98 protein-coding genes and 1 pseudogene (1 of these 99 only partly in view) are annotated in these 115343 nt (G+C 73.2%); 67 read left to right on the top strand and 32 right to left on the bottom strand.

Annotated elements, in window-relative coordinates; all coding sequences use genetic code 11:
• Positions 1–139: 139 nt before the first annotated feature.
• Positions 140–1786, top strand: a complete 1647-nt coding sequence (groL, locus tag ACFSHS_RS01520; RefSeq protein ID WP_376870874.1) for a chaperonin GroEL — start codon at positions 140–142, stop codon at positions 1784–1786.
• A 196-nt stretch (positions 1787–1982) separates the two neighbouring features.
• Here groL and ACFSHS_RS01525 read toward each other — a convergent pair whose 3' ends face one another.
• Entirely contained in the window at positions 1983–2282 is a 300-nt protein-coding gene (locus ACFSHS_RS01525; RefSeq protein WP_246982601.1) for a WhiB family transcriptional regulator, read from the bottom strand.
• Positions 2283–2628: 346 nt separating this feature from the next.
• On the opposite strand from ACFSHS_RS01525, the gene ACFSHS_RS01530 reads away from it, so the two are divergent.
• A complete protein-coding gene (locus tag ACFSHS_RS01530; protein ID WP_458199619.1) occupies positions 2629–3354 on the top strand; it encodes a response regulator transcription factor in 726 nt (241 codons plus the stop codon).
• Between the two features lie 381 nt (positions 3355–3735).
• Here ACFSHS_RS01530 and ACFSHS_RS01535 read toward each other — a convergent pair whose 3' ends face one another.
• Positions 3736–4137, bottom strand: a complete 402-nt coding sequence (locus ACFSHS_RS01535; protein WP_376870877.1) for a DUF5319 family protein — start codon at positions 4135–4137, stop codon at positions 3736–3738.
• 125 nt (positions 4138–4262) lie between these two features.
• Here ACFSHS_RS01535 and guaB point away from each other — a divergent pair, with 125 nt between their 5' ends.
• From guaB to guaA, 3 genes are read left to right on the top strand one after another with little or no spacing between them, the layout of a single operon-like run.
• The gene (gene guaB / locus ACFSHS_RS01540) at positions 4263–5777 is read left to right on the top strand and encodes an IMP dehydrogenase (RefSeq protein ID WP_376870879.1); all 1515 of its coding nucleotides are present in this window, start codon (positions 4263–4265) and stop codon (positions 5775–5777) included.
• Positions 5778–5779: 2 nt separating this feature from the next.
• The gene (locus tag ACFSHS_RS01545) at positions 5780–6928 is read left to right on the top strand and encodes a GuaB3 family IMP dehydrogenase-related protein (protein ID WP_376870881.1); all 1149 of its coding nucleotides are present in this window, start codon (positions 5780–5782) and stop codon (positions 6926–6928) included.
• Entirely contained in the window at positions 6928–8490 is a 1563-nt protein-coding gene (guaA, locus tag ACFSHS_RS01550; RefSeq protein ID WP_376870883.1) for a glutamine-hydrolyzing GMP synthase, read from the top strand. The genes ACFSHS_RS01545 and guaA overlap by 1 nt, the downstream gene beginning before the upstream one ends.
• Before the next feature lie 213 nt (positions 8491–8703).
• Here the strand turns inward: guaA and ACFSHS_RS01555 are convergent, their stop codons facing one another.
• Both ACFSHS_RS01555 and ACFSHS_RS01560 read right to left on the bottom strand, forming a co-directional pair.
• Entirely contained in the window at positions 8704–9006 is a 303-nt protein-coding gene (locus ACFSHS_RS01555; protein WP_376870885.1) for a hypothetical protein, read from the bottom strand.
• Positions 8999–9901, bottom strand: a complete 903-nt coding sequence (locus tag ACFSHS_RS01560; protein WP_376870888.1) for a PspC domain-containing protein — start codon at positions 9899–9901, stop codon at positions 8999–9001. The genes ACFSHS_RS01555 and ACFSHS_RS01560 overlap by 8 nt, the downstream gene beginning before the upstream one ends.
• Before the next feature lie 180 nt (positions 9902–10081).
• On the opposite strand from ACFSHS_RS01560, the gene ACFSHS_RS01565 reads away from it, so the two are divergent.
• The 3 genes from ACFSHS_RS01565 (at position 10082) to ACFSHS_RS01575 (ending at position 13927) form a co-directional block, all read left to right on the top strand.
• A complete protein-coding gene (locus ACFSHS_RS01565; RefSeq protein ID WP_376870891.1) occupies positions 10082–11287 on the top strand; it encodes an ATP-binding protein in 1206 nt (401 codons plus the stop codon).
• Positions 11288–11366: 79 nt separating this feature from the next.
• A complete protein-coding gene (locus ACFSHS_RS01570; RefSeq protein WP_376870893.1) occupies positions 11367–12026 on the top strand; it encodes a response regulator in 660 nt (219 codons plus the stop codon).
• Between the two features lie 311 nt (positions 12027–12337).
• Positions 12338–13927, top strand: a complete 1590-nt coding sequence (locus ACFSHS_RS01575; RefSeq protein ID WP_376870896.1) for a M28 family metallopeptidase — start codon at positions 12338–12340, stop codon at positions 13925–13927.
• 60 nt (positions 13928–13987) lie between these two features.
• Here the strand turns inward: ACFSHS_RS01575 and ACFSHS_RS01580 are convergent, their stop codons facing one another.
• The 4 genes from ACFSHS_RS01580 to ACFSHS_RS01595 form a co-directional block, all read right to left on the bottom strand.
• Positions 13988–14722 carry a PIG-L deacetylase family protein gene (locus tag ACFSHS_RS01580; RefSeq protein ID WP_376870898.1) on the bottom strand — a complete coding sequence of 245 codons (735 nt, stop codon included), beginning with the start codon at positions 14720–14722 and terminating at the stop codon, positions 13988–13990.
• Positions 14723–14796: 74 nt separating this feature from the next.
• A complete protein-coding gene (sigJ, locus tag ACFSHS_RS01585; protein ID WP_376870901.1) occupies positions 14797–15696 on the bottom strand; it encodes an RNA polymerase sigma factor SigJ in 900 nt (299 codons plus the stop codon).
• Positions 15693–16259 carry a carboxymuconolactone decarboxylase family protein gene (locus tag ACFSHS_RS01590; RefSeq protein ID WP_376870904.1) on the bottom strand — a complete coding sequence of 189 codons (567 nt, stop codon included), beginning with the start codon at positions 16257–16259 and terminating at the stop codon, positions 15693–15695. The genes sigJ and ACFSHS_RS01590 overlap by 4 nt, the downstream gene beginning before the upstream one ends.
• A gap of 234 nt (positions 16260–16493) precedes the next feature.
• Positions 16494–16691, bottom strand: a complete 198-nt coding sequence (locus tag ACFSHS_RS01595; protein WP_376870907.1) for a hypothetical protein — start codon at positions 16689–16691, stop codon at positions 16494–16496.
• A gap of 90 nt (positions 16692–16781) precedes the next feature.
• Between ACFSHS_RS01595 and ACFSHS_RS01600 the strand changes: the two genes are divergently transcribed.
• The gene (locus ACFSHS_RS01600; protein ID WP_376870909.1) at positions 16782–17075 is read left to right on the top strand and encodes a hypothetical protein; all 294 of its coding nucleotides are present in this window, start codon (positions 16782–16784) and stop codon (positions 17073–17075) included.
• 60 nt (positions 17076–17135) lie between these two features.
• Here the strand turns inward: ACFSHS_RS01600 and ACFSHS_RS01605 are convergent, their stop codons facing one another.
• Positions 17136–17414: a chorismate mutase gene (locus tag ACFSHS_RS01605; RefSeq protein ID WP_376870911.1), complete on the bottom strand. Its 279-nt coding sequence runs from the start codon at positions 17412–17414 to the stop codon at positions 17136–17138.
• 335 nt (positions 17415–17749) lie between these two features.
• On the opposite strand from ACFSHS_RS01605, the gene pcrA reads away from it, so the two are divergent.
• Both pcrA and ACFSHS_RS01615 read left to right on the top strand, forming a co-directional pair.
• Positions 17750–20059 (top strand): DNA helicase PcrA, encoded by a 2310-nt coding sequence (gene pcrA / locus ACFSHS_RS01610; protein ID WP_376870913.1) that lies wholly within the window; start codon positions 17750–17752, stop codon positions 20057–20059.
• Positions 20060–20064: 5 nt separating this feature from the next.
• Positions 20065–20361, top strand: coding sequence for a hypothetical protein (locus tag ACFSHS_RS01615; protein WP_376871759.1), 297 nt, complete (start codon positions 20065–20067; stop codon positions 20359–20361).
• 34 nt (positions 20362–20395) lie between these two features.
• Here ACFSHS_RS01615 and ACFSHS_RS01620 read toward each other — a convergent pair whose 3' ends face one another.
• The 3 genes from ACFSHS_RS01620 to ACFSHS_RS01630 form a co-directional block, all read right to left on the bottom strand.
• The gene (locus tag ACFSHS_RS01620) at positions 20396–21169 is read right to left on the bottom strand and encodes an alpha/beta fold hydrolase (RefSeq protein ID WP_376870915.1); all 774 of its coding nucleotides are present in this window, start codon (positions 21167–21169) and stop codon (positions 20396–20398) included.
• Positions 21170–21297: 128 nt separating this feature from the next.
• The gene (locus ACFSHS_RS01625; RefSeq protein WP_376870917.1) at positions 21298–22083 is read right to left on the bottom strand and encodes a M23 family metallopeptidase; all 786 of its coding nucleotides are present in this window, start codon (positions 22081–22083) and stop codon (positions 21298–21300) included.
• A gap of 352 nt (positions 22084–22435) precedes the next feature.
• The gene (locus tag ACFSHS_RS01630; RefSeq protein ID WP_376870919.1) at positions 22436–23299 is read right to left on the bottom strand and encodes an esterase/lipase family protein; all 864 of its coding nucleotides are present in this window, start codon (positions 23297–23299) and stop codon (positions 22436–22438) included.
• A 362-nt stretch (positions 23300–23661) separates the two neighbouring features.
• On the opposite strand from ACFSHS_RS01630, the gene ACFSHS_RS01635 reads away from it, so the two are divergent.
• The 9 genes from ACFSHS_RS01635 (at position 23662) to ACFSHS_RS01675 (ending at position 32933) form a co-directional block, all read left to right on the top strand.
• Complete coding sequence (locus tag ACFSHS_RS01635) at positions 23662–24639, top strand: hypothetical protein (RefSeq protein ID WP_376870921.1); 978 nt, start codon at positions 23662–23664, stop codon at positions 24637–24639.
• Between the two features lie 141 nt (positions 24640–24780).
• Positions 24781–25188 carry a cobalamin B12-binding domain-containing protein gene (locus tag ACFSHS_RS01640; protein WP_376870923.1) on the top strand — a complete coding sequence of 136 codons (408 nt, stop codon included), beginning with the start codon at positions 24781–24783 and terminating at the stop codon, positions 25186–25188.
• A 227-nt stretch (positions 25189–25415) separates the two neighbouring features.
• Complete coding sequence (sucC, locus tag ACFSHS_RS01645; protein ID WP_376870926.1) at positions 25416–26576, top strand: ADP-forming succinate--CoA ligase subunit beta; 1161 nt, start codon at positions 25416–25418, stop codon at positions 26574–26576.
• An 88-nt stretch (positions 26577–26664) separates the two neighbouring features.
• Positions 26665–27540, top strand: a complete 876-nt coding sequence (gene sucD / locus ACFSHS_RS01650; protein WP_376870929.1) for a succinate--CoA ligase subunit alpha — start codon at positions 26665–26667, stop codon at positions 27538–27540.
• 220 nt (positions 27541–27760) lie between these two features.
• Positions 27761–28744: a hypothetical protein gene (locus ACFSHS_RS01655; RefSeq protein WP_376870931.1), complete on the top strand. Its 984-nt coding sequence runs from the start codon at positions 27761–27763 to the stop codon at positions 28742–28744.
• Positions 28745–28828: 84 nt separating this feature from the next.
• Positions 28829–30004 (top strand): cell division protein PerM, encoded by a 1176-nt coding sequence (locus ACFSHS_RS01660; protein ID WP_376870933.1) that lies wholly within the window; start codon positions 28829–28831, stop codon positions 30002–30004.
• Positions 30005–30133: 129 nt separating this feature from the next.
• Positions 30134–30745 carry a phosphoribosylglycinamide formyltransferase gene (gene purN / locus ACFSHS_RS01665; RefSeq protein WP_376870935.1) on the top strand — a complete coding sequence of 204 codons (612 nt, stop codon included), beginning with the start codon at positions 30134–30136 and terminating at the stop codon, positions 30743–30745.
• Positions 30742–32292 carry a bifunctional phosphoribosylaminoimidazolecarboxamide formyltransferase/IMP cyclohydrolase gene (purH, locus tag ACFSHS_RS01670; RefSeq protein WP_376870938.1) on the top strand — a complete coding sequence of 517 codons (1551 nt, stop codon included), beginning with the start codon at positions 30742–30744 and terminating at the stop codon, positions 32290–32292. Before purN ends, purH begins: the two co-directional genes overlap by 4 nt.
• Complete coding sequence (locus tag ACFSHS_RS01675; RefSeq protein WP_376870941.1) at positions 32289–32933, top strand: pentapeptide repeat-containing protein; 645 nt, start codon at positions 32289–32291, stop codon at positions 32931–32933. The genes purH and ACFSHS_RS01675 overlap by 4 nt, the downstream gene beginning before the upstream one ends.
• A gap of 22 nt (positions 32934–32955) precedes the next feature.
• Here the strand turns inward: ACFSHS_RS01675 and ACFSHS_RS01680 are convergent, their stop codons facing one another.
• Positions 32956–33525: a hypothetical protein gene (locus ACFSHS_RS01680; RefSeq protein WP_376870943.1), complete on the bottom strand. Its 570-nt coding sequence runs from the start codon at positions 33523–33525 to the stop codon at positions 32956–32958.
• A 70-nt stretch (positions 33526–33595) separates the two neighbouring features.
• Between ACFSHS_RS01680 and ACFSHS_RS01685 the strand changes: the two genes are divergently transcribed.
• The 5 genes from ACFSHS_RS01685 to ACFSHS_RS01705 all read left to right on the top strand — a co-directional run bounded on the left by ACFSHS_RS01685 (position 33596) and on the right by ACFSHS_RS01705 (position 38397).
• Complete coding sequence (locus ACFSHS_RS01685) at positions 33596–34465, top strand: bifunctional methylenetetrahydrofolate dehydrogenase/methenyltetrahydrofolate cyclohydrolase (RefSeq protein ID WP_376870945.1); 870 nt, start codon at positions 33596–33598, stop codon at positions 34463–34465.
• 152 nt (positions 34466–34617) lie between these two features.
• Positions 34618–34917, top strand: coding sequence for a DUF3017 domain-containing protein (locus ACFSHS_RS01690; protein WP_376870948.1), 300 nt, complete (start codon positions 34618–34620; stop codon positions 34915–34917).
• A gap of 107 nt (positions 34918–35024) precedes the next feature.
• Positions 35025–35978 carry a malate dehydrogenase gene (mdh, locus tag ACFSHS_RS01695; protein WP_376870950.1) on the top strand — a complete coding sequence of 318 codons (954 nt, stop codon included), beginning with the start codon at positions 35025–35027 and terminating at the stop codon, positions 35976–35978.
• Between the two features lie 52 nt (positions 35979–36030).
• Positions 36031–37245, top strand: coding sequence for an NADP-dependent isocitrate dehydrogenase (locus ACFSHS_RS01700; protein WP_376870952.1), 1215 nt, complete (start codon positions 36031–36033; stop codon positions 37243–37245).
• A gap of 270 nt (positions 37246–37515) precedes the next feature.
• Entirely contained in the window at positions 37516–38397 is an 882-nt protein-coding gene (locus ACFSHS_RS01705) for an endonuclease domain-containing protein (protein WP_376870954.1), read from the top strand.
• A gap of 72 nt (positions 38398–38469) precedes the next feature.
• Here the strand turns inward: ACFSHS_RS01705 and ACFSHS_RS01710 are convergent, their stop codons facing one another.
• Complete coding sequence (locus ACFSHS_RS01710; RefSeq protein WP_376870956.1) at positions 38470–39402, bottom strand: CAP domain-containing protein; 933 nt, start codon at positions 39400–39402, stop codon at positions 38470–38472.
• A gap of 215 nt (positions 39403–39617) precedes the next feature.
• Between ACFSHS_RS01710 and ACFSHS_RS01715 the strand changes: the two genes are divergently transcribed.
• Positions 39618–40946 (top strand): hemolysin family protein, encoded by a 1329-nt coding sequence (locus ACFSHS_RS01715; RefSeq protein WP_376870958.1) that lies wholly within the window; start codon positions 39618–39620, stop codon positions 40944–40946.
• Between the two features lie 29 nt (positions 40947–40975).
• Here the strand turns inward: ACFSHS_RS01715 and galE are convergent, their stop codons facing one another.
• On the bottom strand, positions 40976–41944 hold the full coding sequence (gene galE, locus ACFSHS_RS01720; RefSeq protein WP_376870960.1) for a UDP-glucose 4-epimerase GalE: 969 nt from the start codon (positions 41942–41944) through the stop codon (positions 40976–40978).
• A 71-nt stretch (positions 41945–42015) separates the two neighbouring features.
• On the opposite strand from galE, the gene hisC reads away from it, so the two are divergent.
• From hisC to ACFSHS_RS01740, 4 genes and pseudogenes are all read left to right on the top strand, one after another.
• Positions 42016–43128 carry a histidinol-phosphate transaminase gene (gene hisC / locus ACFSHS_RS01725; RefSeq protein ID WP_376870963.1) on the top strand — a complete coding sequence of 371 codons (1113 nt, stop codon included), beginning with the start codon at positions 42016–42018 and terminating at the stop codon, positions 43126–43128.
• A gap of 50 nt (positions 43129–43178) precedes the next feature.
• On the top strand, positions 43179–44204 hold the full coding sequence (gene trpS / locus ACFSHS_RS01730; RefSeq protein WP_376870965.1) for a tryptophan--tRNA ligase: 1026 nt from the start codon (positions 43179–43181) through the stop codon (positions 44202–44204).
• The gene (locus tag ACFSHS_RS01735) at positions 44201–44770 is read left to right on the top strand and encodes a 2'-5' RNA ligase family protein (RefSeq protein WP_376870968.1); all 570 of its coding nucleotides are present in this window, start codon (positions 44201–44203) and stop codon (positions 44768–44770) included. Before trpS ends, ACFSHS_RS01735 begins: the two co-directional genes overlap by 4 nt.
• Positions 44771–45066: 296 nt before the next feature.
• Positions 45067–45756, top strand: a pseudogene (locus tag ACFSHS_RS01740) (YihY/virulence factor BrkB family protein); the annotation flags it as partial.
• A gap of 31 nt (positions 45757–45787) precedes the next feature.
• Here ACFSHS_RS01740 and ACFSHS_RS01745 read toward each other — a convergent pair.
• Positions 45788–47089 carry a D-alanyl-D-alanine carboxypeptidase family protein gene (locus ACFSHS_RS01745; RefSeq protein WP_376870971.1) on the bottom strand — a complete coding sequence of 434 codons (1302 nt, stop codon included), beginning with the start codon at positions 47087–47089 and terminating at the stop codon, positions 45788–45790.
• A gap of 261 nt (positions 47090–47350) precedes the next feature.
• Here ACFSHS_RS01745 and ACFSHS_RS01750 point away from each other — a divergent pair, with 261 nt between their 5' ends.
• From ACFSHS_RS01750 to ACFSHS_RS01795, 10 genes are all read left to right on the top strand, one after another.
• Entirely contained in the window at positions 47351–48403 is a 1053-nt protein-coding gene (locus tag ACFSHS_RS01750) for a BMP family lipoprotein (RefSeq protein WP_376870973.1), read from the top strand.
• Between the two features lie 302 nt (positions 48404–48705).
• The gene (locus ACFSHS_RS01755; protein WP_376870976.1) at positions 48706–50283 is read left to right on the top strand and encodes an ABC transporter ATP-binding protein; all 1578 of its coding nucleotides are present in this window, start codon (positions 48706–48708) and stop codon (positions 50281–50283) included.
• Complete coding sequence (locus ACFSHS_RS01760; RefSeq protein WP_376870978.1) at positions 50280–51530, top strand: ABC transporter permease; 1251 nt, start codon at positions 50280–50282, stop codon at positions 51528–51530. The genes ACFSHS_RS01755 and ACFSHS_RS01760 overlap by 4 nt, the downstream gene beginning before the upstream one ends.
• On the top strand, positions 51527–52801 hold the full coding sequence (locus tag ACFSHS_RS01765) for an ABC transporter permease (protein ID WP_376870981.1): 1275 nt from the start codon (positions 51527–51529) through the stop codon (positions 52799–52801). Before ACFSHS_RS01760 ends, ACFSHS_RS01765 begins: the two co-directional genes overlap by 4 nt.
• The gene (locus ACFSHS_RS01770; RefSeq protein WP_376870983.1) at positions 52801–53244 is read left to right on the top strand and encodes a cytidine deaminase; all 444 of its coding nucleotides are present in this window, start codon (positions 52801–52803) and stop codon (positions 53242–53244) included. The genes ACFSHS_RS01765 and ACFSHS_RS01770 overlap by 1 nt, the downstream gene beginning before the upstream one ends.
• Positions 53241–54521 carry a thymidine phosphorylase gene (locus ACFSHS_RS01775; RefSeq protein WP_376870985.1) on the top strand — a complete coding sequence of 427 codons (1281 nt, stop codon included), beginning with the start codon at positions 53241–53243 and terminating at the stop codon, positions 54519–54521. The genes ACFSHS_RS01770 and ACFSHS_RS01775 overlap by 4 nt, the downstream gene beginning before the upstream one ends.
• Before the next feature lie 120 nt (positions 54522–54641).
• Positions 54642–55535 carry an ABC transporter ATP-binding protein gene (locus tag ACFSHS_RS01780; RefSeq protein ID WP_376870987.1) on the top strand — a complete coding sequence of 298 codons (894 nt, stop codon included), beginning with the start codon at positions 54642–54644 and terminating at the stop codon, positions 55533–55535.
• Positions 55532–56341, top strand: a complete 810-nt coding sequence (locus ACFSHS_RS01785) for an ABC transporter permease (protein ID WP_376870989.1) — start codon at positions 55532–55534, stop codon at positions 56339–56341. Before ACFSHS_RS01780 ends, ACFSHS_RS01785 begins: the two co-directional genes overlap by 4 nt.
• Before the next feature lie 90 nt (positions 56342–56431).
• On the top strand, positions 56432–57499 hold the full coding sequence (locus ACFSHS_RS01790; RefSeq protein WP_376870992.1) for an adenosine deaminase: 1068 nt from the start codon (positions 56432–56434) through the stop codon (positions 57497–57499).
• Between the two features lie 232 nt (positions 57500–57731).
• A complete protein-coding gene (locus ACFSHS_RS01795) occupies positions 57732–59234 on the top strand; it encodes a DEAD/DEAH box helicase (protein ID WP_376870994.1) in 1503 nt (500 codons plus the stop codon).
• A gap of 174 nt (positions 59235–59408) precedes the next feature.
• Here the strand turns inward: ACFSHS_RS01795 and ACFSHS_RS01800 are convergent, their stop codons facing one another.
• The 4 genes from ACFSHS_RS01800 to deoC all read right to left on the bottom strand — a co-directional run bounded on the left by ACFSHS_RS01800 (position 59409) and on the right by deoC (position 64142).
• Positions 59409–60758 carry a hypothetical protein gene (locus tag ACFSHS_RS01800; RefSeq protein ID WP_376870997.1) on the bottom strand — a complete coding sequence of 450 codons (1350 nt, stop codon included), beginning with the start codon at positions 60756–60758 and terminating at the stop codon, positions 59409–59411.
• 69 nt (positions 60759–60827) lie between these two features.
• On the bottom strand, positions 60828–61700 hold the full coding sequence (locus tag ACFSHS_RS01805) for an aldehyde dehydrogenase family protein (RefSeq protein ID WP_376870999.1): 873 nt from the start codon (positions 61698–61700) through the stop codon (positions 60828–60830).
• Positions 61697–63139 (bottom strand): aldehyde dehydrogenase family protein, encoded by a 1443-nt coding sequence (locus ACFSHS_RS01810; protein ID WP_376871001.1) that lies wholly within the window; start codon positions 63137–63139, stop codon positions 61697–61699. The genes ACFSHS_RS01805 and ACFSHS_RS01810 overlap by 4 nt, the downstream gene beginning before the upstream one ends.
• A 7-nt stretch (positions 63140–63146) precedes the next feature.
• On the bottom strand, positions 63147–64142 hold the full coding sequence (gene deoC, locus ACFSHS_RS01815; RefSeq protein WP_458199621.1) for a deoxyribose-phosphate aldolase: 996 nt from the start codon (positions 64140–64142) through the stop codon (positions 63147–63149).
• A 347-nt stretch (positions 64143–64489) separates the two neighbouring features.
• Here deoC and ACFSHS_RS01820 point away from each other — a divergent pair, with 347 nt between their 5' ends.
• The 3 genes from ACFSHS_RS01820 (at position 64490) to ACFSHS_RS01830 (ending at position 67296) form a co-directional block, all read left to right on the top strand.
• The gene (locus tag ACFSHS_RS01820; RefSeq protein WP_376871004.1) at positions 64490–65701 is read left to right on the top strand and encodes an HNH endonuclease signature motif containing protein; all 1212 of its coding nucleotides are present in this window, start codon (positions 64490–64492) and stop codon (positions 65699–65701) included.
• A gap of 78 nt (positions 65702–65779) precedes the next feature.
• Complete coding sequence (gene upp, locus ACFSHS_RS01825) at positions 65780–66403, top strand: uracil phosphoribosyltransferase (RefSeq protein ID WP_376871007.1); 624 nt, start codon at positions 65780–65782, stop codon at positions 66401–66403.
• 2 nt (positions 66404–66405) lie between these two features.
• Entirely contained in the window at positions 66406–67296 is an 891-nt protein-coding gene (locus tag ACFSHS_RS01830; protein WP_376871010.1) for a Gfo/Idh/MocA family protein, read from the top strand.
• 28 nt (positions 67297–67324) lie between these two features.
• On the opposite strand, the gene ACFSHS_RS01835 is transcribed toward ACFSHS_RS01830, so the two are convergent.
• Complete coding sequence (locus ACFSHS_RS01835; RefSeq protein WP_376871013.1) at positions 67325–67888, bottom strand: dihydrofolate reductase family protein; 564 nt, start codon at positions 67886–67888, stop codon at positions 67325–67327.
• 117 nt (positions 67889–68005) lie between these two features.
• Between ACFSHS_RS01835 and ACFSHS_RS01840 the strand changes: the two genes are divergently transcribed.
• Positions 68006–68170 (top strand): DUF805 domain-containing protein, encoded by a 165-nt coding sequence (locus ACFSHS_RS01840; protein ID WP_376871764.1) that lies wholly within the window; start codon positions 68006–68008, stop codon positions 68168–68170.
• Positions 68171–68313: 143 nt separating this feature from the next.
• Here the strand turns inward: ACFSHS_RS01840 and ACFSHS_RS01845 are convergent, their stop codons facing one another.
• On the bottom strand, positions 68314–68727 hold the full coding sequence (locus tag ACFSHS_RS01845) for a GtrA family protein (RefSeq protein ID WP_376871016.1): 414 nt from the start codon (positions 68725–68727) through the stop codon (positions 68314–68316).
• Between the two features lie 372 nt (positions 68728–69099).
• Here ACFSHS_RS01845 and ACFSHS_RS01850 point away from each other — a divergent pair, with 372 nt between their 5' ends.
• The 3 genes from ACFSHS_RS01850 to ACFSHS_RS01860 all read left to right on the top strand — a co-directional run bounded on the left by ACFSHS_RS01850 (position 69100) and on the right by ACFSHS_RS01860 (position 76950).
• On the top strand, positions 69100–75849 hold the full coding sequence (locus tag ACFSHS_RS01850) for a PA14 domain-containing protein (RefSeq protein WP_376871019.1): 6750 nt from the start codon (positions 69100–69102) through the stop codon (positions 75847–75849).
• Between the two features lie 24 nt (positions 75850–75873).
• Positions 75874–76563, top strand: coding sequence for a HEAT repeat domain-containing protein (locus tag ACFSHS_RS01855; RefSeq protein WP_376871022.1), 690 nt, complete (start codon positions 75874–75876; stop codon positions 76561–76563).
• A gap of 120 nt (positions 76564–76683) precedes the next feature.
• Positions 76684–76950: a hypothetical protein gene (locus ACFSHS_RS01860; protein WP_376871025.1), complete on the top strand. Its 267-nt coding sequence runs from the start codon at positions 76684–76686 to the stop codon at positions 76948–76950.
• A 152-nt stretch (positions 76951–77102) separates the two neighbouring features.
• Here ACFSHS_RS01860 and ACFSHS_RS01865 read toward each other — a convergent pair whose 3' ends face one another.
• Genes ACFSHS_RS01865 through ACFSHS_RS01880 form a run of 4 tightly spaced genes read right to left on the bottom strand, consistent with a single transcriptional unit; the run spans position 77103 to position 80660 of the window.
• Complete coding sequence (locus ACFSHS_RS01865) at positions 77103–78728, bottom strand: phospho-sugar mutase (protein WP_376871028.1); 1626 nt, start codon at positions 78726–78728, stop codon at positions 77103–77105.
• Complete coding sequence (locus tag ACFSHS_RS01870) at positions 78725–79558, bottom strand: NAD-dependent epimerase/dehydratase family protein (RefSeq protein WP_376871031.1); 834 nt, start codon at positions 79556–79558, stop codon at positions 78725–78727. The genes ACFSHS_RS01865 and ACFSHS_RS01870 overlap by 4 nt, the downstream gene beginning before the upstream one ends.
• A complete protein-coding gene (locus ACFSHS_RS01875; protein WP_376871034.1) occupies positions 79555–80364 on the bottom strand; it encodes a purine-nucleoside phosphorylase in 810 nt (269 codons plus the stop codon). Before ACFSHS_RS01875 ends, ACFSHS_RS01870 begins: the two co-directional genes overlap by 4 nt.
• Positions 80365–80402: 38 nt before the next feature.
• The gene (locus ACFSHS_RS01880) at positions 80403–80660 is read right to left on the bottom strand and encodes a hypothetical protein (protein WP_376871037.1); all 258 of its coding nucleotides are present in this window, start codon (positions 80658–80660) and stop codon (positions 80403–80405) included.
• Positions 80661–80908: 248 nt separating this feature from the next.
• Here ACFSHS_RS01880 and ACFSHS_RS01885 point away from each other — a divergent pair, with 248 nt between their 5' ends.
• From ACFSHS_RS01885 to ACFSHS_RS01910, 6 genes are all read left to right on the top strand, one after another.
• Positions 80909–82114 (top strand): glutamate--cysteine ligase, encoded by a 1206-nt coding sequence (locus ACFSHS_RS01885; RefSeq protein WP_376871040.1) that lies wholly within the window; start codon positions 80909–80911, stop codon positions 82112–82114.
• Entirely contained in the window at positions 82111–83424 is a 1314-nt protein-coding gene (locus ACFSHS_RS01890; RefSeq protein ID WP_376871043.1) for an amidohydrolase, read from the top strand. Before ACFSHS_RS01885 ends, ACFSHS_RS01890 begins: the two co-directional genes overlap by 4 nt.
• Positions 83399–85366: a methylmalonyl-CoA mutase subunit beta gene (locus tag ACFSHS_RS01895; protein ID WP_376871045.1), complete on the top strand. Its 1968-nt coding sequence runs from the start codon at positions 83399–83401 to the stop codon at positions 85364–85366. The genes ACFSHS_RS01890 and ACFSHS_RS01895 overlap by 26 nt, the downstream gene beginning before the upstream one ends.
• Complete coding sequence (gene scpA, locus ACFSHS_RS01900) at positions 85363–87573, top strand: methylmalonyl-CoA mutase (protein ID WP_376871047.1); 2211 nt, start codon at positions 85363–85365, stop codon at positions 87571–87573. The genes ACFSHS_RS01895 and scpA overlap by 4 nt, the downstream gene beginning before the upstream one ends.
• 43 nt (positions 87574–87616) lie before the next feature.
• Positions 87617–88639, top strand: a complete 1023-nt coding sequence (gene meaB, locus ACFSHS_RS01905) for a methylmalonyl Co-A mutase-associated GTPase MeaB (protein WP_376871050.1) — start codon at positions 87617–87619, stop codon at positions 88637–88639.
• A gap of 621 nt (positions 88640–89260) precedes the next feature.
• Positions 89261–89689 carry an endonuclease domain-containing protein gene (locus ACFSHS_RS01910; RefSeq protein ID WP_376871053.1) on the top strand — a complete coding sequence of 143 codons (429 nt, stop codon included), beginning with the start codon at positions 89261–89263 and terminating at the stop codon, positions 89687–89689.
• A gap of 71 nt (positions 89690–89760) precedes the next feature.
• On the opposite strand, the gene ACFSHS_RS01915 is transcribed toward ACFSHS_RS01910, so the two are convergent.
• Entirely contained in the window at positions 89761–90231 is a 471-nt protein-coding gene (locus ACFSHS_RS01915) for a gamma-glutamylcyclotransferase family protein (RefSeq protein ID WP_376871056.1), read from the bottom strand.
• A 113-nt stretch (positions 90232–90344) separates the two neighbouring features.
• Here ACFSHS_RS01915 and ACFSHS_RS01920 point away from each other — a divergent pair, with 113 nt between their 5' ends.
• The 3 genes from ACFSHS_RS01920 to ACFSHS_RS01930 all read left to right on the top strand — a co-directional run bounded on the left by ACFSHS_RS01920 (position 90345) and on the right by ACFSHS_RS01930 (position 97588).
• Complete coding sequence (locus ACFSHS_RS01920; protein WP_376871059.1) at positions 90345–91751, top strand: NAD(P)H-quinone dehydrogenase; 1407 nt, start codon at positions 90345–90347, stop codon at positions 91749–91751.
• A gap of 118 nt (positions 91752–91869) precedes the next feature.
• Positions 91870–93552, top strand: coding sequence for a zinc-dependent metalloprotease family protein (locus tag ACFSHS_RS01925; RefSeq protein ID WP_376871061.1), 1683 nt, complete (start codon positions 91870–91872; stop codon positions 93550–93552).
• Between the two features lie 91 nt (positions 93553–93643).
• A complete protein-coding gene (locus ACFSHS_RS01930) occupies positions 93644–97588 on the top strand; it encodes a reprolysin-like metallopeptidase (protein WP_376871064.1) in 3945 nt (1314 codons plus the stop codon).
• Positions 97589–97609: 21 nt separating this feature from the next.
• Here ACFSHS_RS01930 and ACFSHS_RS01935 read toward each other — a convergent pair whose 3' ends face one another.
• The 4 genes from ACFSHS_RS01935 to ACFSHS_RS01950 are packed head-to-tail and all read right to left on the bottom strand — an operon-like array spanning position 97610 to position 101889.
• On the bottom strand, positions 97610–99376 hold the full coding sequence (locus ACFSHS_RS01935; protein ID WP_376871066.1) for an acetyl/propionyl/methylcrotonyl-CoA carboxylase subunit alpha: 1767 nt from the start codon (positions 99374–99376) through the stop codon (positions 97610–97612).
• 58 nt (positions 99377–99434) lie between these two features.
• The gene (locus ACFSHS_RS01940) at positions 99435–100043 is read right to left on the bottom strand and encodes a Maf family protein (protein ID WP_376871068.1); all 609 of its coding nucleotides are present in this window, start codon (positions 100041–100043) and stop codon (positions 99435–99437) included.
• Positions 100040–100261: an acyl-CoA carboxylase subunit epsilon gene (locus ACFSHS_RS01945; RefSeq protein ID WP_376871070.1), complete on the bottom strand. Its 222-nt coding sequence runs from the start codon at positions 100259–100261 to the stop codon at positions 100040–100042. Before ACFSHS_RS01945 ends, ACFSHS_RS01940 begins: the two co-directional genes overlap by 4 nt.
• Positions 100261–101889: an acyl-CoA carboxylase subunit beta gene (locus ACFSHS_RS01950; RefSeq protein ID WP_376871072.1), complete on the bottom strand. Its 1629-nt coding sequence runs from the start codon at positions 101887–101889 to the stop codon at positions 100261–100263. The genes ACFSHS_RS01945 and ACFSHS_RS01950 overlap by 1 nt, the downstream gene beginning before the upstream one ends.
• A 227-nt stretch (positions 101890–102116) precedes the next feature.
• Here ACFSHS_RS01950 and ACFSHS_RS01955 point away from each other — a divergent pair, with 227 nt between their 5' ends.
• The 8 genes from ACFSHS_RS01955 to ACFSHS_RS01990 all read left to right on the top strand — a co-directional run bounded on the left by ACFSHS_RS01955 (position 102117) and on the right by ACFSHS_RS01990 (position 111423).
• Positions 102117–102638 carry a phosphatase PAP2 family protein gene (locus ACFSHS_RS01955; RefSeq protein WP_376871075.1) on the top strand — a complete coding sequence of 174 codons (522 nt, stop codon included), beginning with the start codon at positions 102117–102119 and terminating at the stop codon, positions 102636–102638.
• A gap of 5 nt (positions 102639–102643) precedes the next feature.
• Positions 102644–103609 carry a decaprenyl-phosphate phosphoribosyltransferase gene (locus ACFSHS_RS01960; RefSeq protein WP_376871077.1) on the top strand — a complete coding sequence of 322 codons (966 nt, stop codon included), beginning with the start codon at positions 102644–102646 and terminating at the stop codon, positions 103607–103609.
• Positions 103602–104972 carry an FAD-binding protein gene (locus tag ACFSHS_RS01965; protein WP_376871079.1) on the top strand — a complete coding sequence of 457 codons (1371 nt, stop codon included), beginning with the start codon at positions 103602–103604 and terminating at the stop codon, positions 104970–104972. Before ACFSHS_RS01960 ends, ACFSHS_RS01965 begins: the two co-directional genes overlap by 8 nt.
• Positions 104969–105724, top strand: coding sequence for a decaprenylphospho-beta-D-erythro-pentofuranosid-2-ulose 2-reductase (locus tag ACFSHS_RS01970; RefSeq protein ID WP_376871081.1), 756 nt, complete (start codon positions 104969–104971; stop codon positions 105722–105724). The genes ACFSHS_RS01965 and ACFSHS_RS01970 overlap by 4 nt, the downstream gene beginning before the upstream one ends.
• A gap of 33 nt (positions 105725–105757) precedes the next feature.
• The gene (locus ACFSHS_RS01975; protein WP_376871083.1) at positions 105758–106591 is read left to right on the top strand and encodes a biotin--[acetyl-CoA-carboxylase] ligase; all 834 of its coding nucleotides are present in this window, start codon (positions 105758–105760) and stop codon (positions 106589–106591) included.
• A gap of 63 nt (positions 106592–106654) precedes the next feature.
• Entirely contained in the window at positions 106655–107239 is a 585-nt protein-coding gene (locus ACFSHS_RS01980) for a PH domain-containing protein (protein WP_376871086.1), read from the top strand.
• A gap of 78 nt (positions 107240–107317) precedes the next feature.
• On the top strand, positions 107318–108466 hold the full coding sequence (locus ACFSHS_RS01985; RefSeq protein ID WP_376871088.1) for an exonuclease SbcCD subunit D: 1149 nt from the start codon (positions 107318–107320) through the stop codon (positions 108464–108466).
• Positions 108463–111423 (top strand): AAA family ATPase, encoded by a 2961-nt coding sequence (locus tag ACFSHS_RS01990; RefSeq protein ID WP_376871091.1) that lies wholly within the window; start codon positions 108463–108465, stop codon positions 111421–111423. Before ACFSHS_RS01985 ends, ACFSHS_RS01990 begins: the two co-directional genes overlap by 4 nt.
• 6 nt (positions 111424–111429) lie before the next feature.
• On the opposite strand, the gene ACFSHS_RS01995 is transcribed toward ACFSHS_RS01990, so the two are convergent.
• Entirely contained in the window at positions 111430–111948 is a 519-nt protein-coding gene (locus ACFSHS_RS01995; protein WP_376871093.1) for a GtrA family protein, read from the bottom strand.
• Between the two features lie 79 nt (positions 111949–112027).
• On the opposite strand from ACFSHS_RS01995, the gene ACFSHS_RS02000 reads away from it, so the two are divergent.
• From ACFSHS_RS02000 to ACFSHS_RS02010, 3 genes are all read left to right on the top strand, one after another.
• Positions 112028–113236, top strand: coding sequence for a 5-(carboxyamino)imidazole ribonucleotide synthase (locus tag ACFSHS_RS02000; RefSeq protein WP_376871095.1), 1209 nt, complete (start codon positions 112028–112030; stop codon positions 113234–113236).
• A 9-nt stretch (positions 113237–113245) separates the two neighbouring features.
• Positions 113246–113764, top strand: coding sequence for a 5-(carboxyamino)imidazole ribonucleotide mutase (purE, locus tag ACFSHS_RS02005; protein ID WP_376871097.1), 519 nt, complete (start codon positions 113246–113248; stop codon positions 113762–113764).
• Between the two features lie 225 nt (positions 113765–113989).
• Positions 113990–115343, top strand: partial view of a hypothetical protein gene (locus ACFSHS_RS02010; RefSeq protein ID WP_376871099.1) — the 5' portion only. The gene runs 530 nt beyond the window's last position; 1354 of the gene's 1884 nt are visible here — the first part of the coding sequence; the start codon lies at positions 113990–113992; its stop codon lies beyond the right edge, outside the window.

Here is a 115343-nt window from a genome sequence, read left to right on the forward strand (position 1 = left end):
GGCGGGACCCGGGACGGGGCCGTCAGCGGGGCCCTGCGACAGGGCCGTTCCAGCACCTCACGAGACCGCCCCGGGCGACCCGATCACCTCGGGCCCCGGGGCGGTTCTCTTTCGCCTGCACGACTGATCGGAAGGGCCCATGGCCAAGATCATCAAGTTCAACGAGGACGCCCGACGCTCCCTCGAGCGCGGCGTCGACAAGCTCGCCGACGCCGTGAAGGTGACGCTGGGCCCCCGCGGCCGCAACGTCGTCCTCGACAAGAAGTTCGGCGCCCCGACCATCACGAACGACGGCGTCACCATCGCCCGCGAGGTCGACCTCGAGGACCCGTACGAGAACCTCGGCGCCCAGCTGGCCAAGAACGTCGCCACGAAGACCAACGACGTCGCCGGCGACGGCACGACCACCGCGACCGTCCTGGCCCAGGCCCTGGTGCACGAGGGGATGCGCAATGTCGCCGCCGGCGCCAACCCGATGGCCTTGGGCCGCGGCATGCGCGCCGCCGTCGACGTCGTGTCCGCCCAGCTGGACAAGGCCGCCACCCCGGTCGAGGAGCGGGCCGCCATCGCCGGCGTCGCCACCATCTCCGCCCAGGACGCCCAGGTCGGTGAGCTGATCGGCGAGGCGTTCGAGCGGGTCGGCAAGGACGGTGTGATCACCGTCGAGGAGAGCAACACGATGTCCACCGACCTGGACGTCACCGAGGGCGTCCAGTTCGACAAGGGTTACCTGTCGCCGTACTTCGTCACCGATCCCGAGTCGATGGAGGCCGTCCTCGACGACGCCCTCGTGCTGCTGGTCAGCGGCAAGGTCAGCGCCCTGGCCGACCTGCTGCCGCTCCTGGAGCGGGTCCTCTCGACCGGTGGCCGTCCGCTCCTCATCGTCGCCGAGGACGTCGAGGGCGAGGCGCTGTCCACCCTGGTCGTCAACTCCATCCGCAAGACGATCAAGGTCGTCGCCGTGAAGTCGCCGTACTTCGGTGATCGCCGGAAGGCCTTCATGACCGACCTGGCCGTCGTCACCGGCGGTCAGGTCGTCAGCGAGGACGTCGGCCTGAAGCTCGACCAGGTCGGCCTGGAGGTGCTCGGCACCGCGCGGCGGGTCACCGTCACCAAGGACGACACCACGATCGTCGACGGCGGGGGCACCACGGAGGCCATCGCCGACCGCGTGGCGCAGATCCGCCGCGAGATCGAGGCCACCGACTCCGACTGGGACCGCGAGAAGCTCCAGGAGCGCCTCGCGAAGCTCGCCGGTGGCATCGGCGTCATCCGCGTCGGCGCCGCCACCGAGGTGGAGCTCAAGGAGCGCAAGCACCGCATCGAGGACGCCATCGCGGCCACCCGCGCGGCGGTCGAGGAAGGCGTCATCCCCGGCGGTGGCTCGGCACTGGTGCACGCTGCCCCGGCGATCGACGGGCTCGACCTCTCCGGCGACGAGCTGACCGGTGCCCGGGCCGTGCGCGCGGCGCTCGACGCCCCGCTGGCGCGGATCGCGGAGAACGCCGGCTTCGAGGGCCGCGTCGTGGTGAGCCGGGTGCGCGAGCTGGGGGACGGTCAGGGCTTCAACGCCGCCACCGGCGAGTACGGCGACCTGACGGCCCAGGGCGTCATCGACCCGGTCAAGGTCACCAAGGCCGCGCTCAGCAATGCCGCCTCCATCGCGGCGATGGTGCTCACGACCGACTCCGCGGTGGTGGAGAAGCCCGAGGAGGAGCACGAGCACGCCGGTGCGGGGCACCACACCCACGGGCATTCGCACGGCGGCCACGGGCACAGCCACTGAGCCGAGCGCTCCGGTGAGTTGATCATCGGCGGGTGGTCGCCTCCGACGGCGTGTCGGGCAGCCACTCGCCGATGATCAACAGCGGGGACACGAAGAGGGCGGGCCCGGAGGAATCCGGACCCGCCCTCTCGTCGTACATGGTCCCGTCCCGGGTCCCGCCCCGAGCTCGCGAAGGGTAGGGGGACGGGGTCCTTTCTCAGACGCCGGCGGCGACGGCGGCCGGCTCGGCGGCGATCAGCCGCGCCCGCTCCTCCTCGCTCATGCCGCCCCAGACCCCGTACGGCTCCCGCACCGACAGTGCGTGCTTGAGGCAGGCGTCGATGACCGGGCACCGCGCACAGACCGCCTTCGCGGCGGTCTGCCGCCGGGCGCGCGCCGGACCACGCTCGCCGTCGGGGTGGAAGAAGAGGGAGGTGTTCTCGCCACGGCACGCGCCGTGGAGCTGCCAGTCCCAGACCTCGGCCACCGGCGTCGGGAGCCTGCGAATGTCGGCCATGTCTCCTCCAGGGCTCGATGAGCCGGAGGGGGGCTGTCCGGCTGCAAGGGGCCCGGTGCCCTTGGCCCTGCATGGTCAAACACGTCGAGATCGCAACTTTTCGCCCGATGTTTCCTCGCCGCCGCCCTCACCCCCGGGAGTGAGGGCCGCTGTCGTAGCCCGGACGTGTCGATCAAGGTGGGTTCTGGACGCGTCGGTTCCGGAGGGAAGTGCACCGGGATCACCCGCCGCGACCAGCGCAGAGGTGGTGGCTCCCGACCGGGGGCGCCACCCGAGCGGCACCGTCCGGGTGTCCCCGGCGGAAGGTCCCGGGCGGCAGCCGGCCGGGGGGAGCGAGGAGCACGGCGTGATCGACGACAGGATGCGGGGGCCGGTCAACGGCGCCACTGTCTGGGTGTACGACGAGCGCCGGCGGGTCCGGGACGACGTCGCGTCACGTCTGGTGGCCCTGCCGTTCGTCGGCCGGGTGGAGGTGGTCGGTGACGCCGCGTCGCTGCTGTCCCGGCTGGCCACCCGTTCGCCCGACGTGCTCATCGTCGGCACCCAGCGCGCCGTCGACACCGGGCTCAGCGCCGCCACCCAGGCACTGCGCGCCTACCCGGGCCTGCCCGTGCTCGTCCTCGGTGCACCCGACGACGCCGAGAGCGTCCGGGCCGCCGTCGCCTTCGGCGCCCGCGGCTACCTCCGGTGGGACGCCAGCCCGATCGAGATGGGCCTCGGTCTGTCCCGCGTGGGGCTGCGTGCCGACGGCGGCCGCATCCCGCAGCACGCTGTGCCGGCCCAGACGAGCGGCGTACCCGCGTGGAGCGGCGCGGCGCCGCTGGTCGGATCGGCCCCGCCGACGGTGCGCTCGACCGTCCGTGAGGCGGCGCCGGCCGCGAGCCTGTCCATGCGTGAGATGCAGGTGCTCACCGGCATGAGCCAGGGGAAGAGCAACGCACAGATCGGCCGTGAGCTCTACCTGTCCGAGGACACCATCAAGACCCACGCGCGCCGGCTGTTCCGCAAGCTCGGCGCCAAGGACCGCGCCGAGGCGGTTGCCACCGGCTTCCGTCGCGGCATCATGACCTGACGGCGCCATCCCGACGATCACCACCCACTGAGGGCTGTCTCCGCCGGTCGGAGGGCAGCTTCCGAGCGTGCTGATCCGCCGAGCCACGGGGGTTCGGGCCGAGTGGGCCCCGATGGGTTCCGCGCAGGCGGGACTCAGCGGCTCGACGCAACAGGGGTACGGCCCTGGCCCCGGTGCGGTCCGGAGGATCGCGGTGTCATCGCGGTGCGGTCCGGAGGATCGCGGTGTCATCGCGGTGCGGTCCGGAGGATCGCGGTGTCATCGCGGTGCGGTCCGGAGGATCGCGGTGTCATCGCGGTGCGGTCCGGAGGACCGCGGTGTCATCGCGGTGTCATCGCGGTGTCACCGCGGTGTCCTCCGGAGGGACGACGGTGTCGTCGCTCAGTCGTCGCGGGAGTGGCGGCCGCCGCCCTGCCGGCCGGAGGGTTCCTCGCGCTCGGCGGTCGCGGCGACGCCGTCGGCGTACCCGCTGGCGTAGTCCCAGCTGACGTAGTCGTCGGGGTTCGGGTCGAACGGCGGCTCGTGCCGGCCGGTCTGCCCCTCGTCCAGCAGCTGGCGCAGGTTGGCCTGCATGAGCGCCCAGTCGACGTGGTGCTCCTCGTCGCAGTCGGGGCAGTCGACGACGATGCCCTTGATGCCGGTCGGCTCGAGCAGCGTGCGGAACACCTCGAGCTCGGCCAGGTCGTCCAGGACGCCGGCGCGCTCCTCCATCGTCAGCGGGGGCTGACCCGCCGGGTCGAGGGGCCCGAACTCGGAACCGGAGGTGTCGTCGAACGGAGTCACGGTTCAACCGTAACGGCCCGACGGACATCACACCGCCCCCCGAGGGCCGCCGCCTACGATCGGGTGCAGTCCTCCCGCGCCCGGCGAGGGGTGCCGACCCGATTCCGCGAAGGGTGGCCGCGCACATGCAGCCCGACTCCGTGCCCGAGCTGCCGGCGAAGTTCGCCCCGCTCGGGTTGACCTACGACGACGTCCTGCTCATCCCGGGAGCGTCGGACATCGTGCCCACCGAGGTCGACACCAGCACCCGCCTCACCCGGCGGATCCGGCTGGCGGTGCCGCTGCTCTCCAGCGCGATGGACACCGTGACCGAGGCCCGCATGGCCATCGCCATGGCGCGGGTCGGCGGCGTCGGCGTCCTGCACCGCAACCTCTCCGCCGAGGAGCAGGCCGGCCACGCCGACCTGGTCAAGCGCTCCGAGGCCGGCATGGTGACCAATCCGGTCACCTGCTCGCCGGAGAACACCCTCGCCGAGGTCGACGCGCTGTCGGCCCGCTACCGCATCTCCGGTGCCCCCGTCGTCGACGCCGACGGCGTGCTCGTCGGCATCGTCACGAACCGCGACATGCGGTTCGAGACCGACCAGAACCGGCTCGTGCGCGACGTCATGACCCCCATGCCGCTCGTCACCGCGCCGGTGGGCGTGGACCCCGACACCGCCCTCGGGCTGCTGTCCCAGCACAAGGTCGAGAAGCTGCCGCTCGTCGACGCGGCCGGGCGGTTGCGCGGCCTGATCACGGTCAAGGACTTCGTCAAGCGCGACCAGTTCCCCAACGCCACCAAGGACGCCGACGGCCGGCTCGTCGTGGGCGCGGCGGTGGGCGTCGGCGACGACGCCTACAAGCGGGCGGGGCTCCTCGTGGACGCCGGGGTGGACGTCCTCGTCGTCGACACCGCCCACGGTCACCAGCGCGCCGTCCTCGACATGGTCGCGCGGGTCAAGAAGGACTTCGGCGGGGAGAACGGCGTCGAGGTGGTGGGCGGCAACATCGCCACGCGCGCCGGCGCCCAGGCCCTGGTCGATGCCGGTGTGGATGCGGTCAAGGTCGGCGTCGGCCCCGGCTCCATCTGCACCACCCGGGTCGTCGCCGGCGTCGGGGTCCCGCAGGTCACCGCCATCTACGAGGCGTGGCTGGCGGCCGGGGCGGCCGGTGTGCCGGTCATCGCCGACGGCGGGCTGCAGTACTCCGGTGACATCGCCAAGGCGCTGGTCGCCGGCGCGGACACCGTGATGATCGGCGGCCTGTTCGCCGGGGTCGAGGAGGCGCCGGGCGAGCTGGTCTTCATGAACGGCAAGCAGTACAAGACCTACCGCGGCATGGGGTCGCTGGGCGCGATGCAGAAGCGCGGCAACCAGTCGTTCAGCCGGGATCGCTACTTCGCCGACGACGTGCTCTCCGACGACAAGCTCGTCCCGGAGGGCATCGAGGGGCAGGTGCCCTACCGCGGCGCCCTGTCCGGAGTGGCCCACCAGCTCGTGGGCGGCCTGCGGGCCTCCATGGGGTACGCCGGCGCGGCGACGATCGCCGACCTCAAGGAGCGGGGCCGGCTGACCCGCATCACGTCGGCGGGGCTCGTGGAGAGCCACCCCCACGACATCCAGATGACCGTCGAGGCCCCCAACTACCGGGGGCGCTGAGCATGAGCGCGCGCGACACCGTGGAGATCGGGCTCAACCGCTTCGCCCGCCGGGGCTACGACCTCGACGAGGTCTCGATCGTCCCGTCCCGCCGCACACGGGACATGGACGACGTCTCCACCGCCTGGCAGATCGACGCCTTCCGGTTCGACATCCCGCTCGTCACCAGCCCCTCGGACGCGGTGGTCAGCCCGGCCACCGCGATCGCCGTCGGCCAGGCCGGCGGCCTCGGCGTGCTCAACGCCGAGGGACTGTGGACCCGGTACGACGACCCCGGCCCGGCGTACCGGCGGATCCGGGAGGCGGCGGGCGACGGAGCTCCGCCGGTCGCGGTGCTGCAGCAGGTGTACGCCGAGCCGGTCAAGCCCGACCTGATCACCTCCCGCATCAAGGAGATGCGCGACGCCGGGGTCACCACGTCGGTGCGGGTGTCGCCGCAGCACACCGCGCAGCTGGCCCCGACGATCCTGTCGGCGGGCGTCGACCTGCTGGTCATCCAGGGCACGATCGTCTCCGCCGAGCACGTGACGACCCAGGGCGAGGCGCTGAACCTCAAGGAGTTCATCGCCGACCTCGACGTCCCGGTGATCGTCGGCGGTGCGGCGAACTACACCACCGCGTTGCACCTCATGCGCACCGGAGCCGCCGGCGTGATCGTCGGGGTGGGTGCCGACACCTACTCCACCACCGACACGGTCATGGGCATCCGGGTGCCGCTGGCGAGCGCGATCGCCGACGCCGCCGCGGCCCGCCGCGACTACCTCGACGAGACCGGCGGCCGGTACGTGCACGTCATCGCCAACGGCCGGATCGAGACCAGCGGCGCCATCGCCCGGGCACTGGCCTGCGGCGCGGACGCCGTCCAGCTGGGGGAGCCGCTGCGCGCCGCGGCGGAGGCGCCGGCGGGTGGCATCTGGTGGGACTCGGTGGCCGCCCACCCGCGGCTGCCCCGCGGCGGGACGTCGGCCCCGATCCCTCCGGCCGGCTCGGTGCACGACGTCCTCCTCGGCGCGGCCGAGAGCGCCGACGGCCGGACCAACCTGTTCGGCGCGCTGGCCCGCACGATGGCCAAGACCGGCTACCGGGACCTCAAGGAGTTCCAGCGGGTGGACCTGGTCATCGGCGGCTACGAGCCCGTCCAGGACGACTGATGGACTTCCCGACCGTCCTCGTCGTCGACTTCGGCGCGCAGTACGCCCAGTTGATCGCCCGCCGGATCCGCGAGGCCGGCGTCTACTCGGAGATCGTCCCCAGCGACGTCCCCGCCGAGGAGATCGTCGCCCGCAAGCCCGCCGCGATCGTGCTGTCCGGCGGGCCGTCGAGCGTCTACGCGCCCGGCGCGCCGCAGGTCGACCCCGCGCTCTTCGAGTCGGGCGTCCCGGCGTTCGGCATCTGCTACGGCTTCCAGGCGATGGCCCAGAGCCTCGGCGGGTCGGTCGCGCACACCGGCGACCGCGAGTACGGCGGCACACCCCTGACGATCACCACCCAGGGTCGGTTGTTCGGTTCGCTGCCCGTGGAGCAGTCGGTCTGGATGAGCCACGGGGACGCCGTCAGCGAGGCGCCGCCCGGGTTCACCGTGACGGCGACGTCGACCGGTGCCCCGGTGGCCGCGTTCGAGGACGTCGACCGCAAGCTGGCGGGCGTCCAGTTCCACCCGGAGGTGCGGCACACCGCTCACGGTCAGACCGTGCTCCAGCACTTCCTCTTCGACATCGCGGGCCTCGAGCCGACCTGGACGATGGCCAACGTCGTCGAGGAGCAGGTCGAGCGCATCCGCGCGCAAGTCGGCGAGGGGCGGGCGCTGTGCGCGCTGTCCGGCGGCGTCGACTCCGCGGTCGCCGCGGCCCTGGTGCAGCGGGCCATCGGCGATCGCCTCACCTGCGTCTACGTCGACCACGGGCTGATGCGCGAGGGCGAGACCGAGCAGATCGAGCGCGACTTCGTCGCCGTCACGGGCGTCGACCTGCGGGTGGTCGACGCCCGCGAGCAGTTCCTCGGAGCGCTGGCCGGCGTCTCCGATCCCGAGGAGAAGCGGAAGATCATCGGCCGGGAGTTCATCCGGGTCTTCGAGCAGGCCGCTCTCGACGTCGTCGGCGACGCCAAGGAGCACGGCGACACCGTCGACTTCCTCGTGCAGGGCACGCTGTACCCCGACGTCGTGGAGTCCGGCGGTGGCACCGGGACGGCGAACATCAAGAGCCACCACAACGTCGGCGGACTGCCGGAGGACCTGCAGTTCACCCTTGTCGAGCCGCTGCGCACGCTGTTCAAGGACGAGGTCCGCGAGGTCGGCCTCCAGCTCGGGCTGCCCGAGGCGATGGTGTGGCGCCAGCCGTTCCCCGGGCCGGGACTCGGCATCCGGATCGTCGGCGAGGTGACGCAGGAGCGCCTGGACACCTTGCGCAGGGCCGACGCGATCGTGCGCGCCGAACTCACCGCCGCCGGCCTGGACCGCGAGATCTGGCAGTGCCCGGTGGTGCTGCTGGCCGACGTCCGGTCGGTCGGCGTCCAGGGCGACGGGCGCACCTACGGCCACCCCGTCGTGCTGCGGCCGGTGTCCAGCGAGGACGCCATGACCGCGGACTGGACCCGGCTCCCCTACGACCTGCTGGCGCGGATCTCCACACGGATCACCAACGAGGTGCCCGAGGTCAACCGGGTGACGCTGGACGTGACGAGCAAGCCCCCCGGCACCATCGAGTGGGAGTGAGGACCCCGCTGCCCCCACTGCTCGCGAGCTCGCAGCGGGCACCCGCAGCGGGGCCGCTCCAGCACCTACCGTCCTGAGCCCTCGCTGACGCTCGGGCCGGGCCCCTGCAGCGGGGCCGTTCCAGCCCGTCGCCGCGCCGGCGTCGTGCCCGGACAGCCGACAGGGCCCGGGGAGCGGTCGCTCCCGGGCCCTTCGGACATCCGCGCCGCCTGCTCAGCCGCGGCGGCGCCGGGCCTTCTTCACCTCCGAGATGAGCAGCGCGACCCCGCCGCCGATGAGCAGCAGCCACACCAGGCCGCCGTCCGCCCAGAGCCCGAGCGAGAAGTCCACTCCGGCCATCAGGGTGATCGCCAGGACGACGAAGAACAGTCCGGGGATCAGGGCGCCCATGTTCACGGCCCGGCGACTCGGCGGGGCCACGTCCTCGGTCGACAGCGGGGTCACCGTCTGCCAGTCCCGGAGCTGCTGCTCCTGCCATGCGGTGGGTGTGGTCGGGAACTCGCTGTAGTCAGTCACGGGACACCTCCACGTCTCCCACGCCGGAGTCGATGGTCAGGACGAACTCGGGCTCGCCGTCGTCGGTCCACGACCGGGAGCCGGAGCCGGGGAAGAACCCCTCCGTGTCCGACCCGAGGTCGAAGACGTCGACGTCACCGACGCCGTGCTCGATCAGGAGCTGCACGTCGGCCGAGGGGGGGAACACGACGCTCACGTCGCCGACGGCGTGCTCCAGACGGGTGGTGACCGGATCGCCGGAGATCCCCTGGTCGAGCTGCGTCAGGTCGAGGGTCAGGTCGCCCACGCCGCCGCGGTAGACCTCGCGCACCTCCGCGACGGTGGCCGGCCGGTAGGTCCGGTCGCCCACATCCGCATGGGTGCTGCTCCAGGGATGCGACGACGCCGCGGCCAGGGCCAACGAGAGGACCACACCCAGCGCGATGAGCCCGCCGCGGGCGCTGCGGCCGCCGGTGAACGCGGCCACGACCAGGCCGAGGCCCACCACGAGCAGTGCGGAGCCGAGGAAGCCGCGGGCGCCGATGTCCCAGTCCGTGACGTTGGTGATCAGGGCCAGCAGCCCGACCACGATCAGCAGGCCGGCGACGGTGATGCGGGGGATCGGCGAGCGCGGTTCCGCCGGGGCGGGCGCCGCCGTCTCCACCGCGGTGCCGGGAGCCGGATGCGGTCCGGCGGGCATGAGCACCCAGAGCAGCAGGTAGACGACGATCCCGGTGCCGCCGGCGAGCGTCAGGGCGACGAAGCCGACCCGCCAGAGCAGGGCGTCGATGCCGCTGTAGTCCGCCAGGCCACCGCTGACGCCGCCGAGGATCTTGTCGGTGCGGCTGCGGCGCAGCTGCGGGCGGACGGGCGGCGGAGGCACGGGTGGCGGGGGCGGCCAGGACGGCGGCTCCATCGGTGGGACGGGGGGCGGTGCTGCGGGGGGCGGTGCGGATGTCATGGGCAGAAGACTGCCGACCTGGGCGGACGGAATCCATCAGGGAACGCCCCCATCCGACCCTGGAACACCGGCGTCCGGTCTTCCAGGGTGATGACCCGTGTCGGAGGCGGGGGCGGCGGTGCGACGATCGAGTACGTGACCACCCCTGCGACCGAGGCGCTGGTGCGCCCGGCGACCGAGCGACCCCCGTTGGCGCGCCCGCGCTCCGGGCGGCTGCTCGCCGGCGTCGCGGCGGGCACGGCCGCCCACCTGCGGCAGGACCCGATGGTGGTGCGGGTCGCCTTCGTCGTCCTGGCGACCACCGGTATCGGCGTCGTCATGTACGCGCTGCTCTGGCTGACCATGCCCGTGGCGGCGGCCGGCGACGAGGAGCCGGCTCCTGGCGCCTTCCCCCTCGGCGCGCACTCGGGGAAGCGGCAGCTGCTCACGCTCGTCGTCCTCGGTATCGCGGGGATCGTCATCGTCGGCCAGGTCTCCCGGTTGGGCAGCGGCGAGTTCGTGCTGCCGCTCGTGCTCGTCGCGGTCGGGCTGGCGGTCATCTGGCGGCAGCTCGACACCGACCGCACCCTGGCCCTTCCCGGGGTCCGTTGGGCGCTGGCCGGTGGCGCCGCGCTGGCCGCCGGGGGCGTGATCCTGCTCCTGGCCACCACCGGCCAGCTGGCCAACGCCCGCAACGGGTTCGCCGCGACCCTGGTCATCCTCACCGGCGTCGTCCTCGCCACGGCGCCGATCTGGCGGCGGCTGCTGACCTCCCGGGACGAGGAGCGTGCGGCTCGCATCCGGTCGGAGGAACGGGCCTCCGTCGCCGCGCACCTGCACGACTCCGTGCTCCAGACCCTGGCGCTGATCCAGCGGCACGCCGAGGACCCCCAGGCGGTCAGCCGGCTGGCCCGCAGCCAGGAACGCGAGCTGCGCGCGTGGCTCTACGACCCGCCGGTGGTCCGCGAGGGCGGCACGTGGGCCGGTCTGGTCGCCGGCATGGTCGCCGACGTCGAGGCCGACCACGCACTCCTCGTGGACCCGGTGGTCGTGGGGGACGCCCCGATGGACGAGCCGCTGGCCGCGCTGGGTGCGGCCACCCGCGAGGCCCTGGTCAACGCCGCGAAGCACTCCGGCGCCACGGCCGCCGACCTCTACACCGAGGTCACCGCCGACCGGGTGTCGGTCTTCGTCCGCGACCGCGGCAAGGGATTCGATCCGGCGACGGTGCCCGACGACCGGCGTGGGCTGCGCGACTCGGTCAGCGGCCGGCTGACGCGGCTGGGCGGGACGGCGGTGGTCCGGTCGGCACCGGGGGACGGGACCGAGGTGGAGCTCGTGCTTCCCCGGGTGGCCGCATGAGCGGACAGGGGCGTGAGCATCGCAGCGAGGAACGAGCGAGGAGCGGAGCGCTCCGCGGGAGCGGATCGAGGAGCACGGCATGAGCGCGCCCCGGGTGTTCGTGGTCGACGACCACGCGATGGTGCGTGCGGGTGTGCGCGCGGAGCTGGGGGACGACGTCACGTTCGTCGGCGAGGGCGCCGACGTGCCCTCCGCGGTGGAGGGGATCCGCGCCACCCGCCCCGACGTCGTCCTCCTCGACGTGCACATGCCGGGCGGAGGTGGCCGGGCCGTGCTGGAGACCTTGCGGGCGGAGCTGCCCGAGGTGCGGTGGCTGGCCCTGTCGGTCTCCGACGCCGCCGAGGACGTCATCGCCGTCATCCGGGCCGGCGCGCGTGGCTACGTCACCAAGACCATCTCCGGACCGGATCTGCTGGACGCGGTGCGCCGGGTGGCGGACGGGGACGTGGTATTCAGCCCGCGCCTGGCCGGTTTCGTGCTGGACGCCTTCGCCGCCGGAGGCGCGGCAGCACCCGAGCCCGCGGAGGAGTCGACCGACCCCGGGCTCGACCTGCTCAGCTCGCGCGAGCGCGAGGTCATGCAGTTGCTGGCGCGCGGCTACACGTACCGGGAGATCGGCTCGCGGCTGTTCATCTCGGTCAAGACCGTCGAGTCCCATGCCTCGAACGTGCTCCGCAAGTTGCAGCTGTCCAACCGCAACGAGCTGACCCGCTGGGCGGCCACGAATCGCCTGCTCTGATGGCGTAGCGGTCCGTCATGGACGGTGCACCTGGCGTCATCTGATCGTGCCGGGTGCGCCGAGGCTCCCGGTGGAGAACGAGCCGGTCGGCCTCCTGTGGATGGTCTCGTCCGCGCCGCCGGCCAGATCGAGCCACGGACGCTCCTTCGTCCGAGTGGCGGGCGCCCCCTGTACGCAGGCTCCGGGCAGGAAGATCCTCACCCCATCGGAAACCGGGGAGTGTCCGGCGGCCCACGCCGTCCGTCCGGACAGGACGAAGGGGGAACGGGATGACCGATCGGCGAACCAGGTCCGCGAGGACGGCCTCCAGGGTGCTCGCCGCGGGCGCGGGCGGGCTGCTGGTGGCCTTCGCGCTACCGACGACCGCGGCCGCCGCGCCGGACGGCAAGGGGTGCGAGAACCGCAACAACAACACCTACGAGAAGCTGCTCGATTGCGTGACCCTCGAGGGCGTCATGGAGCACCTGCAGGCGTTCCAGGACATCGCGACCAAGAGCCAGGACCCGGTCTACCCCGGCACCCGCGCCGCCGGCACGGAGGGCTACACGGCCAGCGTCGAGTACGTCTCCGGCCTGCTCGAGAAGGCCGGGTACCAGGTGACGCTCGATCCGGTCGAGATCACGTTCAACTTCCCGGCGACCCTGCGTCAGCTCACGCCGGTCGAGGCCGAGTACGAGACCGGTGTCTTCACCGGCAGCGGCTCGGGCGCCGTCGAGGGGAAGGTGATCCCGGTCGACATCAACCTGGAGAAGGGCCCTGAGGCGGTCTCGACCAGCGGCTGCGAGCCCGAGGACTTCGCCGCGCACGACTGGAGCGGGCCGGCCGACATCGCGCTCGTCCAGCGCGGCACGTGCTTCTTCGGCACCAAGGCGTTCTACGCCCAGCAGGCCGGCGCCGAGGCCGTGGTCATCTTCAACCAGGGCAACACCCCCGACCGGGAGGAACTGATCGTCGCGGACGCGACCAGCGTCGACGAGCCGATCCCAGGGGCGCCCGGACCGGTCACGCACGGCATCCCGGTCGTGGGCGCGAGCTTCGCCGACGGCCAGGCCCTGGCGGCGGAGGGTGCCACGGCCTTCGTCGAGGTGCTGCCGGCCGAGACGCGCACCGACCACAACGTCATCGCCGAACTGCCCGGCGAGACAGCGGACAACGTCGTCATGGCCGGCGCCCACCTCGACAGCGTGACCGAGGGGCCGGGCATCAACGACAACGGCTCGGGGTCGGCCGCGATCCTCGAGACCGCGCTGATGATGGCCGACACCAAGCCGGTGAACACGCTGCGGTTCGCCTGGTGGGCGGCCGAGGAGCAGGGGCTGGTCGGTTCGGCCGACTACGTCGAGGGGCTGTCGCAGGAGGAGCGCGACCGCATCGCGCTCTACATGAACTACGACATGGTCGGCTCACCGAACTACATCTTCATGGTGTACGACGCCGATCAGTCGACGTTCCCGGCTCCTGAAGGCGTCACGATCCCCGAGGGCTCGACGGCCATCGAGGACCTCTACGAGTCCTACTACACCAAGATCGGGGAGCCCTACGACGACACCGAGTTCTCCGGGCGCAGCGACTACGAGGCGTTCATCCTCGCCGGCATCCCGTCCGGTGGCCTGTTCACCGGCGCCGAGGTGATCAAGAACGAGGAACAGGCCGCGCTCTGGGGCGGCACCGCGGGTGAGCAGTTCGACCCGTGCTACCACGAGGCCTGCGACACGATCGAGAACCTCGATCAGCACGCACTCGACGTCAACAGCGACCTGATCGCCTTCGCCATGCTGACGTTCGCGTACTCCACGGAGACCGTGAACCAGGTGCCGGGCAAGGAGGTTCCGGGCAAGCCCTTCGAGCTCCCGGAGCCGGCCGGGCCGGAAGGCACGTTCGTCGTGGAGGAGACGCCGTAGGCGGATCGGCGACACCGACCACGGGGCCGGCCGTCCCTCCGGCCGGCCCCGTCCTTCCGCTCAGGCGGTGTGCACGACGTGGAACGCCTCCGCGAGCCGGCCGTCCGGCAGGCCGAACCCCCGCGCGGTCTCCGCCATCCAGCCGGTCACGAACCGGTCGAGGTCGGGCAGGTGGCTCACCTGCGTGACGTGGCATCGCAGGGCGGCGAGCTTGCGGTCGATCACGTCGGTGACGTCGACGGCGTGGTCGGCGCGCGGGCTCGCGCCCAGCCACACCTCGGACACCGTCCAGGCCGCCAGGCCCTCGTCGGCGAGGAGCTCGGGGAAGGCGAAGGGATTGCGGGCGTCGGGGTAGACCGCCCGCAGCGTCGACTCGCCGACGGTCATGTGGTCGGGGTGGCTGGCGCCGATCCGGTCCCACAACCGCTCCGGCGAGCTGGTCACCACCCGCTGCGGTCGCACCTGCCGGATCACCCGGCTGATGTCGCGGCGCAGGTCCAGCGTCAGCTCCAGCCGCCCGTCGGGATGGCCGAGGAACCGGACGTCGGAGACGCCGACCGCCGCGGCGGCCGCCTGCTGCTCGGCCCGGCGCAGTGCCGGCATCTGCTCGCGGGGCGTCTCGTCGAAGCCGCCCGCGTCGCCGTCGGTCACGACGCAGTAGGTGACCTCCGTGCCGGCCGCCGTCCACGTGGCGACGGTGCCGGCGGTGCCGAAGTCCACGTCGTCGGGATGGGCGAGGACGCAGAGCACCCGTTCGACGTGCGGAGCGGGGGTGCGGGGCAGAGGCGGGGTCACCCGCCGGAGCCTAGAAGGAGGACGCTCCCGCCCCCCGCCGCCCGCTGCTGGCGGCGGGCCCTGCACGGGGGCCGTCAGGGCTGCGCCAGGCCGGTGAGCTTGTCCGGGTTGCGGACGACGAGGACCTGCTGGACGATCCCGTCGGCCACGACGAGGGACACCGCGACGAACGGCGCGCCGTCGACCCGGGCGACGATGCCGGGGCAGCCGTTGACCTCCACGATCTCGATGCGGAGATCGGGGATCGCGGCGCCCTGGGCGGCGATCGCCGCCGCGAAGCGGGCCACCTTCTCCGCGCCCACGATCGGCCGCAGCGCGGCCCTGGCCTTCCCGCCGCCGTCGCTGATCAGCACCACGTCGGGCGCCAGGACGGCGAGGAGCGCCTCGACGTCCCCGCCGGCACAGGCAGCGAAGAAGCGTTCGGTCACCTCCTGCTGCGCCTGCCGGTCGGTGTCGAAGCGCGGCCGGCGGGCGTCCACGTGCGACCGGGCCCGGTGCGCCAGCTGCCGGACGGCGGCCTCCGAGCGGCCCAGAGCGGCCGCGACCTCCGCCACGGGCAACCCGAAGACCTCCCGCAGGACGAAGACCGCGCGTTCGGCGGGCGACAGCGTCTCCAGGACCACGAGCAGGGCCAGGGAGACCTGCTCGCCGAGTTCCGCGCACTCGTCCGGGTCCGGCTCGGGCGGGGCGCTCGCCACCGGTCCCGCTCCGGTGAGCAGCGGCTCGGGCAGCCACGGCCCGACGTAGGTCTCCCGCCGCGTGCGGGCCGACCGGAGGCGGTCCAGGGCGAGGCGTGTGGTGATCTGCACCAGGTAGGTGCGCGGGTCGGCCACGCCCGTCCGGTCGGCCGCCGACCAGCGCAGCCACGCGTCCTGCACGGTGTCCTCGGCGTCCGCGACGCTGCCCAGCATCTGGTATGCCACCGTGAACAGCAGCCGGCGGTGGCGGTCGAAGACCTCGACGGACGCGGTCACCGGGCGGGGATCTCGCACCGGTCCGCGAAGCCCTGACTGGTCAGCCCGAGGGCGCTGTTCACCCGTGACCGGCTGTTCTCCACGGCGACCATCATGGTCAGCTCCACCAGCGCCGCGTCGTCCAGGCGTTCGCGGAGCCCGGCGACCATCTCGTCGGTGACCGTGAGCGGCGTCGTCGTCATCGCCTCCGCGTAGGCCATGACCCGGCGCTCGAGGTCGGAGAAGCGGACGCTGTCCCGCCACCGGGGCACGTCGCGCAGCTTGGCCGGGTCGATTCCCTGCTGGGCGTGCTCCCAGTAGCCGAAGTCCATGCACCAGGAGCAGCCGATCGTGGCGGCCGAGGCCATGACGGCCAGCGCCTTGAGGGTGGGGTCGAGCCGGTTCCACCGTGCCAGCGACCGCTCGTGCCGGGCGTAGGAGATCAGCACGCGGGGGTTGTGCGCGATGGCGCGTCCGGGATCGAGCACCGCACCGTACGTGCGGCGGGAGTACCACTCGGCGAGACGGTTGACGAGCGTGCGCGGCGGGTCGAGCGGGATGCGCGCGGTGCGGGTGGTGGTCATGTCGGTCCTCTCCACGGGATGACTGCATCCATGGAGACGGGACGACGCCGCAGGACGTGACACGGCGGAACGTGACAGGGCCGGGGCCGGCCGGTTCCTCCCCCTGGCGACCCGACCGGCCTCGGCGACCGGACGCAACCCGTCCGCGGCGTGGCCGCGGAGGTGGTCCGGTCTCCGGCCCCCGGGCAGGCTCCGCGGGTTCATGGCGGGCGCCCGGCGGACCGGACGGATGGATCAGCAGCGGTACCGGTGCCCGACCCGGATCAGGTGGGCGAGGCCGCCTCCGCCGATGCCGGAGCCGAGGACGAAGGGCAGGACGACGGCGGTCGTGCGGCGCGGTGGCCGGGGCGGTGCGGCCGTCGTCCGGATACGCGCCGCGACGTCGGCAGGCAGGCGGTGGGTGGACGGCGGCACAGGCGGCGGCTCCGGCATGTGGTCACGTCCCTTCCGGTGGCTCGTGAGAGGAGGAGGCGCGGGCCGGCACCGCGGATACAGCCCGGTCGGGACAGGCACACTTCGGCGGTGGACACCTTCACCCTGTTCGTCGCCGTGCGCCCGGAACGGCCGCTGGACGACGCCACGGTCGAGGCGCTGGTCGACGCCCTGCGGCCCGGTGACGACGACCTGCGGATCTGGCGCGAGGCCGGCCGGGGGCTGCTCCGGATCTCCACCGAGTGCACGGCCGAGGACCTCGAGTCGGCGCTGGTGCTCGCGCACGATCTGGGAGCCGAGGCGCTGGCCGGCTGCCCGGGGTCGCTGCTGGAGGTCTCCGCCCTGGGCGACGAGGACTCGCTGGTCTGGCGCTCGGTGCCTTGAGGCCTCGCTGCAGGGGCCCGCCGCGAGCTTGCGAGCGGTGGGGGGCAGGGAGGTCCTTTCTCAGAGCCGGCCGCGTCCCTGGCGCAGGAGCAGCATGCCCAGTGCGGCGCCGTCCGGGCCCAGCGCGGCACGGAACCGGGAGAGCACCTGCTGCTCGCGGGAGAGGTTCAGCCGGGTGCCGCCGCTGGCGGCCCGCACGGCGCCGATCTCCTGCGAGATCGCCAGGCGCCGCTGGACGAGTTCGATGATCTCGGCGTCGCAGGCGTCGATGGCGGCGCGCAGTTCGCCGATGCGCTCGATGTCGGCACCGGTGACGGCGACTGGGGCGGTGACGGCCATGGGATGTCCTTCCGTGGGGCTCCTGGCCCTCAGACCCCCGAAAACGACGAACGCCCCGGGGCTCTTCGGGCCCGGGGCGTCTGTTGCGGCGGTTGCTCAGCCAGCGGTGACGGACACCGGATCCCGGTGGCCGTAGAAAAAGCTGACCGTGGCGAGCACGGGACGGAGTCTGCCACAGGCCGGCCGGGATGGCCACGACCGGTGGCTGGGACGGGTGTGGCGCAGGTGGACGGCGGCCCGGGCAGTGTCCCCCGAGCGGCTTACAGTGATGTGGTCATGAACCCACCCCACGAGAACGCTCCGCCGGCGCTCCACGTTTCCGCGGGGACCCCGGGATGAGCGTCCAGGAAGCCCTACCGGGGGCCCAGCGTCTGCCAGGGACCGAGGCCCTCCAGCGCACCGCCAAGGGGTCCGTCGGGCGGGAGCTCGACCGGATGCTCGCCGGGCTCAACGGCCCGCAGCGGCAGGCCGTCGTCCACGAGGGGGGGCCGCTGCTCATCGTCGCCGGCGCCGGGTCGGGCAAGACGCGGGTCCTGGCCCACCGGATCGCCTACCTCCTGGGTGCCCGCCACGTGCAGCCCGGCGAGATCCTGGCGATCACGTTCACCAACAAGGCCGCCGGCGAGATGAAGGAGCGGGTGGCCCAGCTCGTCGGCCCGCGCGCCCGGGCGATGTGGGTCTCGACGTTCCACTCGATGTGCGTGCGCATCCTGCGTGCCGAGGCCGCCAAGCTCGGCCTGAAGTCGTCGTTCACCATCTACGACCAGGGCGACTCCGTGCGGCTGATGACGATGGTCGCCCGCGACCTCGACCTCGACGCCAAGCGCTATCCCGGCCGCAGCCTCGCCGCCCAGGTCTCCAACCTGAAGAACGAGCTGGTCGACGAGGAGGGCTACGTCCCGCAGACGGCGCCGGAGAAGGTGCTGGCGGAGGCCTACAAGCTCTACCAGCAGCGGCTGCGCCAGGCGCACGCCATGGACTTCGACGACCTGATCATGAACACGGTGCACCTGCTGCAGGCGTTCCCCGACGTCGCCGAGCACTACCGCCGCCGGTTCCGGCACGTGCTGGTGGACGAGTACCAGGACACCAACCACGCCCAGTACGTGCTGGTGCGGGAGCTCGTGGGCCCGGAGGGCGGGCCCGTCTCGCCGGCGGAGCTGTGCGTCGTCGGCGACGCCGACCAGTCAATCTACGCCTTCCGCGGCGCGACGATCCGCAACATCGACGAGTTCGAGCGCGACTACCCACAGGCCACGACCATCCTGCTGGAGCAGAACTACCGCTCCACCCAGCGGATCCTCAAGGCGGCCAACCAGGTCATCGCGCGCAACACCGGCCGCCGTCCCAAGAACCTCTGGACCGACTCGGGCGATGGCGAGCTGATCGAGGGCTACGTCGCCGACAACGAGCACGACGAGGCCGCCTGGGTCGCCGAGCAGATCGACGCGCTGGTCGACGAGGGCGTCGCCCAGCCCAAGGACATCGCCGTCTTCTACCGGACCAACAACGCCTCGCGGGTGTTCGAGGAGGTCTTCATCCGGGTCGGCATGCCCTACAAGGTCGTCGGCGGGGTGCGCTTCTACGAGCGCAAGGAGGTCCGCGACGCGCTGGCCTACCTCAAGGTGGTCGCCAACCCGGCCGACGTCGTCAGCCTGCGCCGGGTGATCAACACGCCCAAGCGCGGCATCGGTGACCGGGCCGAGGCATGCGTGGAGAACTTCGCCGACCGGGAGCGGATCGCCTTCGCCTCGGCGCTGCGGCGCTGCTCGGAGATCGGCGACCTCGCCACCCGCTCGCTCAAGGCGATCCAGGAGTTCGTCGCCCTCCTCGAGGAGTTCGAGCGACTCGTCGAGACCGGCTCCGGCCCGGCCGCACTGCTGGAGAGCATCCTCGACCGCACCGGCTACCTGGCCGAGCTGCAGGCGAGCACCGACCCCCAGGACGAGGGCCGCGTCGACAACCTCAACGAGCTCATCTCGGTCGCCGCCGAGTTCGAGGCGGTCAGCCCCGGCGGCACGGTCACCGACTTCCTCGAGCAGGTCTCGCTGGTGGCCGACGCTGACCAGATCCCGGTGACCGGCGACGACGCGGGCGTGGTCACGATGATGACCCTGCACACGGCCAAGGGGCTGGAGTTCCCGGTCGTTTTCCTCACCGGGCTGGAGGACGGCGTCTTCCCACACCTGCGTGCCCTGGGCGACCCTCGGGAGCTGGAGGAGGAGCGCCGGCTGGCCTACGTCGGCATCACCCGCGCCCGGCAGCGGCTGTTCCTGTCCCGCGCCCAGGTGCGCACCAGCTGGGGGCAGCCGGCCTACAACCCGCCGTCCCGGTTCCTCGACGAGCTGCCGCCCGACACCGTGCACTGGTCGCGGCTGGAACCGGCGCCGGCGTCACCTGGCTACGGCTCCGCCCAGTCCCGCGTGGCGGCGACCGGGCTGTCCACCGGCGGGCTGCGCGGGGGCGCCGGCAACCGGGCGGTGATCTCGGTGGACGTCGGCGACCGGGTCAGCCACGACGCGTTCGGTCTCGGCACGGTCGTCGAGGTCACCGGAGCCGGGGACAAGGCGCAGGCCACGGTCGACTTCGGCTCCGGCGGCACCAAGCGCCTGGTCCTGCGCTACGCCCCGCTCGTCAAGCTGTGAGCGAGATGCCGGGCGGGTCCCGGTTCACCGTCGTCAGCCTGATAGATCTGCCGCCCGAGTCCGTGACGGCGTTCCAGCGGTACGAGGACGCCGTGCTGCCGCTGCTCCACCGGCACGACGGTCGGCTCGAACGCCGGCTCCGCACACCCGACGGCACGACCGAGGTGCACGTCCTGTCGTTCTCCTCGGAGGCCGCGTACGGGGGCTATCTCGATGACCCCCAGCGCGTGGACCACCGGTCGCTGCTGGACGGCGTCGAGCTCACGACCCGCGTGGTGGAGTCCCTGTCCGAGGTCCCCTGAACCGACCTCCGGCGCCGCCCGGGGTTCTCCCGGCTCAGGCGTCGCGGATGGCGGCGGCGGTCGACCCCGGCTCCAGATGGTGGTCGGCGGCGTCGGGCAGCACCCGCAGCGTCGCGTTCGGCAGCAGGGCGGCGAGCCGCTCCGTCGCGACGGCCAGCTGGGGCCACGTCCGTCCGCCGCGCATCACGACGGTCGGCACTTCCACGGCGGCCATCGCCGGCGTCGGCACCGGCATCGTCCGCGTGATCGTGGCGTCGTGGACCACCGACTGGGCCATCGCCTCCAGCTGGGGGAAGAACGGCGCCTGGCGGATGCCGGCCACCACGTCCGGCGGCAGGCCGATGGCTTCCAGCTGGAAGGTGGTGACGACGTCCGCGGGCCGGCCCTCGTCCACCATCCGCTGCAGCCGCCGGGGCAGATCCGCCGCGGGGGCGGACGGCTCGTCGTCGAAGCGGAACGGCGGTTCGTAGAGGAAGAGCCGGTCGATCGGCAGCCCGTCCGCCGCCGCCCGCAGGGCCAGGATCGCGCCGGAGGAGTACCCGAAGACGGTGGCACGACCGCCCGCCACGTCCATCATCGCCCGCAGGTCCTCTACCTCTCGCTCGACCGCGTAGGGCGGGGTGTTCGAGCTGTCGCCCCGCGCGCGGCGGTCGTAGGTGAAGCAGGTGAACTCATCTGCGAGCAGCGCGGCGATCGGCGCGCACGTGTCCCGCAGGTTGAACACCCCGGGCACGAACACCAGGGCCGGACCCCGGCCGGCCCGGTCGTAGGCGAGCGTCGTTCCGTCTGCAGCTGTCGTGGTCTCCATGCGGGGTCCTCCCGGTCGAGTGCGTCTTCCGTGGGACCCCGGGCAGGGGAGGAACTCATCGGTCAGCGACCGCACGGCCGCAGGAGGGGCCGGAGCGGTCACCGGGCGGGCGCCCGGTCGGCCGACGGTCAGATGTGGACGCCGCGCTCGGCCAGCCAGTCCTGGGGGTCCAGGGGCCGACCGTCCATGTCGCCACGGTGAATCTCGTAGTGCAGGTGCGGGCCGGTCGAGTAGCCCTCGTTGCCCACCTTCGCGATCTGGTCACCGGCGTGCACGATGTCGCCGGCGGCCACGTCGTAGTACCGCATGTGCCCGTAGATGTGGACGTTGCCGTCGGCGTCCTGGATGTAGACGGCGTTGCCGAAGCCCGACACCCGCCCGGCCTTGAGGACGACACCGTCGGCGGCCGCGTAGATCGGGGTGCCGAGGGGGGCAGCGAGGTCGAGGCCGTAGTGCATCTGACCCCAGCGCATGCAGTAGCAGGTGGTGAGCCGTCCCTGGGTCGGCAGCACGGTCTTCGGGGCGCGTGCGGCACGGGAGGCGGCCAGCTCGCCCAGCCGGGCCTGCGCCTCCGCCTCGGTGATGCTGCGGCGCACTCCGGCGTCGCCGCTGAGCGCCAGGTCGGCCGCGACGCCGAGGCCGTAGTCGGACGCGGTGCCGGTCATGTCGTCCGGGCCGGTCACGCCTGGGACGGCGGCCAGCAGGGCGCCGGCGACGAGGGCGGCGAACCAGAGGTGCGCGCGTCGGCCCGGAGGGTGCGGAACGCGGCGCAGCCGGGAGCGGGGCGCGGCAGGGGGTGTGGCGGGGGGTGCGGCGTCGGCGATGAGGGGGAGGTCGCCGGGGTCGGTCGCGTCGGCCGGCTCCCGCGCGGCGCCGGGCCGGTCGAGGACCTGCGGCGCACTGCTGGGGGACAAGGCGCACCTTCCCGGACGAGCGCTTTCCCTGCGAGCCCACCGGACGGCGGCCCACCGGGGGAGCGGCGGCGGCTCAGGACCACCGACCCGCGGTGTCCGCCGGTGGTCACCGGCGCCGTGATCGAACCGTAACGATGCGTCAGGGCGCGACAAAGCACCCCACGCCACGTGTCGCGATGTGTACGGGCGGTGAGTAGAGGTGTCGACGCGTCGGCACCCTGACACGGGCCTACGACAGGACGCGGCGACGGCGACCGGCATGCGGGGCCGGGATGCACCGCCCGGGATGCACCGCCCGGGATGCACCGCCCGGGATGCACCGCCCGGGATGCACCGCCCCGGGATGAAGGGGTCAGGCGACGGCGGTGACGCCGGCAGCCGCCTGTGGCGCGGCACGGCGGTGTCCGGCCAGCGTCACGGCGACCTCGTCCACGACCCGTCGGTGCCGGGGCAGGGTCATGTGCCCGACGCCGTGGACGAGCACGTTGCGCGCCCCGAGATCGGGATGGTCGCACCGCCCGGACGCCGTCGGCAGCACCACCTGGTCGAGGTCGCTGTAGATGGCGGTGATCCGCGTCCGGCACTCCGGCGCGGGCTCGGCCAGCTCCCGCAGCACGGGCGACCCCGGCCGGAGCTGCCGGATCAACGGCGTCACGGCCGCGTGGGCGAGGATCGAACCCCGGTGCGGCGTGCCCAGGGTCACCAGGGAGGCGACGCGTCGGTCGCCGCGCTGGCGCTGGACGTGATAGCGGGCGATCAGCCCGCCGAGGCTGTGCCCGACGACGTGGACGCGGTCGTGGCCGGTCTGCTCGCAGAGGCGCTCGATGCGCGCGCCGAGGTGGGTGGCCCCGCGCGCGACGTCGGTCAGGAACGGGCTGTAGTTCCAGGTGCCGACGTGGGCGAACCCCCGCCGGCGCAGGCTGCGCTGCATGACCGAGAAGACCGACCGGTTGTCGACCAGGCCGTGCACGAGCAGCACGGGGATCCGCGCGGCCAGGGGGTCCGCGGCGAACAGCGCGCGGACGGCGGCCGGCTGCTCGCCGGGACGCCGGCGCGGATCGAGCCGCAGCTCCGGTGTCCACGTGCCCAGCGGGTACATGAGGACGTGCGCGCCCACCCAGGCCAGCTCGGCCAGCCCGCCGGTCAGCGTCGCGGTGGTGCAGAGGCCACGTAGGCCGCCTCGTGGCCTCGCCTCGGCCGCCGGGGCGGTGTGCAACTCTGGAGCGGGGCCCGGACCAGTTCCTGAGTGCATGTCCGGTCCCTTCCGACTGCGGTCACCGGCAGTGGCGCTGGGTTCGGCCTCGCGGGTGGGCGGCTATGTGTCCGTTCACCGGACGGTAATGCGCGCGTGTGGTGCACGTCACACATGGCGTCGCGGAAGAAGTGCGATCGAGTCCGGTTCGTGACCGGGCCGCGCACGTCCGTGGTCACCCGCCGAGCGGCCGCGGCCGCAGACTGACACCCACGCCAGACACGACCGGCCACGAACCGGTGACCGAAGGGGGAACCGTGTCCCGCGACGCCCGTCCCGGGTCGACCAGCCGCCGTGTGGCGCCGACGTACCGCCGGCGTGACCCGGTGCGGAGGACCCCCTCGGCGCGCCGCGTCGCGCCGCACCCGGGGACGCCACCACCGGGGGAGGGCCTGATCGTCGGCGCCGTCCCCCGGGGCGCGCGGATCACCGGCGTGCTGCTCGTGCTGGCCGCACTCGCCGGTGCCGCGGCGCCCTTCCCCACCTACCTCGTCGTGGGCGGGGAGGAGCTGTCGTCGGCGAACGGGCTCGGCAGCGCCCTCATCGCCCTGCTGGTTCCCGCGGTCCACCTGGCGGTGGGCGTCGTCCTGCTGCGCGGTGCCGTCCCGAAGTTCGGCCTGGCCTACGCGGGCGTGACCGGAACGCTGGGCGTGGGGCTGCTGATGATCGAGCTCTACCGGGGCAGCAGCTCCACGGCCCGGCCCGGGATCGAGGTGCTCGCCGGGGAACGCGTGCTCACCAGCGGGGTCGAGGCCGGGCCCGGATGGGTCCTCGGCGTGGTCGCGCTCGCGCTCACCGTGCTCGCCGGCGTCGCCGCCATCGCGTCCTGGGGCCGCACGGTCATGGTCGACGGAGGAGCGCTCGACCCGGTGCGGTCGGGACTGGCCGGCGCGGCGGTCCTCCTGGGCGTCGCGACGGTGCTCGCGCTGTCCCTGCCCGCCGCCGACGTGCCCGACCGGCTGGTGACCGATCCGACGACGGGGCTGCAGACCGTCGTGACGCAGGAGGGGCCGCAGGCGCTGCTGGAGCGGCCCGGGCTGGCGCTGATGGGTGGACTGCTCCTCGCCGGTGCCGTCGTCCTGTGCTCGGTGGTCGCTCCCTCGCTGCGGCCGCGGCTGGCGGCGGTCGGTGGTCTGCTCGCGGTGGCCGTCACCGTCCTCGTCGCCGCCCTGACCGGTCTCCGTGACGCCGCCGCCTCCGACGAGCTCGAGTGGACGGTGCCCGGCGCCGGATTGCTGGTCACGGGGCTGGGCTACGCCGTGCTCACGGCACTGGCCTGGCGGCTGCGCCGCGGCCGGTCCTGACGGGCCTGGTGACGTACTGGAACGGCCCGCTGCAGGGTCCGCCTCCTGCAGGATCCCGCCGCGAGCGTGCGAGCGGTGGGGGGCAGGGGGTGTTCTGCGAGTGGGGAGGGGTAGCGGGGTCCTCTCACTAAGCTGCCCACCGTGGACGAACGCATCCGGGTGGTCATCGCCAAGCCGGGCCTGGACGGGCACGACCGCGGCGCGAAGATCGTGGCGCGCGCCCTGCGCGACGCCGGCATGGAAGTGGTCTACACCGGCCTCCACCAGACGCCGGAGCAGATCGTGGAGACGGTGATCCAGGAGGACGCCGACGCCGTCGGGCTGTCGGTGCTCTCCGGCGCGCACATGACGCTGTTCGCGCGGCTGGCCGAGCTGATGCAGCAGCGCGGGATCGACGACGTCGTCGTCTTCGGGGGCGGGATCATCCCGGAGGAGGACATCCCGGAGCTCGAGCGCCTCGGCGTCGCCCGCGTCTTCACCCCAGGTGCGACCACCAGCGAGATCGTGGACTGGGTGCGGCAGCACGTGGGGACGCCGACCGGCGCCTGAGAAGGGACCCCCTGCCCCGCCGCGGCTCGGCGCACGGTCGACTCCTCATCGGCGGCGATCGGGAGATGCGGCGGGGCCGGCGTGCGGGCAGCGCGCCCCGCGGGGCCCCGGGTGGCGCCCGGAGTGCTGCAACAGGGTGACGCACCCTGTGATGCGTCCCACGCCTTCCCGCTCCCTGCAACGCCCGAGGGGGCGACGTGGTTACGGGCGGGCTACGGTGCCTGTTCGTGGATCTCTTCGAGTACCAGGCCCGTGATCTGTTGGCCTCGCACGGCGTGCCCGTGCTCCCCGGCGGCGTCGCCGAGTCGCCGGAGCAGGCGGAGGCGATCGCGCGCGAGATCGCCGCGCCCGTCGTGGTCAAGGCGCAGGTGAAGACCGGCGGCCGGGGCAAGGCCGGCGGCGTGAAGCTGGCCGACAACGCCGAGGACGCCCGCGCCCGGGCCCAGGACATCCTCGGCCTCGACATCAAGGGCCACATCACGCACCGCGTGATGGTTGCCCAGGCCAGCGACATCGCGGAGGAGTACTACTTCTCCTACCTGCTGGACCGCTCCAACCGCACCTTCCTGGCCATGGCGTCGGTCGAGGGCGGCATGGAGATCGAGCAGCTCGCCGTGGAGCGCCCGGAGGCCCTCGCCCGCATCCCGGTGGACGCCACCCGGGGCGTGGACACGGCGAAGGCCACCGAGATCGTCGACGCCGCCGGCTTCCCCGCGGAGGTGCGTGACCAGGTCATCGCCATCGCCGTCCAGCTCTGGGACGTGTTCTCCAAGGAGGACGCCACCCTGGTCGAGGTCAACCCGCTGGCCAAGGCGCCCGACGGCACCGTGCTCGCGCTCGACGCCAAGGTGACCCTCGACGACAACGCCTCCTTCCGGCACGAGGACCACGCCGCGCTCGAGGACGTCGCCTCGGCCGACCCGCTCGAGGCCGCGGCGAAGGAGAAGGACCTCAACTACGTCAAGCTCGACGGCGAGGTCGGCATCATCGGCAACGGCGCCGGCCTGGTCATGAGCACCCTGGACGTCGTCGCGTACGCCGGCGAGGAGTTCGGCGGCGTCAAGCCGGCCAACTTCCTCGACATCGGTGGTGGCGCCTCCGCCGAGGTGATGGCCAACGGACTCCACATCATCCTGGGTGACCCGGCCGTCAAGAGCGTCTTCGTCAACGTCTTCGGCGGCATCACCGCCTGCGACGCCGTGGCCAACGGCATCGTCACCGCCTTGGACATCCTGGGCGACGAGGCCACCAAGCCGCTGGTGGTCCGGCTCGACGGCAACAACGTCGAGGAGGGCCGGCGGATCCTCGCCGAGGCCAACCACCCGCTGGTGACCGTGGTCGACACGATGGACGGCGCCGCGCGCCGCGCCGCCGAGCTCGCCGCCTAAGAAGGCCCTTCCGGCCTGCCTGCAGGGTCCCGCCGCGAGCGTGCGAGCGTCGGGGGGCAGGGGGGTCCTTACGAGACAGGACAGAGAGATGTCGATCTTCCTCAACGAGAACAGCAAGGTCATCGTCCAGGGCATGACCGGCTCCGAGGGCAGGAAGCACACCCAGCGCATGCTGGCCTCGGGCACCGCGATCGTCGGTGGTGTGAACCCCCGCAAGGCCGGCACGAGCGTCGAGTTCGACGGCGCGAGCGTCCCGGTGTTCGGCGGCGTCGCCGAGGCCATGAAGGAGACCGGCGCCGACGTCAGCGTCATCTTCGTGCCGCCGCCGTTCGCGAAGGCCGCCGTCATCGAGGCCGTCGACGCCCAGATCGGGCTGGCCGTCGTCATCACCGAGGGCATCCCGGTGCACGACTCCACCTACTTCTGGGCGCACGCCCAGGGCAGCTCGACGCGCATCATCGGCCCGAACTGCCCCGGCCTGATCAGCCCCGGGCGGTCGAACGCCGGGATCATCCCGGCCAACATCACCAAGCAGGGCAAGATCGGCCTGGTCAGCAAGTCCGGCACGCTGACCTACCAGATGATGTACGAGCTCCGGGACATCGGCTTCTCCACCTGCGTCGGCATCGGTGGCGACCCGGTCATCGGGACCACGCACATCGACTGCCTGCAGGCCTTCCAGGACGATCCGGAGACCGAGGCCATCGTGATGATCGGCGAGATCGGCGGCGACGCCGAGGAGCGGGCCGCCGACTACATCAAGGCGAACGTCACCAAGCCCGTCGTCGGCTACGTCGCCGGTTTCACCGCCCCCGAGGGGAAGACGATGGGCCACGCGGGCGCCATCGTGTCCGGCTCGGCCGGCACCGCCCAGGCCAAGAAGGAGGCCCTCGAGGCCGCCGGCGTGCGCGTGGGCAAGACGCCGTCGGAGACCGCGCGCCTCATGCGGGAGATCGTCGCGTAAGGACCCTCTTCCTCCCCACCCTCGCAGGCTCGGGGTGGGCCCCCGGAAGGGTGCCGAGCTGCCCGGCGACCTCGTTCGAGGTCGCCGGGCAGCTGCGTCCGGGCGCCTTCGACCGGTGAGCACGGACGGGCGACGACGCGCCGCCACGGTTGCGTCCCGGTCCGCGGGACGGCGACGATTCGGCTCGCACACCCCGACGCTCTGCGAGGAGAGCCCTGCGATGACCGCCAGCCAGCCTCCCCAGCCGCCGGACGGCGGACAGCCGGAGCAGGGACGCGCGCACCCGCAGCCGCCGCCGCCCGGCTACGGCCGGTACGGCGAGCAGGCCCCGCCGGGATACGGCCCGCCCCCCGGCTACGGTCAGCAGCCGCCGCCCGGGTACGGCCCGCCGCCGGGGTACGGGCCGCCTCAGGGTTACCCGTTCGGCTACGGCCACCCCCAGCCCTACGGGCAGGCCTCCGGTGGTGGCACCGCCGTCTCCTTCGACCTGAAGCGGCTCACGATCGGGGACTACGTCGTCGCGGTCGGCACCGTGCTGTTCTTCGTGCTGGCCTTCTTCCCGTGGTTCACCTTCGGGGACGACTTCTTCGGGTTCAGTCTCAGCGGCTTCGACTCCGGCAACGTGACCTCGGCGTTCGTGTTCTTCCTCCTCGCCACGGCCTGGGCGCTCCTGCCCGCGTTCGTCGACCTGAGGCTGGGCTTCGCCCGGTCCTGGATCACGGTGGGACTGGCGGCACTGGCCTGGCTGCTGACCCTCTTCGCCTGGCTGGAGAGCTTCGAGGGCGACTTCTCCGTCTGGGCGCTGCTGGGCTTTCTCACGGCGACGGCGATCCTCGCCTTCGCCGTCCTGGCCCTGGTCGCCGAGATGCGCAAGCGGCCGGCGTCGACCGGCCATCCGGCCGACGTCGCCCAGTGGGCCGGCCAGCCGGCCCCCGGTCACCAGCAGCCCTACGGACCCGTCTCCTACGGGCAGGGCGGCTACGGCCAGCAGCCACAGCAATACGGCCAGCAGGTCCAGCCCTACGGCCAGCAGCCACAGCCCTACGGTCAGCCGCTCCAGCCCTACGGCCAGCAGCCGCAGCCCCAGGGCGACGAGCAGCCGCAGCAGTACGCCACGCCCCCGCCCCCGCCGCCGTCGAGGGGCTCGACTGCGTCCGGTGAGGGTTCGGGCACTCCGGGGTCCGGCGAGCGGCCCACCGCCTGAGGAAGCGCCGCGGACCGCCGGATATCGCGGGCCGCCCCGGCGCGTGCGGCCGCACGCGGACCGCCTCCTTGCGACAGTGGGGTGGTGGTCTCCCTGCTCGCCCGTCTGCCCGGAGGGAGCCGTGCGGGCACACTTTCGCTCGTCGGTCTGGCCGGGGTGGCCGCCGTCGCGGTGAGCGCCGCCGGCCTGGCCGGCCTCGCGCTCGCGCTCGTCGTCGTCCAGACCCTCGACCCCCTCGGCGGCCGATCGGTCGGCGACTCCGTGGTGCTGGCCGGCCGGCTGTGGCTGCTCGCGCAGGGCGGGGAGCTGCGGATCTCCTCGGGACCCCTCGTCCTCGCGCCGCTCCTGCTCACCCTGGGCCTCGCCTGGGGCCTGTCCCAGGTCGGGCGCGGCATCGTGCGGGTCCGCGAGTCGTTTCCCGCCGGCGACGCGCTCCGTGCCGTCGGGACCCTGGCGGCCGTGCACGTCGTCCTGACCCTCGTCCTGGCACTCCAGCTCGACGCCCCGGACGCCCGCGTCGGCCTCGTCCGGACGACGGTCGGCGCGGCCGTGCTGGCGCTGGCCGCCGGTGGCTGGGGCGTGGCCCGGGAGTCCGCGCTGCTCCAGGACGTGCTCGACCGGGGCCCCACGCGTGCCGTGCTCCGGGGTGTGTCGGCGGGTCTGCTCACGGCCCTGGGGCTGTGCACCGCGGTGGTTGCCGTGGCCATCGTCGCCGACGCGCGGGGGTACGCGGCGCTGTCCGCGTCGCTGGGTGGCGCGGGAGCCGGCGCGGTGGGGCTCGCGGGGCTGTCCCTGCTCCTGCTGCCCAACGCCGCCGCCGCGGTGCTCGGGCTCGCGGCCGGGCCCGGCTTCTCGGTCGGCTCGGGCACGCTGGTGTCGGTGCACGGGGTGACCCTCGACGCGGTGCCTGCCCTGCCGCTGCTGGCCGCGCTGCCCGACACGCAGGCGGTACCCCTGATCGCGTTCGTCTCCCAGGTCATCCCCGCCCTGGCCGGTCTCGTCGCGGGCGGCGCGGTGGGCCGCTGGCTGGGTGACGACGACGGCGGGTCGGTGGTCGCCGGCCTGAGCGGGATCCTCACGGGAGCCCTCATGGGCGTGGCCGCCGGCGTGCTCGTCTGGCTGGCCGGGGGCTCCTTGGGGGACGGCGCCCTCGCACAGGTGGGCGCACCGCCGCTGATGACCGGCATCGCGTTCGGGGCGCAGAGCGCCGTCGCCGCGGCGGTGGGCGCGGCCGTGAGCCGCTGGCGCGCGCTCGGCTGAGCACGGGCCCCGTCGAGAGGCTCACGCCGAGCCTGCGAGGCGTCGGGCGGCCTCGTCCCGGGCACCGCCGCGAGCCTGCGAGCGGTGGGAGGACGGGGTCCTTCCGGGGGCCCTTATAGGGTCGTGGGCGTGCCCGAAACCGAGCCCGCCCGCCGGGCCCGTGTCGCCGTGCTCCTGTCCGGCACCGGCTCGCTGTGCGCGGCGCTGCTGGCCGCGACCGAGCGACCGGGCTACCCGGCCGAGGTGGTGGTGGTGGGCAGCGACCGGGTCGCCGACGGTCTCGAGCACGCCCGCCGCCGTGGCATCCCGACCTTCACCTGCGCCCTGGCAGACCATGCCGACCGGTCCGCCTGGGACCGCGCCCTCGCCGACGCCCTGGCCCGGTACGAGCCCGATCTCGTCGTCTCCGCGGGGTTCATGAAGCTGGTCGGACCCGCCGTGCTGGCCGCCTTCGGGGGGCGGCTGGTGAACACCCATCCGGCCCTGCTGCCCGCCTTCCCCGGTGCGCACGCCGTCCGGGACGCCCTGGCCGCCGGGGTGACGGTGACCGGCGCGACGGTGCACCTGATCGACGCCGGGCTGGACACCGGCCCGGTCATCGCCCAGCGCGAGGTCCCCGTGCGCCCCGGTGACGACGAGGCGACGCTGCACGAGCGGATCAAGGACGTGGAGCGCGAGCTCCTGGTGGAGACGGTGGCGCAGCTCGTCACCCCGGATTCGACGAGGAAGACCTCCCGATGAGCGACCGCAGCCCCATCCGTCGCGCCCTCCTGGGCGTCTACGACAAGACCGGCGTGGAGGAGCTGGCCGCCGGCCTCGCCGCGGCCGGCGTGGAACTGGTGAGCACCGGCGCGACCGCCCGCCGCATCGCCGACGCCGGCATCCCGGTGACGCCGGTGGAGCAGGTCACGGGCTTCCCCGAGTGCCTGGACGGCCGGGTGAAGACCCTGCACCCCGCGGTCCACGCGGGGATCCTGGCCGACCGCCGCAGGCCCGAGCACGTCGCTCAGCTCGACGACCTCGGCATCGCCGCGTTCGACCTGGTCGTGGTGAACCTGTACCCCTTCACCGAGACCGTCGCCTCGGGGGCGACCCCGGACGAGTGCGTCGAGCAGATCGACATCGGCGGTCCGGCGATGGTGCGCGCCGCGGCGAAGAACCACCCGTCGGTCGCCGTCGTCGTCGACCCGGCGCGGTACGACGACGTCCTCGAGGCCGTGGCCGGCGGCGGCTTCACCCTCGCCGAGCGGCAGAAGCTGGCCGCCGCCGCCTTCCGGCACACCGCGACCTACGACATCGCCGTCGCCTCGTGGATGGGCAACGTGCTGGCGCCGGACGACGACAGCGGTTTCCCGGCCTGGGTGGGGGCCAGCTGGGAGCGGGCCGACGTCCTCCGGTACGGCGAGAACCCGCACCAGGACGCCGCGCTCTACCGCAGCTGGCAATCCGGCCTCGCGCACGCCGAGCAGCTGCACGGCAAGGAGATGTCCTACAACAACTACGTCGACACCGACGCGGCCTGGCGGGCGGCGCACGACCACGCCGATCCCTGCGTGGCGATCATCAAGCACGCCAACCCGTGCGGGATCGCGGTCGGCGCCGACATCGCATCCGCGCACCGCAAGGCCCACGCCTGCGACCCGATCTCGGCCTTCGGCGGGGTGATCGCGGCCAACCGCGAGGTCGACCTGACCATGGCCGAGCAGGTGGCCGAGGTGTTCACGGAGGTCGTCGTCGCGCCGTCCTACACCGACGACGCCGTCGCCGTGCTGACGGGGAAGAAGAACATCCGGCTGCTGCGGCTGCCGCACCTGCCCGGGCCGGGCGCGGAGATGCGGCCGATCAGCGGTGGCCTGCTCCTGCAGGTCAAGGACCGCCTGGACGCCCCGGGCGACGACCCGACGACGTGGACCCTGGCCACCGGCGAGCCGCTGGATGCCGCCGGACTCGACGACCTGGTCTTCGCCTGGCGCGCGGTGCGGGCGGTCAAGAGCAACGCCATCCTGCTGGCGCACGACCGGGCCACGGTGGGCGTCGGCATGGGCCAAGTCAACCGGGTGGACGCCGCCCGGCTGGCGGTGTCCCGGGCGGGGGAGCGGGCCGCGGGGTCGGTCGGGGCATCGGACGCCTTCTTCCCGTTCGCCGACGGGCTGCAGGTGCTGCTCGAGGCCGGCGTGCGGGCCGTCGTCCAGCCGGGCGGATCGGTGCGGGACGAGGAAGTGGTCGCCGCGGCGGCCGCCGCTGGTGTGCCGCTGTACCTGACCGGCACGCGGCACTTCGCACATTGAGGCGAACCGGGACGGGGCCGCGGCCGCACGTCGGGCCGCCGGAGGCCGGTGCCGAGGTCGAGGGGGCGGACCTCGCGCGGGTCGACTGGTGGGGCGCGGAGCTGGACGGCGTGACCTTCACCCGCTGCCGGTTCGACGACGCCGGGCTGGAGGAGCTGGTCACCCGGCGCTGCGTGTTCGACCAGTGCGTCCTGACGGGTGTGCGGATGGCCGGCGCCCGGCACCTGGGCTCGGCGTTCCTGTCCTGCCGGTTCGACCGGGCCAGGCTCGTCGACGTCACCTGGGACGGGTGCAAGCTGACCGGCTCCCAGTTCCCCGGCGCGCGGCTGCGGCCGATGACCGCGACCGACTGCGACTGGAGCTACGTCGCGCTGCGCGGGGCGGACCTGTCGGGTCTCGACCTCTCCGGCCAGCGCTTCCGGGAGGCCGACCTCACCGACGCGGACCTGCGGGAGGCGGACCTGACCGGTGCCGATCTCGACCGGGCCCGGCTGCAGTCGACGAAGCTGCGTGGTGCCGACCTGCGCGGCGCGTCGATGGACGGGGTCAACTGGCGGGCGTTCGAGCTGACCGGCGTGCGGATCGATCTCACCCACGCCGTCCAGTTCGCCCGCGCCCACGGGGCCCGCGTCGCCGACTGAGCGGCGGCTCCGGGGTCTCCGCTCAGTACTGCGGGGGCCGGGTCGCCAGCCTGGGGCCGGTCAGCATGGCCTTGAGCGCGCCGAGCAGACCCAGAGCCGGCACGGCCATGCCGAGCCAGAAGCCGACATCGTAGGTGCCGAGGTCCCAGCCGTCGTCGGCCAGGGGCACCAGGACGCCGGCCGTGGCCACCACGCTGACGAGCAGCGCGAGGACCCCCAGCGTCCGGTGCGTGCGTGCCGGCAGCCACATCAGCAGCCCGAGGACGAACAGCAGCCCGCCGCCGAGGATGATCGCCATCGGCTGCCAGAGGCCCTGGTCGTAGAGGTCGTCGGGGGTCTCGAAACCCGCTCGCACGAGGCCCCAGCCGGTGACGTCGGAGCCGTCCACCCAGCGCAGCAGGAGGCTGATCGCCGCCGCGATGCCGGCCAGGAGCAGCAGCAGGCCGCCGAGGCTCTCGGGACCACGGAAGGCGACCGGCCGGGTCGAGTAGTCGGGCGCGGTCTCGGTGGACGCGCCCGGCGTGCCCGCGGCCGGAGCGACGGAGCCTGCGTGGGACGAGGTGTCGGGGCGGACGGGGTCGCGTTCGGTCATCGGCGTGCCTCCTTGGCGGAGCCTAGGACCGACCGGCCGCCCGCGGGGGTCTCTCGGGCACACTGTCGGGGTGCCCGCGACGATCCTCGACGGCAAGGCGACCGCGGCGGCGATCCGCGGCGAGCTGACCGAGCGGGTGGCGGCCCTGGCCGCCGCCGGCCACCGACCGGGGCTCGGGACCCTGCTCGTCGGTGACGACCCCGGCAGCCGCTGGTACGTCAACGCCAAGCACTCCGACTGCGCCCAGGTCGGCATCGCCAGCATCCAGCGCGAGCTCCCGGCGACCGCCACCGAGGCGGACGTGCTCGCCGTCGTGGCGGAGCTGAACGCCGACCCGGCGTGCACCGGCTACATCGTCCAGCTGCCCCTGCCGAAGGGCATCGAGGAGAGCACGGTCCTCGAGGCGATGGACCCGGCCAAGGACGCCGACGGCCTCCACCCGGTGAACCTCGGCCGCCTCGTGCTGAACGTGCCGGGTCCGCTGCCGTGCACGCCGGTCGGCATCGTCGAGCTGCTCCGCCGGTACGAGGTCCCGATCGCCGGAGCCGAGGTCGTCGTCGTCGGCCGGGGGATCACGGTGGGCCGGCCGCTGGGGCTGCTGCTGACGCGCAGGACCGAGAACGCCACCGTCACCCTGTGCCACACCGGAACCCGCGACCTGGCCGCGCACGTCCGCTCCGCCGACGTCGTGGTCGCCGCGGCCGGTGTCCCGGGACTGATCACCGCCGAGATGGTGAAACGGGGCGCCGCCGTGCTCGACGTGGGCGTGAGCCGCGTGGACGGGAAGATCGCCGGCGATGTCGCCCTCGACGTCCTCGACGTGGCCGGGCACGTGGCGCCCAACCCGGGCGGGGTCGGACCCATGACCCGGGCCATGCTGCTGCAGAACGTCGTCCTCGCCGCCGAGCAGGCGGCGGCGCTCGAGGTGCTGTCGGCCTGACGTGACCGAGCTCGGGAGGTCACGCGGAGGCAGGGCACTGGGCACGGGGCCGACGAGCGCCGGCGAGGAGGACGCGTGACCGAGCTCGCGAGGTCACGCAGAGGCAGAGCAGCCCGCGGCACGGGGCCGACGAGCGCCGGCGAGGAGGACGTGTGACGCGCCCGCCGCTCTACGTCCGGCGTCCCTTCCTGGCCGGCCTGCTGCGGCAGCTGCCGCTGCTGGCGGTGCTGGTCACGGTCGGTACCGGGCTGCTGCTGGTGACGTTCGACCACTGGCGCCGCGGGCTCGTCGTCATCGGCCTGACGCTGGTCGTCGCGGGAGTGCTCCGGCTGCTCCTGCCGGTACGGCGGGTGGGGTTCCTCGCGGTCCGGAGCCGGCCCACGGACGTCGTCCTGCTGACCGGTGCCGGCCTCGCCCTGACCGTGATCGCGTTGACCATCCCCTCCCCGTGAGGAAGGACCCCGCTGCCCCCCCACCGCTCGCAGGCTCGCGGCGGGCCCCTGCAGCGGGGCCTCCCCCGCGCGGGCGGTACGGACGACTCAGCGATAGGTTCCTGGCCATGGCAGAGAAGTCCAGGAACGGCAAGGTCACCGTCGTCGGTGCCGGTTTCTACGGCTCCACCACTGCACTGCGTCTCGCGGAGTACGACATCTTCGAGACCGTCGTCCTCACCGACATCGTCGAGGGCAAGCCCGAGGGCCTCGCGCTGGACATGAACCAGTCGCGGCCCATCGAGGGGTTCGAGACCAGGGTCGTCGGCGTCGGGGGTGGCTCCTACGAGGGCACCGAGAACTCCGACGTCGTCGTCATCACCGCCGGCCTCCCGCGCAAGCCGGGGATGAGCCGCATGGACCTCATCGAGACCAACGCCAAGATCGTGCGGTCGGTCGCCGAGAACATCGCGCAGACCTCGCCCGACGCGGTGGTCATCGTCGTCTCCAACCCGCTGGACGAGATGACCGCGCTGGCGCAGCTGGCCACCGGGTTCCCCAAGAACCGCGTGATGGGCCAGGCCGGCATGCTCGACACCGCGCGCTTCACCAACAACGTGGCCGAGGAGCTCGGCGTCCCGGTGAGCTCCGTCCGGACGCTGACCCTCGGCTCGCACGGCGACACCATGGTTCCGGTGCCCTCCCGCTGCACCGTCGACGGCAAGCCGCTCTCCGACGTGCTCGCGCAGGACCGCATCGACCACCTGGTCGACCGCACCCGCAACGGCGGCGCCGAGGTGGTCGCGCTGCTGAAGACCGGATCGGCGTACTACGCCCCGTCGGCGGCCGCAGCCCGCATGGCGCGCGCGGTGATGGAGGACTCCGGCGCCGTCATGCCGGTGTGCGCGTGGGTCGACGGCGAGTACGGGATCAGTGGCGTCTACCTGGGCGTCGAGGCCGAGATCGGCCGTGAGGGGGTGCGGAAGGTCGTCGAGGGCGACCTGACCGAGAGCGAGCTGACCGGGCTGCGTGAAGCGGCCGAGGCAGTGCGCGCCAAGCAGGCTGACGTCGCGGATTTGTGATTGCCGACCTCTGAGCCGACTCGGCTCGGAGCATGTAGAGAGGGACCTGCACGTGGCAAAGATCAAGGTCGAGGGCACCGTCGTCGAGCTCGACGGCGACGAGATGACCCGGATCATCTGGCAGTTCATCAAGGACCAGCTGATCCTCCCGTACCTCGACGTCAACCTGGAGTACTACGACCTGGGCATCGAGTCGCGCGACGCGACCGACGACCAGATCACCATCGACGCGGCCAACGCCATCAAGAAGCACGGCGTCGGGGTCAAGTGCGCCACGATCACGCCGGACGAGGCGCGGGTCGAGGAGTTCGGCCTGAAGAAGATGTGGCGGTCCCCGAACGGGACGATCCGCAACATCCTCGGCGGCGTCATCTTCCGCGAGCCGATCATCATGTCCAACGTGCCGCGGCTGGTGCCGGGCTGGACCAAGCCGATCGTCGTCGGCCGTCACGCCTTCGGTGACCAGTACCGCGCGACCGACTTCCGGTTCCCCGGCGAGGGCACGCTGACGATCACCTTCACGCCGAAGGACGGCGGCGAGCCGATCGAGCACGAGGTGTTCCAGTCGCCCGGCGGCGGCGTGGCCATGGCGATGTACAACCTCGACGACTCGATCCGCGACTTCGCGCGCGCCTCGATGAACTACGGGCTCAACCGTGAGTACCCGGTCTACCTGTCCACCAAGAACACGATCCTCAAGGCCTACGACGGCCGGTTCAAGGACCTCTTCCAGGAGGTCTTCGACACCGAGTTCAAGGACAAGTTCGCGGCTGCCGGCATCACCTACGAGCACCGGCTGATCGACGACATGGTCGCGGCGTCCCTCAAGTGGGAGGGCGGCTACGTCTGGGCCTGCAAGAACTACGACGGTGACGTGCAGTCGGACACCGTGGCCCAGGGCTTCGGCTCGCTCGGCCTGATGACGTCGGTGCTCATGAGCCCCGACGGCCGCACGGTCGAGGCGGAGGCCGCGCACGGCACCGTCACCCGCCACTACCGCCAGCACCAGCGCGGCGAGCAGACCTCGACCAACCCGATCGCGTCGATCTTCGCCTGGACGCGGGGTCTGGCCCACCGCGGCAAGCTGGACAACACCCCCGAGGTGACCCGCTTCGCCGAGACGCTGGAGAAGGTCTGCATCGACACCGTCGAGAGCGGTCAGATGACCAAGGACCTGGCGTTGCTGATCTCCAAGGACCAGCCGTGGCTGAACACCCAGGACTTCCTGGCGGCCATCGACACCAACCTCCAGAAGGCGATGGCCTGAGCACTGGCCTGAGCACTGGCCTGAGCACTGGCCTGAAGAAGGACCCCCCTGCCCCCCACCGCTCGCACGCTCGCGGCGGGCCCCTGCAGGGCGGCCTGAGCTCCGACGGCCCCCTCACCCGCGCCGGGTGAGGGGGCCGTCGCGCGTTCCGGGGATGATCAGCGCCACTGCACCGGGCCCTCCCTGCTGCTCAGAGCCCGGTGGGGTGGTGCTGATCATGCTTGTGGACGGCGACCGCGCCGGTGGGTCGCCGTCGGGCACGCTCCGCGGGTGCCCGTGCCGCCCCGTCGTCCCCAACGGCTGCACGGCAAGGTGTTCCGAGGGACCTGGGCCGTGCGACGGGGGATCCTCACGCAGGACCAGCTCCGCAGCTCCGCATGGCGGCGCCTGAGGCGTGATGTCTACGCGGACGCGCGGTTGGAGGTGACGCACCTGGTCCACGCCGTCGGCGTCCACCTCCTCACCCCGCCCGAGGCGGTCTTCGGCGGACTGACGGCCGCGGCGCTCTGGGGCGGTGACGGGTTCGCCGGCCGTGACGACCCGGTGGAGGTCGTGGTCCCGCCCGGCGTGCGCTGGCGGCCGTCCCCCGGCGTGGCGGTGCGGACGGCGTGGCTCGACGGTGACGTCGTCCGGCCGCAGCGCGCGCTCCCGCGGACGTCGCGGGTGCGGACCGCGGTCGATCTCGTCCGCCGGGGGCAGGTGGACGACGGCGTCGTCCTGCTGGACCGTCTCGTGGCCGCCGGCGTCGTCCAGCTGCTGGACGTGCGGGACGCGGTCATCGCGCTCCCACGCTGCCGTGGCAGCCGTCTGGCGCGTGAGGTGGCCGACCTCGCCGACGGGCTCGCGGAGTCGCCGCAGGAGACCCGCCTCCGGCTTCTGCTGCTGCGCGCGGGCCTGCCCGCGCCGACGGCTCAGCACCGGGTCTTCGACGAGGAGGGCTTCGTCGCGCGTCTCGACTTCGCCTACCCCGATCGCAAGGTGGCCATCGAGTACGACGGCGCCTGGCACGCCGAGCCCCGACAGTTCGCGAGGGACCGTCGACGGCTGAACCGGCTCACGGCCGCCGGGTGGCGCGTGATCTTCGTGACCGCTGCGGACCTGCGGGATCCGGAGCGGCTCGTCCGCCGGATCGCAGCCGCGATCGCGGGGTGATCACCACCGGTCCAGCGGGGCCTCGAGCGGATCGAGACCCCGCTGAAGCGGTCATGATCACCCGGAGAGGGGTCAGGCGAAGAGCTGGGTCCACCAGGGGCCGCCCGAGCCGGACGCGATCCCGGTGCCCAGGCGGGTCAGGCTGCAGTTCAGGATGTTGGCCCGGTGACCGGGGCTGTTCATCCAGGCGGTCATGACTTCGGCGGCGTCCTGCTGGCCGGCGGCGATGTTCTCGGCCCGCGCGGTGATGCCCGCCCGCTCGGCCCGGTCGAAGGGGTCCAGCCCGTCGGGGTTCACGTGGTCGAAGAAGCCCCTGTCCCGCATGTCCTCGCTGTGCGCCCGCGCCACGGCGGCGAGCGCGTCGTCGGCGGCGACCGCAGCACAGCCGGCGGCGGCCCGCTCGGCGTTCACGAGGGCGAGGACCTGCCCCTCGGGTCCGCCCTGGGCCGGCGCGACGGGGGCGGGAGCGGGGGCCGGCGCCGGGGCGGGTGCGGGAGCCTTCGGGGTGGTGGCGGCCGAGCCGGCAGCGGTCTCGGCCGCGGCCGGCTCCGGGGCGGGTGCCGGTGCCGGTGCCGGTGCCGGCGCGGGCGCAGGGGCCGGGACCTCGGTGCCGGCAGGCAGCGACCCGCTGGCCGACGGCTCGGTCGTCGCCGTCCCCCGGGCGGTCGAGGACCGGGTCACCGACGCCGCGGCGGAGGACTCCCCGGTGGCGGAGGAGTACGTCGCGGCCGACGTCAGTCCCGCGAACGCCTCGGACGACAGCGGCCGCCCGTCGGGGCCGATCACGAATGCGGCCCCGGACGACGGCGAGGCGCCGGTGCCGGCCACCACGGGCACGGCGAGCACGAGGGCGGTGACCACGGTGCTCACCAGCACGCCGAGGGCCAGCCGACCACTGCGGTGTCCGGCGGTTCTGCGGCCGAGCAGGGTCCAGCGGCTCAGCGCCCCGGCGAGGCGGACGGACAGCGGAGGACCCGCAGGGGCGTGGTGCACAGAAGACCTCACGTGGGCGTAGATCACGATTCGTTACCGGACCGAGACTAACCGTATGGACGCCGTGACCGACAGTCCCCGAGGAATTCGTCACAGTTCCGGCACGTCGTCCCCCGGCCGGCGACCCCGCCGCGCCCGGACCGCTCGCGCCAAACCGGCGACCAGGCACCATGGAGGTGCCCGACCCCAGATAGCACCACCGAAACCACCCGAGGAGCACGCCGCCGGTGAGCGACGTCTGGCTCAACATCGTCATGGTCGTCGCCTTCGTCCTGATCGGCGGCGTCTTCTCCGGCGCGGAGATCGCGCTGGTCTCCCTCCGCGAGGGTCAGGTCAGGGCGATGGCCGAGCACGGCCGGCGCGGCCAGGCCGTCCAGCGGCTGCTCAGCGACCCCAACCGGTTCCTCGCCGCCGTCCAGGTGGGCGTCACGCTCGCCGGGTTCTTCTCCGCCGCCTTCGGTGCCAGCACGCTGTCCCAGCCTTTCGCCGACTGGATGGTCGCCCGGGGGCTGCTGTCCGCGGGTCTCGCCGACACCCTCGCGCTGGTGCTCGTCACGATCGCCATCAGCTACCTGTCGCTGGTCGTGGGAGAGCTGACCCCCAAGCGGCTGGCCCTCCAGCGGGCCGAGGGCTTCTCGTTGCTCGTGGCCGCTCCGCTCAACGCGATCGCCAAGCTCTCCCGTCCGGTCATCTGGCTGCTGTCGAAGTCGACCAACCTGCTCGTCCGGCTGCTCGGCGGCGACCCCAGGGTCAGCGGCGAGTCGATAAGCCAGGAGGAGCTGCGCGACCTCGTGGCCGCGCACGAGTCGCTCAGCAGCGACGAGCGCCGGCTCATCGACGAGGTCTTCCGCGCCGGCGAGCGGGAGGTCCGCGAGGTGATGACCCCCCGCACCGAGGTCGCGTTCCTGGAGGCCTCCATGACGGCCAGCCGGGCGGCCAAGCAGGTGGCCGACTCGAACTGGTCGCGTTTCCCGGTGTCCGGCAGCGACCAGGACGACGTCGTCGGTTTCGTGCACGTCCGTGACCTGTTCCTGCCCAACCACCCGGCCGGCCGGGCCGCGACCGTGGGGGACCTCGCGCGAGAGGTGAAGCGGCTTCCGGGCACCGCCGGGGTCCTCACCGCGCTCAGCGAGATGCGGCGGGAGAACCAGCACCTCGCGATCGTCGTGGACGAGTACGGCGGCACTGACGGGATCGTCACGCTCGAGGACCTGATCGAGGAGGTCATCGGGGAGATCTACGACGAGTACGACGAGGAGGTGGCCCCCGACGGCAAGGAGCCGCCCGGCGGCCCCCGGGAGGTGGACGGCCTGCTCAACCTCGACGACTTCACGGTGGCCACCGGCCTCGAGCTGCCCGAGGGGCCCTACGAGACCGTCGCCGGCTACGTCCTGGCCGAGCTCGGCCGCCTGCCGGAGGTCGGCGACACCGTCGAGGTGGAGGGCTGGACGCTCTCGGTCGTGGAGCTCGACGGGCGGCGGATCGCCCGTCTGCTGGTCAGCGCCCCGCCGAAGCCTGCGGACGAGGAGGCGACCAGCGGCGAGGCCGCCGGCTAACGGCCTCTCTGCAGGGGCCCGCCGCGAGCTTACGAGTGGTGGGGGGCAGAGCGGTCCTTCAGCTCCCAGGCGTCGCGCACGATGCCGGCGAGATCGGTGTGCTTCGGGGCCCAGCCCAGGTCCTCCCGGATCCGGTCGCTCGAGGCGACGAGCTGCGCCGGGTCGCCCGGCCGACGGTCGCCCACGACGACGGGCAGCTCGTGCCCGGTGACCTCGCGGACGGCATCGACCACCTCCTGCACCGAAAAGCCCCGGCCGTTGCCCAGGTTGTAGATCCGGTGCTCGCCCTCGGAGGGCGCCGGCAGGGCGAGCAGGTGCGCGTCCGCGAGGTCCTCGACGTGCACGTAGTCGCGGATGCAGGTGCCGTCGGGCGTCGGGTAGTCGTCGCCGTACACGGTGAGCGACTCCCGCTGCCCGGCCGCCACCTGCAGCGCGATCGGGATCAGGTGCGTCTCCGTCGCGTGCCGCTCGCCGAGGCCGTAGGCGGCCCCGGCGACGTTGAAGTACCGCAGGCTCACCGCGGCGAACCCGTACGCGACGGCGTAGGAGGTCAGCATGTGGTCGACGGCGAGCTTGGTGGCCCCGTAGGTGTTGGTCGGCCGGGTGGGGGCGTCCTCGCGGATGGGCACCTGGTCCGGCTCGCCGTAGGTGGCCGCGGTGGAGGAGAACACGATGCGGCGGCAGCCGGCCGCGCGCATCGCCTCCAGCAGCGCGAGGGAGCCGCCCACGTTGGTGTGCCAGTAGTCCTCGGGCTGCTGCTGCGAGGCGCCGACGAGGCTCCGCGCCGCGAAGTGCAGCACCGCCTCGGGTCGGACGTCGGCCAGCACGGGCGCCGAGTCGTGCAGTGACACCGCCGCCAGGCTCGCTCCGGAGGGGACGGCGTCGGCGTGGCCGGTCGACAGGTCGTCGAGCACCGTCACCTCGTGGCCGTCGGCCAGCAGGGCAGCCGTCACTACGCTGCCGATGTAGCCGGCTCCACCGGCGACGAGTAGGCGCATGCCGGTCAGCCTAGGTACGGCGGCACCGTGGTACGACACCACGGGCGCGCCCGGTCAGGAGGCAGAGTTCCGTGGTCAGCCCACGTCCCGTCGTACGGTCCTTGCCGGCCTACAAGCCCGGTCGCAACCCCGCCGACCTCGCCCGTGAGATCGGCGTCGAGCGGGCGGTGAAGCTGGCCAGCAACGAGGTCGCCTTCCCGCCCCTGCCCGCGGTCGTGCAGGCCCTGGCGGCCGCGGCGGCCGAGACCAACCGGTACCCCGACAACGGCGCCGTCGTCCTCACCCGCGCGCTGGCCGACCGCTACGGCGTCGACCCCGCGCAGATCGCCACCGGGTGCGGCGCGGTCACCCTCTGCCAGGAGCTGGCCCAGGCCTACAACGACCCGGGCACCAGCATCGCGTTCGCCTGGCGCTCCTTCGAGATGTACCCGCTGCTCGCCCAGGTCGCCGGGGCCCGCGCCCTCCAGGTGCCCCTGGTGCCCGGCCGCCCGGGCGGCCCGGCCGACACCCACGATCTCGACGGGCTGCTGGCCGCGATCGACGACAGCACCCGGTTGGTGTTCGTCTGCAACCCCAACAACCCCACCGGGACGGCGGTGCGCCTGGGTGAGCTCCAACGGTTCCTCGACGCCGTCCCGGAGCACGCCCTCGTCGTCCTCGACGAGGCCTACCGCGAGTTCGTGACCGATCCCGACGTGCCCGACGGCATGGAACTGATGCGCGGCCGCCCCAACGTCGCCGTCCTGCGCACCTTCTCCAAGGCGTGGGGGCTGGCCGGCCTCCGCGTCGGCTACCTGGTCGCCGAGGACCCCGGCGTGGCGGAGGCGGTGCGCAAGACCCACGTCCCGTTCAGCGTGTCCATGCTCGCCCAGGCCGCGGCGGTCGCGGCACTGGCGAGCGAGGAGGAGGTGCGCAACCGCTGCGCCGCCGTCGTCGCCGAGCGGGAGCGGCTCACCGCCGCACTCCGCGACCGAGGCCTCGACGTCGGCGACAGCCAGGCCAACTTCGTGTGGCTGGCCCTGGGGCAGGAGGCCGCGGGCCTCGCCGCGGCCCTCGAGGCCCGCGCCGTGATCACGCGCCCCTTCCCCGGGGAGGGCGTGCGGGTCACCGTCGGCACGCCCGAGGAGGACGACGTGTTCCTGGCGGCGCTGGACGAGGTGCGGGCCGCCTCGCCGGTCGCCTGAACGGGTCCGGTACGGGGGAGGCCGGAACGCGGGGCCCCGCGGCTGGTTTGATGGCCGACGTGCCTCTTCCCCGTGTCCTCTCAGGCATCCAGCCGACGGCGGGCTCCTTCCACCTCGGCAACTACCTCGGTGCCTTGCGCCAGTGGGTGGCGCTGCAGGACTCGGCCGAGGCGTTCTACTGCGTGGTGGACCTGCACGCGATCACCCTGCCGCAGGACCCCGCCGAGCTGCGGCGCAACACACTCGTCTCGGCGGCCCAGCTCCTCGCGCTCGGCGTCGATCCGGGCCGCAGCACCCTCTTCGTGCAGAGCCACGTGCCCGAGCACCTGCAGCTGTCCTGGGTCCTGGAGTGCCTGACCGGCTTCGGCGAAGCCAGCCGCATGACGCAGTTCAAGGACAAGAGCCAGCGGGAGGGCACGGCCGGTGCCACGGTGGGGCTGTTCACCTACCCGGTCCTGCAGGCGGCCGACATCCTCGTCTACCAGGCCGAGCAGGTGCCCGTGGGTGAGGACCAGCGCCAGCACCTGGAGCTCACCCGGGACCTCGCGGTGCGCTTCAACGGCCGGTTCGGCGAGACGTTCACCGTGCCGAGCGCGCTCATCCCGCCGGGCGCGGCGAAGGTCCTCGACCTGCAGTCCCCCGACAAGAAGATGAGCAAGAGCCTGCCGCCGGCCGGGTGCGTGTTCCTCCTCGACGAGCCGAACGTGACGGCGAAGAAGATTCGTTCGGCGGTCACCGACACCGGCCGGGAGATCGTCGCCGACGCCCGGAACAAGCCCGGCGTCACGAACCTGCTGACCATCCACAGCGCGCTGTCCGGCCGCAGCGTCGCCGAGCTGGAGGAGCACTTCGCCGGTCGCGGCTACGGCGATCTGAAGAAGGAGCTCGCCGAGGTGGTCACCGACTTCGTCACCCCCGTGCGGGCGCGGACCCAGGAGCTCCTGGACGACCGGGCCGAGCTGGAGCGGATCCTCGCCGGGGGCGCGCAGCGGGCCCGCGAGGTCGCCGCCTCGACCGTCGCCGATGCGTACGAGCGAACCGGCTTCCTCCCGCCGGCGGCAGGTGTGTGGCGATGAACGACGACACCTTCGTGACGCGCCTCCCGTCCTCGGCGGACACCGCCGTCCTGGGCGTCGTCGTCGCCATCCCGGAGCCGTGGGCCCAGTTGCTGGTGGACTGGCGGTCCAAGGTCGGCGACCCCCAGGCCAGCCTGGTGCCGCCGCACGTCACGCTGCTGCCGCCGACGGAGGTGGCCGTCGCGGACCGGGCGCAGATCAGCGAGCACCTCGCGGAGGTGGCCCGCTGTCATCCGCCCTTCGACATGCACCTGTCGGGCACCGGCACCTTCCGGCCGGTGTCCGACGTCGTGTTCGTCGCCGTCGCCCGGGGGATCGGCAACTGCGAGCTGCTGTCCAACGACGTCCGCCGCGGACCCCTCGCCCGCTCGCTGTCCTTCCCGTACCACCCGCACGTGACCGTGGCCCACGACGTCCCCGAGGACATGCTCGAGCTGGCCTACACCGGCCTGTCCGACCTGTCGGCGGAGTTCCGGGTGACCGCCTTCACCGAGTTCGAGCAGCTCCCCGGAGGGGCGTGGGCGGTCGCCCGCGAGTACCCGCTGACCGGCCCGCCCATCCGGTAGAGGGCGCGGCCCGGAGCTCGCCCCGAGCGTGCGAGGACGAGGGGTCCTTCCTGCTCGCCGGCTCGCGGCGGTGCCGTGGACGGGGCCGTAGCGCGCCGACGGTGGTCAGGCACCAGACTCGTGCGGTGAGTTCCGCCGCCCCGGGGCCGTCGCGACCGGCCCGTTCCCGGGAGCCGTTCTGGAGCCGGGCCTACGCCCGGGCCGAGGATGCCATCGCCGCGCAGCGCCGACGGTTCCCCTGGTTCGACCACCTGGCCCGCGCCGGAGGCCGGTACCGGCGCACCCAGGGGGACCTCATGGCCGCCGGGGTCACCTACTTCGCGTTCCTGGGCCTCTTCCCCGTCCTGCTGGTGGTGGCCTCGGTCATCGGCCTGGTGCTCGCAGGCAACACGCTGCTGCAGGAGGAGCTCTACGCCGCCATCAGGGAGACGTTCCCGGGTGGGACGGGCCGGCAGATCGTCGCTGAGCTCCGGGGGGCGGTGAGCTCCGCCGGCTTCGTGGGGGTCATCGGGGTGGTCGGCTTCCTGTACGCCGGCCTGCGCACCATGGACAAGTTGCGCATCGGCATGGAGCGCATCTGGAAGGGCCGGGCCGACGAGCCGGAGTTCCTCCGGGACAACCTCCAGGACCTCGTGGCGCTCTTCCTGCTCGGTGCCGTCGGACTGCTCAGCCTCGGGCTGACCGGCATGACCACCCGCGCGACGGCCTGGGTGCTGGACCTGCTGGGGCTGGAGGACGTCCCGGGACTGTTCCTGCTCACCACGGTCGTCGGGATCGTCCTGGCCCTGTGCACCGACGTCCTGGTCTTCCTGTGGTTGCTGCGGGTCGTGCCCTCCACCTCCCATCCCCTGCGGCTGCTGCTCGCCGGGGCGTTGTTCGGGGCAGCCGGGTTCGAGGCGATGAAACTGATCGGCAGCCTGTACCTGTCCCTCATCTCCGGGAGCGTCACCGCGTCGGCGTTCGGGGGCGCGGTGGGCATCCTGGTCTGGATCAACGTCGTGTTCCGCTTGGCCTTCTTCACGGCCGCGTGGACGGCGACCCTCCGGCGGATCGAGGCGGCGACCCCTCCGCCGCCGGACGCGCCGGAGCACGGACTGCCGGACGCCTCGCTCGCCGGCGGCCGACCAGCGTCGCCGTCACGATGACGGCCGCGCCGGCGGCCAGCGCCGCGGGAACCGCGGGGAACCCACCCGGGGCCACCCGGGTGGCGCCCACGTCGTCCTGCCGGCGTGGCGCGGCCGTCCGCTCCGGTGTCGGCGTCGCGGGAGCCGAGCTCGCCCTGGCGAAGGTGGCCGCCTCCGACGGCTGGATCAGCCGGCCGACGCCGTCGACGCCGGGCGGGACGGCGAACCCCCAGTCGAGCAGCAGCCGGGCCTGGTCGGCCGCCCGCAGCGGCACGTTCTCGGTGTCCATCACGCTGACCACCAGCCGGCGGCCGTTCCGCTCGGCGGCGGTCACGAAGGTGTGCCGGGCGGCGTCGGTGAAGCCGGTCTTCCCGCCCAGGTTGCCGGGGGTGCCGGCCAGCGGGTTCTGGTTCTGGATCTGGTAGCCGGGGGAGCGCCCCTCGACCGGCGGCATGTCCGCCACCGGCGTGGTGAGCACCGCGGCGGCCACGGGATCGGCGAGCAGGGCGCGGAAGATCAGCGCCAGGTCGTAGGGCGACGAGGACTGTCCGGCGACGTCGAGCCCCGACGGCGTCCCCGCCACGGTGTCGTAGGCGCCCAGGTCCTCGGCGGTCTCGTTCATCGCGGCCACCGTGACCGCCACGCCGCCCGCCGTCCGGGCCAGGGCGTTGGCGGCGTCGTTGCCCGACTGCAGGATCAGCGCCTGGAACAGCAGGGACACCGGGTACCGGCCGCCCTGCACCAGGCCGACGCGGCTGCCCTCCATGTTCTCGTCCTCGACCGTCCCCTCCACCACGGTGGCCGGGTCCAGCAGGGGGACCAGCGTCAGCAGGGTCAGCGTCTTGAGGGTGCTGGCCGGGTAGTAGCGGCCGTGCGGGTCCCGCGCGGCGAGGACGTCGCCGGTGACGGCGTCGGCCACCAGCCAGCCGTTCGCCGCGAGACCCTCCGGCAGTGCCGGAGCGCCGTCGGCGACGACGACGTCACGCGTGTCGAGCGCCTCCCCGCCGACCGTCCGGCCGTCGGGCGCCGACCCCTGGGGCGGCCGGCCGGCGTAGGGCGCAGTCGGGGTGGGCGCGCTCGGGTCGACCGTCGGCCGGGCGTCCTCGGCGAGAGCGGCGGAGGCCCCGGACAGGGCGATCACGGTTCCCACCAGGGCGGTCGTCGCCCACCGTGCCGGCCACCGATGTCGCTCCATGGCCAGGCACGGTAGGCCCCGCGCCGCCCGCGGGGGCGGAGGCCTGAGCCCGCTCACGCCTGCGCGCCGGTTCGCAACGATCGCGTCTCAGTCCGTCCCTGACCTGGGGACCTGGCCGGACGCCCGGTTAGCGTGCGCAGGTCCTGTGTTCCGCGCCCGCCCACGGCGGGCCGCCGCAGGATCGAAGAGAACCCACCGGGACGCGCTCCGGCACTCCCCCCGCGTCCCCCCAGAGAGGAGATCGTCTTGCGCCGAGCGCGGATGACGAAGGCCAGCGCCAAGGCCATGGGGCTGCTGCTGGCCGGCACCCTGGCCCTCGCGGGCTGCGCCAGCGACGAGGAGGGCGGCGGCACCGCCACCGGGAACGGCGGCGGCAGCGAGGACCTCAAGATCGGTGTCGCCTACGACACCGGTGGCCGTGGCGACCGCTCGTTCAACGACTCGGCCATCGCCGGCGTCGAGGCGGCGATCGAGGAGCACGGCGGCGAGGTCCGCGACCTCAGCCCGAACGCAGACGCCTCCAACCGGGTCGAGCTGCTGACCCAGCTCGCCGACGAGGGCTACAACCCGGTCATCGCCGTCGGCTTCGCCTACGGCGAAGTCATCGGTGACGTGGCCGAGCAGTACCCGGACACCACCTTCGCCGTCGTCGACGTGCGGGTCGAGGAGTTCGGCGTCGACAACCTCGTCGGCCTCAACTTCGCGGAGGAGGAGGGTTCCTTCCTCGCGGGCGTGGCCGCCGCCCTCAAGACCGAGACCGACCACGTCGGGTTCGTCGGAGGTGTCGAGACGCCGCTGATCCAGAAGTTCGAGGCCGGCTACGTCGCGGGCGCCCAGGCCGTCAACCCGGACATCACCATCACCCGCGAGTACATCTCGCCGGCCGGTGACTTCTCCGGCTTCAACGACCCCGCCCGCGGCCAGATCCTGGCCCAGGGCATGTACGACGCCGGCGCGGACATCGTCTACCACGCCGCCGGTGGGTCGGGCCTGGGCGTCTTCCAGGCGGCCGCCGCGTCGAACGGCCGGGCCATCGGTGTCGACTCCGACCAGTACCAGACCGTGGACGACCCGGCCCTGCAGGCCGTGATCATGACCTCGATGCTCAAGCGTGTCGACAACGCCGTCCAGGCGTTCATCGACAGCTTCGTCGAGGGCAACGTCGAGGGGGGCACGGACGTGGTCTACGACCTCGAGTCCGAGGGTGTCGGCCTGGCCACCACCGGCGGGTTCATCGACGACATCCAGGCCGACATCGACGAGTACCGCCAGCAGATCATCGACGGCGAGATCCAGGTCCCGACGACCCCGTGACGCCGGACGCGGGCCCGCTCCGGTGGGTCCGCGTCGCGGGTCGACCCCCGACGGCGGGTCCGGGCAGGCTGCCCGGGCCCGCCGTCGTGGTCCGCGGGCGCCGCATGCCTGCTCCCCCTCGAAGGCGGTACCCGGCCTCCCGGACCGGCGTCGGGGTGCGACATCATGCGGCCAACCCGAACGGCCGCGCCCGGTGGTCGCGCCCGTCCCGGGCCACCCGGACGCGACGGTGACCCCGTCGCCCGTGCAGACAGCAGACGTGCGCCGCACACCCGTGGCAGCACACGACGGAGAGGCCCACCATGGCCGCAACAGGAGCAACCGGCGGCAGCGCGCCACCGGCCGCGGAGGCCGGCGGGGCCTACGCCGTGGAGCTGCGCGGCATCACCAAGCGCTTCCCCGGTGTCGTCGCCAACCGCGACATCGAGCTGCGGGTCCGCCGCGGAGAGGTGCACGCGATCGTCGGCGAGAACGGTGCCGGCAAGTCCACGCTGATGAAGACGCTGTACGGGATGCACCGCCCCGACGAGGGGCAGATCCTGCTCGACGGGCGCGAGGTCCACTTCCGCAGCCCGGCCGATGCCATCGCCGCGGGGATCGGCATGGTCCACCAGCACTTCATGCTGGCCGACAACTTCACGGTCCTGGAGAACATCGTCCTGGGCAGCGAGCCCACCCGCGGCGGCCGGCTCGACCGCGCCGAGGCCCGCCGCCGGATCGGGGAGATCTCGGACCGGTACGCGCTCGGTCTCGACCCCGACGTGCTCGTCGAGGACCTCGGCATCGGCGACCGGCAGCGGGTCGAGATCGCCAAGGTGCTCTACCGCGGTGCCACGACCCTGATCCTCGACGAGCCGACCGCCGTCCTCGTGCCGCAGGAGGTCGACGAGCTGTTCGGCAACCTCGCCGAGCTCAAGCGCGAGGGGCTCACGGTCATCTTCATCTCGCACAAGCTCGACGAGGTCCGCCGGGTCGCCGACTCGATCACCGTCATCCGCCGCGGCACCACCGTGGGCAGCGCCGACCCGAGGACGACGACGGTCCGGCAGCTGGCCGAGATGATGGTGGGCTCGGAGCTGCCCTCGCCCGAGACCCGCACCTCGACCGTGCGCGAGACGCCGGTGCTGCAGGTGCAGGACATCACGGTCGCGTCGCCGACCGGCCGGCCCGTCGTGGACGGCGTCTCGCTCACCGTCCGCGAGGGCGAGGTGGTCGGCATCGCCGGCGTCGAGGGCAACGGGCAGGCCGAGCTCGTCGACGCCGTCATGGGCCTGCGCCCGCTGTCCTCGGGCACGGTGCTGCTCGGCTCCCACGACATCACCGACTGGAGCACCCGTGCCCGGCGGGAGGCCGGGATCGGGTTCATCCCCGAGGACCGGCACCGCCAGGGCATGCTCCTGGAGGGCACCCTCTGGGAGAACCGGATCCTCGGCCACCAGACCCGCCCGCCGGCGGCCAAGGGGCTGTTCATCGACCGCCGGTCCGCTCGCGCGGACACCGAGCGGATCATGCGGGAGTACGACGTCCGCGCGCCGGGCCCGGACGCGCTGGCGGTCGCCCTCTCCGGCGGCAACCAGCAGAAGCTGATCGTCGGCCGCGAGATGAGCTCGGCCCCGCGCCTGCTCATCGCCGCGCACCCCACCCGCGGCGTCGACGTGGGCGCACAGGCGGCGATCTGGGAGCTGCTCAAGGACGCCCGAACCGAAGGGATGGGGATCCTGCTGATCTCCGCGGACCTCGACGAGCTGATCGGCCTGTCGGACACCCTGCACGTGATGCTGCGCGGCCGCCTCGTCGCCACGCTGGACCCGACCCAGGTGACCCCCGAGGGCCTGGGCGGCCACATGACCGGTGCCCACGGCACGGCGGGTGCGGCGTGAACGCCCTCCGCCGGCTGGGCCCGGCCCTGCTCGCCCCGGTGCTCGCGGTCACCGTGGCCGTCGTCATCTCCTCAGCGGTCATGGCCGCGCTCCAGGTCGACCCGCTGCGCGTCTTCCAGGTCATGGTCGACTTCGGGGACAGCCCGGCGCAGCAGGTCACCGCCCTGGTCGTGATCGTCAACCGGGCGATCCCGCTGTTCCTCGCCGGCCTGGCGGTGGCGATCGCCTTCCGCATGGGGCTGTTCAACATCGGCGTCGAGGGTCAGTACCGCCTGGCCACGATCATCGCCGCAGCCGTCGGGGCGGCGGTGGCGCTGCCCGGCCCGCTGCACGTGCTGCTGATCGTCGTCGTCGCCATGGCGGTGGGCGCGATCTGGGCGTCGATCGTGGCGGTCCTCAAGGTGACCCGCGGGGTGAGCGAGGTCATCAGCTCGATCATGCTGAACTTCGTCGCCCTCGGGCTGGCGTCCTACCTGCTCACCGGGCCGTTCCGGGGAAGTCCCGAGGGTGCATCGATCATCAGCACCGCGGAGATCCCCGAGTCCGGGCAGCTGGGCGGGCTCAACATCCTCTTCGACGTGCTCGGTCTGGAGAACCCCCCACGGCAGCTGTACGGCTTCCTGCCGATCGCGATCCTCGTCGGCGTCGTGATCGCCGTGCTGCTCAACCGGACCCGCTTCGGGTTCGACCTGAAGGCCAGCGGCATCTCGCCCTCGGCCGCGAGCGCCAGCGGCGTCGACGCCCGCGGCATGGTCGTCAAGACGATGCTGCTGTCCGGTGCGGTCGCCGGCCTCATCGGCCTGCCGGACCTGCTCGGCACCACCCACTCGTACACCACCGACTTCACCGCCGGCCTGGGCTTCCTCGGCATCGCCGTGGCCCTGCTGGGCCGCAACAAGCCGGTCGGCATCGCGCTGGGCGCCCTGCTGTTCGCCTTCCTGGACCGGGCGCTGGTGCCCCTGCAGATCGAGAACTTCCCGGCCTCGGTGGTCACGATCATCCAGGGCACGATCGTGCTCGCCGTCGTCGTCGCCAACGAGGTGGCGCGGCGGATCGCCCGGCGCTCGGCCGAGCGGGGCACGGCCACGCCGGCCGGCGGGCCGGCCGCCGGGGACGGCGGCACCGGACCGGGCCAGATCTCGGACGCGGATGGGCCGTCCGGCCCGACGGCAGGAACCGGTGCGGGGGTCAGCCGCACCGCCGGCGCCGGACAGGTCGACACCGACGGGCGGGGGGCCCAGGCATGAGCAGCGTGGCATCGGTCCCGGGCACGAGCCGCGGCCCGGTCACCGACCTGCTGACCGGCGGCGGCCGCGCGCGGCGGATCACCTGGTACGTCGTCGGAGCCCTCGTCCTGGTCTCGCTGGTCCGGGTCATCAGCGGGGAGGCGGCGCTGACGTCGTCCTCGACGATGTCGGCCGCGCTCCTGCTCGCCGTCCCGATCGGCCTGGCCGCCCTCGGCGGCCTGTTCTCCGAGCGGGCCGGCGTGGTCAACATCGGCCTCGACGGGATGATGATCCTGGGCACCTGGGGTGCCGGGTTCGCCGGCTACCAGTGGGGCTGGGGAGCGGCCGTGCTGGGCGGGCTCCTCTTCGGTGCCCTCGGCGGGCTGCTGCACGCGCTGGCCACGGTGACCTTCGGCGTCGACCACGTCGTCTCCGGCGTCGCGATCAACATCCTGGCCGCCGGCCTGGTCCGCTTCCTGTCCGAGCTGCTCTACAGCGACAACCCCGCCGGTGGCGGCGTCACCCAGTCACCGCCGCTGTCGAGCAACCCGCCCGAGCTCTCCCTGCCGGTGCTGTCCTCCGGCCCGGACCTGCTCGGCGACCTCGAGCGCCAGCACTGGTTCCTGGTCAGCGACCTCGCCGGGGTGCTCCGCGGCGTCACCAGCGGGGTCGGGGTGCTGACCATCCTGGCCGTGCTGCTGGTCCCGGCGTCCTACCTGCTGCTGTGGCGGACGGCGTTCGGGCTGCGGTTGCGGTCCTGCGGTGAGAACCCGGCGGCCGCCGACTCGCTCGGCGTGCCCGTGTACCGGATGAAGTACATCGCCGTGATCATCTCCGGTGCCCTCTCGGGTCTGGGCGGGGTCTTCCTCGTCTTCATCGCCGGCATCTACCGGGAGAACCAGACGAACGGGCGCGGGTTCATCGGCCTGGCGGCGCTGATCTTCGGCAACTGGCGTCCCGGTGGCCTGGCCGCGGGCGCGGGGCTCTTCGGGTTCGCCGACGCCCTGCAGCTGCGCAGCCGCACCGCCGTCGTCGCCCTGCTGCTCCTGGTCGCCGTGCTGCTCGCGGCGGTCGCGGTGTGGCAGGGGGTGCGCCGCCGCGCGGTGCAGGCCGTGCTGGCCGCGGCCTTCGCCGGTGCCGCGCTGACCGGTTTCCTGATGATCGAGGAGCTGCCTCCCGGCATCGTCTCCTTCACCCCCCACCTGACGACGCTGCTCGTGCTGTCGCTGGCGTCCCAACGTCTGCGCATGCCGAAGGCGGACGGTCTGGTCTACCGACGAGGAGAGCACTAGTGGTCGACGGGGTGGTGGGGCGGGTGGACGGCGCCGCCTGGGACGCGCTGCGGGCGGCCGCGCGCGAGGCGATGACCCATGCCTACGTGCCGTACTCCAAGTTCCCCGTCGGCGTGGCCGGGCTCGTCGACGACGGCCGCCTCGTGACCGGCTGCAACGTGGAGAACGCCTCCTACGGCCTCGGTCTGTGCGCCGAGTGCGGCATGGTGAGCGACCTCGCGCGCACCGGCGGCGGCCGCCTCGTCGCCGTGGCCTGCGTCGGCGGGGACGGTCAGCCGCTGATGCCGTGCGGCCGCTGCCGCCAGCTGCTGTGGGAGCACGGCGGCCCGGACATGCTCCTCGAAACGGTGTCGCTGGGCATCGTGCCGATGCGGGACGTGCTGCCCGACGCGTTCGGTCCCGACGACCTCGAGGTCCCCGCACGTCGCCGGGCGCCGGCATGACGGCGTTCGACGCCATCGACGTCATCCGGGCCAAGCGGGACGGCGTCCCGCTCTCTCCCGAGCAGATCCGCTGGATCATCGGCGCCTACACTGCCGGAACGGTTCCGGACGAGCAGATGAGCGCGCTGCTCATGGCGGTGTTCTTCCGGGGGATGTCACCCGCCGAGCTCGCCGTCTGGACTCAGGCGATGATCGATTCCGGGGAGCGCAAGGACCTCTCCTCGCTCGGACGGCCGACCGCCGACAAGCACTCCACGGGCGGCGTGGGCGACAAGATCACGTTGCCGCTGGCGCCGTTGGTCGCCGCCTGCGGGGTGGCGGTGCCGCAGCTGTCCGGCCGCGGGCTGGGGCACACCGGGGGCACGCTGGACAAGCTGGAGTCGATCCCGGGCTGGCGGGCCGACGTGCACGAGGAGGCCTATCTGCGCCAGCTGCGCGAGGTCGGCGCGGTCATCTGCGCCGCGGGCCACGACCTCGCACCGGCGGACAAGAAGCTCTACGCGCTGCGCGACGTCACCGGCACCGTGGAGTCGATCCCGCTGATCGCCAGCTCGATCATGAGCAAGAAGATCGCCGAGGGTGCCGACGCGCTGGTGCTCGACGTGAAGACCGGCTCCGGGGCGTTCATGAGGGATCCCGAGCTCTCCCGGGAACTGGCCCGCACGATGGTCGGCCTCGGGGAGGCCGCCGGGGTGCGGACCGTGGCCCTGGTGACAGCGATGGACCGGCCCCTGGGCCGCTCGGCGGGCAACGCGGTCGAGGTCGCCGAGTCGGTCGAGGTGCTGGCGGGAGGTGGGCCCGCCGACGTCGTGGAGCTGACCCTCGCACTGGCCCGCGAGATGCTCCGCGGTGCCGGGCGCGGCGACGTCGACCCGGCCGACGCGCTGGCCGACGGCCGGGCCATGGACGTCTGGCGCCGGATGGTCGCCGCGCAGGGCGGCGACCCCGATGCCGCCCTGCCGCAGCCCACCGAGACCCACGTGGTTCCCGCGCCCGCCACCGGCACGCTGACCCGGCTCGACGCCTACTCGCTCGGCGTGGCCGCCTGGCGGCTCGGCGCGGGCCGGGCGCGCAAGGAGGACCCGGTGTCGGCGGCGGCCGGCGTCGTCTGGACGGCCGGAGTGGGCGACCGCGTGACCGCCGGACAGCCGCTGCTGGAGCTGCAGACCGACGATGCGGCCCGCATTCCGCGGGCGCTGGAGGCGCTCGAGGGAGCCATCGGCGTCGACACCGACGACGACCCGCTCCCACTGGTCCTCGATCGCATCACCGCGTGAGCCCAGTTCCCGGCGATCATGGCGCCGGGACCACCGACCGAGCCTCGTCCGTGGAACCGGCGCCATGATCGCGGTGGGCTGTGTCCGGCGTCGTGGGGCGCGGTGGGAGACTCGACGCTCGTGACCAGTGCGACGGCGGCTTCGGCGCGGACGGCGGCTCCGCCCCTCGACCCGGACGCGGCCATCTCCATCCGGGGGCTGGTCAAGAGGTACGGCGACTTCGTCGCCGTCGACGGGCTCGACCTCGACATCCGCCGCGGCGAGATCTTCGCCCTGCTCGGCCCGAACGGCGCCGGCAAGACGACGACCGTGGAGATCTGCGAGGGCTACCGCGCACGCGACGCGGGCGAGGTCCGTGTGCTGGGGGAGGACCCGGCGACCGGCGCCCGCTCGTGGAAGGCGCGGCTGGGCATCGTCCTGCAGTCCGGTGCCGGTGACAGCCAGCTGACCGTGCGGGAAATGGTGACCGCTCAGGCGTCCTACTACCCCGACCCGCGCGACCCCGACGAGGTCCTGGAGCTGGTCGGGCTCGCCGACAAGGCGCGCGCCCGGGGCCGGTCCCTGTCGGGCGGCCAGCGTCGTCGCCTCGACGTCGCCCTCGGCATCGTGGGCCGGCCGACGCTGCTCTTCCTCGACGAGCCCACCACCGGGTTCGACCCGGAGGCCCGCCGGCAGTTCTGGTCGCTCATCCGCTCGCTGCGGGAGCTGGGCACCACCATGCTCCTGACCACGCACTACCTCGACGAGGCCGAGGCCCTGGCCGACCGGGTCGGCGTCATCGCCCGCGGCCGGCTGGTCGAGGTCGCCGTCCCCGGGCTCCTCGGTGGGCGCGAGACGGCGCCGGCCGTGGTCAGCTGGACCGAGGACGGCGTCCGTCGCACCGAGGCCACGGCCACGCCCACCGCCTTCGTGCGCGAGCTCGCCGGGCGGTTCCCGGACGAGGTCCCCGACCTGACGGTGGCCCGGCCGACGCTCGAGGACGTCTACCTGCGGATGATCGGTGAGGCCCGATGACGACCACGTCGCCCGCGCTGCCCTCGCTGGTCAGCGTCTACCGGTCCCGCGCCTCGGTGGAGCTCAAGGAGTTCTTCCGGCAGCGGGAGTCGGTGGTGTTCACGCTCCTGCTCCCGGTGCTGCTCCTCGTGGTCTTCGGCGCGGTCCTCGACTACGACATCGGTGCCGGCGTCACGTTCACCCAGTACTTCATGGCCGGCATCATCGCCGCGGGCATCCTGGGCGCGAGCCTGCAGAACATGGCGATCAGCATCGCCACCGAACGGTCCGACGGGACGCTGAAGAGCCTGGCCGGGACGCCGATGCCGCGCAGCGCGTACTTCGTCGGGAAGATCGTGCAGGTCCTGGCGGTGACCGTCGCGATCATCGCGGTCCTGCTGCTCATCGGCGTGGTCTTCTACGACATCGACCTGCCCTCGGGCGCGAACTGGCTGACCTTCGCCTGGGTGACCGCCCTCGGCGCGGCCGCCTGCACGCTGCTGGGCATCGCGATCTCGAGCCTGGCCAGGAGCGGCCGCTCGGCGTCGGCCACCGTGACGCCGTTCGCCCTGCTGCTGCAGTTCATCTCCGGGGTCTTCTTCCAGTTCAGCTCGATCCCGACCTGGATGCAGACCGTGGCCTCCTTCTTCCCGCTCAAGTGGATGGGACAGGGCCTGCGCTCGGTCTTCCTGCCCGACGTCCTGGCCGCGCAGGAGCCGGCGGGCACGTGGGAGCTCGGGCGGGTGGCGCTGGTCCTCTCCCTCTGGTGCGTCGCCGGCCTGCTGCTGTGCGTCGCCACCTTCCGCTGGCAGGACCGTGGGCAGTGACACCGCCGTCCGTCCGACGACACCGCGGTCGGCTGACCCTCCGGGCACACTCGGCGTGACCCGTGCGAGCCGGTCGGTAACGTCCCCCGGGTGCCCGCACCGCTGAACGCCGAGACGATCGCCCTCGCCCCCAAGGTCCTCCTGCACGACCACCTGGACGGCGGACTGCGGCCGCAGACGGTGCTGGAGCTGGCCGACGCGCACGGCTACCGCGACCTGCCCGCCGCCGAGCCGGGCGCCCTCGGACGGTGGTTCCGGGAGGCCGCCGACTCCGGCTCGCTGGTGCGCTACCTCGAGACGTTCGCGCACACCGTCGGCGTCATGCAGCACCCCGACGCGGTCGCCCGGGTGGCGCGGGAGTGCGCGCTCGACCTGGCCGCGGACGGCGTCGTGTACGCCGAGGTCCGCATGGCCCCGGAGCTGCTGACTGCGGAGGGGACGCCGATCGAGGAGGCCGTGGAGGCGATGCTCGACGGATTCGCCGCCGGCAGCCGGGACGCCGCCACCCCGATCACCGTGGGGACGCTGCTCTGCGCGATGCGCCAGAACGACCGCTGGGAGGAGGTGGCGCGCCTCGTCGTCCGCTACCGCGACGCCGGGGTGGTCGGCTTCGACCTGGCCGGCCCCGAGATCGGCTTCCCCCCGGACCGCCTCCCCGATGCCATCGCCGTCCTCGACAAGGCGGAGGCGCACCGGACCGTCCACGCCGGTGAGGCCGCGGGCACCGACAGCATCCGGGCGGCGCTCGACGGGGCACGGGCGGAACGGCTCGGGCACGGCGTCCGCATCGCCGACGAGGTCGCTGCCGACGGGTCCCTCGGACCCCTCGCCCAGCGGGTGCGCGACGGGCAGGTGCCGCTGGAGATCGCGCCGTCGTCGAACGTGCAGACCGGCGCCTACCCCTCGCTGGCCGAGCACCCGGTCGACCGGCTGCACCGGCTGGGGTTCGCGGTCACGCTCAACACCGACAACCGGCTGATGAGCGGGGTCTCGGCCAGCAGTGAGATCGCCGCCGTCGCCGGCACCTTCGGCTGGTCGTGGGACGACGTCCGGACGGTGACCGAGCGTGCCCTCGCCGCGGCGTTCCTCGACGACGCCGACCGTGCCCGGCTGCTCGACCAGGTCGTCCGTCGGGGGTACGCGGCTCTCCAAGCGTGATCGCAGCCACCTCGTCGTCGGGAATCGCGGGCGCATCGCCGCTGCTACGGTAGGTGTACCGGCACAAGGCCGGTCATCCTCCCGGACGGAACGTCTGGGCATGAGCGCATCCGTGCAGATCCCGCGTTCCATCCCTGGGCGCAGATGATCGCCAAGTGAGGACGCCGGTACCTGGCGGCGCTCCTCCTCGTCCACGGGACGCGCTCCGAGCAGTATCGGAGCCCCACCCCGCATGACCTTGGTCCACCCTGTCTCGTTCGAGTCGAACGAGGTCCAGAACACCACCATCGACACCACCACGATCGGCGCCACCGTCGAGGCCCCCGCCGGCCCGACCTTCGGGCAGCTGGGCCTTCCCCAGCAGCTGGTGACCGCCCTCGAGCGGCGCGGCATCCGCCACCCGTTCGCGATCCAGACCTCCGCCCTGCCCGACGCGCTCGCCGGGCGCGACGTGCTCGGCAAGGCAGCCACCGGCTCGGGCAAGACCCTGGCCTTCGGCCTGCCGCTGCTCGCCCGCATCGGCGCCGAGGTCAGGCACGGCCGCCGTGCCCCGCGCGGCCTCGTGCTCGTGCCTACCCGCGAGCTCGCCCAGCAGGTGCACGACAACCTGGCGCCGCTCGGCCAGTCGATCGGCGTCCAGCTGGCCACCGTCTACGGCGGCGCACCCATGTACCGCCAGATCCAGCAGCTGCGCCGCGGCGTCGACGTCGTCATCGCCACCCCCGGCCGGCTGCAGGACCTGATCAGCCAGGGCGAGGCCACCCTCGCCGAGGTCGTCGTCACCGTGCTGGACGAGGCCGACTTCATGGCCGACCTGGGTTTCCTCCCGGTCGTCAAGGAGCTGCTCGACCAGACCGTCAGCGACGCCCAGCGGCTGCTGTTCTCCGCCACGCTGGACGGCGAGGTCGACGCGCTGGTCCGCCGCTACCTCAAGGACCCGGCCCGGCACGAGGTCAAGCGGGCCGGTGACGACGCCCCGCCGGCCGAGCACCTGGCCTTCAGCCTCGCCTTCCGCGACAAGCTGCAGGTGGCCACCGAGTTGGCCGGCCGTCCCGGCCGGACGATCGTCTTCGCCCGCACCCAGCTGGGCGTGGACCGGCTGACGGAGAACCTGCAGGCCGCCGGGATCAAGGCGGAGGCCATCCACGGTGGACTGCCGCAGTCGGCCCGCAAGCGGGCGCTGGAGGAGTTCACCGACGCCCGCTCGCCGGTGCTCGTCGCCACCGACGTCGCCGCCCGCGGCATCCACGTGGACGACGTCTCGCTGGTGCTGCACTACGACCCCCCGACGGACGCGAAGACCTACCTGCACCGCTCGGGCCGCACCGCCCGCGCCGGCGCCGCCGGTGTCGTCGTGTCGCTGCTGCTCCCCGACCAGGTCGGGCAGGCCAAGCGCCGGTTCCGGACGGCCAAGGTGGACCCGCGCGTCGACCGGATCCGTCCGGGCGACGCCGCGATCACCGAGCTCGTGGCCAGCGGCGTCCCGGTGGAGCCGAAGGAGCGCACCCAGCGCGACATGCGTCGCGGCGGGGGTGGCCCCGGCGGCCGTCCGCGCCGGGACGGCGACCGTCCCGGTGGCCACCGCGGCGGCCCGCGGCGCTCGTTCGGCGACCGGCCCCGCCCGGCCTCCGAGCGATCCAGCGGTGAGCGCTCGTACGGCTCGGGCGAGCGGTCGTACGGCGACCGCGGTCGCTCCGGCGGGCGGCCCGGCCGTCCGTCGCGCTACGGCAGCTGAGCGAGGACCCCGTCCTCCTCACCGCTCGCAGGCTCGCGGCGAGCCCCTGGACGGGGCCGCACACACCGGAGCGGCCGGTCCCGGGTTCTCCCGGGGCCGGCCGCTCCGCCGTTCCCACGCTTTCTGTACAGAAAGCTGCACCTGACAGGTGCGCTTTCTGTACGGGAAGCGGGTTCAGTCGCGGAAGACGAGGGCTCCGCTGACCTGGGTGACGACCTCGTCCCACTGCCGGCGCAGCTCGCCGGCGTCCTCCTGGCGCAGCGGGGCCTGCGGCTCGACCTCGCCACGGGCCACGGCCCGCCCCAGCGCCGACGTCGGCGCGAGCAGCTCGTCGACCCTCGTGAGGCCGGCGTACTCGGCGAGATCCCGCACGCCCTCGACCGGCTGGGCGAAGGCGCGGTGGTCCACCAGCCCGGCGGCCCCGTCGGCCACCTCGGACAGCACCTCCGACAGCTCGGTCAGGTCGTAGCGGTCCTGATCGGCGGGCAGCGGCGGGACGTCGGTGTCGGCCACCTCGGGCCAGGAGGCGATCTCGGTGAGGTCGTGGTCCTCGGTGCCCTTGCAGAAGCGGGCGAGGTCGGCCGGGGTGTCGAAGACGAAGACCTCGCCGTCCCGGCCGAGGAACCGGGCGACGTCCTCCACGTAGCACCGCAGCGTCACCCCGGCGCCCTCCGGGACGACGATCTCCACGGGCAGGATGCCCACCGACTCCCAGAATGCGGCGGCCGAGGCCACCTCGTCGGGGGAGGCGTTGATCCGGCCACCCCGGGCGATGGTGCGCACCGGCGCGGTGGCGGTCGCAGCGGCCGGCTCCTCGTCGACGAGGACCACGTCGTCGGACCGGTCCTCGGGGACCTCGTCGGCGTCGACCTCCTCGACCTCCGACGCGGCGGGGTAGTCCTCGAGCGCGGCCGAGCCGGCGCCGGTCCAGTCGAAGTGCTCGTTGAGCTCCTCGACGACGTCCTCCCACAGCTCGTCGAGCACACCGCCGACGCCGAGCCAGGCCTCCTCGCCGGACCGGCCGACGAAGGCGTCCACACCCAGGCCCAGCGAGCCGATCTCGGGCTTGGCGGCGAGCTCGGCGACCGCCTCGAACTGGCTCTCGTCGTCGTCCCCGTCGTCCTCGTCGCCGTCGGTGTCGAGGCACTCGGCGAGGCGGGTGACGATGTCGATGGTGGCCGCGAGCTCCTCGACCGCCCAGCGGTCGGGCTCCTCCGCCGCGATGTCGTACACCCCGTCGAGGTCGAAGCGGTGGTCGTCGTCGGGCGTCAGGTCGTCGGCGCCCAGACCGGCCACCACCGGCCACACCGGATGGTCGGCGAGGTCGTGGTCGGTGCTGGTCCGGCAGAACGCCGCGAGCCTCTCCGGGGACGGGAAGAGGTGGACGACTGCGCGTTCGCCCTCGGTGGTGCCGAGGAACGCCTGCCACTCCTCGCCGTCCTCCTCCCACGGTGGAGCCCAGAGGGTGTAGCCGGTTCGGTCGTCGAGGGTCAGTGCGATCGGGACGATGCTGGGCCTAGCCACGGCAACACCCTGCCATGGCCCCCTCCGGGGCACCGCGCCGAGTTTCCGAGGCGTGGCGGAGGGTCTCGTTCAGAGGCCGATCGGATGCCAGACCGTCTTGGTCTCCAGGAACGGCGTCATCCGGGACAGGCCGGGGTCGGCGGTCCAGTCCGGCTCGGTGGCCGGGGCGCGCAGCACGCGCTTGACCGTGCCCGCCGCCTCCCGCTCCAGCTCCATGGCCCGGCCGGCCGGCGCCCCGGTGAGGTCGATGGCGTCGACATCGGCGTGCTCGGCGAGCCACGTGCCCAGCTCCTCGGCGTCGCCCGTGAGCAGGTTGACCACGCCCCCGGGGACGTCGCTGGTGGCCAGCACCTCGGCGAGGGTGACGGCGGGCAGCGGGCGCTGCTTCGACGTCACCACCACTGCGGTGTTGCCGCCGGCGAGCACCGGGGCGAGCACGCTCACCAGCCCCAGCAGCGAGGACTGCTGCGGCGCGAGGACAGCGACGACGCCGGTCGGCTCGGGCATCGAGAAGTCGAAGTACGGCCCGGCGACCGGGTTCGCCCCGCCCAGGACGGCGGCCAGCTTGTCGGTCCACCCCGCGTACCAGACCCAGCGGTCGATCGCCGCGTCCACCGCGGCGCGCGCCCTGGACTGCGACAGCCCCTCGCCGGCGGCCACCTCCTCGCAGAACTGGACGTGCCGGCCCTCCATCACCTCGGCCACCCGGTAGAGCACCTGGCCGCGGTTGTAGGCCGTCGTCCCGGACCACTTGGGGAAGGCCGCGCGGGCGGCGACGACGGCGTCGCGGGCGTCCTTGCGGGAGGCGCGGGCGGCGTTGGCGAGGAAGTGCCCGCGGCTGTCGGTGACCTCGTAGGTGCGCCCGGACTCCGAGCGGGGGAAGGCGCCGTTGATGTACAGCTTGTAGGTCTTGCGGACGGCGAGGCGCTCGCTGCCGATCACTTCTCAGCACCCTTCAGGTACGCGGCCAGCCCGTGCCGGCCGCCCTCGCGGCCGTAGCCGGACTGCTTGTAGCCGCCGAAGGGCGACGTCGGGTCGAACTTGTTGAACGTGTTGGCCCACACGACCCCGGCGCGCAGCTGGTCGGCGATCTTCAGGATCCGCGAGCCCTTCTCGGTCCAGATGCCCGCCGAGAGCCCGTAGGTGGAGTTGTTCGCCTTCGCCACCGCCTCGTCGGGGGTGCGGAAGGTGAGCACCGACAGCACCGGGCCGAAGACCTCCTCGCGGGCGATGCGGTGGGCGGGGGAGACGTCGGTGAAGACGGTCGGCGGGAACCAGTAGCCGCGCTGGGGCAGCTCGCAGGCCGGCTGCCAGCGCCGCGCGCCCTCGGCCTCGCCGTGGTCGGACAGCTCGCGGATCCGGGCCAGCTGCTCCGCCGAGTTGATCGCCCCGATGTCGGTGTTCTTGTCCAGCGGGTCCCCCACGCGCAGCGTGCCGATGCGCCGCTGCAGCGAGGCGATCACCTCGTCGTGGACGTTCTCCTGCACGAGCAGCCGGCTGCCCGCGCAGCACACGTGCCCCTGGTTGAAGAAGATCCCCTGGACGATGCCTTCGACGGCCTGGTCGATCGGGGCGTCGTCGAAGACGATGTTGGCCGCCTTGCCGCCGAGCTCGAGAGTGAGCTTCTTCCGGGTCCCGGCGACGGCCCGCGCGATCGACTTGCCGACCTCCGTCGACCCGGTGAACGCCACCTTGTCGACGTCCCCGTGCTCCACGACCGAGCGGCCGGTGTCGCCGGCGCCCGGAACGATGTTGACCACGCCGGGCGGCAGGTCGGCCTGCTGGCAGATCTCGGCGAACAGCAGCGCGGTCAGCGGGGTGGTCTCGGCCGGCTTGAGGACGACGGTGTTGCCGGTCGCGAGAGCGGGCGCGACCTTCCACGCCAGCATCAGCAGCGGGAAGTTCCACGGGATGACCTGTCCGGCCACGCCCAGCGGCCGCGGATTCGGACCCAGGCCCGCGTGATCGAGCTTGTCCGCCCAGCCGGCGTGGTAGAAGAAGTGCGCCGCGGCCAGGGGGACGTCGACGTCGCGGGACTCCCGGATCGGCTTGCCGTTGTCGAGCGACTCGAGGACGGCGAACTCGCGGGCGCGCTCCTGCAGCAGCCGGGCGATGCGGAACAGGTACTTGCCGCGGTCGGCGGGGCGCATGGGCCCCCACACCCGGGTGAACGCGCGCCGGGCGGCGGCCACCGCACGGTCGACGTCCGCCTCGCTCGCCGCCGAGACCTCGGTCAGGACCTCCTCGGTGGCCGGGTTGACGCTCTTGAAGGGCTCACCGGTGCCGTCGACGAACTCACCGTCGACGAACAGGCCGTAGGACGGCGCGATGTCGACGATCGACCGCGACTCGGGCGCGGGGGCGTACTCGAAAACGGTCATGCCTGGATCAGTCCACCGTCACGTAGTCGGGGCCGGAGTAGTGGCCGGTGCGCAGCTTCTGGCGCTGCAGCAGCAGGTCGTTGAGCAGGCTGGAGGCGCCGAAGCGAAACCAGTCGGGGTCCAGCCAGTCGGGGCCGACGGTCTCGTTGATCAGCACCAGGTGCTTGATCGCGTCCTTCGTCGTCCGGATGCCGCCCGCGGGCTTGAAGCCGACCTGGCGGCCGGTGGCGGCGCGGAAGTCGCGGACGGCCTCCAGCATCACCAGGCCAACCGGGAGCGTGGCGGCCGGGTTCACCTTGCCGGTCGAGGTCTTGATGAAGTCGCCGCCGGCCAGCATCGCGATCCACGAGGCGCGGCGGACGTTGTCGAGGGTGACCAGCTCGCCGGTCTCGAGGATGACCTTGAGGTGGGCCGGCCCGCAGGCCCGCTTGACCGCCACGATCTCCTCGTACACGTCGAGGTAGCGACCGGCGAGGAAGGCGCCCCGGTCGATGACCATGTCGATCTCGTCGGCGCCGTTGCCGACGGCGTCCTCCACGTCGGCGATCTTCACCGCGCGGGAGGCGCGGCCGCTGGGGAACGCGGTGGCGACGGCGGCGACGTGGATGCCGGTGCCCTGCAGCGCCTCCTTCGCCACCCCGGCGAGGTCGCCGTAGACGCAGACGGCGGCGACCTGCGGACAGCCGAGGTCTTCCGGGTCGGGGCGGCGGGCCTTGGCGGCCAGGGAGCGGACCTTGCCCGGGGTGTCGGCACCCTCCAGGGTGGTCAGGTCGACCATCGAGATCGCGGTGTCGATGGCCCACGCCTTCGCCGTGGTCTTGATGGACCGGGTGCCCAGCACCGCGACGCGCGACTCGGCGCCCACCTGGTCGACCCCCGGCAGACCGTGCAGGAAGGCGCGGAAGGCGGCGTCGGAGCGCGTCACGTCGTCGTAGGGCGGCAGCGGTGCCATCAACGCGCGCGCGTCGTCGGGCAGCGCGTCGGGGTCGAGCAGGTGGGTCATGCGGTCATTCTCCCCTGCGCTGCTCCGGTCCCCGACACTGATCACCCCTGGGGAGCGGAGCACCGGACCGGGAGGCGGACCGCGCGGGGAAAACCGGTGCAACCCCCGGGGCGCTCCGACGGCCCCACCATGCACGTCCTCGACGCGCAGCAACCGTCCTCGACGGCCTTCCCTACGGCCACCCCGTGTGCTGGACCTGGCCAGCCGATCTCCCCACACGACCTCCACTCCTGGGGCGACACGAGGCCGAGCCTGTGGACAGGCGCCTGACCTGGGGATTCGTACTGCGGCAGGGGCTCTCGGGCGGTAGTATTCGTACACGTGTTCGAGTGATTGAGGAGGTGGCGGTGAGCGAGCTGCGGTCGGCCCTCGACGCCCTGGCCGTCGAGGACGTCCGCAGCCTGGGGCCGCGGCAGCAGCTCGACCGGATCACCGAGCTGCTCGAGGCGCGCAACCGCCTCGACGCCCAGCTGGCCCGCTCCGTACGTGCCGCGGAGCTGCAGCAGGCTCCGGAGGACGACGGCCTGAAGTCGATGCGGTCGTGGCTGCGCGGCCACGGCCGGCTCAGCCCGGGTGCGGCGGGGCAGCTGGTCCGCAACGGCAGGGCGCTGGAGCACCTGCCCGCGCTCGCCTCCGCGTTCGCCGACGGCGCGGTCACCGCCGAGCAGGTCGCCGTCATCGCCCCGGTGGCGACGGAGGACCGCCGGCGGGCGGCGCGGGCGCAGGGCGTCGACCTGGCCGAGGTCGACCGCACCCTGGCCGCCCTCGCCGCCGAGCGGCCCCTGCAGCAGCTGACCCGGGTGGTGCACCACTACCTGGCCCGGCTGGATCCCGACGGCCCCGAGCCCGACCCCACCGAGGAGCGGTCGCTGATCTTGGCGACGTTCTCCGACGGCACGGTGGTGCTGCGCGGGCGGCTGGACGCCACCGGCGGGGAGAAGCTGGCCGCGGCGCTGGAGGCGATCACCCAGGCCGACCGGCCCCGGGGCGATCGGCGGACCCGCGGCCAGCAGCTGGCCGACGCGCTGGTGCAGCTGGCCGACAACGCCCTCGCCGCCGGGAACCTGCCGTTCCTGCGCACGGTCAAGCCCACCGTGGTGGTCACCATCCCGGCCGCCGACCTGGCCGACCCGGCTCCCGGCCCGGCCGCCGCGGCCACCGGCTTCGGCGGCCTGGTCTCGGCCGCCACCGCCCGGGCGCTGGCCTGCGACGGCAGCATCACCCCCGTCGTCCTCGACGAGCACGGGGTGCCGCTGAACCTGGGCCGCACCAAGCGCGTGGTGCCGCCGCACCTGCGCAGGGCCGTCGAGCTGCGCGACCAGGCCTGCGTCTTCGCCGGCTGCGCCGCCCCGACCCACTGGTGCGACGTCCACCACCTGCAGCACTGGATCCTCGGCGGAGAGACCTCGCTGGAGAACTCGGCGCTGCTGTGCGAACGCCACCACACCAAGATCCACCACGGCTTCCGCGTCCAGCGAGATCCCGGCGGACGATGGCGAACCTTCCGCCCCGACCACAGCGAGATCGTCATCGGTGCGCGGCTGCTGACAACGCGCTGATCCCTGCCCGTCGTACGACCTGGACGCCGGTCCGGTACAGGAGCGGCGCTCGGGCGCCGTCCCGCTACGGTGTCGCCCGTGCAGCTCACCGTCGTCGACCACCCGTTGGCCCGTGCCCGCCTGACCCGGATGCGCGACGAGCGGACGGACAACGCCATGTTCCGGGCTGCCCTGCGCGAGCTGACCCAGATGCTGGTCTACGAGGCCACCCGCGACCTGGCGATCGCCGAGGAGCCGATCCAGACGCCGGTCACCGCCACGACCGGCTACCGGCTCGCCGCGCCGCCGCTGATCGTCCCGGTGCTGCGGGCCGGGCTCGGGATGGCCGACACCGCGCACGGCATGCTGCCCGAGTCCCAGATGGGCTTCGTGGGTCTGGCCCGCAACGAGGAGACCTTCCAGCCGGAGGCGTACATGGCCTCGCTGCCGCAGTCGTTGGTCGACCGCGCGGTCTTCGTGCTCGACCCGATGCTGGCCACCGGCGGCTCGCTCGTGCACTGCTGCGGCCTGCTCACCGCGCGCGGAGCCACGTCGATCACCGTGCTCTGCGCGCTGGCCGCCCCCGAGGGCATCCGCCGGCTGGAGGAGAGCGGGCTGCCGCTGCGGGTCTTCACCGCCAGCGTCGACGAGGGGCTCAACGAGAAGGCCTACATCGTGCCCGGCCTCGGCGACGCGGGCGACCGCCAGTTCGGCGCGGTCTGACCATGCGCTTCGGCGTCCTGGGCACCGGCTTCTGGGCCACGGAGGTCCACGCCGCCGCGCTGGCGGCGCACCCCGCTGCGGACCTCGCCGGGATCTGGGGCCGGGACGTCACCAAGGCGAAGGCGGTGGGCGCGCGGTTCCACGTCCCCGGGTTCGCCGACGTCGACGAGCTCCTCGCGCAGGTGGACGCCGTGGCCGTCGCGCTGCCGCCCGACGTGCAGGCACCGCTGGCCGAGCGGGCCGCCGCGGCGGGCAAGCACCTGCTGCTGGAGAAGCCGATCGCCCTCGACCTCGCCGCCGCCGACCGGGTGGTGGCGGCGGTGCGGGACGCCGGCGTGGCGTCCGTCGTCTTCTTCACCTTCCGCTTCCAGGCCGGGACGTCGACCTGGCTGACCCAGGCGGCCCGGACCCACCTGGCCGGTGGCGCCGGGTCGTGGCTGTCGTCGCTGGCCGGGACGCCGTTCGCCGCCTCGCCCTGGCGCCAGCAGCACGGGGCTCTGTGGGACATCGGGCCACACGCGCTCTCACTGCTGGTGCCCGCGCTCGGCCCGGTCGTCGCGGTGCAGGCCGGCGCCGGGTTGCGCGACACGGTGCACCTGGTGCTCACCCACGCGTCCGGCACCGCCTCGACGGTGACGCTCTCGCACACGGTGGCGCCGATGTCCGCGGGCATCGAGTTCTTCGTGCACGGGGACGCCGGCCGGCTGGCGCTCCTGCCCGACACCGAGCACCCGGTCGAGGCGTTCACCACCGCCGTCGACGAGCTCATCGCCGCGGCGCTGACCGGGGGCGCGCACCCGTGCGACGTCGCCTTCGGGCGGGACGTCGTCGCCGTGCTCGCGACGGCGGCCCGGGCACTGGACTCCGGCTGCCGGGAGGCCGTCGGGGGATGACCCGGCGCCTCCGCGCCGGGCGAACTGCTCAGCGGGCTACCTCGTGCCGGAGGAGCACGACGCCGTTGCCGAACGTCCGGGTCTCGACCAGTCGCAGGTCGCTCGGGGTGTCCGCCCCGTCGAAGAGCTGCCGGCCGCGGCCGAGCAGCACTGGGTTGACGTAGAGGCGGTACTCGTCGATCAGGTCGTGCCGCCGGAACGTGCGGATCAGATCGGCGCCGCCGACGGTCATGTCACCGCCCGGTTGCCGCTGCAGGGCCCGGATGTCCTCCGGGTGCACCTCGTGCCGGACCGAGGTGGCCCACTCGGCCTCCTCGAGCGTGCGGGAGAAGACGATCCTGGGCATCCGGCGGTAGATGCCGGCGAACTCCCTCATCGGCGCGCTGATCTCCGGGTCCCGGTCGGCGGTGGGCCAGAAATCGGCCATGAGCTCGTGGGTGACGCGCCCGAAGAGGAACGCGCTCATGCCACTGAGCTGCTCGTTGACGAACGTGTGCAGCTCGTCGTCGACGCGGTGCCAGCCGATGTCCCGGTCGGGCCCCTCGAAGAAGCCGTCGAGCGACACCGACATGTGCACGACGATCTTCCGCATCGTCTTCCTCCCACCAGGTGGCGCGGGGCCGCCCTCCAGCGGCTGTGTCGCAGGTAGGACCGGAGGCTCGGGTCGACGTCATCGGTGACGTACGGGTGATCGCCCCGTGCGGGGGACCTGCACGACCGCGGCCACTCCGCCTGGTGGCTGCTGTGGACGCTCCTGCCCCTCGTCGGCTGGATCGTCCTGCTGGGCCAGAACGGGTTCCCGCGCGGGGACGCGGGACCGAACCGGTACGGGCCGGCGGGCCGGCACGTGGTGCGCGACCCCGTGGGCGCCTGACGACGGTTCGGCGGTCGTTCCGGTGCGGGCCGGCACCCGCGATCCGTGGACGACGTCGACGGCCACGACGAGCAGGTCGACGCCGGCCGCTGCGACGACGCGTTTCCGGTGGTCCCGGCGCGGCGAGGCCGCCCGCCCGCGGCTCACCGGCGGAACACGACCGTGCGGAGCATGACGAAGTTGACCATCGTGCCCAACCCCTGCGACAGCGCCCAGGCGAACGTCACTGTCCACCACCACTCGGGGAGCAGGGCCAGCGCAGCGGCGTTCACCCCGATGATCACGAGAAACGTCGTGCCGTAGAGAAGCGCGAAACCTGCCGCGCGACCGGCGCTGCCCTCGACCTGGAAGGCCCAGCGGCGGTTGAGGACGTATGCGGTCGTCGTGCCGCACACGAAGCTCAGCGCCCGGGCGGCATACGTCGGCAGGCCCAGATGAAGCCCTGACAGGTAGGCGCTCAGATCCACGACCGCGCCCACGACGCCGACCGCGGTGAATCGGAGCAGCTGTTGCAGAAGGCCGCCTCGACCGCTGCTCCGCCCCTCGGGAGCGACCACTGTGGACCTTCCGCGTGATGGATGCCGGCGGCCCACCCTAGGTGACCCGGCGGCACCCCCACGCCCAGCTCCGAGTCCTCGGGCTCTGGAAGGTTGAAAGCGGCCTGCGGACCCATTCCGGGCCCGGACCGGCAAGGGCAACTCGCCGACGTGCCGCTCTCGCCGGCCGCGACTCGCCCCACCGTCGATTTCCGGGCGCTGACCCTTCTGCGCATGACCGTCTCCTTAGCCAACTTGTGTCGCCGGGTGCGCAGGCGACAGGTGATGCGACACGGGTGTGTTCAGCTGCTCGGTCGTCTCGTCAGGGCCGATCGACTGGTCTGCTGCCGCCTGCTCCGTGGACGCGGAGGTTGGAGACGGGGGTGCGACAGCATGAGCCGATCGACGCGCGCGCGGCGGGGTGTGGCGACACGGTCGGTCATCTCGATCCTGACCGCTCTGGCCGTCGTGGTCGGCACCGTTGAGGTGGCGTCCGCGACTCCACCGGCGGGCAGCGAAGCGGTCGAACCCCGCGAAACGCCCGTGCCGGGGCTGGAGTCCTCGGAGCCCAACACCAAGGCGGGTGCGCTACCGGAGGGCGACTTCTCCGACCCGCCGGAGCCGCAGGTCCCGCTGCCGCCCGATCCGCAGGCCGGTCGTCCGGCACCCACGCCCGAGGCGACGCGATTCGTCGAGGGCGAATCCAAGCTGGTCGATCGGACGGAGTACTCCGACATCTTCGAGAACCCCGACGGGACCCGGACCGAGCGCCTCAGCGGAAGCCCCGTCAACGTCGAGATCGAGGACGGCGAATGGGTGCCGATCGAGACGGAGGTGGCGGACGACCCCCGTATCGGCGGGCGCGTGGACCGGCACTCGCTGCGTCCGCGCTTCGCCCGCAACGCCGACGCTGGCACGCTCGTGTCGGTGCGTCGCAACGGCGTGACGGTGGCCTTCAGCCTCGAAGGAGCCTCGAACGCCCGCGCCCGACGGAACGGTTCCACGGTCACCTACCCGAACGCCCTGCCCGGCATCGACCTCCAATACCTGGTCGACACCGGCGAGGTGAAGGAGCAGCTGGTCCTGCACCGCGCGCCACGTGGGGCTCAGACCTGGCGGTTCCCCATGACGGTGACCGGTGGAGAGCCGGTCCTGGGCGACGACGGGCAGATCATCGTGTCGGACCGCTCGGGCACCGAGCAGGTCGTCATCCCCGCACCGGTGATGTGGGACTCCTCCGGTGTGGCCGGCCAGCAGGAGCCGGCCGAGGCGATGGTCGACGTCGAGCTGATCAAGGACGCCGACGGCTGGGTGGTCGAGCTCAGCCCGGACAAGGCGTGGCTCTCCGACCCCGCCCGCGTCTACCCGGTCATCGTCGACCCGCCGCTGCGCACGGCATCGGGGATCCAGGAGACGCGCGCCTACAAGAGCGACGGGTACTCCTGCATCAACTGCGGCATCCGCGCCGGCAACAGCCGGTCCTCCGGCCGCGACTCTTACTACCGCACCCTCGTGAAGTTCAACTACGACATCGGAGGACGGCAGGTCCTCGACGTCTTCGCCGACGTCCGAGTGGACTCCGGGTCCAACTCGTGGGAGCACACCTGGGTCAACCACGCTACCCAGTTCAACTACCACAGCATCGGTGAGGAGCTCGCCTACTTCGGCTCCGGGCCACCCGGCAACTGGGCCCAGGCGAACGACGACCGACTGACGGCGCGGTTCGCCCAGTGGGTGCGCGACTGGCAGCTCGGCGGCTGGCTGGTCATCCGCGGCGCCGAGGCGCCGGGCTGGTACACGTACAAGACCTATTCCATCTGGATGTACATCGACTACAACGAGCGTCCCTCGGTCAGCGCGTACCCGGCGCCCCCGGCTCCGGCGGACGGCGGGACGACCGGCACCATGCCGGTGCTGGCGGCCACGGGGCATGACCCCAACAACGACGCGATGCAGTACTACTTCCGCGTCGCCACCGGGGCCGACGGGGAGACCGGCGTCGTCTACAACTCGGGCTGGCAGAACGCCAATTACGTCACCGTGCCCGCGACGGCGAACCTGCGGTCGGGTGTCCGGTACTACTGGCGCGCCTACGTGAAGGACTCCTACGACGGGTGGTGGGGCACGGGGACGGTGGTCCCGGGCCCGGTCCGGTCGTTCGTCACCAACACCCCGCCACCCGCGGTGGACGCTGCGACGGCCGTGCCACAGGACAAGGCGGTCGTCGCGACCACGACGCCGACGCTCTCGACGGCACAGGTGATGAACCCCCAGGCGGGGGAGACCACGCGCTACTGGTTCCGGCTGGCCACCGGCTCCGACGCGCGCACCGGCTCGGTGCTCAACTCGGGCTGGCTGACCACACCGACCTGGACCCCGCCCGCGGGCAGCCTGCAGGACGGCGTGACGTACACGTGGACGGTTCTGACCGACGACGGCATCAGCACGACGACGCCGACGTGGGTGCGCTCGCTCCGCGTCGCCCTGCGCATCGGTGACGCCGGACCCGCGCCGACCGAGGCGGTCGGGCCGGTCATGGTCAACCTGGCCAACGGCAACGCGTCGCTGTCCTTCGGCTCGCCGCAGATCCCGACGGTCGCCGGACCCATGGGCCTGACCTTCGCCTACAACTCGCAGACGCCGACGAAGCGCGGCCTCACCGGCCGCTACTACGACGAGACGGGCCTGAGCGACATCGGCGGCCCGGACTGGAAGATCGGCGCCGGGCAGGAGCCGGTGATGGTGCGCACCGACCCGGCGGTCGCCTTCGACTGGGGCCTGGGATCCCCCGGTCCGGCCGTGCCCATGGACCGCTTCCTCGTGCAGTGGACCGGTTTCCTCACGCCGCCGACCGGGGTCTCCCTGGCCGGCTGGAAATTCGGAGTGACCCAGGACGACGGTGCCCGCGTGTGGGTGAACAACACCCTGGTGCTGGACCGCTGGTCGGACCAGGCCGGCGGCCCGAACTACGGCAACGCCGTCAACCTGACCGCGGCAGCCAACCCGCTCAAGGTCGAGTACTACGAGAACGGCGGGGGTTCCTCGCTCTCCCTCTGGGCGCAGCCGCCCACGGGTGCGGCGTTCATGGTGCCGGCGGACTGGCTGACCACGACGCCCGAGACGCTGCCCGCCGGCTGGACGGCGTCGGCGGCGCTCGCCGGCAATGTGGGGCAGTACGCCTCCGCAGACGTCAAGGAGGGCAGCGTCGTCCTGACCGACCTCTCCGGAAGCGCCCACACCTACACCCGGACCTCGGTCGGCGGCTACACCGCCCCGGAGGGTGAGTACGGCACGCTCGCCCTGGACGGCAAGGGTCAGGTGACGCTCCTGGACGAGGACGGGCAGACCTACGTCTTCGGCGCGAGCGGTCGGCTGGAGTCGGTCACCAGCCTCACGGACCAGCAGAAGCGGGCCGCGCACCGCTACACCCACGCCGGCTCCAGCGCCAAGGTGACGCAGGTCGAGGACCCCGTCTCCGGCCGGGTCATGACGCTCAAGTACGGCGGTGACGCGGCATGCCCGGTCGCCCCGGCTGGCCTCAGCGCGGCACCGGCGGGCCTGCTGTGCGCGATCAACTACCCCGACGGCACCAGCACGCGGCTCTTCTACACCGGCTCCGACGTGATGACCGCCCAGCTCGCCCGGATCGTCGACCCCGGCACCGAGGTCACCGACTTCGCCTACAACGCCGCGGGCCGCATGACCCGGATCAGGGACGCCATGGCCAATGACTGGCTGGCAGCTGACGCTTCTCGCAGCACGGAGGCGCCGGTCGCCACGGAGATCGCGTACGCCGCCGGTGGGCGCGTCGAGGCCGTGACCTTGCCGGCTCCTGACGGGCAGGCAGGAACGCCGCGGCCGGGTCGCTCCATCGCCTACGCCGCCTCCGGCGAGACCGGTGGGACGACGCACGTCGACGTAGCGGGCCTCGATGCGTCCGGAGGCCCGAACGGGCACTTCCGGACGGTCACCTACGACGCCTCCCTGCGGCAGCTAACGAGCACCGACGCCACGGGCGTGACTACGGGTTCGGAGTGGAACCACAAGGACCAGCCCCTGTCGACGACCGACGGTGCCGGCCGCAAGTCCACGACCATCTACAACGACCGCGATCTCGTCACCGACACCTACGGGCCTGCCCCGGCGTCGTGCTTCGGCGCCGACCGACGCCCGACATCGGCTTGTGCGGCCACCGTGCCGCACACCTCCAAGACCTATACCGGCCCGACCGGGCAGCCGGCGGGGCCGTTCAGGGCGCAGTTCTGGGCCAACCCGACGCTCTCCGGGCCGCCTACGCTCACTCATCAGGACATCGAGGTGGAGCACGGCCGCGGCGTCATACAGTGGAATTGGGGCGACTCCAGTCCCTGGTACGCGGCGGCCACGCCCCAGACGCCGATCGACAACTGGTCGGGCCGCTTCACCGGACTCCTGACCCTCGACAAGGTCGGCGCCTATCAGTTCCGGTTCTACTCCGATGACGGCGTGCGTCTGTGGATCGACGACACCCTCGTCGTGGATTCATGGCAACCGGGTGCGGCCCAGCCTCGCGGGCCTGCGACATTCGCCAACGCTGCAGAGGCCGGTTCAGCCACGGTGCCGGCCAAGCGGACGCACAGCTTCCGGGTGGACTACCAGGAGCTCAGCGGGGCGGCCTCGATCGACTTCCAGTGGCTGCCGCCGGGCGGTAGCACGTGGGAGACGGTGCCGAGCTCCTTCCTCAGCTCCGACATCGAACTGGTCACGAGCACGACCGAACACGACTCCGCCCCTGCGGCGCCTTCCGTGCGTACCGCGACGGTGTACAACGCGCCCGGTGAGTTCGGCGGCCACCTGACCGGGTTGCCGCGGGCAACGATCGTCGACCCTGGTGGTCTCGCGCTCGCCACCGGGGCTCGCCACAACGTCTACCAGCAGCGATCCTCCTGGACGTTGCCGGCGCAGCGGTACGACTCCGAGCATGCTGAGGTGCAGACCGCCTCCACCTACTGGGGTGACCGCGAGGGGCTGCCTGCCGCGACATGCGGAGTACCGGCGGGAACGCCACAGGGCGGCGCGCTCAAGACCAACGTCGGCCCGGTCAACTCCGAGGGCAAGCGGCTGGTCTGGGAGTACGTCTACGACGCCAGCGGGCGCGCTGCGGGCCTCAAGCGTGGATCCGAGGGCTGGACCTGTACGAGCTACGACGCTCGAGGCCGGGCGACGAAGGTCGAGCACCCAGCGTTCGGCGGGACCGCGGCGCGCACGGTGACCCACGACCATGCCGTGGGCGGCGATCCGCTGGTTAGCTCGGTGACCGACGCAGTCGGGACGATCACCGCGCAGGTGGATCTGCTGGGGCGGGGTGTGGTCTACACCGATGTCTGGGGGACCACGACCACCACCAGCTACGACCAGGCCGGGCGACAGACATCCTCGACGACGACATTGACCGGGGCAGTGCAGTCGACGCTCGGATGGACCTACGACCTAGCGGGACGTCCGCTGACTACCCAACGTGACGGTCTGACCCTCGCGGTCACGAGCTACGGCGCTGCTGGGGAGATCACGTCGGTCTCCTATCCCTCGGGCGCCGGCAAGGCCGGGAACGGCAGCTCCCTAGTGGCCACGGACCGCGACGGCGCGGGAGCAGTGACCGGGCTGGAGTGGGCGTTCCCGGAGGGGCAGGCGTCTGTCTCCGAGGCTCTGATCCGGTCGCAGGAGGGCAAGGTCCTCAGCAGCGTCGTCACCGATGGCGCGACGACCGCGATGTCGTCGTACACCTACGACGCGGCCGGGCGTCTTGTTGCGGCGTCCATACCGCGGCACACCCTCACCTACGACTACACCGACACGACCGCGTGTGGTGGTGTGGCCGGGGCAGTGGCGCAGGCGGGGAAGAACAGCAATCGCATGCGAGCCACCGACAGTCTCGACGGGGGACCAGCGCGTTCCACCACCTACTGCTATGACGCGGCCGACCGGCTCATCGCCACGATGACTGCAGGGGCGACCCCGGACACGAATCCGGTCATCGCCACGGACCTGACGACGGCAGGTGGGACCGCGGCGACGCTTGCCTACGACGGTCATGGCAATACCACGCGGCTGGCCGATCAGGTGCTGGCCTATGACAGCGCTGACCGGCACACCTCGACGACGCTGACCGACGGCACTGAGGTGACCTATGGCCGAGACGCGACCGACCGCATCGTGAGCCGCACGCATCGGCGGGCGGGGGCGAGCACGGCGACCACGACCCGCTACTCCTACACCAGCGACGGCGACACCCCCGAGGTCGTACTCGACGAGAACAACACTCTGCTCGAGCGAGTCCACGCATTGCCGGGAGGCGTGGTTCTGACGGATGCGACGAGTGCAGCCGACACTTGGGCATACCCGAACCTCCACGGCGACGTCATGGTCACCGCCGACAGTGAGGGGAACCGCAGCTCGGGACCGCTGATCTACGAACCCTTCGGCCAGGTGGCAGATGCGGGCACGGGAGGCATCGGTACGGGAGCCGCTGACGACGGTGCCGCGATGACGCGTACTGACGATCTTGCCATCGCCTGGCTCGGGCAGCACCAGCGTCCGTATGAATCCGTGGGGTCGATCGCGACCATCCAGATGGGCGCCCGCCAATACGTGCCAGCCCTTGGCCGGTTCATCGAGGTGGACCCGGTCGAGGGGGGGAGCGCGAGCGATTACGACTACACGAACGCGGATCCGGTCAACGCGACCGACCTGGACGGCCGCTGTCCGATGTGTCTTCCCGCCATCATCATCTTGGCCCGTGTTGCGGCGCAGGCGGCGGCGCGTGGCGCCCCCAGGGTCGCGGCCAGAGCTGGTGGGGCGGGCCCCGTTCGAGCCGGGCAGCAGGGCCTCTCACGAGCGGGCGTGATCCAGAGCAACACGCGTATCGTCGTGAACGGGCGTACTCGGATCCCGGACATCCTCAACCGAGCCGGGCGAGTCATCGGTGAGGTCAAGAACGTCAACTACCAGGCCTACACGCAGCAGTTGCGCGACTACGTCGCCTATGCGCAACGCAACAACTTCAGATTCGAGCTGCACGTGCGAGGGGGTTCCAACCCGACGAAGCTCTCGGGGCCCCTCCAGGCTGCCGTCAATTCCGGGCTCATCAGATTAGTGAGGTTCTAGGTGCCGGCGGAGGACGCCAAGGACGTGAACACCTTCATGGCAGAACTGGCTGCGGACCCGGACTATCAGGCCCGTATCGCCGCCCAGGACATGGAGCATGAGTGCATCGTCCAACGCAACCGGGTGGACGCAGCACCCTTGGCGTCGGCACTGGCCGAGCTGGGCTTCACGGTCGAGTTCCCGGAGGACCTGCTCGCCCAGGGAGTCGAGTATCGGGCGGCGATCCCGCTCCTGATCCGCTGGCTGCCGAGAATCGACAATCCGGACGTCAAATGCAGCGTCATCAGGGCGCTGACGGTGCCCTGGGCCGGTCCGGAAGCTGCTCGGGCGCTGGTCGAGGAGCTCCGGCGGACGTTGGTCTCTCCCGGTGAGCGGTCCGCGATGGTGGTCTTCGACATCGCCAATGCTTTGGAGGTGGTGGCCGACGAATCCGTCGCCGATGACCTGCTGGAGCTCTCCCGCGATCGTCGTGTCGACGCTGACGCTCGCGCGTTCCTCGTCCAGGCTCTCGGCGGTGTGCCCCAGGAACGCGTGGTGGACGCCCTTCTCGATGTGGTCCGGCAGGAGGAGGACCCCTTGGTGCTGACCGGAGCGCTGAACGCACTTGGGCGGCTGCGCGACCGTCGTGCCCGGGACATCGTCGAAACCTGCACCCACCACGGGGACCGGCGGGTACGGAAGGAAGCGCTACGGGTCCTGAAGAGGCTGCGTTGACGGCGTCCGGGGCTTCGGTCCACGCAGACGGAGCCTCTTGACATGTCCTACGATCTTGTGGTCTGGCGTGGTCGCCGGCCTCACGATGCCGAAGAGGCGGCAAGCCTTCACGAGGCCTACGTGCAGGTGGTGGAGCAGGTGGAAGCGCCGCCCAGTGCAGCGATCGAGTCCTTCCTCGACGACCTCACCGCCCAGGTCGCTGAGGACCCGGACTCCCGGTCGGGAGATCCGTGGGCCGGCTCCCCGTGGGACGACGCGGTGGGTGATGTGGCTGTCCTCAGCCTGCGAGAGGACCGAGCCGGTGCCGTCCTCGCCGTCTGCGGGCGGCTCGCAGCAGCGCACGGTCTGGTCTGTTACGACCCCCAGGCCGGCACCCTCGTCCGGTGACGCGCTGGAGCCCCAACCCTGGTCACTCCTCCGACCGGCAGAATCGGTCTGGTGTCGTCCTCGACGCATCGCCTGAGTTCCTTCTGGCCCTGTCCGAGACGACTTCTGGCCCTGTCCGAGACGAGTCGAGCGCCCGCTGACAGAGCTGAGGACTACAGACCCAGGGCCGTCGACATCTCCGCGCGGAGCTGGTCGAGCTCGTCCTCGCCGCGGCCGCGGGCGGCGATCAGGCCGGCGTCCTCGTGCACCGGGACGACCGTCTCGAGGTAGGCCTTGAGCTTGGGCTCGGTGCCGCTGGGCCGCACGATCACCCGGACGCCGTCGCCGAGCAGCCGCACCGCGTCGACCGGTGGGTCCCCCAGCGCCAGGTCGGCGTAGGTCACGTCCCGGCCGAGCAGGGTCGACGGGGGCTGCGCGCGCAGCCGGGCCATCGCGCCGGAGATGACCGACAGGTCCTCGACCCGCACCGACAGCTGGCCGGTGACGAACAGCCCGTGCTCGTGCGCCAGCTCGTCGAGCCGGTCGAGCAGCGTGCGGCCCCCGGCCTTCAGCTCCGCGGCCAGCAGAGCGACGGCGAGCGCGGCGGAGATGCCGTCCTTGTCCCGCGCCACCGACGGCGCCACGGCGTAGCCCAGCGCCTCCTCGTAGCCGAACACCAGCGGTGCCTCGGGCAAGCCGGCCCGGATGATCCACTTGAACCCGGTCGGCGTCTCCGCCGACGGAGCTCCGTGCGCCCTCGCGATCGCGTGCATCAGCGAGCCGCTGACCAGCGACGACGCGTACGTGCCCCGCACGCCGCGGCGCAGCAGCCAGTCGGCCAGCAGCGCGCCCACCTCGTCGCCGGTCAGCTGCCGCCCATCGCAGACCACCGCGCAGCGGTCGGCGTCCGGGTCCTCGGCGATCGCGAGGTCGGCGCCGATCCGCTCCGCCAGCGCCTGGAGCAGGTCGTTCGCGCCCGGCTCCTCCGGGTTGGGGAAGGCGACCGTCGGGAACGCGGGGTCGGGGGAGTCCTGTTCCGGCACGCTCACCGGCTCGGCGAGCCCCGCGGCGGCGAACACCGCCCGCGTCGTCTCCGCGCCCACGCCGTGCATGGCGGTGTAGGCCACCACGAGGTTCCGGCGGGAGGGCACCCCCGACGGCTCGAGCGCCGCCACGACGGCGGCCACGTAGTCGGCCTGCACGTCGTCGCCGAGGGTTCCCCAGTCGTCGGAGCGCGGCACCTCCCGCGCTGGGCCGACGGCGGTGATCGCCGCCTCGATCTCGCGGTCGGCCGGCGGCACCAGCTGCGCACCGTCGCCGAGGTAGACCTTGTAGCCGTTGTCGTCGGGCGGGTTGTGGCTGGCGGTCACCATCACCCCGGCCACGCAGCCCAGGTGCCGGACCGCGAACGCCAGCACCGGCGTGGGCAGCGCCCTCGGCAGCACCTGCACGGCGAACCCGGCCGCGGAGAGGACCTCCGCCGAGATCCGGGCGAACTCGTCGGACCGGCGGCGGGCGTCGTAGCCGATGACCACGCCGCCACCCGCGTGGCCGGCACCGGCCAGCCACGCGCCCAGCCCGACGGCCGCCCGGGTGACGACGGCCGCGTTCATCCCGGCCGGCCCGGCGCGCAGCGGCCCGCGCAGGCCCGCCGTCCCGAAGGTCAGCGGCCCGGCGAACCGGCGGCCGAGCTCCTGGACGTCCTGCGACTCGATCAGGGCCACGATCTCGGCCCGGTCGCCCTCGTGCGGATCGGCGTCGGCCCACGCGCGGGCCCTGGCCAGCAGGTCGCCGGTCACGGCTTCTCGAACTTCTCGGCGTCGTAGGCGTCAGTGGTGTACTCGCCGCCCACCCGCGCGTGCACCGGATCGGCCGGGTCCGGCTCGCCGTGGGCCTCGATCAGCGCCGCGGCGTAGACCTCGGCGTCGTCGGCCGGCTGGTAGCCCAGGGCCCGGGCGGCGGTGAGGTCCCACCAGTTGCGGGTGTTGGCCGACACGCCCCACACCACGGAGAACCCGGGCGAGGGCGCGGTCAGCGCGGCGTCCACGAGGGAGACGGTGTCGGCGGGGGAGAGCCACGTCGACAGCTGCCGCGTCGTCGTCGGCTCGGCGAAGGCGCTGCCGATCCGCAGGCAGACGACATCGAGCCCGTACCGGTCCACGTAGAGGGAGCCGAGCGCCTCCATCGCGACCTTGGAGACGCCGTAGTACGTGTCCGGCCGCGGCGGGGCGTCGACCTCGCGCAGCAGGCCGCCGTCGGGCCGCGGCGTGTACCCGGTGGCGTGGTTGCTGCTGGCCAGGACCACGCGCGACACGCCCGCCCGGCGGGCGGCCTCCAGCGCGCAGTACGTGCCGTGGATGTTCGCGTGCGAGATGGCCGGCCAGGTCGATTCCCCCGCGATACCGGCCAGGTGCACGACCGCCGACACCCCCCGCGTGGCCTCGACCACGGCGGCGAGGTCGGTGACGTCGGCGACGACGTGCTCCTCGCCGGGACGGCGATCGCCGACGGGCACGACGTCGAGGCAGCGCACCGCCCAGCCGCGCTCGGGCAGCCCGCCGCGCAGGACCGTGCCGATCCGGCCCGCGGCGCCCGTGACCAGGACCAGGTCCACGGCCTCCGCGATCACGGCATCCGCCCGATGAGGTCGACCAGGAACCGCCCGAGCCGGCCCGCCGCGGCCCGGCCGGCGGCGAGCACCTCCTCGTGGTCCAGCTTCTCGCCGGTGATGCCGGCCGCGGCGTTGGTGACCATCGAGAGCCCGAAGACCTCCAGGCCGGCCGCCCGGGCGGCGATCGCCTCCAGCGCCGTCGACATGCCGACCAGGTCGGCGCCGAGCGTCCGCAGCATCCGGATCTCGGCCGGCGTCTCGTAGTGCGGCCCGGGCAGCGCGGCGTACACCCCCTCGGTGAGCGTCGGGTCGAGCTCGCGCGCCAGCGCCCGCAGCCGGGAGGAGTAGAGGTCGGTGAGGTCGACGAAGGTGGCGCCGACCAGCGGCGAGCGCGCGGTCAGGTTCAGGTGGTCGCTGATGACCACCGCCTGCCCGACCCGGTGGTCGGGGGCCAGCCCGCCGGCGGCGTTCGTGAGCACGACGGTCCTCACGCCCGCGGCCGCCGCGGTGCGCACCCCGTGCACGACCGGGTCGACCCCGCGCCCCTCGTAGAAGTGGGTCCGGCCGAGGAAGAGCAGGACGCCCCGGTCACCGACGCGCACGGAGCGCACCTCGCCGCCGTGCCCCACGGCCGTGGGGGCGGCGAACCCGGGCAGGTCACCGATCCCCACAGCCGCCGCGGCGGGACCGAACGCGTCGGCGGCCGGCGCCCAGCCCGAACCCATGACGACCGCGACGTCGTGCGGCCCGCCCAGGGCGGCGGTGAGGTCGTCGGCCGCCAGGGCGGCGAGGGCGTGGGGGTCGGTTCCGGGGAGCTGGCTCACGCACGGACGCTAACGCAGCGCCGCGGGAAGCCGTTCCGCTAGCGATCGGTGAGGTCGGCCGTGCACTCCGGCTGCCGGGACAGGTAGCTGTCGAAGCCGTCGGAGACGACCCGGTGGCCGTCGTCGTCGATGGTGCCGGGCCAGGTCCCGGCGGCGGCGATCTTCGCGGCGCACGGGTCCACGTTCAGCGACGGCGGGTCGGCGGTGGCGATGCCGCCGGAGCCGACCAGGAGCAGGGTGGCGACGCCGGTGACCGCGGCGGCGCGGCCGCGGTGCAGCGAGGGACGGATGGACATGTGCGGAACCTCCTGTCGGCGCGGAACCGGGACCGAACCGGGCTGCGGCAGGCACAGGGCGGGTGGGTGAGCCGGTCCTGCGGGAGATGGACCGTGCCGTGGCTGTCGTCCGGTGCGCGCCGGGCGAGGCCGACGTCGGGAGGAGGCACCCCGGGCCGGCCGGGATACAGCGCCGTCCGCGCCCACCGGCCGCAGTGACCGTGCTCCGTCAGGGGGTGGGGACGGGTGATCGAACCTAGACTTCCGACGTGCGGATCCCCTTCCGGTCCTCGGAGCGCGCCAGCCTGGGCGTGGAGTGGGAGCTGCAGCTCGTCGACCGGGACACCCGGGAGCTGTCCGCCGGGGCCGTCGAGATCCTCGACGAGATCCGCCCCGACGGTGCCGGGGAGCACCCCAAGGCCAAGCACGAGCTGCTGCAGTCGACCATCGAGATCATCACCGGCGTCTGCACCACGGTGGGCGAGGCCAAGGGCGACCTCGCCGGCACCCTCGCCGAGGTGAGCGCCGCGGCCGACCGCCGCGGGCTGGCCCTGATGTGCGCCGGCACCCACCCGTTCACCGACTGGCAGAGCCAGCTGATCTCGCCCAAGGAGCGCTACCTCCAGCTGGTGGAGCGGATGCAGTGGCTGGCCCGGCGACTGCAGATCTTCGGGGTGCACGTGCACGTCGGCGTCCGCGCGCCGGAGAAGGCGATCCCGGTCGTCAACGCGCTGTGCCAGTACCTGCCGCACTTCCTGGCGCTGTCGGCGTCCTCGCCGTTCTGGGTCGCCTGCGACACCGGGCTGGCCTCGGCGCGGACCAAGGTCTTCGAGGGCATGCCGACCGCGGGACTGCCCTACCAGCTCTCCGGCTGGGACGAGTTCGAGACCTACATGGAGACGCTGATCTCCACGAACGCGATCGAGAGCGTCCGCGAGGTGTGGTGGGACATCCGGCCGCACCCCGATTTCGGCACCGTCGAGCTGCGGGTCTGCGACGGGCTGCCCACCCTCGACGAGGTCGGCGCGGTCGCCGCGCTGGCCCAGTGCCTGGTCGAGCAGTTCGACAGCCAGCTCGACCGCGGCTACACGCTGCCCAGTCCCGCCGACTGGGTGCTCCGGGAGAACAAGTGGCGGGCGGCCCGCTACGGGCTCGACGCCGACATCGTCGTCGACGAGAAGGGCACCGTCCGCCCGGTGCGGCAGGCGATCATCGACCTGGTGGAGGACCTCACCCCGACGGCGAAGCGGCTGGGCTGCGAGGCCGAGCTCCTCGACGTCGAGCGGATCCTCGCGGTGGGGGCCTCCTACCAGCGGCAGCGGGCCGTGGCCGCGGCCACCGGCGGCGACCTGCGCGCGGTCGTGGACAGCCTGGTCACCGAGATGCGCGAGGGTCTCCCCTCCTCGGGTCCGGCCGGTCACCCCACCGGGCCGGTGCCGGGGCCTGCCGACTGCGCCGGAGGGCACGCGGCATGACGCCCGTCGTCGAGAAGCTGGGCGCGGCCGTCGACGACTGGGTGACCGCGCACCACCCCCAGCTCGTCGCCACCCGCCGGCACCTGCACGCCCACCCGGAGCTCGCCTTCGCCGAGTTCGAGACCACCGCGTTCCTCGAGCAGCGGCTGCGTGCCCACGGGCTCACCCCGCGGCGGCTGCCCACCGGCACGGGGCTGGTCTGCGAGGTCGGGGCCGGCGACCCGACGGTCGTGCTCCGGGCCGACATCGACGCGCTGCCGCTGCCCGACCTAAAGGACGTCCCCTACGCCTCGACCCGCGAGGGCATGTGCCACGCCTGCGGCCACGACGTCCACACCACCGTCGTCCTCGGCGTGCTCGTCGCCCTCGCGTCGATGGACGGCCTGCCCGGCACGGTCCGGGCGGTGTTCCAGCCGGCGGAGGAGACGGTGCCCGGTGGCGCCACGGAGGTGGTCGCCTCCGGCCTCCTCGACGGTGCGACCCGCGCGTTCGCGCTGCACTGCGACCCGTCGGTGCCCGCCGGGAGGATCGGGCTGCGCACCGGCGCGATCACCGCGGCCTGCGACCGCATGGACGTCACGCTGACCGGTCCAGGCGGGCACACCGCCCGCCCGCAGCTCACCGTCGACCTCGTCGACGCCCTCGGCCGGCTCATCACCGACCTGCCCGGCCTGCTCTCCCGCCAGGTCGACCCCCGCGCCGGGATGTCCCTGGTGTGGGGCGCGGTGAACGCCGGCATCGCCGCCAACGCCATCCCCCAGCGCGGCCAGCTGCGGGGAACCGTGCGCGTCCTCGACCGGGAGGCCTGGAAGACCGCCGAGGACCTGATGCGCACGCTGGTGGAGCGCGTCGCCGCCACGACCGGGGCCGAGGTGGACGTCGACTACGTCCGAGGGGTGCCGCCGGTGGTCAACGACCCCCGCGCCGTCGCGCTGATGCGGGCAGCCGCCCTGGAGACGGTCGGCAGCGACCACGTCGAGCTCTCGCCGCAGTCCATGGGGGGCGAGGACTTCGGCTGGTTCGCCGACGTCATGCCGATCGCCCTGGCCCGGCTCGGCACGCACGGGGGCGGCGCCCCCCTCGACCTGCACCGCGGCACGTTCGACGTCGACGAGCGCGCGATCGGCGTCGGCGTCCGGCTCCTGGCCCGCACCGCGCTGCACGCGCTGGAGGCCGACGCGGAGCCGCGACCCTCCGGCGCGCAGCCACCCCCGCGTGCCCGGCGCCCGGCGCCCGGAGACACTTCTGCCCGACGAGCCTTCGACGAGAGGCGGGAACCCGGCGATGAGTTCCACCGACCATCAGGCTGACGCACCGGCGGGCGCCGATGCGGAGGTGCCGGCCGAGCACGCGGTGCCGCGGGACCTCGCTCTCGCGGCCGACTTCGAGCCGGCCACGCGGGACCAGTGGCGCGAGCTCGTCGCCGGGGTCCTGCGCAAGGCCGGCCGCGAGGAGCTGCCCGACCCGGTCGAGGAGGCGCTGAGCCGCACCGTCGCCACGGGGGTGCGCGTCGCCCCGCTGTACACCGCGGAGGACGCCGGCGACCTGCCGCGAGCCGTCGGGGTGCCGGGGCTGCCACCCTTCGTGCGGGGCGCGCGCCCGGGGGGCGGTCCTGCCGGATCGGCCGAGGTCAGCGCCGCCGGGGGCGCCCAGGGCGGGGCCCCCGCCGGCTGGGACGTCCGTCAGCGGCACGCGCATCCCGACGTCGCGGTCACCAAGGAGGCGATCGCGGCCGACCTGGAGAACGGCGTGACCTCGCTGTGGCTTGCGGTCGGCGACGGCGCGGTGCCGGTCGACTCGCTCGCCGACGTGCTCTCGGACGTCTACCTCGACCTGGCGCCGGTGGGCGTCTCGGGCGGGCTGCCGGCGGCCGAGGCGTTCCTCGCCCTCGCCGAGGGCCGGGAACTGGCGCCCGGCGGATCGCTGGGCCTCGACCCGCTGGGGCTGCACGCCGCGACCGGGCAGCCGCAGGACCTCACCGGACTGGCCGACGTCGCCCGCCGGGCCGCGGCGCACGCCGGCCTGCGGACGGTCGTCGTCGACGCCACCGTCTTCGCCGATGCCGGCGCCTCCGTCGTGGAGGAGATCGGCTGCTCCCTCGCCGCCGGCGTCGCCTACCTGCGGGCGCTCACCGACTCCGCGGACGGGCGACCGGGCCTGTCCGTCGACGAGGCCTTCGGCCAGCTCGAGTTCCGCTACAGCGCGAGCGCGGACCAGTTCACGACGATCGCCGGCCTGCGCGCGGCCCGCCGGCTGTGGGACCGGGTGGGCGAGGTCAGCGGCGCCGCCCCGGAGGCCCGGGCCCAGCGCCAGCACGCCGTCACCTCCTCGGTGATGACGACGAAGCGCGACCCCTGGGTGAACATGCTGCGCACCACGGTGGCCTGCTTCGCCGCCGGGGTGGGCGGCGCCGACGTCGTCACCGTGCAGCCCTTCGACGCCGCGCTGGGCCTGCCCGACTCGTTCTCCCGGCGGATCGCGCGCAACACGCAGAGCCTGCTGGTCGAGGAGGGCTCCCTGGCCCGCGTGCTCGACCCGGCCGGCGGCTCCTGGTACGTCGAGTCGCTCACCGACCAGGTGGCCCGGGCCGCGTGGGACTGGTTCACCGAGATCGAGCGGGCCGGGGGCCTGGCCGCGGCCCTGGACTCCGGCCTGGTCCGCGACCGCCTCGCCGCCGCGTGGCAGGACCGGGCGACGCGGCTGGCGCACCGCACCGACGCGATCACCGGCGTCAGCGAGTTCCCGAACCTGGGGGAGAAGCTCCCGTCGCGGGAGCCGTCGCGGCTGGCCCAGCCCTCCGGCGGGCTGCCCCGGGTGCGCGCCGCCCAGGAGTACGAGGCCCTGCGGGACGCGGCCGACGCCGCGCCCGAGCGGCCGAAGGTCTATCTCGCCACCCTCGGCCCGATCGCCCGGCACACCGCGCGCGCGACGTTCGCGGGCAACCTGTTCCAGGCCGGCGGGCTGGAGACGCCCGCCGGGGACGGCGCGAGCGGCTTCGCCGACGCCGGGACGACGGTGGCCTGCATCTGCGGCACCGACAGGGACTACGCGTCGCAGGCCGCGGCGCTGGCGGACGAGCTACGCCGGGCCGGCGCGACCCAGATCTGGCTCGCCGGCAAGCCCGACCTCGCCGTGGACGGCGTCGACGGGTACGTCTTCACCGGCTGCGACGCCTTGAGCGTCCTGCGGACCGTGCACGACCAACTGCTCGGCAACAGTGGCCACGACGACCCCCTGGGAGGTCAGGCATGAGCGGGATTCCCGACTTCGGTTCCGTCGAGCTGAGCCGTCCGGCGGCCACGTTCTCGGCCGACGACTGGGCCAAGGCGTTCAAGGAGGCGACCGGCCGGGGCGTCGAGGAGTCCACCTGGGAGACACCGGAGGGCATCGCCGTCCCGCCGCTGTTCACCCCGGAGGACCTGGCCGGGCTGGACTTCCTGGACACCTATCCCGGTATCGCGCCCTACCTGCGCGGGCCCTACCCGACCATGTACACGACCCAGCCCTGGACGATCCGGCAGTACGCCGGCTTTTCGACGGCGGCGGAGTCCAACGCCTTCTACCGGCGGAACCTGGCGGCGGGGCAGAAGGGCCTGTCGGTCGCGTTCGACCTGCCCACCCACCGCGGCTACGACTCCGACCACCCGCGCGTCGTCGGCGACGTCGGCATGGCGGGTGTCGCCATCGACTCGATCCTCGACATGCGGCAGCTCTTCGACGGCATCCCGCTCGACCGGATGAGCGTCTCGATGACCATGAACGGCGCCGTCCTGCCGGTGCTGGCGCTCTACATCGTCGCGGCCGAGGAGCAGGGGGTCGCGCCGGACCAGCTCACGGGGACCATCCAGAACGACATCCTCAAAGAGTTCATGGTGCGGAACACCTACATCTATCCGCCCAAGCCCTCGATGCAGATCATCAGCGACATCTTCGCGTTCACCTCGCACGAGATGCCGCGGTTCAACTCGATCTCGATCTCCGGCTACCACATCCAGGAGGCCGGGGCGACCGCCGACCTCGAGCTGGCCTACACCCTCGCCGACGGCGTGGAGTACCTGAAGGCCGGCAAGGACGCCGGGATCGACGTCGACAAGTTCGCGCCGCGGCTGTCGTTCTTCTGGGCGATCGGGATGAACTTCTTCATGGAGGTCGCCAAGCTGCGGGCCGGCCGGCTGCTCTGGGCCAAGCTCGTGAAGGAGGCCGGCGCGCAGAACCCGAAGTCGCTGGCGCTGCGCACGCACTCGCAGACGTCGGGCTGGTCGCTGACCGCGCAGGACGTCTACAACAACGTCGTCCGCACCTGCCTGGAGGCGATGGCCGCGACCCAGGGGCACACCCAGTCGCTGCACACCAACGCCCTCGACGAGGCGCTCGCGCTGCCCACCGACTTCTCCGCACGGATCGCCCGCAACACCCAGCTGCTGCTGCAGCAGGAGTCGGGGACGACGCGCGTCATCGACCCGTGGGGCGGCTCGGCCTACGTGGAGAAGCTCACCTACGACCTGGCCCGCCAGGCGTGGGCGCACATCCAGGAGGTCGGCGAGCACGGCGGCATGGCCCAGGCCATCGACGACGGTATTCCGAAGCTGCGCATCGAGGAGGCCGCCGCCCGCACCCAGGCCCGCATCGACTCGGGCCGGCAGCCGGTCATCGGCGTCAACAAGTACCGGGTCGACGCCGACGAGGCGATCGAGGTGCTCCGCGTCGACAACGCCGACGTCCTGGCGCAGCAGAAGGCCAAACTGGAGGAGCTGCGGGCCTCCCGCGACGCCGGCGCCGTCCAGGACGCGCTGCGCCGGCTCACCGACGCCGCGCGGGCGGCCGCGGAGGGACGGCGGGGGAGCGACCTCGACTCGAACCTGCTCAAGCTCTCCGTCGACGCCGCCCGGGCCAAGGCCACCGTCGGGGAGATCTCCGACGCCCTGGAGGTGGTCTACGGACGGCACGCCGGCCAGGTCCGCACCATCTCCGGTGTGTACCGCGACGAGGCAGGAGCTTCCGGGCCCATGGAGGAGACCCGCCGCATGGCCGAGGCGTTCGAGGAGGCGGAAGGTCGCCGCCCGCGCATCCTCGTCGCCAAGATGGGGCAGGACGGTCACGACCGCGGCCAGAAGGTCATCGCCACCGCCTTCGCCGACCTCGGCTTCGACGTCGACGTGGGCCCGCTGTTCCAGACGCCGGAGGAGGTCGCCCGGCAGGCGGTCGAGGCCGACGTCCACATCGTCGGGGTCTCGTCGCTGGCCGCCGGCCACCTGACGCTCGTGCCGGCGCTGCGGGACGCGCTGGCCGAGCTGGGGGCCGAGGACGTGATGATCGTCGTCGGCGGCGTCATCCCGCCCGACGACGTCCCGACCCTCAAGGAGATGGGCGCCGCGGCGGTGTTCCTGCCCGGCACGGTCATCGCGGAGGCCGCGCAGGACCTGCTCCGGGCGCTGTCGCAGCGCCTCGGCCACTCGTGAGGACGACGGCCGAAGTGGCCACTTCGGCCGTCGGGGGAGGCGCATGAGGCGCGAGATCGACGTCCCGGCGCTGGCCGAGGGGGTGCTGGCCGGGAACCGCCGGGTGGTGGCGCGCGCCATCACCCTGGTGGAGTCGCGGCGGGCCGACCACCGGCAGAAGGCGCAGGATCTGCTCGTCGAGCTGCTGCCGCACGCCGGGGGAGCGCGGCGGGTCGGCATCTCGGGCGTGCCGGGGGTCGGCAAGTCGACCTTCATCGACCAGCTCGGGGTCGACCTCACCGCCGGCGGCGCGAAGGTGGCGGTGCTCGCGGTCGACCCGTCGTCGGCCCGGTCGGGCGGCTCGATCCTCGGGGACAAGACCCGGATGGCCCGGCTGTCGGTCGACCCGAACGCCTTCATCCGCCCGTCGCCGACCTCCGGGACGCTCGGCGGGGTGGCGCAGGCGACCCGGGAGTCGATGGTCGTCGTCGAGGCGGCCGGCTACGGCGTCGTCCTGGTCGAGACGGTCGGCGTCGGGCAGTCGGAGATCACCGTCGCCGAGATGGTGGACTCGTTCCTGTTCCTGACCCTGGCCCGCACCGGCGACCAGCTGCAGGGCATCAAGCGCGGCATCCTCGAGATCGCCGACGTCATCGCCGTCAATAAGGCCGACGGCGACGGTGCGCCGGCCGCCCGCAAGGCCGCGCGCGAGCTGGCCGGCGCGATCCGGATGCTGCGCGGGCACGACGAGACGTGGGACGTGCCGGTGCTGACCTGCGCGGGGCTCACCGGCGACGGACTGGCCGAGGTGTGGGCCAAGCTGGTCGAGCACCAGGATCGGATGAGGGCGTCCGGGCAGTTCGACGAGCGGCGCCGCATGCAGCAGGTGCGCTGGACCTGGCAGCTGGTCCGTGACTCCCTCGAGCACCAGCTGCGGTCCCATCCCGGCGTGCGGGCCGCCGTCCCGGGCCTGGAGAAGGCGGTGCTGGCGGGGGAGCTGACCCCGGCCCTGGCGGCGCAGCAGATCCTGCAGACGTTCCTCGCCGCCCCCGAGCACGCCCCATCCCCGGCGATCATGGCGCCGTGACCACCTATTGGGCCCTCGGAGTGGTTCTCGCGCCATGATCACGGGGATGTCCCCAGTGGCGGGTCTCTTCCACAGATGTCGGACGCCCTCGCCGGGGCACGGAGTCGACGTCGAGGGTCGACACCGTGCAGCGAACCCTCGCCCGCCTGGCGACGTGTCAGGGCGGCGTCTTCACCCGTGAGCAGGCGCTGGAGAGCTACTCCGTCGCGGAGGTCCGCTCCTTCCTCCGGCGCCGCGAGTGGCGTCGCACCCCCTGGCCAGGGCTCTACGCCGACGGTGAACTACCGGACGATGTCCCCACGCTGATCCGGGCCGCGGCCCTGTGGCTCGGTGGGGACCTCGTCGTGTGCCACTCCACCGCTGCATCGCTCTGGGGATTCGACCTGCGCTCCCCGGACGCGGTTCGGGCCGGACGCCTGCATTTCCTGGGCCCGGCCGACATGGACAACCGGCTGCTCGCCGGCCTGCAGGTGCATCCGTCGTCCGTGGGCACCGACGACGCCGTCCTGCGGGCGGGGGTGTGGTGCACGCCGCCGGACCGGACGGCGTGTGACGTCGCCCGGCTGGGCGCGCCGATCGATGCTCTGGCGACCCTCGACGCCGCACTCCGGAGCGGGGCGTGTGACGCCGACCAGCTGGGCCTTGGCGCGCATCCGGCAGCGGGGTCTCCGGGGGGTCGCCCGCCTGGACCGGCTCATCCCGGTGGCCGACGGTCGAGCCGAGTCGCCCATGGAATCGCGGATGCGGTGGCGGTTCATCGACGGCGGCCTGCCGGCACCCGACCTGCAGATCGACGTGGTCGACGGGCTTCGTCGCCACCGACTGGACATGGGCTGGCGCGACCGGCGGCTCGGAGTCGAGTTCGACGGGCTCGAGGCGCACATGACGCGCGGCCAGCTCGCCGCCGACAGGGACCGGCACAATTGGTTGACCGAACACGACTGGCGCCTGCTGCACTTCACCGCGGTCGACGTCTACCGGCGCTGGGAGGCGATGGTGGCGATCGTCCGCCGCCACTTGACCGGCCCCGGCCGCGCGATCATGGCGTGACAACCACTCCGGCGGCCCGGATGGTGGTCACGGCGCCATGATCGCGCCGAAGTGAGGAGAGGAGAGGGGCGTCAGACGCCGGTGGAGCGGCACTCGCGGGAGCGGAGGTCGACCAGGTAGTCCTGCGGCGCCCCGGCGGCCTCGGCGGCGTCGGCCAGGGCGCCCAGGTAGCGGGCCGAGGGCAGGCCGCCCTCGAACGCGTCGAGCACGTAGACGTAGGCGACGACGTCACCGCCGAGGGTGTGCACCCGCAGGTGCAGCTTCCGGTACAGCCCGAGGTCGGCGCCCTCCCACGCGTCCAGCGCCTTCTCGTCGGCCTCGGTGAGGTCGTAGAGCGCGACGAACACGCCCGGGGTGAGCGCCTCGTAGTCGTCCTCCGCGGGCACCAGGGTCGCCAGGGCGCCCTCCCAGCCGAACTCCTCGGCGCCGAAGGTGAGCCGCCAGCCGCGGATCCAACCCGTGCCCGTGTGCGGGGACGACGGACAGCGGCGCAGCATCTGCGCGGGATCCATGTTCGACCCGTAGGCGGCGTAGAGGCCCATCGCGCCGAGACTAACGACCGGATCCGGCGGGCCGAAGGACGCCGGTCGCAGCGATCCGCCGCCGCACCGGGGAGAATGGCCCCGAACGTCATCTCAGCTCCGGGGAAGGACCCATGACCCGCATCGTGATCATCGGCGGCGGACCGGCCGGCTACGAGGCCGCGCTGGTCGCCGCACAACTCGGTGCCCAGGTCACCGTCATCGAGCGCGACGGCATGGGCGGGGCGAGCGTGCTCACCGACTGCGTCCCCTCCAAGGCCCTGATCGCCTCGGCCGAGGCCATGACGGCGGTGCGGGACTCGAAGGTCCTGGGGGTGCAGGGCGCCGAACCGGCCGGCGTCGGTCTCGACCTCGTCTCGGTCAACCACCGCGTCAAGGGGCTGGCCATGGCGCAGTCGGCCGACATCCACGCCCGGCTGGAGTCCGAGGGCGTGCGCATCGTCAAGGGCTCCGGCCGGCTGGCCGACGACGTGCCGGGCCTGGCCGCGCACGAGGTCGAGATCCTCGACGCCGACGGTCGGGTCGTCGACGAGATCGAGGGTGACGTCGTCCTCATCGCGACCGGCGCCGATCCGCGGGTCCTGCCCGGCTCCGAGCCCGACCACGAGCGGATCCTCGACTGGCGCGACGTCTACGACCTCGAGGAGATGCCCGAGCACCTCGTCGTCGTGGGCTCCGGCGTCACGGGCGCCGAGTTCGCCTCCGGCTACCTGGAGGCCGGCGTGCCGGTGACCCTCGTCTCGTCCCGCGACCGCGTGCTGCCGGGGGAGGACGCGGACGCCGCCGAGGTGCTCGAGGAGGTCTTCCAGTCCCGCGGCGGCCGGATCACCCAGAAGGGCCGGGCGGCCGCTGTCCGCCGGACGGAGAAGGGCGTTCTCGTGGAGCTCACCGACGGGCGCACCGTCGAGGGCTCGCACGCGCTGATGACCGTCGGCACCGTCCCCAACACCGCCGGGCTGAACCTCGAGTCGCACGGCGTCCAGGTCACCGAGGCCGGTCACGTGGTCGTCGACCGGGTCTCGCGCACGACGGTCCCGGGCATCTACGCCGCCGGCGACGTGACCGGCGTGTTCCAGCTCGCCTCGGTCGCGGCCATGCAGGGCCGGATCGCGATGTGGCACGCGCTCGGCGAGGCAGTGGCGCCCATCCGGCTGAAGACGGTGGCCGCGAACGTGTTCACCCACCCCGAGATCGCCACGGTCGGGGTCCAGGAGAAGTCGCTGGCCGACGATGCCGACATCGACGTCGTCCGGCTGCCGCTGGCGACCAACGCGCGGGCGAAGATGAGCGACCTGCGCGCCGGCTTCGTCAAGCTGTTCACCCGGCGCTCCACGGGCGTCGTGGTCGGCGGCGTCGTGGTGGCCCCCGGCGCCTCGGAGCTCGTGCTGCCGATCACGCTCGCCGTGACCAAGGGGCTGACCGCCGCCGATCTGGCGAACACCTTCTCGATCTACCCGTCGCTGTCGGGCTCGATCACGGAGGCCGGACGCCGGCTGATGGGCGTCGACGAGCTCTCCTGAGGCGGTAGCTCTGGGTCCGCCGGGGGCCCAGGGGCGGATGCGTCCACTGTGACGAGCGTTCCGCTCGATTTCCGGAGTTCGGTGCCGATGGGGCACGGCACCGCCGATGGAGCAGTGGATGCCTTCCGTCCACGCACGCCGTCCGCTGCGCTCCGCCGTGCTCACGGCGGCCCTCGCGTCGTCCGTCGTCCTCCCGGGTGCTGTCGCCGCGGCCGACGAGCCGGCCGGCACGGCCGTCGTCGGCCGGCTGGTTCAGGCCGTCGCCGAGGCGGCCCCCGACGAGCACGAGGACCACGCCGAGGAGGGCGCCCTCGCCTGGGTGCAGCCCGCCGACGGGAACGCCGTCCCGGTGGACGCCGACAGCGTCGCGGACATCCCGTCGGGCGCGACCGTCGAGCTCACGGTCGGCGGGGAGGTCGCCGACGACGTCAGCGACGACGCCGCGCTCGAGGTGCTGGAGAAGGAGGTCGTCGAGCTGCCGGCGGTGGCCCCCGCGCTCGCCCACCCGTCCGGGCTGACCAACCGCGTCACCGTCGTGCTCGTGCAGCCGGGCGGGGTCGCCGCCGACGGCGTCACCGAGGAGCAGATCGTCGACGCGGTCAACGGGCCGGTCGCCGAGTTCTGGGCGGAGCAGAGCAACGGCGCCGTCACGCTGGGGGCGGTCGACTCGCACGGTTGGACGCCGACCGTCACCGACTGCCGTGGCACCGCCGGGGACCTGTGGGCCGAGGTCGCCCGCAAGGTCGGGTTCGTCGCGGGGCCGGGCAACCACCTGCTGCTCTACCTCAGCAGCGCCGCCAAGGGCTGCGCCTTCGCCCTGGCCCAGGTCGGCACCGCGACGACGTCGGGCGGCAGCCTCTACGTGCAGACCACCACGCCCTCGGCGATCGCCCACGAGCTCGGCCACAACTTCGGCCTGGGTCACTCCTCGGGCAAGCAGTGCGACGCGGCCGTCGAGGGCGGCTCCTGCCGCACCGTCGGGTACCGCGACTATTACGACGTCATGGGCGTCTCGTGGGCGCGGATAGGCTCGCTCAACGCCCCGCAGGCCGCCCGCATCAAGCTGCTGCCCGAGACGCAGGTGCAGACCCTCGGCGTCCGCAGCGCCGTCACCACCGCGACGCTGGCGCCCCTGTCGGGCCGGTCGGGCATCCGGGCGCTGCGGCTCACCGACGCTGCCGGCGTCGACTACTGGCTGGAGTACCGGACGGCGACCGGTCGTGACGCGTGGCTCGGCACCCGGCACGACGTCCGTGCCCTCGACACCGGTGTGCTGCTCCGCCGCGCCGGGACGGCACTGCCCGACACCTCCGTGCTGCTCGACGCGACCCCGACCGCGGCCGCCGGCTGGGGCACCGACTTCCAGGCCGCGCTGCCCGTCGGGGTGGCGGTGCCGGTGTCCGGCGGTGACTTCTCGGTCGTCGTCCAGAGCGTCTCGGCCGCCGGCGCGGTGGTGTCGGTGACCCCCGTGCCCCCGACGGGCGAGGCGCCCGCCGCCGGCCGCGCGGCGACGCCGGAGGTCCCGGCCGGCACCGTGATGCCCGGCGCCGCCGCCCCACCGGCCGTCGCGCCCGCGGCGGCCGGCACCGTGATGCCCGGCGTCGCCGCCGCACCGGCCGTCGCGCCCCCGGTGGTCGCGGTCGCCGAGAGCGAGCCGCGCCCGGTCCGCACCGTCACCGCCCTCGACACCACGTCCCACACGTTCGGCGGCGAGAGGCTGCTCGTCGCAGCCGCCGGCGCCCTGCTGGTCGGCGCAACCCTCCTCGTCATCCGCAGGCTGCGCGCCCTACGCGCGCGCTGAGCCGGCGCGGTCTCGCCCGTCTGGGCGATCCGGTCGCGCACCCGACCTGCCGATGAACGAGTCGTTGGGATCCCGATCCAGGAGTTCGTGCATGCGTCGCCCCGGTCTGCGCCGGCCGCTCGGTACCGCCGTGACGGCCGCCGTCGTCCTGTCGCTGCTCGTCGCGCTGCCGACGGCCCAGGCGGAGGAGCCGACGGGGGAGACCGTCGTCGGCGAGCTCGTGCAGGCCTGGGCGGAGAACATCCACACGGCGGAGCCGGAGCCGCTCGACGGCAGGCAGGTGGAGGAGCACCCCGAGGGCGACCTCGTCAGCTGGGTCGAGACCGACTCGGGTGAGGCCGTGCGCGTGCTCACCGAGGACGTCGCGGACATCCCGGTGGGCTCCACGGTCGAGGTCACCGTGGGAGACGAGGTCACCGACGCCGCGGCCGAGGAGCAGGGGCTCGAACCCGCGCTCGAGGTGCTCGAGGCCACCGTCCTCGAGGCCGCGCCCGCGACCGATGCGCCGGTGGCGCCGGCCGGGACGGCGACCAACAGGGTGACCGTCGTCGGGGTCCTGCCGTCCGGGGTCACCCCGGGTGCGACGGTCCCGATCACCGACCTCACCGCCGTGGTCAACGGCGCGGTCAAGAGCTTCTGGGCCGAGCAGACCAACGGCGCCGTGCAGATCGAGGCGACTGCGCACCCCAGCTGGGTGACGCTGACGGCCGGCTGCAACGACTGGTTCGGCATGTGGCGCCAGGCCGACGCGGCGGTCAACTTCGACGGCACGCCCGGCAACGGCAACCACCTGCTGCTGTACCTGGGTGCCGCGGCGCAGAACTTCCCGACGTGCGCCGACGGGCTCGGCACCATCGGGTCCGGGCCCGGCGCCGGCGGCCTGCTCTACACCAAGGGCCTCCACCCCTCGATCATCGCCCACGAGCTGGGGCACAACTTCGGCCTCGGGCACGCCTCCGCGCTGTCCTGCGACTCCGGGACCGAGGAGGTGGCGGACAACTCCTGCCAGGTGGACGCCTACCACGACTGGTACGACGTGATGGGCTTCTCCTGGTCGCAGATGGGCACGCTCAACGCACCGCACGCCGCCCTCCTCGGGGTGCTGCCAGCCGGACAGCAAGCCACCACGCGGGCGCAGGACACCGGCACGCGCACGTACACACTGTCGCCCACGGGCGGGCGCACCGGGCTGCGCGCCGTGCGCCTCGTCGACGACGGCGGCATCGAGTACTGGCTGGAGTACCGGACGGCGACCGGCCGCGACGCATGGCTGCCGGGCACCCCCCTGCAGACCGGCGTGCAGCTGCGACGCGCGAGCGACGGTGACGACACCTCGCTGCTGATCGACGCGACCCCCGTGTCGGGTCAGAGGGGGGACGCCACGAAGTCCGCCCTGCCGGTCGGGACTCCGGTCACCGTGGCCGGCGGCGACTTCACCGTGACCGTGGACAGCGTCACATCGTCGGGCGCCACTGTTCGGGTGACCGCCGGCCGCGTGCCCGTGGGCACCTGGGAGACGCTCAACGCAACGGGCCCGACCCTGAGCATCGCCGGCTGGGTGTACGACCCGGACAACCCCGCGGCCGCCGTGCCGCTGCACGTCTACGTCGACGGCCGGCTGACGATCCTCTCGGCGAACCAGTCACGGTCCGACGTCCCGTCGCTGTCGCCGGGCGCCGGGACGTCCAACGGGTTCTCCTGGTCCACCACGCTGGCCCCGGGTGACCACCGGGTGTGCATCTACGCGATCGACGTCAACGATCCCTCCAAGCACACGGCGCTCGGTTGCCGCAGCCTCGGCACCCAGGTGTCGACTCCGGTCGGACGCTGGGAGTCCATGTCGGCGACCGGCTCGACGCTGTCCCTCGGCGGCTGGGCCTACGACCCCGACGACGGCGCCGGCGCGGTGCCGCTGCACGTCTGGGTCGACGGCCGGCTGGCCGTCGTCCCGGCGAACCAGTCACGGCCGGACGTGCAGAACGCCCAGGCCGCGGCGGGGACCTCCAACGGCTTCGCGGCGTCCATCCGGGTCAACCCGGGCGCGCACCGGGTGTGCATCTACGCCATCGACCTGAACATCTCGTCCAGGTACACCGAGCTGGGCTGCCGGTCGATCACCACCCAGATGGCGCTGCCCGTGGGCAACTGGGAGACGCTCGCCGGGTCGGGGTCGACGATCAGCGTCGCCGGGTGGGCCTTCGACCGGGACGACACCGGCCGGTCCGTGCCGCTGCACGTCTACATCGACGGTCGCCTGACGATCGTGACCGCTGACCGGTCGCGGCCGGACGTAGAGGGGATCCACCCCGGCGTGGGTACCGGCCACGGTTTCTCCTGGTCAGGGACCGTCCCCGCCGGTGATCACCGGGTGTGCGTGTACGCCATCGACACCGACCCGATCGGCGGCTACACCGCCCTGGGCTGCCGGACGGTCAGCACCCAGGTGCAGTCGCCCGTCGGCACCTGGGAGTCGCTGACGGCTGCCGGGTCGACGGTGAGGCTCGCGGGCTGGGCGTACGACCCCGACGACAACACCGGCGCCGTGCCGTTGCACGTGTGGGTCGACGGGCGGCTGACCATGCTGTCGGCCGACCGGTCGCGGCCGGACGTGCAGAGCGCGCACTCCGCGGCGGGTACCTCCAACGGATTCTCCGGCTCGGTGCAGGTCCACCCCGGGACGCACAGCGTCTGCATCTACGCCATCGACCTCAACATCACATCGCGGTACACCGGGCTGGGCTGCCGGACGATCACCACGCAGATGGCGCTGCCGGAGGGTGCGTGGGAGGGCCACTCGGCGTCCGGGTCGACGATCAGCATCACCGGCTGGACGTTCGACCGCGACGACACCGGCCGGTGGGTGCCGCTGCACGTCTACGTCGACGGCCGGCTGACGATCATCACCGCGGACCGGTCGCGGCCGGACGTCGGGGTCGCCAACCCCGGCACGGGCTCCGACCACGGATTCGCCTGGTCCGGCACGGTCCCGCCTGGTGAGCACCGGGTCTGCGTCTACGCCATCGACACCGACCCGATCGGGGGCTACACGGCGCTGGGCTGCCGGGCCATCGGCACGCAGGTGCAGCCGCCGATGGGCAACTGGGAGTCGCTGACGGCGTCCGGGCCCGCGATCAGCATCGGCGGCTGGGTGTTCGACGCCGACGACAACACCGCCGCGGTGCCGCTGCACGTCTACGTGGACGGCCGGCTGACCATCGTCCGCGCGGACCGGTCGCGTCCGGACGTGCCGGGCTTCGCACCCGGCGCCGGGACGTCGAACGGGTTCTCCTGGTCGGGCACCGTGCCGCCGGGCGACCACACCGTCTGCATCTACGCGATCGACGTCAACATCCCCTCGAAGTACACGAGCCTTGGCTGCCGGACGGTCGGCACGCAGGTGGCGGTGCCGGTGGGCACCTGGGAGACGCTGTCGGCGGCGGGCTCGTCGCTTGCGGTCGCCGGCTGGGCCTACGACCCCGACACCAACACCGGCGCCGTGCCGCTGCACGTCTGGGTCGACGGCAGGCTGACGGTCCTGAGCGCCGACCGTTCCCGGCCGGAGATCCAGTCGCAGTGGCCGGCGGCGGGCACCTCGAACGGCTTCTCGGGCTCGATCCGGGTCAACCCCGGTGCGCACAGCGTGTGCATCTACGCGATCGACCTGAACATCGCGTCGAAGTACACCGGCCTGGGCTGCCGGACGATCACCACCCAGCTGGCCCTCCCGGTGGGCAGCTGGGAGAGCCTGACCGCGTCCGGGTCGACGATCAGCCTCGCCGGGTGGACCTTCGACACCGACGACCACGCTCGCGCGGTGCCGCTGCATGTCTACGTCGACGGGCGGCTGACCATCATCACCGCCGACCGGACCCGGACCGACGTCGGGGCCGCCTTCCCCACCGCCGGCAACGACCACGGGTTCGCCTGGTCCGGTTCCGTGACCCCGGGGGAGCACCGGGTGTGCGTGTACGCCATCGACACCGACCCGATCGGCGGCTACACCGCCCTCGGCTGCCGGGCCATCACGACCAGCTGACCGACCGGGGCGGCCAGATGCTCAGTCCGCGTCGGCGATGATGCAGATGACCGCACCGCTGGTGACGGTGGCGCCGACCTCCGCCGACAGGCTCCGCACGGTGCCCGCCTTGTGCGCGACGATCGGCTGCTCCATCTTCATCGCCTCGAGGACGACGACGAGGTCACCGGCCTCGACGGCGTCCCCCTCCTCGACGGCGACCTTGACGATGGTGCCCTGCATCGGGGAGGTCAGGGAGTCGCCGGAGGTACCGGAGCCGCCGGACCCGGAGCCGCGCTTGCGCGGTTTGGCCGGCGCGCCCGCGGCGCCGCCACCGCCACCGCCACCGGCGGCCAGGCCGGCGGGCAGGGACACCTCGAGCCGCCGGCCGCCGACCTCGACGACGACGGTCTGGCGCGGCGTCTCCTCGTCGTGCTGGGCCGGGGCGGCGGCGTAGGGCTGGACCTGGTTGTCCCACTCCGTCTCGATCCAGCGCGTGTGCACGGTGAACGGCTCGCTGGTGAAGGCCTCGTCGCGGACGACGGCGCGGTGGAACGGGATCACGGTCGGCATGCCCTCCACGACCAGCTCGTCCAGGGCTCGCCGGGCACGCTGCAGGGCTTCCTGGCGGGTCGCCCCGGTCACGATCAGCTTGGCCAGCATCGAGTCGAACGCGCCGGCGACCTCGCCGCCGGTCTCGACGCCGGAGTCCCAGCGCACGCCGGGGCCCTGCGGGATCTCCAGGCGGTCGACAGGTCCCGGGGCCGGCATGAAGTTGCGGCCGGCATCCTCGGCGTTGATCCGGAACTCGATGCTGTGCCCGCGCGGCGTGGGGTCCTCGGGAATCTCCAGGGGCAGGCCCTGGGCGATGCGGAACTGCTGGCGCACGAGGTCGATGCCCGACGTCTCCTCCGACACCGGGTGCTCCACCTGCAGCCGGGTGTTCACCTCGAGGAAGGAGATCGAGCCGTCCGCCCCGACGAGGTACTCCACCGTGCCGGCGCCGTGGTATCCGGCCTCCGCGCAGATGGCCTTGGCGGAGGAGTGGATGCGCTCGCGCTGCTCGTCGGTGAGGAACGGCGCCGGGGCCTCCTCGACCAGCTTCTGGTTGCGCCGCTGCAGCGAGCAGTCGCGGGTGCCGACGACGACGACGTTCCCGTGCGTGTCGGCGAGGACCTGCGCCTCGACGTGCCGCGGCTTGTCCAGGAAGCGCTCGACGAAGCACTCGCCGCGGCCGAAGGCGGAGACGGCCTCGCGGACGGCGGAGTCGAACAGCTCCGGGATCTCCTCCTTGGTGCGGGCCACCTTCAGCCCACGCCCGCCGCCGCCGAACGCCGCCTTGATCGCCACCGGGAGACCGTGCTCCTCGGCGAAGGCGACGACCTCCTCGGCGCCGCCGACCGGGTTCTTCGTGCCGGGCACGAGAGGAGCGCCGGCCTTGGTGGCGATGTGCCGGGCCTGCACCTTGTCGCCGAGCGCGACGATCGCCTCGGGGGAGGGCCCGATCCACGTCAGGCCGGCGTCGATGACCGCCTGCGCGAAGCCGGCGTTCTCCGACAGGAAGCCGTAACCGGGGTGGACCGAGTCGGCGCCGGACTTCTTCGCCGCGTCGAGGATCTTGTCGATGACCAGGTAGGAGTCACCGGGCGTCGTCCCGCCGAGGGCGAAGGCCTCGTCGGCCATCCGCACGTGCAGCGCGTCCCGGTCGGGCTCGGCGTAGACGGCGACGCTGGTCAGACCCTCGTCCTTGCAGGCGCGTGCCACGCGCACCGCGATCTCACCGCGGTTGGCGATCAGGACCTTCTGCACCGGCGTACTCCTTCGTCGAGTCGAGCGGTCGAACTGTAGTGCTGGGTGGGACGGCGGCTCAGCGGCGCCAGAGGTCGGTGATGGCCAGGCCCCGCTTGGCGAGCTGGGTGCGCAGGACGGTGAGGGACAGCCCGACCACCGCCGCCGGGTCCCCTTCCACGCGGCGGACGAACGGGGCCCCCAGGCCGTCGAGGGTGAAGGCCCCCGCCACCGCGAGCGGCTCACCCGTGGCCAGGTAGGCCTCGATCTCCTGCGGGGTCGGCGTCGCGAAGTACACGACGGTCGACGCGACGGCGATGTCCCGGCTCACCACGGCGCCGTCCTGGACGTCGAACAGCGCCTGGCCGGTGTGCAGGATCCCGGACCGGCCGCCCATCCGGCGCCAGCGGTCGCGGACCTCGGCGGCGTCGGCGGGCTTGCCCAGCGGCTTGCCGTGGAACTCCAGCAGCGAGTCGGCGCCGATCACCAGCGCGTCGGTCTCCTGCCTGGCCACGGCGGTGGCCTTGGCGGCGGCGAGGAGGGCCACCTGCTCGGCCACCCGGGGCGCCTGCACGGTGGACTCGTCCACCTGGCTCACCACGACCTCGGGGGCCAGGCCGGCCTGGCGCAGCAGCGACAGCCGGGCCGGTGACGCCGACGCGAGGACGAGCCTGCGCTCCCGGGTCACGCGAACCGCCCGGAGGCGCGCCAGCCGCCGTGCCCCGCCTGCAGCGGACGGCGGTGGGCGTCGGCGTAGGAGGCCCACGCCCCGACGGGGGTCGGACGGCGGCGGGGGCGGCGCTGCGACAGGGCGGCCACGACCACGGTCAGGGCGGCCAGTTCCTCCGCCGAGGGCTCGCCCTTCACGACCCGCAGGAGCGGGCGCTCGGAAAGTTGCTCGGTCATCAGAGGGGGATGTTCCCGTGCTTCTTCGGCGGCAGGGTCTGGCGCTTGTTGGCCAGCACGCGCAGGGCCTTGGTGACCTGCACGCGCGTGTGCGACGGCGGGATCACCGCGTCGACGTACCCGCGGTCGGCGGCGACGTAGGGGTTGGCGAGGGTGTCCTCGTACTCCGCGATCAGCTCGGCCCGGCGGGCCTCGGGGTCGTCGGCCGCAGCGAGCTCCTTGCGGTAGAGGATCCCGACCGCGCCCTGCGCCCCGACGACGGCGATCTGCGCGCTCGGCCACGCGAGGTTGACGTCGGCGCCCAGGTGCTTGGAGCCCATGACGTCGTAGGCGCCGCCGTAGGCCTTGCGGGTGATCACGGTCACCTTCGGGACGGTGGCCTCGGCGTAGGCGTAGATGAGCTTGGCGCCGCGACGGATGATGCCCTCCCACTCCTGCGACGTCCCCGGGAGGAAGCCCGGGACGTCGACGAAGGTGAGGACCGGGATGTTGAAGGCGTCGCACGTGCGCACGAACCGCGCCGCCTTCTCGCTGGCGTCGATGTCGAGGGTGCCGGCGAACTGGGTGGGCTGGTTGGCCACGATGCCCACCGGGCGCCCCTCGACCCGGCCGAAGCCGATCAGGATGTTCGGGGCGAACAGCGGCTGCACCTCGAGGAACTCGCCGTCGTCGAGGACGTGCTCGATGACGGTGTGCATGTCGTAGGGGGTGTTCGCCGAGTCGGGGATGAAGGTGTCGAGCTCGAGGTCCTCGTCGGTGAGGGCGTCGGGGAGCACCGTCTCCACCGGCGCGACGTCCAGCGCCGGGAGCGGGTCGAGGTTGTTGCTCGGCAGGTAGGACAGCAGCGCCTTGACGTAGTCGAGGGCGTCGTTCTCGTCCTCGGCGAGGTAGTGGGCCACGCCGGACTTCGTGTTGTGCGTGCGGGCGCCGCCCAGTTCCTCGAGCGTGACGTCCTCACCGGTCACGGTCTTCACCACGTCGGGGCCGGTGATGAACATCTGGCTGGTCTTGTCGACCATCACGATGAAGTCGGTGAGCGCGGGGGAGTAGACGTGGCCGCCGGCCGCCGGCCCCATCACCAGCGAGATCTGCGGGATGACGCCCGAGGCGTGCACGTTGCGCCGGAAGATCTCCCCGTAGAGCCCCAGGGAGACCACGCCCTCCTGGATGCGCGCGCCCCCGCCCTCGTTGATGCCGATCATGGGGCAGCCGTTCGTCACGGCGAAGTCGAGGACCTTCACGATCTTCTCGCCGTAGACCTCGCCCAGGCTGCCGCCGAAGACGGTGACGTCCTGGGAGAAGATCGCCACCGGGCGCCCGTCGACCGTGCCGTAGCCGGTGACGACGCCGTCGCCGAACGGGCGCTTGTCCGCCATGCCGAAATTGGTCGACCGGTGCCGGGCGAACTCGTCGAACTCGGTGAACGATCCCGGGTCCAGCAGCGCCTCGATCCGCTCGCGGGCGGTCATCTTGCCCGCGGCGTGCTGCTTCTCCACCGCCCGCTCGGAGCCCGCGTGCGTGGCCTCCTGCACGCGCCGCTCGAGGTCGGCCAGCTTCCCGGCGGTGGTGTGGATGTCGATGTCGTCGGGGACGTGCTCCCCGGCGCTCTCGAGTTCGGCGGCGCTCACAGCGCCGTAGCGTAGGGGGCCGCTCCGGACAGCCTCCATCCCGCTCCGCCGGGTCCCTCGATCAGGGGCCGATGTGCGCGTCCACCCGTGGGCCGTGGGAGCGCGGCGCTGGTCGACACCGGAGGTGGCCGGTCGGAGACCTCGGCGCGCCGATCAGGCCACACGCCGAAGGGGGCAACCTCGGTGCGGCAGGGCCCCGGACCCTCTCGTTGATTACAGTCCGGAGGATGCCCGCCTCCGGAACCGCCCTACCGGTCCGCCTCGACCACGCGGTCCTGCGCGGCACCCGGCGGGTGCTGGGGGGCACCGCTGCAGTGCCGGTGGCGCGCGGCTTGTCGTTGTCCGGAGACCATGCCCTCGGCTGGATCGCGTTCGGCACGGTCGGTTCCCTGGCGTCCCGGCGTCCTGAGCCCTGGCGCACCGCCGTGGTCGGCGTCGTGGCGGCGCATGCCGCCGGGGCGGCGCTCAAGCGGCTCGTCCCACGCCCGCGGCCCACGTTCCCGGACGTCCCGGCACTCGTGGCGGCGCCCAGCGCGCCGTCCTTCCCGAGTGCGCACAGCTGCTCCACGACAGCCGCCGCGGTGGGCTTCGGCCCACTGATCGGCCGGCCGGTCATGGCGACGGCGACCGGTCTGATGCTCGTGAGCCGGCTTCTGCTCGGCGTGCACTACCCCTCCGACGTCCTGTCCGGCGCGGCGCTGGGAGCGACGGTCGCCGCCGTCGTCCGCCGACGGGGCGGCATGGCATGAAAGGCATGACCGTGCGACCCGACGCTGGCGACCAGGCAGGTCACCCGGCTGCGCTGCTCGCGGAGTCCTCCGCGGTGACCCGGGCAGCGGGCTTCCGTGGATCCTTGGCCTGGGGCCTGGTCCGCGCCCTGCGCCCCAGCCAGTGGGTCAAGAACCTGCTGGTCTTCGCGGCCCCGCTGGCGGCCGGCGCGCTGACGGACCCGGACGTCGTCGTTCCCGCCGCGGTGGCCTTCGTGCTCTTCTGCGTCGCGTCGTCCGGGGTGTACCTGGTCAACGACTCGATCGACGTCGAAGACGATCGACGTCACCCGCGCAAGCGTTTCCGACCCATCGCCTCGGGCGTCGTACCCCGATGGCTGGCCGTCGCCCTGGCCGTCCTGCTCTTCGCCGTGGCGCTCTCGGCTGCGGCGGTCTTCACGCGGCCGGAGCTGGCGTGGGTCCTGGGCAGCTACGTCGTCCTCCAGCTCGCCTACTGCGTGGCGTTGAAGAACCAGCTCGTCCTCGACCTCGCGGTGGTGGCGTCGGGCTTCCTGCTGCGTGGCGTCGCCGGCGGCGTCGCTGCGGGCCTGCTGCTCTCGCAGTGGTTCCTGCTCGTGGCCGCCTTCGGGTCGCTGTTCATGGTGGCCGGCAAGCGGTACTCGGAACTGGTGCTCGTCGGCCAGGCAGCCGAGACCCGTAGGACCTTGCAGGAGTACTCGGCGAGCTACCTGCGGTTCGTCTGGAGCCTGTCGGCCGGCGTGGCCTGCACCGCCTACAGCTTGTGGGCCTTCGAGATGGGGGGCGTCCGGGAAGGCGTCCCGTGGTCGACCTTGTCGATCGCCCCGTTCGTCCTGGCGATCCTGCGCTACGCCGTGGACGTCGACAAGGGCAGTGCGGGTGCTCCCGAGGAGCTCGTGCTGCGCGACCCGGTCCTGCTGAGCCTCGGAGTGGTGTGGGCGGCCACCTTCCTGCCGGGCGTCTTCGGTGCCTGAGCCCCGGCTCCCAGGGGCCGAGCGGGTGGAGCTCACCGGGTGGGGCCGGACGGCGCCCACTCCGGCGACCCTCGTCCCGATCCGGGGTGAGGACGATGCGCGGTCGGCGCTGGCCCTCGGCGCGGCGCGCGGCGTCGTCGCCCGTGGCCTTGCCCGCAGCTACGGCGACGCCGCGCAGAACGCCGGTGGAGCGGTGCTGGACATGACCAGGGCCGACCGGGTCCTGGCCGTCGACCTCGCCGCCGGAGAGGTCGAGGTCGAGGCCGGCGTCTCGCTCGACCGGCTGATGAACCAGTTCGTGCCCCAGGGTCTGTTCGTGCCGGTCACCGCCGGCACGAGGTACGTGACCGTGGGTGGTGCGATCGCCGCGGACATCCACGGGAAGAACCACCACGTCGCCGGGAGCTTCGCCCAGCACGTGCGGTGGCTGGACCTCCTGCTCGCCGACGGCACCGTCCGCCGCACGGGGCCCGACCAGGATGCAGACCTGTTCTGGGCCACAGCGGGGGGCATGGGGCTCACCGGCGTCATCCTGCGCGCTCGGGTGCGGATGAAGCGCATCGAGTCCTCGCAGATCCTGGTCGACACGGATCGGACGCCCGACCTCGACTCGCTCATGACCCTGCTCACGGAGACGGACCACCTGTACGACTACTCGGTGGCCTGGATCGACTGCGTCGCCAGGGGCCGGAGGATGGGACGGTCGGTGCTCACCCGTGGCCGGTTCGCCCGGCGTGGCGAGCTGGCGTCCCGGAACCAGGCCGACCCCCTCCGCTACTCGGGCTCGGTCAAGCTGTCGGTACCCGACGTCTTCCCACCCGGCCTGCTGAACCGCGCGACGGTGACGGCCTTCAACGAGGTCTGGTACCGCAAGTCACCGAGGCGCAAGCGGGGCCAGCTCCAGAGCATCCCCACCTTCTTCCACCCCCTCGACGGGGTCGGGAACTGGAACCGCGTCTACGGCCCGCGCGGCTTCGTGCAGTACCAGTTCACCGTCCCCTTCGGGCGGGAGGAGGCGATGCGTGAGGCGCTGGTGCGGATCAGCCGTTCCGGTCACGCCTCCTTCCTCGCCGTCCTGAAGCGGTTCGGTCAGGGGAACCCCGGCATGCTGTCCTACCCGTCGCCCGGCTGGACCCTCGCCCTCGACATCCCCGTCGTCACGGGCCTGGCGGCGCTGCTCGACCAGCTCGACGAGCTGGTCGTCGAGGCCCGCGGCCGGATCTACCTGGCCAAGGACAGCCGGGTCCGGCCCGAGCTGTTCGAGCGGATGTACCCGCGCCTGGAGGACTTCCGGGCGGTGCGGAAGCAGCTGGACCCGGAGAGTGTCTTCACGTCGGACCTCGCCAGGCGGCTCGCGCTGTGATCGACGCCCTCGGGTCCATCGGTTCGCTCCTGCTCGTCGGGGGCACGTCCGACATCGCCGTCGCCACGGCCCGGCGATATCTGGCGGAGCGCCCGCTGAGGGTGGTCCTCGCTGCCCGGGACACTCCTCGCCGCGCCGCCGTGGCGGACGAACTGACCGCCGCGGGGGCGCGCGTCGAGGTGGTCGACTTCGACGCCGACGACCCCGGCTCGCCTGCCCGGGTCGTGCAGCGAGCGGCCGCGGGCGGCGACATCGACGTCGCGGTCGTCGCCTTCGGACAGCTGGGGGATGCCGAGCGACTGCTCGTGGACCCCGAGGCCGTCGGCCGTCTCGGTCACGTCAACTACGTGGTGCCCGCCGTCGTCGGCACCGAACTGGCCAACCGCATGCGCGAGCAGGGCCACGGGGTCATCGTGGCCCTGTCATCGGTCGCCGGCGAGCGACCCCGGGCGTCGAACTTCGTCTACGGCTCCACGAAGGCCGGCCTGGATGCCTTCTTCAGTGGCCTCGGCGACTCCCTCGTCGGCACCGGCGTCTCGGTGCTGGTCGTCCGGCCCGGGTTCGTACGGTCCAAGATGACGGCCGGCCGGCCGGAGGCGCCGCTCGCCACGACCCCGGACGCCGTGGCCGAGGCGATCGTCACCGGCATCCGCGGGGGTCGGCACACCGTCTGGGTCCCGGGCACCATGCGCTGGGTGATGAGCGGCCTGCGGCACCTACCCCGCGCCGTCTTCCGCAGGCTGCCCGTCTGAGCGGCACGCCTCCCGGGCCGTAGCGTGATCGACGTGCCTCCCTCCCGCTGGTCCGATCTGGAGCGTCCGGCCCTCGACGGCCCGGCACTCGCCGCCGCCCTGACCCGGGACAGCCGGCTGTGGCGGTCGTTGGAGGTGGTGGAGGAGATCGGGTCGACGAACGCGGAGCTGATCGCCGCCGCGGCGGCCGACGAACCCGAGGGCCTCGTCCTCGTGGCCGAGCACCAGATCTCCGGCCGGGGCCGGCTGGACCGGGTCTGGACGTCGCCGCCGCGCGCCGGTCTGACCGTCTCGTTCCTGCTGCGGCCCGACGTGCCCGCCGCACGGCGGGGATGGCTGCCACTGCTCACCGGGGTGGCCCTGGGCGAGGCGGTCGGCGAGGTCACCGGTGTCCGGGCGTCGCTGAAGTGGCCCAACGACCTGCTCGCCCTCGACGGCCGGAAGCTGGCCGGCATCCTGGCCGAGACGACGTCGTCACCCACCCGCCCGACGGCGGTCGTCGTCGGCGTGGGCCTGAACGTGTCCACCACGGCGGCGGAGCTGCCGGAGACGGGTACGTCCCTCTCCCGGGTGACGGGGGCGACGGTGGACCGCGCGCCGGTGCTGCTGGCCTTCCTCCGCGCCGTGGAGCGCCGGTACCGCGGGTGGACGGCGGCGCTCGGCGACCCGGTGTCCTCGGGTTTGGTGGGCGACTACCTGGCCTGGTCCTCGACGGTCGGCAGCGACGTCGTCGTCAGCCTGCCGGACGGCTCGACGCTGGAGGGCCGCGCGCAGGCGATCGACTGGGACGGCCGGCTCGTGGTCGCCACGCCCGAGGGCCAGGTGGAACTGGCCTCCGGGGACGTGCGGCACGTGCGGCGGGTGTGACGGCGGAGGCGGTCGCTGCGCGCGGTCCCTGACGGCGCACCGGGTCTGGGTCATCCTGGGGGAGTGCCGTATCCCGACAAGCTCCTCTCAGAGGACGAAGAGGTCGTCCGGCACCTGCACCCGCACGGGCTGACCCTGTTCTGGCCGGTCGTCCGGCTGCTCCTGATCGTCGGCGCGGCCTCGTTCGGCACGGCCGCGATACCGGCCGGCCGGCAGCAGGGCATCCTGCGGATGGTCGTCCTGGCGGTCGCGGTCGTCCTGCTCCTGAGGCTCGTGGCTGTGCCGCTGCTGCGCTGGCGGACGACGCACTACGTGATCACGACCCACCGCCTGCTGTTCCGCGAGGGCATCCTGTCCCGTCGCGGCCGCGACCTCCCGTTGGCGCGCATCACCGACGTCTCGTACCGGCAGACGCTGTGGGAGCGGATCATCCGGTCCGGCTCGCTGACCATCGAGTCGGCAGGCGAGGGCGGGCCCACCGTCCTGCGCCGGATCCCCGACAGCGACGGCGTGCAACAGCTCCTCCACCACATGATCGAGGAGGACGCCGACCGCCGGTTCGAGGAGAGCGCCGGCCAGCTCGGCGGGTACTCCGGTCCCCTCGGCGCGTTCCACGACGGCAGCACGGCGCCACAGCGGTACCACTGACCCCTCCGATGCTGTGGGACCGGTCCGTCACGGCGCGCCTGAGCCGGTTCTGTCGGTGGCGCGACCTACCTTCCGCCCATGCGCCTGCTGCACACCTCCGACTGGCACCTCGGCCGCACGCTGCACGGCACCGATCTGCTGGCCGAGCAGGAGGCCGTGCTGAGCGGGCTGGCGCGCGTGGTGGCGGCGGAATCGGTCGACGTGGTGCTGGTGGCCGGTGACGTCTACGACCGCGCCGTGCCGTCGGCCGACGCCACGGCGGTGCTCGACCGGGTCGTCGGCCGGCTGCTCGCCGCCGGTGCGGCCGTCGTCATGACGCCCGGGAACCACGACTCCGCCCGCCGGCTGGGCACCTTCTCGGGTCTCCTCTCGGCCGCCGGGCTGCACGTGCGCGCGTCCACGGGCCGGCTCGACGAGCCGGTGCTGCTGGCCGATCGGCACGGCGAGGTGGCGGTCTACGGCCTGCCCTTCCTCGAGCCGGAGGTGGCGCGGCACGAGCTGGGCGTCAGTGGCGGTCGCAGCCACGAGGCCGTCGTGGGCGCGGCCATGGAGCGCGTCCGGTCCGATCTCTTCCTCCGGCCGGGCACGCGCTCGGTCGTCCTCGCGCATGCGTTCGTCGGCGGAGGTGTGGCCAGCGACAGCGAGCGGGACATCTGCGTGGGGGGCGTCGACCTGGTGCCGGCATCGGTGTTCGACGGCGTCGACTACGTCGCCCTCGGCCACCTCCACCGTCCCCAGACCCTCTCCCCGCGCATCCGCTACAGCGGGTCCCCCCTCGCCTATTCCTTCGGCGAGGCGGGGCAGCAGAAGCAGGCCTGGCTGGTCGACCTCGACGCGGACGGGCTGGCCGGTGTCCACCCGGTGCCCCTGCCGACCCCCCGGGAGCTCACCGTCCTCACCGGCACCCTGGCCGAGCTGCTGGAGGACCCGGCGCACGGGGCGGTCGAGGACCACTTCGTCTCCGCCCGGCTGACCGACGCGGTCCGCCCGGTCGACCCGATGCGCCGGCTGCGCACCCGGTTCCCCCACTGCGTGCACCTCGAGTGGTCCGGCGCCGGGTCCGGCGGCGACGGCCGCAGCTACCAGCAGCGGTTGCGGGGCCGCAGCGACCTCGACGTGGCAGCCGAGTTCGTGACGCACGTCCGCGGGGTGGCCGCCAGCAGCGCGGAGCGGGAGCTGCTGGCGCAGGCCCTGGGTGCGGCCGGTCGTGCCGAGGTGCGCCGGTGAGGCTGCACCGGCTGTCCCTGACGGCGTTCGGCCCGTTCGCCGGCACCGCGGAGGTCGACTTCGACGACGTGGGCCGGGACGGCCTGTTCCTCCTCTGGGGCCCGACCGGCGCGGGCAAGACGACCCTGCTCGACGCCGTGGTTTTCGCCCTCTACGGCACCGTCCCCGGCGCGCGCGGCGAGGAGAAGCGGCTGCGCAGCGACCACGCCGGCGCAGCGGTCCGCACCGAGGTCTCCTGCGAACTCACCCTGGGAGGGGAGCGGCTGCTCGTCGTGCGCCGGCCCGAGCAGCAGCGGCCGAAGAAGCGGGGCGAGGGCGTCACGACCGAGCAGGCCCGCCTCACCGTCCAGCGGCTCACCGACGGCGGCTGGGAGCCGGTCAGCACCCGCATCGACGAGGGCTCGGAGCACCTGCGCACCCGCCTGGGCCTCGACGTGCACCAGTTCTGCCAGGTGGTGCTCCTCCCGCAGGGCGACTTCGCCCGGTTCCTGCGAGCCGAACCGGAGCACCGCGGTGAGCTGCTGCGCACCTTGTTCGACGTCGGTCGGTTCGCCTCCGCGGAGGAGTGGCTGGCCGACGAGCGGGCCGCGGCGCGCGAACGCGTCGCCGTGCACAGGGCGCGGGTGAGCACGCTGCTCGCAAGAGTCGCCCAGGTCGCCGACGTCGACGTGCCGGAGGAGCTCGCTCCCGAGCTGGTCGGGGGCGGAGGCGGTGCGGCCGTCGGTCCGTGGGTGGACGCGGTGCGGGCGAGGGCAGCGGAGCGGCTGGCGGCGACGACGGCGCGCGCCGAGGAGGCGGCCACCGACGCCGGCGTGGTCGACGCCGAGCTCACCGCCGCCCGCGCCCTCGCCGACCGGCACGACCGCCGGGCGCGGGCCCTCGCCGAGCTGGCGGCGCTCACCGCCCGCGAGGAGGAGCTGACCGTGCTGCGCGCCGAGCGGGATGCCGGCCGCCGGGCCGAGCCGCTGCGCGACTGCCTGGAGTCGGCCGCCGGCGCCGGCGTCCTCGCCGAGCAGGCGGCCGCCGCGGTGCGGCGGGCGGAGGCCGCGTGGGCCGCGGTCGCCGACGGCCGCGACCCGGGTCCCGAGGCGGTACGGGCGCTGCGGGACGAGGCGGCCGCGGCGCGGGCGCTGCTGCCCGAGGTCGACCGCGCCGAGGAGCTGACCCGCCGCATCGCCGGCCTCGACCACCGCATCGCCGACCTCACCAGCAGGTGCGAGGCGGCCGGCTGCCAGGCGGAGGCCTGGCCGGCGCGGCTGGCCGAGCAGGAGGACCGGGTGGCCCGGGCGCGCGCCGCCGCGGTGCAGCTGCCGGCGACGGAGGGCGCCGTCGCCACCGCGGCGGCGGCGCTCGACGCCGCACGGGCGGCCCAGCGTCTGGAGGCGCGCCTCGGCGGCAGCCGCCGGAACGTCCAGGTACGGCGCGAGGCCTGGTCCGACGCGCGGGAGCACTGGCTGGACCTGCGGTCCCGTCGGCTCGACGGCATGGCCGCCGAGCTCGCCGCCCAGCTCACCGACGGAGCCGACTGCCCGGTCTGCGGCTCGACCCAGCACCCCCGGCCGGCGGCACACGCCGGGCCGGTGGTCACCGCCGCCGACGAGGACGGCGCCCGGGCCGCCGCGGACGCCGCCGAGGCGGCGCTCACCGGAGCCACGGCGGAGGCCGAGAGCCTGGAGCGGGAACTGGCCGCTCTCCGCGCGCGGGCGGGCGACGTCCCCGTCGACGACCAGGAGGCCGCGCTGGCCGAGCTGCGGGCCACCGCCCGGGAGACGGCGGGGCTGGCCGGCACGCTCGACCCCGCGCAGGCCGAGCTGGCGCGGCTGCTGGCCGAGCGCGAGTCCTCGGCCGCGCGTCTCGCCGCCGACCGGGAGGAACTGGGTGCCCGCACGGCCGAACGCCGATCACTGGCCGACGCGCTCGGCGAGCTCCACCAGCGGCTGGCCGCCGCCCGCGGTGACGACGCGGACCTCGCCGCCCGCGTCGCCCGCCTGACCCGGGCAGCCGATCGCTGCGAGGCCCTGGTCACCGCGGTCGCCGAGGAAGCCCGCGCCCGCGAGACCGCCGCGCGGGCGCTCGGGACCGCGGAGGAGCGCGCCGCGGCGGCCGGGTTCGCCGACGTGCTCCTCGCCGGGGCCGCACTCCTGGGCGACGGGTGCCTCGAGGACCTCGACCGTGAGCTGGACGGCCACGACCACCGGCTGGGCGTCGTCCGGGCCCGGCTGGCCGAGCCCGAGCTCGCCGAGCTGGGCCCCGTGCCCGACCTCGCCGGTCTGGAGGAGCGCTGCGCCGTGATCACCCGCCGGCGCGAGGAGGCGGTGGCCGAGCTGGAACGGGCCCGCCGGGTGTGCTCGGCCCTCGACGTGCTCGCGGGCGACGTGACGGCGGCCGAGCTGGAACTGGCCGAGCTGCGTGCCTGGGGCGACCAGGTCACGGCACTGGCCGACCTGGTCAACGGGCGCGGCTCGAACACGCTGCGGATGCGGTTGCAGTCCTTCGTCCTGGCTGCCCGGCTGGAACAGGTCGCCGAGGTGGCCAGCCGGCGGTTGCTGGAGATGTCCGGTGGCCGCTACACGTTCCTGCACAGCGACGCCCAGGGCCGCCACGGAGCCCGCGGTGGGCTGGGCCTGGACGTCTTCGACGAGTACACCGGCGTGCGCCGCCCGACCAAGACCCTCTCCGGCGGGGAGAGCTTCATGGCCTCCCTCGCGCTGGCCCTGGGGCTGGCCGACGTGGTCACCGCCGAGAGCGGCGGCGTGCAGCTGGACACCCTCTTCGTCGACGAGGGCTTCGGCAGCCTCGATCCGCAGTCGCTCGACGCGGTCATGACCGTTCTCGACGAGCTGCGCCGCGGCGGGCGCACCGTGGGGGTCATCAGCCACGTCGAGGAGCTGCGCATCCGCATCCCGACCCGGCTCGAGGTGATCAGCGGCCGCGACGGCTCGCGCCTGGCGGGCTGAGCGGGCTCAGGGTCGAGCGGGCTCGGGGCGTGGGGGCGCGGCGACGGTCGTCGTCGTCCGGGGGCCGTCCTCGTCCGGCGCCACCGGAGCGAGGAACACCCAGCGCCGGTAGAGCACGAACCGCAGCGTCGTGCCGACGGCGATGGAGGCGACGTTGGTCAGCTGCAGGACCAGTGCCGACTCCTGGTCCAGCCCGTACCGGACCGCCGCGATCATCAGCATGCCCAGCGCCAGGGCCAGACCGTTCACCGCGAAGAAGAGCGCGTACTCCCGCCGCAGCCCCGAGCGGGCCCGTCGGGAGAACGACCAGTAGCGGTGCCCCACGAAGGCCACCGACGTCGACACCGCGGACGCGAGGAGCTTGGACGTGACCGCGCCGAGGCCGACGGTGCTGTAGAGGATCTGGAACAGCGTCAGGTCGAGCACGAAGCAGGCGGCCCCGACGACGCCGAAGGCGCTGAGCTCGCGCAGGAGGAGTGTGGCGCCGGTGCCGAGGCGTCGACGGAGTCCGACACCGGGGGCCATGCCCGAAGTGTACGAACACGGTGCCTCGGCCAGGCCTCGCCGACCGCCGCCACGGCGGTGCCGCTAGCCTCGGGGCACCATGCCTGCCGGACTCGACTCGCGGACCGGCCTTCCCGTCGTCGCCATGGTGGGCGGGGGGCAGCTGGCCCGCATGACCCATCAGGCGGCGATCGCCCTGGGGCAGAGCCTCCGGGTCCTCGCCGCGTCACCCGACGAGTCGGCCGGCCTCGTCACCGCCGACGTGCTCCTCGGCGACCACCGCGACCTCGCCGACCTGCACCGGCTGGCTGCCGGCGCCACCGTCGTCACTTTCGACCACGAGCACGTGCCCACCGAGCACCTCCACGCCCTCGAGGCCGCCGGGCACCGCGTCGCTCCCGGACCGGATGCGCTGGTCCACGCCCAGGACAAGCTGGTGCTGCGCCGGGCGCTGCAGGAGGCGGAGGAGCCGCAGCCGGCCTGGGCGCAGGTCGACAGCGCGGCCGACGTCGAGCGGTTCGGCGCGGTGAACGGGTGGCCCCTGGTCCTCAAGACCCCGCGGGGCGGCTACGACGGCAAGGGGGTCTTCGTCGTGCACGATGCCGGCGAGGCCGCCGCGCTGCTCGACGCCCACGGGACGCTGCTGGCCGAGGCCCGCGTCGACATGGTCCGCGAGCTCTCCGCCCAGGTGGCCCGGTCGCCGTTCGGTCAGGTGGCGGTGTGGCCGGTGGTGCAGACCGTGCAGCGCGACGGGGTGTGCGCCGAGGTGCTGGCCCCCGCCCCCGACCTCCCGGAGGCGCTGGCCACGGCCGCCCAGGAGCTCGCCGTCCGCATCGCCGACCGGCTCGGGGTGGTCGGCATGCTCGCCGTCGAGCTGTTCCAGACCGCCGACGGCGTCCTGGTCAACGAGCTCGCCATGCGGCCGCACAACTCCGGGCACTGGACCATCGAGGGCGCGCGCACCAGCCAGTTCGAGCAGCACCTGCGCGCCGTCCTGGACTACCCGCTGGGCTCGACGGCGATGACGGCGCCCGTCGCGGTCATGGCGAACGTCCTCGGTGGGGCGGCTGCCGCCCCGGACTGGGCCGGTCCGCCGCTGGACGAGCGGGTGCACCACCTGATGGCGCACTGGCCGGACGTGAAGCTGCACTGGTACGGCAAGGGTCAGCGGCCCGGTCGCAAGCTGGGCCACGTCACCGCCCTCGGCAACGACCTCGACGAGGTGCGGGCGCGGGCGACGGCCGCCGCCCGGTACCTGGCCGACGGGGTCGTCGACCCGGCGTTCGCCTTCGGCGACGAGGAGCACTGAGGACCCGGCATGAGCGACGCGTCCGGCGGCCCCGTGGTGGGCATCGTCATGGGCAGTGACTCCGACTGGCCCATGATGGAGCCCGCGGCGGGCGCGCTCGAGGAGTTCGGCGTCCCGTACGAGGCGCACGTCGTCTCGGCCCACCGGACCCCGCGCCGCATGCTCGACTACGCCGAGACCGCCGCCGACCGCGGGCTGCGGGTGGTGATCGCCGGCGCCGGGGGAGCGGCCCACCTCCCGGGCATGGTCGCCGCGGCGACGCCGCTGCCGGTGATCGGCGTCCCGCGGCCGCTGGACCGCCTGGACGGGCTGGACAGCCTGCTGTCCATCGTGCAGATGCCGGCCGGCGTCCCGGTCGCGACCGTGGGCATCGGCGGCGGACGCAACGCGGGCCTGCTGGCGGTCCGGATCCTGGCCGCCGCCGACGAGGGCCTGCGCGAGGCGGTGACCCGTTTCCAGGTCGACCTGGCCGACTCCGTGGTGGCCCGGGACCGCGCCCTCCAGGAGCGGCTCCTCTCCGCCGACTGAGCCCGCGAGCCCGGCCGTCGCGATGCCTCAGGACTGGGCTGCGAGTGGTCCATGCGACTGGGTGGACCGGTGAGGCGGTGGCTTCCCTCGCAGCGCGTGATGGCAGGCCGACAACCGGTAGTGCCCCGCTACTCTCGAGTCGACGGACCGTGCAAGCGCGGCGCGCTGTGGTCACGGCGCCATGTCCGGTCCGGTGCTCGAGCGGTGAACGACGATGGGGACTCAATGACGACAGCGACGCCGACCCGCGCCCTGACCATGGGGTGGAGGCGACTCCGGGCGCTGTTCGAACGACCGGTCGTGGCCTGGTCCGCGTCGGCCCTGGTGGTCGTCCTGTCGACGGCCGCCACGATCGTCATGCGCCTCCGCGTGCAGAGCCCCTTGGGGCAGTCGCCCTACGACGGTCAGCTGTACATCCGGCAGGCGAGGTCGATCCTCGGCCAGCACTGGCTGGACGGCTACACGAACCTCACCCTGGTGAAGGTCCCCGGTTACTCGATCTTCATCGCCGTCTGCAACTGGCTGGGGATCCCGCTCAAGGCCGGCGAGCAGCTCGTGGCGATCCTGGCCGCTCTTCTCGTCGCGCTCTGTCTCCTCGTGGTGACCAAGCGCCTGGCCGTCGCGGTCCCGGCGTTCGTGGCGTGCGCGTTCAGCCCCATCTACCTCAGCACGTGGTCGGCCGACTTCGGGCGGGACGCCCTCTTCGCCAGCATCAGTGTCATCCTCGTGACCTCCCTCTTCCTCACCAGTTACTACCTGGTCTTCGGGCGCGCCTTCGGCTGGGCACTCGCCACCGCGGGCCTCGCCGGCCTTTCGTTGGCCGGCTACGTCCTGATCCGCGAGGAGGGCGTCACCGTCGTTCCCACCGCCCTGGTCGCGGTCGGCGCGCTGCCTCTGATGCATGCCCTCCGGCACCGGCCGTGGCGCGAGGGTGGCCGCCGGTGGGCCGGACGTGCCGCGCGCCGGGTGGTGCCCAGCGCGCTCATCCTGGCCGTGGGCATGTTGGGACCGGTCGGCATCGTGCTGGCCGCGAACAAGTCCGTCTACGGGATCGCCACCACCAGTGAGCTCGCCAGCGGAGCCTTCATGGACGCCTACGCCCAATGGCAGCGCGTCGAAGCGGGGGAGCCGAAGTTCAGGGTCCCGATCAACGAGGAGCAGCGGGAAGCCGTCTACGAGGTCAGCCCCACGGCAGGGCTCCTGGCACCGGAGCTGGAGAACCGGCAGAACCCGTGGCGCTTCTCCGGTTGCTACACCGTGCCGAACTGCGACTACCAGGGCGGCTGGGTCACCTGGGCCATCCGCGACGCGGCGGCCGCAGCCGGAGCGTTCGGCTCCGCAGCGGAGTCGAAGGCGTTCTTCGAGAAGCTGGGCCGCGAGATCGCCGACGCCTGCGACAGCGGCGAGCTGAACTGCCGGATCAAACTGCCGTCGGCCGTCCAGCCGCTGACGCGGATCTCCTTCGCCCAGGTGGTCGAGTCCTTCGTCCGGCTCACCGGCAGCACCCTGTCCTCGCGGAACGCCTTCCAGCACATCAACGAGCCGTTCGGGATATCCCCCGAGGCCCGGGCGGAGTTCG

This window comes from Blastococcus deserti, assembly GCF_042682525.1.
GTDB classification, from domain to species: Bacteria; Actinomycetota; Actinomycetes; order Mycobacteriales; family Geodermatophilaceae; genus Blastococcus_B; species Blastococcus_B deserti.

What these genes read in the sequence shown, in the direction of transcription:
- groL (WP_376870874.1), top strand. Translation starts at nt 140, where the DNA reads ATGGCCAAGATCATCAAGTTCAACGAGGACGCCCGACGCTCCCTCGAG.
- ACFSHS_RS01525 (WP_246982601.1), bottom strand. Translation starts at nt 2,282, where the DNA reads ATGGCCGACATTCGCAGGCTCCCGACGCCGGTGGCCGAGGTCTGGGAC.
- guaB (WP_376870879.1), top strand. Translation starts at nt 4,263, where the DNA reads ATGCAGCCCGACTCCGTGCCCGAGCTGCCGGCGAAGTTCGCCCCGCTC.
- ACFSHS_RS01545 (WP_376870881.1), top strand. Translation starts at nt 5,780, where the DNA reads ATGAGCGCGCGCGACACCGTGGAGATCGGGCTCAACCGCTTCGCCCGC.
- guaA (WP_376870883.1), top strand. Translation starts at nt 6,928, where the DNA reads ATGGACTTCCCGACCGTCCTCGTCGTCGACTTCGGCGCGCAGTACGCC.
- ACFSHS_RS01560 (WP_376870888.1), bottom strand. Translation starts at nt 9,901, where the DNA reads ATGGAGCCGCCGTCCTGGCCGCCCCCGCCACCCGTGCCTCCGCCGCCC.
- ACFSHS_RS01570 (WP_376870893.1), top strand. Translation starts at nt 11,367, where the DNA reads ATGAGCGCGCCCCGGGTGTTCGTGGTCGACGACCACGCGATGGTGCGT.
- ACFSHS_RS01590 (WP_376870904.1), bottom strand. Translation starts at nt 16,259, where the DNA reads ATGACCACCACCCGCACCGCGCGCATCCCGCTCGACCCGCCGCGCACG.
- ACFSHS_RS01595 (WP_376870907.1), bottom strand. Translation starts at nt 16,691, where the DNA reads ATGCCGGAGCCGCCGCCTGTGCCGCCGTCCACCCACCGCCTGCCTGCC.
- ACFSHS_RS01605 (WP_376870911.1), bottom strand. Translation starts at nt 17,414, where the DNA reads ATGGCCGTCACCGCCCCAGTCGCCGTCACCGGTGCCGACATCGAGCGC.
- pcrA (WP_376870913.1), top strand. Translation starts at nt 17,750, where the DNA reads ATGAGCGTCCAGGAAGCCCTACCGGGGGCCCAGCGTCTGCCAGGGACC.
- ACFSHS_RS01615 (WP_376871759.1), top strand. Translation starts at nt 20,065, where the DNA reads ATGCCGGGCGGGTCCCGGTTCACCGTCGTCAGCCTGATAGATCTGCCG.
- ACFSHS_RS01620 (WP_376870915.1), bottom strand. Translation starts at nt 21,169, where the DNA reads ATGGAGACCACGACAGCTGCAGACGGAACGACGCTCGCCTACGACCGG.
- sucD (WP_376870929.1), top strand. Translation starts at nt 26,665, where the DNA reads ATGTCGATCTTCCTCAACGAGAACAGCAAGGTCATCGTCCAGGGCATG.
- ACFSHS_RS01655 (WP_376870931.1), top strand. Translation starts at nt 27,761, where the DNA reads ATGACCGCCAGCCAGCCTCCCCAGCCGCCGGACGGCGGACAGCCGGAG.
- purH (WP_376870938.1), top strand. Translation starts at nt 30,742, where the DNA reads ATGAGCGACCGCAGCCCCATCCGTCGCGCCCTCCTGGGCGTCTACGAC.
- ACFSHS_RS01680 (WP_376870943.1), bottom strand. Translation starts at nt 33,525, where the DNA reads ATGACCGAACGCGACCCCGTCCGCCCCGACACCTCGTCCCACGCAGGC.
- mdh (WP_376870950.1), top strand. Translation starts at nt 35,025, where the DNA reads ATGGCAGAGAAGTCCAGGAACGGCAAGGTCACCGTCGTCGGTGCCGGT.
- galE (WP_376870960.1), bottom strand. Translation starts at nt 41,944, where the DNA reads ATGCGCCTACTCGTCGCCGGTGGAGCCGGCTACATCGGCAGCGTAGTG.
- trpS (WP_376870965.1), top strand. Translation starts at nt 43,179, where the DNA reads ATGGCCGACGTGCCTCTTCCCCGTGTCCTCTCAGGCATCCAGCCGACG.
- ACFSHS_RS01735 (WP_376870968.1), top strand. Translation starts at nt 44,201, where the DNA reads ATGAACGACGACACCTTCGTGACGCGCCTCCCGTCCTCGGCGGACACC.
- ACFSHS_RS01745 (WP_376870971.1), bottom strand. Translation starts at nt 47,089, where the DNA reads ATGGAGCGACATCGGTGGCCGGCACGGTGGGCGACGACCGCCCTGGTG.
- ACFSHS_RS01750 (WP_376870973.1), top strand. Translation starts at nt 47,351, where the DNA reads ATGACGAAGGCCAGCGCCAAGGCCATGGGGCTGCTGCTGGCCGGCACC.
- ACFSHS_RS01755 (WP_376870976.1), top strand. Translation starts at nt 48,706, where the DNA reads ATGGCCGCAACAGGAGCAACCGGCGGCAGCGCGCCACCGGCCGCGGAG.
- ACFSHS_RS01765 (WP_376870981.1), top strand. Translation starts at nt 51,527, where the DNA reads ATGAGCAGCGTGGCATCGGTCCCGGGCACGAGCCGCGGCCCGGTCACC.
- ACFSHS_RS01775 (WP_376870985.1), top strand. Translation starts at nt 53,241, where the DNA reads ATGACGGCGTTCGACGCCATCGACGTCATCCGGGCCAAGCGGGACGGC.
- ACFSHS_RS01785 (WP_376870989.1), top strand. Translation starts at nt 55,532, where the DNA reads ATGACGACCACGTCGCCCGCGCTGCCCTCGCTGGTCAGCGTCTACCGG.
- ACFSHS_RS01795 (WP_376870994.1), top strand. Translation starts at nt 57,732, where the DNA reads ATGACCTTGGTCCACCCTGTCTCGTTCGAGTCGAACGAGGTCCAGAAC.
- ACFSHS_RS01810 (WP_376871001.1), bottom strand. Translation starts at nt 63,139, where the DNA reads ATGACCGTTTTCGAGTACGCCCCCGCGCCCGAGTCGCGGTCGATCGTC.
- deoC (WP_458199621.1), bottom strand. Translation starts at nt 64,142, where the DNA reads ATGACCCACCTGCTCGACCCCGACGCGCTGCCCGACGACGCGCGCGCG.
- ACFSHS_RS01830 (WP_376871010.1), top strand. Translation starts at nt 66,406, where the DNA reads ATGCGCTTCGGCGTCCTGGGCACCGGCTTCTGGGCCACGGAGGTCCAC.
- ACFSHS_RS01835 (WP_376871013.1), bottom strand. Translation starts at nt 67,888, where the DNA reads ATGCGGAAGATCGTCGTGCACATGTCGGTGTCGCTCGACGGCTTCTTC.
- ACFSHS_RS01850 (WP_376871019.1), top strand. Translation starts at nt 69,100, where the DNA reads ATGAGCCGATCGACGCGCGCGCGGCGGGGTGTGGCGACACGGTCGGTC.
- ACFSHS_RS01880 (WP_376871037.1), bottom strand. Translation starts at nt 80,660, where the DNA reads ATGTCCATCCGTCCCTCGCTGCACCGCGGCCGCGCCGCCGCGGTCACC.
- ACFSHS_RS01890 (WP_376871043.1), top strand. Translation starts at nt 82,111, where the DNA reads ATGACGCCCGTCGTCGAGAAGCTGGGCGCGGCCGTCGACGACTGGGTG.
- ACFSHS_RS01895 (WP_376871045.1), top strand. Translation starts at nt 83,399, where the DNA reads ATGAGTTCCACCGACCATCAGGCTGACGCACCGGCGGGCGCCGATGCG.
- scpA (WP_376871047.1), top strand. Translation starts at nt 85,363, where the DNA reads ATGAGCGGGATTCCCGACTTCGGTTCCGTCGAGCTGAGCCGTCCGGCG.
- meaB (WP_376871050.1), top strand. Translation starts at nt 87,617, where the DNA reads ATGAGGCGCGAGATCGACGTCCCGGCGCTGGCCGAGGGGGTGCTGGCC.
- ACFSHS_RS01915 (WP_376871056.1), bottom strand. Translation starts at nt 90,231, where the DNA reads ATGGGCCTCTACGCCGCCTACGGGTCGAACATGGATCCCGCGCAGATG.
- ACFSHS_RS01920 (WP_376871059.1), top strand. Translation starts at nt 90,345, where the DNA reads ATGACCCGCATCGTGATCATCGGCGGCGGACCGGCCGGCTACGAGGCC.
- ACFSHS_RS01925 (WP_376871061.1), top strand. Translation starts at nt 91,870, where the DNA reads ATGCCTTCCGTCCACGCACGCCGTCCGCTGCGCTCCGCCGTGCTCACG.
- ACFSHS_RS01930 (WP_376871064.1), top strand. Translation starts at nt 93,644, where the DNA reads ATGCGTCGCCCCGGTCTGCGCCGGCCGCTCGGTACCGCCGTGACGGCC.
- ACFSHS_RS01945 (WP_376871070.1), bottom strand. Translation starts at nt 100,261, where the DNA reads ATGACCGAGCAACTTTCCGAGCGCCCGCTCCTGCGGGTCGTGAAGGGC.
- ACFSHS_RS01955 (WP_376871075.1), top strand. Translation starts at nt 102,117, where the DNA reads ATGCCCGCCTCCGGAACCGCCCTACCGGTCCGCCTCGACCACGCGGTC.
- ACFSHS_RS01960 (WP_376871077.1), top strand. Translation starts at nt 102,644, where the DNA reads ATGACCGTGCGACCCGACGCTGGCGACCAGGCAGGTCACCCGGCTGCG.
- ACFSHS_RS01985 (WP_376871088.1), top strand. Translation starts at nt 107,318, where the DNA reads ATGCGCCTGCTGCACACCTCCGACTGGCACCTCGGCCGCACGCTGCAC.
- ACFSHS_RS01995 (WP_376871093.1), bottom strand. Translation starts at nt 111,948, where the DNA reads ATGGCCCCCGGTGTCGGACTCCGTCGACGCCTCGGCACCGGCGCCACA.
- ACFSHS_RS02000 (WP_376871095.1), top strand. Translation starts at nt 112,028, where the DNA reads ATGCCTGCCGGACTCGACTCGCGGACCGGCCTTCCCGTCGTCGCCATG.
- purE (WP_376871097.1), top strand. Translation starts at nt 113,246, where the DNA reads ATGAGCGACGCGTCCGGCGGCCCCGTGGTGGGCATCGTCATGGGCAGT.